Origin of the sequence: Providencia sp. PROV174, from assembly GCF_028480685.1 — a bacterium.
Lineage (GTDB): Bacteria > Pseudomonadota > Gammaproteobacteria > Enterobacterales > Enterobacteriaceae > Providencia > Providencia rettgeri.
In genome coordinates this window covers 1-111,845 of sequence record NZ_JAMPOT010000019.1, presented here as the reverse complement: position 1 = coordinate 111,845, position 111,845 = coordinate 1, and the positions used below count along the sequence as shown (strand labels likewise).

The window sequence follows — 111,845 nt, the reverse complement described above, 5'->3', positions numbered from 1 at the left end:
TTTCGTCCTGTCGCGTTGTTGTTTTCATTCCGCCACACGGGTCACATACTTAATGTATGCTCCCCGCGCTGTCTTCATTTCAACGCCTAGCGGCAACACGAACTATATAGAACATCTAATCTTAGTCAGAAATCTATTCATTAATTTTTTCAATTAATTGATAAGTCGCGGTAATGCGGTCAGGGATTGGATACCATTTGTTGGACAAAATCACCACCGCGATTCGGTCTTCAGGAATAAACGCCGCATAGGTTGCAAAACCATTGGTTGAACCTGTTTTGTTATAAAAAGCACGGTTTTCTGGTGGCATTACGGGTTGAATAGCGTCAACCTTTTGCGGCTCAAGCGCCATTTCGTCTCGGTTACCCTGTTGTAGATGAGAGAGGGATACGGGCAATGAATAACTTTCCCACATCATATCTTGTACAAAAGAGTCAGTTAGATAGAACCCAGTGTGCGTATCTTCTACTGCTTCTTGCCACGGTTTTGCAACTTTTGTCATTTGCATATTAATATCTAAGAAACGAATTAAATCCTTAGCATTCGATTTTAAACCATAAGATTCAGCATCTAAAATTTGCGGTGTCACACGAACGGGCTGATCTTTCTTATTATAACCTTGAGCATAATTTTTCTGTTGGTTTTTAGGCACATGAATATAGGTGTGTTTTAGCCCAAGAGCGGGCAACATTAATTTTTCCATTGCTTGTTCAAATGGCATTTTGAGTTGTTTAGCCGTAATGACGCCTAATAACCCAATGCCGAGATTTGAATAAGAACGATATTGCCCAATGGCTTTTTCTGGTTTCCATTGTTGGTAATAACGGGTTAATTCTGCTGAATTGGTAATGGTATCGGGTACAAATAACGATAAACCTGAAGTATGAGTAGCGAGGTTCATTATTGTCACTTGGTCGAAAGCAGAACCTTTTAATTCAGGAAGATAGTGGCTTACCTTTTGCGAAAAATCGAGTTTTCCTTGGTTTTGTGCATAGGCTGCGAGTGTGGCAGTAAACGTTTTAGATAAAGAGCCAATCTCAAATAAAGTCTCGTCACTGACAGGTACTGAGTCTTGCTTAGATTGTACACCATAATGATAAATATAGTGTTTTCCATCAACTGAGATTGCTACAGACATGCCTGGGATCTGCTTCTCTTCCATTAGCGGTTTAATAATATTATCCACGTCCTTTTGTGTGAATGCATTAGCGGATAGGGTGGTTAAAGCCAAACTGAGTGCGATAAAAATTCGCCCCTGACGAAAAAGATTTTTCATAGAGTTATTCCAATAAATACAAGTTTAAGTTATTGCTAACAGGAACTGGAAAGCACTTCATTGTAAATTAAAAGTGCTTTAATATACGATTTTCAGCGGGTAATCCGTGGTTGAAAAATAGTATGCATGCTTTCAAGCATCATTTAAAACGATATAAAATTCGATGAGGTAAAAGAAAATCTTATGGCAGAAAATTATCGTCATCGGCTACCCCTCAATGCACTTAGGGCATTTGAAGCTTCCGCACGGCATTTAAGCTTTACACGAGCCGGAATAGAATTGAATGTCACTCAGGCCGCTGTCAGTCAACAAGTTAGGCTGTTAGAGGAGCAATTGGGGCTAGAACTGTTCATTCGCTTACCTCGAGGACTAGCATTGACCGAAGAAGGCTTCGCGTTGCTACCTGTATTGAGCCGCTCTTTTGACCAAATAGAGTCACTATTACTGCAATTTGAGGATGGCCATTATCGAGAAGCTTTAAGTATTTCAGTGGTCGGTACATTTGCGGTGGGTTGGTTATTGCCAAGACTAACGCAATTCTCTGAACTGTATCCTTATATTGATTTACGCATTATGACCCATAACAACGTGGTGAATTTAGCCGCGGAAGGCGTTGATTTTGCTATTCGTTTTGGTGAGGGCCTATGGCCTCTGGTAGAAAATACACCATTGTTTCCAACTGCGCATACTGTGCTTTGTTCAGAGAAAGTTGCGAATCAGCTACAACATCCATTAGATTTAAAATCTCATCAGTTAATGCGTTCATATCGTAAAGATGAATGGGAGAAATGGTTTTTAGCCGCAGAAGTGGAACCATGGCGCGTCAAAGGGCCTGTATTTGATTCATCGCGTTTGATGGTTGAAGCCGCGCTATTAACCGACGGTGTAGCCTTGGTGCCAAGTTGTATGTTCAACCATGAATTAAGTGCTGGAACATTAATTCAACCTTTTAATATCTCTGTGACTTTAGGTGGATATTGGTTAAGTCGTTTAAAATCGAGAGCCATGACACCGGCGATGGCGATATTTCATAATTGGTTGGTGGATGAGTCTAAAAAAGAACAATAAGTCGGTGCTATACTATTAATAGAAATAGCACCGATATTTAATTTACTAGCATAATATAATGCTCATATTTAGAAGTTAAAATACCAGAGCTTCAGCCGAGAAATAATTCTTTTTGCTAATAGGGAGCTCTGTACTATTAATTTCTATGACGGCTGTAGTAAAGAAATAGGTTGGAGAAACATTAAATATTTGTGCCAACTGGTAAATGGTATCGACATGAATATTGACCTCACCATTTTCATAGCGTGATTGGTGCTGTTGGCTAATACCTAATAACATGCTTAATTCTTTACCACTCATTCCGTGACTTTCTCTTAATGACCTAATTTTTAAACCGACAGATTTAGATATTTTTCGTTTCATAATGTTCTCGCAAATTTATTTTTAATATTGTAATGTAGATATAGTTAATTTTTTTAATGTAATTGGTTTTTCTAGTGTTATGTATTATTACTTAAACTATTAAATGCCATGAGGCTGAAAAAATGACTTAATATCAACCTCAAAATATGTTGCATATTGGAACAATCTATCTAACGTTATTCTATTTATTCCTCTTTCATATCGTGATTGCTGTTGTGGGCTGATACCAATAACTTTTGAAATTTCATTGATTGATATTCCATTCATTTTTCGATAATAAAGTATTTGTTTACCAATAAGATAAGAGCTTGAATAAGACATATGAACTCCTATAATTAGACTTTTCATTTCTAACTAAACAAAATTCCAAGATAGCCTCTCTATCTTAACCATTTTAATAAAATAGTAAATTTGCTATTTATCAATTATTCTTTCATATTCTTTCATATTCTTTAATATTAGCAATAAAAATCAAATTATAAATAAATTAACCTCTTTTTATGATTAATGTTGAATGCTATTTATTCATATCTTATGTTAACCGACGCGGTCGAGTTTGCAGTTCCTGCGGTTATATTATTAGCAGTTTTAATATATCGAGCTTTCCAATTAAAAATATAGTCGCCACCTGCAACGTTATTTTGCAAAGTAAACTTTGAATTAAGCTTTATTGGGGTGCTGTTTCTATCTAATAATTGAATGGCGACTCCGGTCGCTTGCCCTTGTCCAGACAATTTAATTTTCCCTGTATTAGTATCAACATACCCAGCACTACTTGTCACTGTCACTTTTAGATTAGTGCCTGCAGCGCAGCTTAATGTAATGGGTATATTGACACTATTGCTAGTAGAGCCAATAGCTTTAAACTGAGTATCATACCAAGTCCCTAAGTTAACATTGTAACTTGTCGCTTTTGTTGAGCACTTTAATACATTAATCTTGATAGCACCCGCTGGAATATTCAATGATGTTAAATTCCAAGTACTGTTATGTGGCGCTGGATTGTGCTGTGTTAATTTTCCCACAAGGCCAGCCTTTAAATTTCCCCCCTGTGTGACCTGCCCTGTTTTTTTGATAGTAATAGTCCAATATGGGTTAGGAATACCCCAAGCAGCAGGGTTAGCTAATGTTGGTGGCCCATAACGTGTGTTCAAGAAACCAATTTCCGTAGCTTTTACTTGAATGCTGATGCCTGGTATATTACTGGCTGCAATTTTATTACCGTTTGGTACCCACCCATTCACATAGTCAGCATGTAAATAGGCATCACCGCATTGGCCATTACTTTTTGGGCCTGAAAATGTATTGACTTGTGAGCCTTTAAAATTGACTCGAATAGTATCGAGGTCTCGTGCTCCTGTATCGTCATATTGCAATGAATAGGTTTTCGTAGGTACATTAACCACAACATTTCGTAAGTTCGGGTTTTGAATACAGGCCGCTTGTACATATCCAGAAAATGTAACGATAGTACTAAATATTAAAAGTAGATTTTTATTTTTCATTTTCATCCTTGATTAAATAATTAGTGTTTGATGTTTTAATTTCGTTTAATTCTTTATTATTAAAGACAAAAAAATCAATAAGGTAAATGTCAAATATTTTTGCATATTGATAGAGTCTATCAACATTAATTCGATTAATGCCTCGCTCATATCGTGATTGCTGTTGTTCACTCACTCCTACTACTTTAGATAAATTCTCTAATGTCATTCCTTTCATTTTTCGATAATAAGTGATTTTATTGCCAATTATTTTTGAGATAGGGTAGTGGCTAGGCATATCATTATCTCCTATTAAGGTGTGTGTGATTATAATAAGAAATTATATTTAATTATTGATAAGTAAATGTAAATTCTAAATGGCTTTTAAATGAGCCTGCAACCATACCATTTCCATATCCTGAAACTCTTGCAGACAGAGGAATTTCAACATTTCGTGTTTGTGTATTAACATTCGCAGTAATCGTATCACCATTTTTAATGGTTGTTTTATTCACTGTGTTGGCTAAATTCAGCGCCACATTTTTTGCTGTACCATTATTAATAAAATGTTCCGTTACTGTTGAGTCTGGCGTACCTGATATTTTCATTACAGCGATGGTGGTGCCGACAGGGCAATTTTTTAGTTTCACGGAAAAATCAACCCACGGAGATTTCTGCGTATCTTTGATATTCCAAATATTAATTTTTTTCAAATCAATTAAATAATTATTTTTTTCGACTTCACAAGGGGCAGCAATAACGACGCCATGTACTTTAATATTTGCAGTTAACCCAAATGCAGTTAAAGAGCAGCTCATGATTGATAGTAATAGGATAAAATGTCTCATATTATTCTCTCTTTTATAAATAGGTAATTGTTGCCGTAATGTTGGCGGAAATAGTTCCCGGAGTGGCATTACCTAATGAGCTAAAAGCACGGGTGCGTAATGGAATATTAATATTCGCTTGCCCATTTGTCGGAACTTGTAATATTTTTTGGTTACCTAAAGCAGTTGTTCCATTACCATTTTGTAGTTGTACGGCTAGGTTTTTAGCTGTGCCTTGATTTTTGTATAAACTTGCTACATCCGCGGTATCCGCCGTCCCTGTAAATGTCAGCTTTACTTGATTAATAAAAGATGAACAATTATTGAGACTAATATTAAATGTATTCCAGTTAGAGCCAGAGCTCGCATTGCGAAATACATCAGCTGAAATACTTTTCAGGTCAATATCAATATTATTACCACCAGTAATATTACAAGTTGCCGCTCTAATATTACCGGTGAAATTCAACGTGACAGTGCTAGCAGCGAATAAGTTCCCACTGAATATTAAGCTACTAAGTAAAAGTAAATTTTTAGGTGTTATTTTCATTTTTTATTCCTACTCATAGCGGATATTTACAGTAGCGGAGGCATTCGCTGTACCTGGCGTGATATTATCTGCCGTTTTTATATAGCGAGCTTTCCAATTAAACATATAATCACCGGCTGGAACATTATTTTGCAGGTTATTTGTGGTATTCAATTTGATTGGATTATTATTTTTGTCCAATAATTGTATTGCGACACCAGTAGCACTATTAGTTCCTGTTAGCCCTAATTTTCCCGTCGCAGTATCTTCATATTTAGAACTTGTGACAGTCGCTTTAATATTGGTGCCAGCTGCACAAGTTAATGTAATTGGGATATTAACCGGTGTACTGGTTGAGCCTATATTGGGAAACTGTGTATCATACCAATCTTGCATATCAATATTGTAGGTTGACTGATTATTCTTTAATGAACAGCTAAGTACATTGATACGAATAGCATTGGTCGGCATATTTAAGGTTGTTAAAGTCCAAGTCACATTTGTTGGCGCACGGTAAGTTGCGGTTAGCCTTGCAACATTTCCGGCTCTTAATGTGCCACCTTGTGTTACCGAACCGAGTTTTTTTACTGTGATGCTCCAATGCGTTGTTAATATATTATAATTTGCGTTGTTTTTATCCCAGGTTGCATTAAATGCTCCAATGCCTGCAGTTGTAACAGAAATACCAATACCAGAAATATTAGATAGGGCAACTTTATTGGCATTTGGTGACCAGCTATTTATAAAGCTACCCGTTAAGTATGAAGTAGCACAAGAGCTCGAATCACTAGCTACCCACTGAGATGTAGATGAAAAATTAGCACTGAGAGAACCTAAGTCTCTAGGTGTATTATCATCATATTGAACGTTATAAACTGCGGCCGGTATATTAGCTAGTTTATTATTTAAATTTGGGTTTAAGGTACAAGCAGCATTAGCATATCCTGAGTATAAATATATACAACTAACAGGCAATATTGATTTATAAATAAAGTTTTTCATTATTTACTCCTTATTATCGGCAAACCGCTGCTGTTTTATATAAACCCATATAATTCGATATGCCCGCTAAGTTATAATTTACTCGGCATTGTTGTTTATCGTTATATTGAATAATAAAGCTGCCGTTTTCAGCTAAACCAGATAAATAAATTTCACCATCATTGCCCACCATATTATTTAACTGTGGGTTGTCATTAAATATGGCCTGAGCACCAAAAGGTAAGGGTTTACCATCAGTAAAAGTTAATATCATGATGGCACGATACCCGACATTCGCTGCAAAGTTGGCTTTCACCAGAGCACCGCGACTTGGAGCAACACTTTGGCTGGTTAACTCCATTTCTGTATTTTCAGGTAGTCCTGAGGTATCGATATCAATCACATTTTTGCGATAAGCAGTGACATAAGGTACGAGCGCATAACCTTGGTTGTTTGTTACCACCCCAGCTTGGTTTAGAACGGGAACATCACCCGCGTCAGGGATTTCCACAATAGCAGCGGTTTCGCCTAATTGCTGGCCAAGAACTAGGCCACCAGAGTGAGCTACTAAGCTGCCATTAACACCGTAATAAAGGTTATAGCTGTCTTTGCTATAGCCAGTTCCGCCTGAAACTTCACCATATTGCCCTTTATAAGAGGCATTCATATTACCGCTAGTGCCTTGGTCTCGAGTGGTAAAGCCTTGTTGCATACTCCAATTTAGGCGGTTATTGAGCTGAGAGGCGGAAAGCCCGATACTGCCTGTGCTTGGGCCATCACTGCTGCTGTTACTGTTAAAGTTGTAATAGAAAGTATTATCAAACACGCTAAACGGTACACTGACAGAGAAAGCAAGTTGATGATCATCTTCACTTTTCGTACGACTACCGGAGCTATAGGAGTAACTATTGGTATTTTTGTTATAGATATAATTCAAGCTATAACTGATGCCTTGCCAACTATTGTTGTAACCCACGGTGGCTGATTGTGTTTTACGGTCACTATTCCAGTAGTCCTCATTGATATAACCAACTGAAATTGAACCAAAGTTATCTCCTAAATTTTGACTGAGAGTGATCTCACCGCGATTACGGCGGCGTTCAATTTCAGGGGCATAATTTGTATTTCTATAGCCGTCAAAGACTTCCGCTAAACTGTAGAAACCTTTAGTGGAATAACGGTAACCTGCCAATGCGATATTAGTACCAATGTCGTTGATATTTTTGTTATAGCGAAAACGGTATGACTGACCTTTTTCCGTAACATCATTACTTAGCGTTGAATTTGCATGAGTAACATCAATAGATAATGCACCAAACCGTCCAAGGTTTTGACCCGTACCGATAGAGTAAGATTGGTAGTGCTCACTGACTTGGCTACCACCATAAGCGGTAATACCATAAGGTAAGCCATAGATTAAGGTAAATTGGCCAAATTTTGTTTTATCAATGCTACTGTCATAAGCGCGGTATTCCCCGCCTGTTACGCTATAAGAAAAATACCCCTCACGCTGTAATACAGGTAATGAGGCGAAAGGAACAATTTGGTATTGCTCGCTCCCGTTGGATTCCTTGATGGTGACATGCAAATCACCACTTCCCCCTGTTGGGTATAAGTCTGTGATTTCAAAAGGACCAGCAGCCACTTCAGTTTGGTAGATAATGTAGCCATTTTGGCGGATCGTTACTTGTGCATTGCTACGCGCTATCCCGCGTACAACGGGTGCATACCCGCGTAAGCTTTCAGGGGACATATCATCATCTGTCGCAAGCTGGGCACCACGAAACGGTACGCTATCAAAAACCATCGAAGGCGAGACACTATCCCCCAAGGTTAACTGACTTTTGATGCTATTAATGCCACGTGATGCATAGGTATAAATGGTGTCCCATTTACCAGATTGGTCAGTATTGCTTGACCATGTGGTGTAATTCCGTAACCGCCAAGCTCCAATATTTAAACCGGGCCTTAAATTTACATAATGGGATGTATTATCTGAGCCATTTTTTTTACGGTCATAATTTTTCGACCCGTTATAGCTGTAATTTAATAACAGCGCATTAATCCCATTATCGATATTAGCTAAGTCAACGTAACCCCTTGGGTTTCTGTCTAATGCGATTTGAGGAATACTTAAATATAAACGTTGAGAATCAAACTCAAAGTTACTGGTGGCATCAGGGATCGCGGCAAGGTTGACACAGTGACTTCCTGCCGTTTGTAATTCAGGGTATTCCGCTGTTTTGATACCAAATTCTTTAATGTCAGCAAGTGATAAACACGGAATTAATTGGTTCTGGCTATTTTTTTCGAATTTAAGATTTTTAGAACCAATTAAATTAGTATTGACATAAATATCAACATAGTAGTTACCTGCTAATTGTTCGTTATTTTCAAACTGCGATAAATCAACTGAGTCTTTATTCGGCAACTCTAAGAAATCTGGGTCAAAATAGACATTTTTTTCTATTTTTTCTTCAGCATATAATGATGCGGTATAGCCTAAATATAATAGTAGGCCTAGAGATATTTTATTTATTTTCATGATAAAGCCCAACTTATTTTATAGTTTTATATTTTCTTTTCGAGTGCTTCTGGCGCTGCGCCATAATCATTAATAACTTCCCATTTAATTGTTCCATTGGTATTTGAGTTATTAATCTCGAAAGTTGCGTTTGAGAAAGGTGCAGCATAAGAAACATCATTAGCTTTTGTTCCGTTAAAGCTGATGCTCTGAAAATTCATAAAATAAGGTGTTGGGTTATTAACCGTAATTTTATTCCCAGATTTAGACCATACTAATTTTTTTTGCTCTTCAATAAAATTGACATCCTTTAAAGCTTTGGGACGATAAATGAGTTTCATCTGTGTTTTAAAGGCAATTTGTAGTGAATTTTCTGTTCTTTCTGTTGCTGGAATCGTTTTTATATTTAGCCAAAATAATGATTCTCTATCATTCGGTAGTTTATTTTCGGTTAAAAATATTCTAAGTGCATTGGTTTTTTCAGCATTAAGCCTAAATAATGGTGGTGTTATAGTGAAATCTGACTGTTTTTTTTCATCTATATTATCTATCCAGGATTGAATTAAATAAGGGATCTTATCTGGGTTTTCTACACTGATACTGACATCTTTGTTTCCCTCATTATAAATAACACGAGTTCCACCAATAATAACGCCTGCGTTTGCAGTATTTATTAGTAGAAATAACGAAATAAAAATATAGATAATAGATCTCATAATACCACCATTGAATGTTATTAGATAAGGTTCAATTCCGTTTAAACCTTATTTGTTACTTAGTTATAATTGATTGTGAAAGTCGCCGTACCGTTGGCTGGACCCGGTGTTACAGAGTCAGTTTTGGCAATATAACGCGCTCTAAAATCTAAATTATTCTCTACATTTTCTTTTAATGGGTATGCTTTAGATGCGGTAAATAGTGGAACGACTTTATTAGTATCGTCAGTAATTTGAATACCTACACCTGTTGCAACTCCGGTCTCTTCTTTTAATTTAATGACTTCATCGTCACCAATATAAGAGTCAGCATCGAATTTAACTGAAGCTGTTGTCACTGTCGCTGGGCAGTTAATTAATTTAATAGTAAATTTAGTTGCAGCAGCAGTGCTTCCCGCTGTTGGTAATGCCTTTTTAGATACTTGGCCTAAGTTTACTTTTAATGCATCAGAGCCTGCAGCTAATTCACATGCTTGGTCAATGATTTCACCGGTAAAGTCGATAGTACCATCTGCGGCTAATGCATTATTAACAGCAAAGATTGAGGTTGCAGCAATTAATGATGCAAGTAAGTTTTTTTTCATTTGTTTTTCTCCAAAAGATAATTATTTATTTTTCATTGAGTAGGTGGAATCACCAATTACTCAATTGGAGAGTATTTTGAAACTATTTTTTAAAATAAACAAGTTTTGTCAAATTTGGTAAAATATAATTAAATTTTAATGTATTTAATTTTTTTAATTAAGTTAACACTGTATGGGAGAGTAATTGAAGCTCTATTTTATCTTAAGGTAAATATATTTTTAGGTGGGATTTTTACTAAAGTGAAATAACGATATAAAACTAAGAATAATTATAAAGTGGGAGATAAGTTTAATTTGTCTCTCATATGGTGATTATTTGGGGTTATAAGACTTTGACACGTCAGACCACATTTGGAGAATATTTAATTTGTACTATCGTAAAACGAAATAATAGTGTAACTATCGAATTTCGCAGGTCTAAAAGTGCTATTTATTTCCTTTTTTGAATAAAGAAAGGGTATTGTCATTCAGAAAATGAATGAAAACAGTTAAGTCATTAATCTCGGCCTTCAGAAAATATTAAATTGCCATTTGAATATTTTCGTTTAAATTCAATTGAGTAGCCTTAATCTTCATTAATTATGCTAAGGCTACATAAGAAACTTCTTATTTATAGATACGTTTAAGCTACAGTGTTCATTGTTATAAAATTCCTATAAACGACATTATTCTTGTATTAATGCTACTTGTATAAATTGAAATTCTGTTCAGGTGATAATAAGCTTTCTGCCTGCAATATCTTTTTTTTATTTTGTTTATTATTCATTGTGTTAATCGGTATTGGGATAGTAAAATCAACAACTAACTCTTGAATATCAAGTTCTAATATTTGTGAAATAGAATAAAGTGTATCAACATGAATTCGTATTTCCCCGAGTTCATGGCGGGATTGATGCTGTTGGCTGATCCCGAGCAATGTACTGAGCTGCTGAATACTCATGTTTTGGTCTTTTCTGAGTGCGCGGATCCGTGCTCCGACAATTTTAGAGGTGTTTTTTTTCATATTGATAACCAATAATGATTAAGTAAAAGTGCTACAAAGAGAATGATTGTTTAATTTCATTACCATTTTTAATTTTTATTTTTTCATATTCATTAAATGAAAAAAAATAACTAATATTGATATCAAAATAATTGGAGTACTGCTTCAGTCTATCTATCGATATTCGGTTACTGCCTCGTTCATAGCGTAATTGCTGTTGTTCACTAATGCCAATATTTTTAGCAAGGGCAATAAGAGATAGTCCTTTATCTTTACGCAATGATTTTATTTTATGACCAATAACCGCAGAGACAGGGTAATAATTGCTCATTATTCAACCTCTTTAATTTTTATTCTTAACAAGTGTAAAGTGATATTTTTACACTCACGATATATCTATCAGGTATCCTTTCTCTTATCTTGATTTAAATCATAAGCATTCAAACTAGGTTGTTTTATATTGAAAATAATGCATATTAAATATTTTTCGTCACCTTAAAATTTAAATTAATCCAATTACGATGATGTGTTTTAGAATATCAATACCTAACTTTATTAGTGATAAACAAATGTAAAATCAAGGTGGCTATTAAATGAACCACTTGTCATACCTGAGCCATAGCCTGCCATTCTCGCTGATAGCGGAATATCAACTTTGTGGGTTTGTTCATTAATGGGCACCATAATTTTTTCACCATTTTTTATTGTGGTTTTATTTGCATGGTGAGCTAAGTTTAATGCGACATTTTTAGCACTACCGGTGTTGATAAAATAATCCGTTGTGGTTGAATCTGGTGTGCCTTTAATTTCCATAATGGCTTCCTTGGTACCCATAGGGCAATTTTTCAATTTAATTGAGAAATCAACCCACGGTGAAGTTTGTGTATCCCGAATATTCCAAACATTCACTTTTTTCAGGTCAATAACATGATTGATGGTTTCTAATTCGCAGGGCATAACTGCGACATAACCATGTACATTGATATTAATTTGCTGGTCTGCTGCCAATGCGGGGCTGGAAGCAAGACAGAATAACAGCACTATTTTCTTCATGTTATATGCTCCGGTTTATAAATAGGTGATGGTGGCGGTAATATTGGCTGAAATAGAGCCAGCCACGACATTACCTGCCATGCTAACAGCCCGCGTACGCAGTGGAATAGCGACATCAGATTGCCCATTTAAGGGCACTTGTAATATTTTTTGATTACCTAACGGTGTGGCACCATCACCGCTTTGTAATTGCACAGCTATATTTTGAGCAGTACCTAGGTTTTTATATAAGCTAGTCGTATCAGCTGTGTCCGCAGTGCCTGCAAATGTCAGTTTGATTTGATTGATAAATGACGAACAATTATTTAAATGAATATCAAAATTTCTCCAGTCGGATCCTGTCTGCGCGCCATTAAATATATCAATCGGTAAACGTTTTAAATCGATATCAATATTGTTGCCGCCAGAAATATTACAGGTAGCGGCTTTGATATTTCCGGTGAAATTTAATATGACGTTATCTTCAGCATATGTATAAAAGCTGGCGATCAAACTATTTATTATCAATAAGGAGTGTATAAAGTTTTTCATTATTTAATCCTATTCATAACGAATATTAACAGTGGCTGAGGCATTCGCAGAGCCCGGGGTGATCTTATCTGTTGTTTTAATATAACGTGCTTTCCAGTTGAATATATAATCGCCTTCTGAAACATTTGTTGCTTGGGTGAATTTTTTATCCAATGTTATTGGGTTGTTATTGTTATCTAATAGTTGTATAGCGATGCCTTTTGCGCTATTTCCGTCGGAGGCTAAGTTGAGCCAGCCAGCTGTCGGAGAGGATGAACCATTGGTACTTTTCACAGTTACATTAATATTTGTCTCAGGGTTACATTTTAGTGAAATTGGAATATCTATCATCTCACTAGTATCCCCAGTATTTTTAAACTGAGTATCGTACCAATCGCCTAAATTAATATTGTAAACACTCTGATTTAGCGAGCAATTAAGCACGTTAATGTAGATAGAATTAGGTTGAATAGACAATGTGGTATTTAAATGATAAGCAGATCCTGCTGCAGCATTACGGTTACCTTTTGTGGCAATTAATCCACTATCAATATACCCAGATTTTGTTACCTTACCAGTTTGAGTTAAAGTTAAAGTAAAATATGCAGGTATCCAAGGTGTGGAGTCATATTTATTATTACCATTAATATAAGCCACATGAGGGAAAGTAAGGCTTGAAGAGCATGATGGACAGTGATTTGCAACAAACCTAACATACTGCGACACACCTAATATATTTGTTTTTAAAGGTGTTTGAGATGTTTGACCATTTGCATATAGATATTGAAAATAGACATTTCCAGTATTGCTATTTGTAGTAGCAAGATTTTTACATTGGCTATTATAGTCTTTACCGCTATTATTTACATACATATCAAGAGGTACGCTTGAAGTCGCTTTTATTGTCTTTAAATTACCGGTAAAATTACGGTCGAATGGAACATTAATTTTATGTGTTCCACTAATATAGGCGGCACGAACAGGTTGACCTTTAAAGCAATCGTAAGCAGCGTTCGATTTATTATTAATAATGAGAAGTACCACTGACAATAAAAATAATCTTATTGTAATTTTCTTTTTCACTGACAAACTCCTTGGGTTTTATATAACCCCATATAATCCGAAACACCGGCTAAGTTATAATTTACTTGGCATTGCTGTTTATTGTTATATTGGATAATAAAGTGACCACTTTCCGCTAAACCGGATAAATAAATCTCTCCATCATTACCCACTAGATTATTTAGCTGCGGGTTATCTTTAAATATCGCTTGTGCGCCAAATGGCACGGGTTTTCCATCTGCAAAGTTCAATACCATGATGGCGCGATAACCGACATTGGCAGTAAAACCAGCTTTAACTAATGCCCCACGGCTTGGGGAGACTGACTGGCTGGTGAGTTCCATTTCCGTGTTGTCAGGTAACGCCGAGGTATCAATATCGATGGTATTTTTGCGGTAAGCGGTGACGTACGGCACTAACGCGTAACCTTGTTTATTGGTTACTACACCCGCTTGGTTTAATATGGGAACATTCCCTGCATCAGGCACTTCTACCAGCGCGGAAGTCTCACCCAGTTGTTGCCCTAACACTAACCCGCCCGCGTGGGCGACAAGGCTGCCGTTAGTTCCGTAGTACAGGTTATAGTTATCCTTGCTATAACTTGCGCCCCCGGAAATTTCGCCATATTTACCTTTATAGGTAGAGTTCGCATTACCAGAGCTGCCTTGCCCCTGATCGGCTAAACTTTGTTGCATACTCCAATTTAACTGGTTGTTTAGATGGGAGGCAGAAACACCGATGTTACTTGAGCTAGAGTCACGGCTACTGTGGCTACTGGCAAAGTTAATGTAGGCGGTATCTTCAAATAAACTGAACGGGATATTGACCGAAAAGGTAAATAAGTGGTCTTCATCACTGTATTTTTTCGTTCCAGTACTCTGTGAATAGCTGCTGGTATTCTTGTTATAGGCGTAGTTCAGCCCGTAACTGATCCCTTGCCAGCTATTGTTATAGCCAAGGGTTGCTGACTGTGTTTTGCGGTCACTATTCCAATAATCTTCATTAACATAACCCATTGAAATGGAACCGTAAGTATCCCCTAGGTTTTGGCTGAGAGTGATTTCACCACGATTACGGCGCCGCTCGATTTCAGGGCTGTAGCTGGTATCACGGAAGGTATCAAACACCTCGGATAAGCTATAATACCCTTGGGTTGAATAGCGGTAACCTGCCAAAGCAATATTGGTGCCGATATCATTGAGGTTTTTGTTATAGCGGAAACGGTAAGATTGCCCACGCTCTTTGCTGTCATCACGCATTTTGGCGTGAGATTGGGTAATATCAATAGACAGCGCCCCGAAGCGTCCCAAGTTTTGCCCGGCACCTATCGAATAAGATTGGTATTTTTCACTGAACTGACTCCCTCCGAACATGGTGATGCCATAGGGTAAACCGTATACCAAAGTGAACTGGCCAAATTTGGTTTTATCTACATGGCTATCATAAGAACGATATTCTCCAACGGTGGTGCTATAAGATAAGTAACCTTCACGTTGTAGCACAGGGAGAGAGGCAAAGGGCACAATTTGTACCTGTTCGCTGCCGTTCGACTCTTTTATCGTCACATGCAAGTCACCGCTGCTGCCCGTTGGGTAGAGGTCATTGATTTCAAAGGGGCCTGCTGCCACATCTGTTTGGTAGATGGTGTAACCGTTTTGGCGGATGGTAACTTGCGCATTGCTGCGAGCAATACCACGCACGACGGGCGCATAGCCACGCAGACTTTCAGGGTACATATCATCATCGGTGGCGAGTTGCGCCCCACGAAACGGCACACTGTCAAACACCTCTGACGGCGAAACGCTGTCTCCCAAGGTTAGCTGGCTTTTTATACGGTTGATCCCACGGGAGGCGTAAGTATAAATAGTATCCCATTTATTGGGCTGCCCTGTGCTGTTGGACCACGCGGTATAGTTGCGCAGACGCCATGCCCCAATATTTAAGCCGGGGCGTAAATTGACGTAGTTTGAGGAGGTGTCTTCTCCACCGCTACGATCGGTATTTTTAGAACCGCTATAGCTGTAATTCAGTAATAGGGCGGTAATACCGTTATCGATATCGGCAAGGTCAACATAACCCCTCGGGTTTTTCGCCAGCGCGATTTGCGGAATACTTAGGTATAACCGCTGTGAATCAAATTCAAACTGGCTTGTTGCATCAGGAATGATTGCTAAATTGACGCAGCTTGTTTGGCTATTTTGTAGCTCAGGATAATCTGCAATTTTAATATCGAAGCTTTTTAAATCATCCAAAGTTAAGCAAGGAACCAGTTTATTCTCAGTATTTTTATCAAACTTTAAACTTTTTGCCCCGATTAAGTTGGTATTGACATAAATATCAACGTAATAGTTACCCGCCAATTGTTGGTTATTTTCAAATTGGCTTAAATCGACAGCATCTTTATTAGGCAACTCTAGGAAATCAGGGTCAAAATAGATATTTCCTTGTGCTGTATTATTATCGATGGCATTTTCAGCGTATAAAGGTACCGTATAGCCTAAATAAATAAGTAGGCTAAAGCATATTTTATTTATTCTCATTTTAACAACCTAAATCAATATTGGGCTATATTTTCGCTTCAGCCAGTTCAGATGCGGAGCCGTAATCATTAATGACTTCCCATTTCACCGTGCCATGAGTGGCAGCATCGTTAATTTCAAAAGAAGTGCTGGAAAACGGTGCCGCATAAGAGACATCATTGGCCTTTTTACCGTTAAAGGTAATACTTTGGAAATTCATAAAATACGGTGTCGGGTTTTTTACCGTAATCCTATTGCCTGTTTTTGACCAAATTAATTTCTTTTGCTCTTCAATAAAATCAACATTTTTAATTGCAGAAGGGCGATAAATTAATTTCATTTGTGTTTTAAAGGCAATTTGTAATGAATTTTCCGTGCGCTCTGTTGCTGGGATCGTTTTTATATTCAGCCAAAATAATGATTCTTTATCTGTCGGTAAGGTATTCTCGGTTAAAAATATTCTTAACGCATTGGTTTTATCTGCGTTTAATCTAAATAATGGTGGTGTAATGATAAATGCGGATTGCTTATTTTCATCAATACCATCAATCCATGATTGAATTAAATAGGGGATTTTATCAGGGTTTTCGACACTAATACTGACATCCTTATTTCCCTCATGATAAATAACACGGGTGCCGCCAATAATAACGCCTGCATGGGCTAAATTAATCAATAAAAATGAAGAAATAAAAAAATAAACTAAGCGTTTCATATTAGTACCATTGAATAGAGGAATAAGGTTTAAATCCATTTAAACCCTAAAAGCCAATTAGTTATAATTGATAGTGAAGGTTGCGGTTGAGTTTGCTTGACCAACGCCAACGCTATCAGACATTGCAATATAACGAGCAGTAAAATCTAAATTATTTACTGTCTTTTCTTTTAATGCATACGCACTAGATTCAGTAAATAACGGAACGGTTGTTCCGGTGACGTCCTGAATTTGAATACCAACGTTTTGTGCTGTTGTCGCAGCAGTAGGGTCGGTTAACTGGAGTACACTGCTGTCACCTGCGTAACTGGTGGCATCAAATTTAACCGTTGCGCTAGTCACGGTTTGCGGGCAGTTTTCTAATTTGATGGTAAATTTAGTCGCTGCTGCCGTGCTACCCGTGCTAGGTAATGCCGTTTTAGAGATTTTCCCTAAGTTTACGGTAAATGCATCAGAACCGGTTGCAAGCTCACACGCTTGGTCGGTAATTTCACCCGTAAAGTCGATAGTTCCATCAGCAGCTAATGCATTATTAATCGCAAAAACAGACGATGCCGCAATTAAATAGGCAAAGACATTCTTTTTCATTTATTACTCTCCAAGAGGATGTTTATGTGATGAAATTGAGTTATTAAAAATATTCAATAACTCAACTGGGGGTATTTTGACTTTTATTTTAAAAATAAACAATATGAGAGTAATTTAGGTTTAATGCCCTTATTTTAAGCTATTTTCATATCTTGTATTTGGTATTCACATTATAAGTTGGGAGTTTTTCATGGATGTTTTAAGAAATGTTGTTTTTTTAATTATGGGGTTTTTATTGCTGATCAAAATAAAGATTAAATAGCTAAATTAGTTTTAAGGTGGAGGTTTTTGGTATTATTTCACGCATAATGTGTTTTGATGGAGTTTAATATTGCAGCTGTATTTTAAATATTTCATTTTAAAACAAAAAGCAGTCTAAAATGTATTATGGTAAAAGTATCATCCGAAACTAATCATCATTAATGGTGATTTATTTAACGTTTAAATATCTTTTTTTAATGTGAGTTGGTATGGCGTTTTTGAATGTTAAGATAAGTATAAAATAATAAATTAAGTCATACCTATCTTAATAGGATAATCAACTTCTGTGGTTATTCAATTCCTAGCTCTTTTAATTTACGGGTTAGGGTATTTCTTCCCCAGCCTAATAAACGGGCAGCTTCTTGCTTATGGCCATTGGTGTATTTCAACGCGCAATTTAACATTGTACGCTCGAGTAAGGGAATGGTCTGTGCAAAGAGGTCTTCTTTACCCTCTATTAATGCGTTATCGGTCCACTCTTCCAGTAATTCAAACCACTGAGTAGCAGAATTAGCAGTGTGTGATGATAAAGATTGTGTTTGTATAGCATCGGTTTGCGATGATTTAACCACTGCATTTTGTTGAGGGTGCTCTTCAAGCAAATCATCGGGCAAATCTTGCGGTAAAATTTCTTGGCTTGCCGCCATCACAGTTAGCCAACGGCAGACATTCTCCAATTGGCGAACATTACCTGACCAATAATAGCGCTGAAGAATTTTTTCGCTGTCGGGGTGAAGAACCTTAGCCTCGACACCGAGTTCTTTTGCCGTATTTTGTAAAAAATAATCGGCGAGACGCGGGATATCCTCAATGCGTTCACGTAATGGCGGTAATTGTACTCGAATGACATTTAATCGATGAAATAAGTCTTCGCGAAATAAACCTTCTTTAACCCGTTTTTCGAGGTCTTGGTGAGTTGCGGCAATAATCCGCACATCCACATTGACTGGGGTATAACCGCCAATACGATAGAATTGGCCTTCCGCCAGAACACGTAACAAGCGAGTTTGGACATCAAGGGGCATATCGCCGATTTCATCTAAAAATAAGGAGCCATGGTTAGCTTGTTCGAATCGGCCTTGGCGTACTTGGCTCGCGCCGGTGAAAGCGCCTTTTTCGTGACCAAATAGCTCAGATTCAATTAAATCTTTGGGAATGGCAGCCATATTTAACGCAATAAAAGGGGCATCGGCGCGAGGGCTGTGCTGATGTAACGCGTGGGCAACCAGCTCTTTCCCGGTGCCTGACTCACCATTAATCAGCACACTAATAGATGAGCGTGATAAACGTCCAATAATGCGATAAACCTCTTGCATCGCTGGTGCTTCACCGATCATTGTCGAAGAAACAACAGGGGAGGCTGGTTTCGCTTCACGGCCTGCATGGTTTTGTTCCCGGCTATGATTCAAAGCGCGTTCGACCAAGGCAACGGTTTCATCGATATCGAAAGGTTTTGGCAAGTAATCAAAAGCCCCTGATTGGTAGGCATTCACGGCAGCATCAAGGTCAGAGTGCGCTGTCATGATAATAATCGGTAAAAGGGGGTGCGATTGTTTAATGGTATTTAGTAGCTCAATACCATTTTTGCCTGGCATACGGATATCTGATAACAATACATCAGGGAGTGAATTTTCTAATGCGGCGAGTACAGCATCCGCACTGTCGAAGCAGGTACAAGCAAAGTTAGCATTATTTAATGCGCGCTCAAGTACCCAACGGATGGAACTATCATCATCAACCACCCAAATTTTTCCCTGCGTCATGGTTATCTCCTATTTCTTAATTGGTAGATAAATGGAAAACTCAGTGTGACCCGGCCAACTGGTAAATTCGATTTTTCCTGCGTGTTGGTCAACTAAACTGCGAGCAATCGATAGGCCAAGCCCTGTGCCATCAGGCCGCCCACTGACCATGGGATAAAACAATGTATCCTGAATTGCTAACGGAATACCGGGGCCGTTATCTTCAATATCAATACGTGCAGCTAAACGATAGCGCTCACCTTGCAGTGTGACTTGAAAAGCGGTCCGGGTACGCAAAGTGATATAACCCCCCGTTTCGGCGAGGGCTTGTAAGGCATTTCGGGTGATATTCAGGAGTACTTGCTCTATTTGGTCTGGGTAATACTCTAATTCAGGCAAACTTGGGTCGTAATCACGAATTAGTGTCACATTATTGGGTTTTTCTAATGACACTAACCGCGTTACGTTTTCCATAATATGATGAATACTTTGCTGCGTTTTCGGCCCCGGATATTGTGGCCCAAGTAGCCTATCAACCAGTGCTCGCAGGCGGTCGGCCTGTTCGATAATCACTTGAGTATATTCATTTAATTGTGGGTCAGGTAGCGCTTTAGAGAGCAATTGCGCAGCGCCTCGCAAACCCCCGAGTGGGTTTTTAATTTCGTGAGCAAGCCCACGGATCAGTTCACGGGCAGCGAGCTGCTGGGCATTTTGTGCGAGTTCTTGGCTCAAACGTCGCTGGCTATCTAATTGTGAAAGCTCAACTAAAATAAATTGTTCTGAAAAAGGCTGAGCGCTGCACGACATCACATGAGAATGGTTGTTAAACACGAAAGTGACTTCATTTTCGGTAAAGCTATGGCCTTCTTTTAGGCTATTGAGCATCAGTTCATCATTGAGTGAACAGTAGCTAAATAACAGTGGCAGAGGTGTCCCGTATAGCTTGCGCTGGCTTTGGGTTAAGATCTGGAGTGCAGCATGGTTGGCGTAATGGATAACCAAGTCGTAATCCAAAATTAGCACGCTATTAATGAGAGAGTCGAGAATATGTTCCGGTGCTGGCAAGTGTTCGGTTTTCATGTAATGTTGCTCCTGCACTATTTTGGTGCATTATACCTGATAGACCAAACAACCGATATTTGATTTTGTTGCGTAAGTACCTTAGAGATAAAAGGCCCCATCGAAAGATGGGGCAAGTGCTTCACGGCAACAAAGACTAACAGTGGAACGGCGTGTTACACACTGTAGTACATTTCAAATTCGAGAGGGTGTGGCGCCATACGAACACGTTGGATGTCGGCACGGGTTAATTCAATGTACGCATCGATAGCATCATTAGTGAATACACCACCACGGGTTAAGAATTCACGGTCTTTATCTAATTCGGCCAACGCTTCATCTAAAGAACCTGAAACGGTTGGAATTTCTTTGGCTTCTTCCGGTGGTAGGTCGTATAAGTTTTTGTCCATCGCATCGCCAGGGTGGATTTTATTGATGATGCCATCAAGACCCGCCATTAACTGGGCTGCGAATGCCAAATATGGGTTAGCTGCAGGGTCTGGGAAGCGAACTTCAATACGGCGTGCTTTCGTACTCGCAACCACTGGAATACGAATCGAAGCAGAGCGGTTACGTGCAGAGTATGCCAACATGACTGGCGCTTCAAAGCCCGGAACTAAACGTTTGTATGAGTTAGTGGTTGGGTTAGTGAATGCGTTCAGCGCACGAGCATGCTTAATAATACCGCCGATGTAGTACAGCGCCATTTCTGATAAACCGCCGTATTTGTCACCAGCGAACAGGTTAACACCGCCTTTAGATAAAGACATATGGCAGTGCATACCAGAACCATTATCACCCACTAAAGGTTTTGGCATAAAGGTCGCTGTTTTGCCGTATGCATGGGCAACATTGTGAACGACATATTTATAAATCTGGGTTTCATCCGCTTTTTTGGTCATGGTATTAAAGCGGGTAGCCACTTCGTTTTGGCCTGCGGTCGCTACTTCATGGTGGTGAGCTTCAACAACTAAGCCCATCTCTTCCATTGTGGTACACATGGCTGAACGCAAGTCTTGCGATGAATCAACCGGTGGAACTGGAAAATAACCGCCTTTTACACCGGGGCGATGGCCTTTATTACCACCTTCGTATTTGGTTCCTGTATTCCATGCTGCTTCGATATCATCAATGTGGTAGTAGCTACCATGCATGTTGTTGCCAAAACGAATGTCATCAAAAACGAAAAATTCAGGTTCTGGTCCAAACAGGACGATATCGGCAATCCCGCTAGAGCGCAGGAAATCTTCTGCACGTTTTGAAATTGAACGTGGGTCTCTGTCATAACCTTGCATTGTGCCCGGTTCTAAAATATCGCAGCGTATAATCAACGTGATATCGGCAAAGAACGGGTCTAACATCGCGGTAGAAGCGTCAGGCATTAATACCATGTCTGACTCATTGATGCCTTTCCAGCCACCAATAGATGAACCATCAAACATCTGGCCTTCTTCAAAGAAGTCTTCGTCAACTTGATGAGCAGGGATAGTGATGTGTTGCTCTTTACCTTTAGTGTCGGTAAAACGCAGATCAATAAATCTAACATTGTGCTCTTTAATTAACGATAAAACATGTTCAGCGGACATCTCGGCTCTCCTGGTCGGGTCTAATCAACAAATCACAAGCTATTTTTGAGGGTGTGTCTGTTGTTTGTCTGGCGTGCTAGTCATATAAAAGTGGTTAGTACGCGCTCTATAAATAGATAAGCGAAAAGCGTGCCAACTTTTTAATTATAGCAAATACTGATTGTTACGTGAGGACGAGGGATTTTCATCATGCTGTATTTGTCGAAATGCACTATATTGGTGCATTAAATGACTGTTTTGCACTGATCTAGTGCATTTGCGAGTGTAGCTCAAATAAAAAAGCCAACATTGCGCCCTGTTAAAGCATAAGGTTGGCCGGATAAAAAAGAAATGAGGTGGTTTAATGCCAGACAGCTACATTAATCTTCATTGCTATTGGTTAATAACGTATTCACTTCTTCGATTTGTTTTACTGCATCATTGATGATGGAGGCAATTTGGCGCGTCTGCTCTTCGTTTAGTTGTTTTAAAACCATTTTGTGACGTAATAAAGCTTTAAAACGACTGACTGCCATTTCAATGTCTTCGGCTAAATTACTGCCTTGTTGCATATCACGCGCTTTTGCCAGTTTGCGAGCAATAACTGCTTCAATTTCTTTATTTTGAGCTAGATGGGCAGAGCCTTCAGACGTAATCGTAAAACTTTTGCGATTGCGCTCAACAATCTGAGACTCTAAGAAGCCTTGTTCTTCTAACAGTGTTAGAGTGGGATAAATAACACCTGGGCTAGGCACATACAAGCCATTTGAGGCTTCTTGAATATCTTTGATAATTTCGTAGCCATAGCTTGGTTTTTTAGCGACTAACGAAAGTACCATAATATGAAGATCGCCATGATCAAATAAACGACGTAGGCCTTTGCCTCTTCCACGGCCTCTTTGGCGGTCATCACCATGTCCACGGCCATGACGGCCTTCGCCGTGGCAGCGTTCACCGTGCCAACGACCATGACGGCCTTCACCGTGGCAGTGTTCACTGTACCCATGGCGGTCATCACCATAGTAGTCATCTCCGTGGCTGCAATGTTCGTGACTATGACGGCCTTCATTGTGGCAACATCCACCGCGATGGCCATGTTGATTTTCATCATGGCGTGCATAATATACATGACGACAAGATTTAATTAGCATATAGTTACTCCTTAGTTTGTAACTTTAGATATATCGAATTTTTTTCTGGTTTTACTATATTTAGATATATCTAATTAGTCAATTTAGATATATCTAAATAACGTAAAAAGATATTTAAACTGGCAGTTAAGAAAGAAAGTCTATTTTTTGTTCTTTTTTTGGGCTGCTAATATTAAGTTTTTAGCGTATTATTCTGTCACTTCGTGGTTTCGCAGAGATGATGCTCATTATTTTGTGAGGGAATCTGGCACTGTTACGCAACTGAATGTTTTTTCGCTAAAAACTTTTTATACAGTGATGGGTTTCACATTTATTCCACTTGTGCGGAAAAACGTGTAAAATAACAGCAAATTAACGTAGAAAGTATGCTTTGGGTGTGAATAACAGCTCAGTAAGCATATTCCTTTCCTGTCAATTAAACGGTAAAAATCCTTGTCAATTCAAAATTTAAGAAACATCGCCATCATCGCTCACGTTGACCATGGCAAGACCACACTGGTTGGTAAATTATTGCAGCAATCAGGCACGTTCGGTGAACGTGAAACTGTTGATGAGCGTGTTATGGACTCCAATGACTTGGAGAAAGAGCGTGGTATTACTATCCTTGCTAAAAATACCGCTATCCAATGGAATGGTTATCATATCAATATCGTAGACACCCCAGGTCACGCCGATTTCGGTGGTGAGGTTGAGCGCGTTATGTCTATGGTTGACTGTGTACTGCTGGTTGTTGATGCGATGGATGGCCCAATGCCACAAACTCGCTTCGTAACGCAAAAAGCGTTCGACCACGGTTTACGCCCTATTGTTGTTATCAATAAAGTTGACCGCCCAGGCGCACGTCCTGATTGGGTTGTTGACCAAGTATTCGACTTATTCGTGAACTTAGGTGCAACGGATGAGCAACTCGATTTCCCTATCGTTTATGCATCTGCATTAAACGGTATTGCTGGTCTTGACCACGAAAATATGGCTGAAGACATGACTCCACTGTACGAAGCTATCGTGGAACACGTTGCGCCTCCAGCCGTTGACGTTGACGGTCCATTCCAAATGCAAGTTTCGCAATTGGATTACAACAGCTATTTAGGTGTTATCGGTATCGGTCGTATCAAGCGCGGTGTTGTTAAGCCTAACCAACAAGTAACGGTTATCGATAGCGAAGGTAAAACTCGTAACGGTAAAATTGGTAAGGTTCTGACTCACTTAGGTTTAGAGCGTATTGACTCACAACAAGCGGAAGCGGGTGACATTGTTGCTCTGACCGGTTTGGGTGAACTGAATATCTCTGACACCATTTGCCAAGTCGGTAGCGTTGAAGCACTGCCTGCGTTAGCCGTTGATGAGCCAACTGTTAGCATGTTCTACTGTGTTAACACCTCACCATTCTGCGGTAAAGAAGGTAAATTCGTCACTTCACGTCAAATCCTTGACCGCTTGAATAAAGAACTGGTCCACAACGTTGCACTGCGTGTTGAAGAAACTCAAGATCCAGACGCATTCCGCGTTTCTGGTCGTGGTGAGCTTCACTTATCTGTTCTGATTGAAAATATGCGTCGTGAAGGTTTCGAATTAGCGGTATCTCGTCCAAAAGTTATCATTCGTGAAATCGATGGTCGTAAACAAGAGCCATTCGAGCAAGTGACGTTAGACGTTGAAGAACAGCACCAAGGCGACATCATGAAAGCGTTAGGTGAGCGTAAAGGTGATCTGCGTGACATGATGCCAGACGGTAAAGGCCGTGTACGTCTTGATTACGTCATTCCAAGCCGTGGTCTGATTGGCTTCCGTACTGAGTTCATGACAATGACATCAGGTACGGGTTTACTGTACTCAACGTTCAGCCATTACGATGATGTTCGCCCAGGCGAAATCGGTGGCCGTCAAAACGGTGTTCTGATCTCTAACGGACAAGGTAAAGCGGTTGCTTACGCACTGTACAGCCTGCAAGACCGTGGTAAGCTGTTCTTGGGTCACGGTGCTGAAGTGTATGAAGGCCAAATCATTGGTATTCACTCACGTTCTAACGACTTAACTGTTAACTGCTTAACCGGTAAAAAACTGACCAACATGCGTGCGTCAGGTACTGATGAAGCAACGACTCTGTCACCACCAATCAAAATGACTCTGGAACAAGCACTTGAGTTCATTGATGATGACGAATTAGTTGAAGTGACTCCGCAGTCTATTCGTCTGCGTAAACGTCACCTGACTGAGAACGACCGCCGTCGCGCAAGCCGTTCTAAAGAAGACTAATTTTTAGATAAATTAGACAGTGAAAAGGCGCCTATAAGGCGCCTTTTTTTATGGGTTAAGTTGTGGGTAAACCCCTGGACCAATCGGCAGCCCAGCAAAGTACCAACCAACAAGCAATAGCATCCAAACAATAAAAAATACAATGGGATATGGTAATATTAGGGTGTAATAAGTTCCTAGTTGAGCATTTTTGTAATAGCGCTGTAAAAAGCCTAAGAATAGAGGTAGGAAAGGAGACATAGGCGCTAAGGGTAATACGGCCGAGTCTGCGATACGAAAGACGATTTGTGCAAAGGCAGGGTGAAAACCCAGTAACACAAACATCGGTACAAATATGGGGGCAAGAATCGACCAAATTGCCGAGCCACTGGCGATAAACATACACAAAAATGCCGATAAGAACATTAAACCGATAAAGGCAGGAACTCCTGTCATTCCAAGGTTTTCAAGCAAATCGGTTAAGCCAATTGCCATAAATTTTCCCATGTTACTCCAGTTAAAGAACGCCACAAACTGAGACAATGGGAAAACCATCACAATGAAGCCTGCCATGCTCTTCATTGGGTCAACTAATAAGTCTGGGATATCATTTGGCTTTTTGATTTGTTTGGTTGATACACCATAGGTAATGGAAACGACGAAAAAGAAAATAATAATGACAGGAACGATACCCTTGATAAACGGCGAAGGGATTACGGTATCCGTCACCGGATCACGCAGTGGTGCACCTTCTGGGGCAACCATGAGCGCAACTAAACCGATAAAGATTAATGCAGACAAGCCACTCATCAATAACCCACGGTTTTGAATTGGTGTCAATTCTTCGAGTCGGTCATGTGACGTGCCTTCCCATACGGGTAAGCGGGGTTCTATAAATTTGTCTGTCAGTAGCGCACCTGCAATGGTCAACACGATCACGGATGTTGCCATAAAGTACCAGTTATCGATAACGCTGACATGTAGATTTGGGTCAATCATTGCGGCGGCTTCTGTACTGATCCCCGATAACAGCACATCAGTAGTAACAATCAATAAATTGGCGGTGAAACCAGATGCGACCCCTGCGATTGCCGCGAGTAGGCCAGCAACAGGATGGCGGCCTACAGCAATAAAAATCAGAGCACCTAATGGTGGCATAACAACCAGTGCAGCATCTGAAGAAATATGGCTGAAAAATGCGATAAACAGCACCATATAGCTGGCGTAACGCTTATTTATTCCTGAGGCCATTTTGTACATTAAGGCTTGGAGTAAACCGACTTTTTCGGCTAAACCTGCACCGATAACTAACGCAAGAATGGCACCAAGTGGGGCAAAGCTACTAAAATTTCTAACGATATTAGGTAAAATCCATTGCAATCCTTCCACGCTTAATAAGTTTTTGACGCTGACCATCTCATCATTGGCGGGGTTTTTAACGGATAAATCAAACCAAGATAATACTGCCGTCGCAATCATCAGAACGGCGATTAAATAAACAAATAAAATAAATGGATTTGGGATTTTGTTTCCCACGCGTTCTATCCAGCGAAAAATTGCCCCGGGGCTTTTGTGCACAGTTGTTGAGTCGCTCATAGGATATCCTTGTGTCTATCTTCATTGTTATTGTTATGACTTATGGGCGGGTAACCCCCGCCAGTATTAAGTAACTACTTATTTTAATTTTGAAGGCTTAATATCTTTGGGAATAGGACACTGATAAGGGGTAATTTGTCTTTGCTGCGTAAACTCAGCTTTTGCTTGTGCTAATAAATCGGGCTTCAAGAACAACTCAAGGGCACTAGAGGCCATGATTTTGCCTGCAAGTAACATCCCTTTGTGCGCAATTGAAGTACGCCCCTGTGCGACTAATTGCCAAGTATGCAGTGCGGTTCCAAAGGCAAAGCATGGGCTAAAACATTGAACAGTAGGGGCAACCCAGCTGACATCACCTACGTCTGTAGATCCATACATCAATTCTTTCGACTCAACGTAGGGTAGAACTTCATCGGTGAGGGATTTATTGCCTTGTCTCTCGCTCCAGCGTTCTCCTTCTTCACCGCCGCTACGTGCTGCATTCAGTTTTGCATTGCGGATATCGTCTTTGGTTAGTGTGTTATGGATTTGCTGAGCAAATTGGCGCTCTTCCTTGGAATATTCAGGAATACCAAATGTCGTAATATGGTTGAACATGGCATGTTCTAATGTGCGATTTGGAACATAATTTGAGCAGGCTTTATCGAGACGGACTTCTAGTTGCGTTCCTGTCATGAGCGCTGCGCCTTCCGCTATCTTAATGACGCGTTGGTAAATGTCTTGCGCTTGGTCGAGTTGTGGTGCTCGTACAAGGTAAAGTGCTTCAGCATCTGCTTGGACGACATTGGGCGAAGCGCCACCAGTGTTGGTTACCGCGTAGTGAACTCGAGCCTCTTGAATAATATGCTCTCGTAAAAACTGTACACCGACATTCATTAATGTAACCGCATCTAAAGCACTACGCCCTAAGTGAGGTGAATTAGCTGCGTGCGATGCAATCCCTTTAAAGCGAAATGCGGTTTGAATATTAGCGAGGGATTGTACATTGAATACACCACTGAAAGATTCAGGGTGCCATGTAATCGCTGCATCAATATCATCGAATAAACCTTCCCTAACCATAAATGTCTTACCAGAACCCCCTTCTTCCCCAGGGCAGCCATAGAAACGTACAGTTCCTGATAATTTATTGTTTTCTAACCATGCTTTAACCGTAAAGGCTGCCGATAACGCTGCCGTACCTAATAAGTTATGTCCACATCCGTGGCCATTTCCATTTTCAATAAGTGGGTTAGGCTCACAACAAGCCGAATGCTGGCTTAACCCGGCAAGGGCATCAAATTCACCAAGTAACGCAATCACTGGAGAGCCGGAACCGTAGCTGGCAATAAAAGCAGTTTCAATATTGCCAACACCTCTTTCGACGTGAAAACCTTCTTGCTCTAAGGAATCAGCGAGTAGGTTGGCGGAATAGGTTTCTTCAAATCGCGTTTCTGGGTGATCCCAAATATCATCACTGAGTTTGGTGAATTGTTGACGGTGCTTTTCAATATAATCACTAATAAAGGCGGTAAACTGATTATCCATTTTGCTCTCCGAATTCAGGTAAATGAAAGGCAATTGTGGACAGTGTTTTGACCGCAGTTGTCATGACATCTTCATTAAAATCAAAGCGTTCATTATGGTGTCCGGCACTGAGTTCAGTACCAAAAATCATGTAAGTTGCTTGGCCGCCAAGCGTTTTAACTCGCTCCATAAAGTAGGTCGCATCCTCAGAACCAGCGGCTTGTGCACGGTCTTTGACGACTGAGGTGAATTCAGGCAGGTACTCTTTTGCTAAGTGACAAATAAAATCAACCCATTGCGGGCTGGGATGGCTACTTTGTGCAGCTCCCATTAATTGGATATCTACAGACACGTCTTGCATTTGAGCTGCACCTTTAACGATATCTAACGCTTTCTTGTAGACAAACTCATTGATCTCATTCGTTTCGCCTCGGGTCTCAACCTTTAATAGCGCATGATCAGGGATAACATTACGACCAATACCGGCTTTTAAAACCCCGACATTGACTCTAGAACTACCTTCGCTATGGCGAGGTATTCCATACAAACCTAAAGTAGCATGTGTCGCGGCAAGTAAGGCATTCTTCCCATCTTCTGGTTTTGCCCCCGAATGTGCAGCAACTCCTTGGTAAACCACATCAAATTTAGTGGTGGCTAAAAAGTTTTTACTACCACAAACAACTTCACCTTTAGGGACCCCCGTTCCAATATGAATAGCCACAAAGAAATCAACATCATCAACAACCCCTGCCTCCATCATAGATTTGGCTCCACGGGTGCCTTCTTCGGCAGGTTGGAAAATCACTTTGATACGACCAGAAAGACGTGATTCATATTGTTTGAGAACATGTGCGAGACCTAACCCAATAGCGGTATGACCATCATGGCCACAGGCGTGCATCATGTGTTGGTTACAAGATGCAAAACCTTCATTATGCGGGCGGTGTTGGCACGTATGTTCTTCATTTAAATCAAGGGCGTCCATATCGACACGGAATGCCAGCGTTGGGCCCGGGCGACCGGTATCTAGCGTAGCGACGATACCTGTAAACCCGCCAGAGAAATGAGGAAGCCACTGAGTAAGAGCTCCTTGTTTAATTGCTCTCTCTTCCTGTTCTGCTAATTTTGATTGTGCAGGAAGACCCATTCGAGCGTCAGCCTTGATCACTTCTTGCCCGAGTTGTAATTGATAACCGAGCTGGCTGAGTTCTTCTGCTACCAAGGTTGCGGTACGGAATTCAAACCAGCCAGATTCCGCATATTGGTGAAAATCACGTCGCCATGCCTGCAACTGTTTGGCCATCTCATTGATAGTGTTATCTAAATCAGTATCCATTTTTTATCTCTTTTAGTTATCGCAAGAAAAATAAATTCTGTTATTTTGAATGATGAGAAAGTTATGTTTATTGAAATAAAATTTTGTTTAATATTTCAAAACAACCTTATTTGAACGTTAATTTTATTTTTATATTTAAAAATTCTTTTAATGTTCCAAATGTTAATTATTTGTTTCTTTGTTATCTGACTCTACACAATCAAATTAGGATAAAAAAGATACGATTATCTTTAGCTATATAACTAAAAGTTATCGGGGTATGGGCATGGCTCCACCAATAAAATTGAATCAGCTCAGAGCATTTGTTGAGGTTAGCCGGCATGGTAGTATTCGTGCTGCAAGCCGCTTTTTACAGTTATCACAACCTGCATTAACTAAATCGATTCGCGAATTAGAAAGTATTTTGGGGGCAAAATTATTTATTCGAAGCAATCAGGGGATTTATTTAACAGAGTGTGGCGAAGGCTTTTTACGTCGAGCCAGTTTAATTCTTGAAGAACTCCGTGCAGGGCAAGAAGAAATTTTACAACGCATTGGTTTGATTGGCGGAACAGTAAGTATTGGGGTGGCGGGGAGCATAGCTCGTTCATTGATGCCAAAAGTCGTAACGCAGTTTCATCGTGACTACCCAAATATCAAATTACGCATTATGGAAGGTCAATTATTAACCATGTTGACACAGTTGCGGCAGGGGGAACTCGACTTCACGATCAACACTTATTACCCAGGCAGCTTAGATGCAGAGTTCAGTTTTGAACAATTAATGCAAAAAGAGTACAAGGTCATTATGCGCAAAGGCCATCCTTTGTGCCATGCCAAGTCATTGAGTGAACTCGCTGATTGCGATTGGACAATGCCAACGCCGAGAGGAACCTACTATAAGCAACTTGCTGATGTTTTTTCGATGATGGAACGGCCCATGGTGTTTAGCGTAACTTGTGAGACGCTAATTGGTTGTTTAAGTTTAGTTGCCCAAAGTGATTTTCTTACCATAGTTTCTGTGGATACGATTGATGAGCCCTTATTCGATCAACGATATATCGCATTGGATTTAAAAGAAAAGCTGCCTTATGCCACGTTTGCATTAGTACAACGCAGAGATGCGACATTAACACCTGCAGGAGAACATTTGGCTCGGTTATTTCGTATTTATTGTCGTAATAATGAGAATGCTATTTAGCATGATAAATCATAATATGATTACCTTTTATCATGGAATTGTTGATTATGGCTGTTTCCTTTGTCATTTGCTCAATCGATTAATTGACAAAATAACGTGAATTATCACTAATTAGGGCTGTTCAGTTGCCCGAATAATGATTAAAGTAAATTTAGTGAATAACAATGAGGAAAATTTATGCTGTATATCTTCGATATGGGTAATGTGATTATTGATATCGACTTTAATCGTGTATTTGATAAATGGTCTGAACTCAGTGGTACACCAAGTGAAGAAATCAAATCACGTTTTACTTTTGGTAATATCTTTCAATTACATGAGTGTGGAAAAATTTCAGACATCGAGTTTGCTGAGCTGCTTTGTGAAGAAATGGACATTACACTGAGCTTTGAAGACTTTGCTGAAGGCTGGCACGCTATTTTTATTTCGTTACGACCGGAAGTCATTGATATTATGGAACGCCTACGTGAACAAGGGCACCGAGTGGTCGTTTTATCGAATACTAATCGTCTACATCTCGACTATTGGCCAGCACACTACCCAGAAATTGCAGCTTCCTCCGACTTCTTATATCTATCCCAAGACTTAGGCATGCGTAAGCCTGATCCTGAAATTTACAAATATGTACTGCAATCCGAAGAGTTTGATGCCGCAGATGCTATTTTCTTTGATGATGTCGAAGAAAATGTAAAAGCCGCAGAAGCCCTTGGTATTCGTAGTATTCATGTTGTGAATAAAGATACCATCCCTGAATATTTCCGCACTTACGATTTTAGTGCAGAAGTTGAATAATATCCTGATTTTATAGTGGGGCAACGGTTAACGTTGCTCCATCTTTTTGTAAAGAGTCATCATGATTGCATTAATCCAGAGAGTCACTCATGCGAGTGTGGTTGTTGATCAGAAAATAGTAGGGCAAATAAATACTGGGCTGCTGGTTTTGCTTGGTGTTGAAAAAGATGATGATGAGCAGAAAGCTAAACGTTTGTGTGAAAAAGTATTAGGCTACCGTATTTTTAGTGATGAACAAGGGAAAATGAACCTCAATGTTCAACAAGCGGGTGGTAGCTTGCTGGTGGTCTCTCAATTTACTTTAGCAGCTGATACCAAAAAAGGTATGCGGCCTAGTTTTTCAGGGGGAGCAGAGCCTGAAAGAGCAGATACCTTGTATCAATACTTTGTTGAACAAAGTCGCCAACAAGGGGTTGAAACACAAACGGGTGAATTTGCCGCTGACATGCAAGTGAATTTAACCAATGATGGCCCTGTCACCTTCTGGCTACAAGTGTGAGCCCATTTTTAAAGGGGGAAGCGATGTACCATTTACGTACACCGAAAGACGATATTGAATTTGCAACTTATTACCATTTTCGCTGGGAAATGTTGCGAAAACCGTTTAATCAACCCCTAGGTTCAGAAAAAGATGGTTATGATTTAACTGCACACCATCAAATGGTTGTGGATGATAAAAACCGTATTCTTGCCATTGGTCGTTTGTATATTAATGCTGACAACGAAGGCGCTATTCGTTTCTTAGCCGTTAACCCGGCAATGCAGGGGAAAGGGCTCGGTAAATTGATTATCATGGCGCTGGAGTCTGTTGCGCGGCAAGAAGGGGTAAAACGCATTGTATCAAGCGTTCGTGAAGAAGCAGTTCCATTTTTCAATAAAATGGGGTTTGAAACTCGCGGGCAAGTAGCAGGGCAGCTAAAAACGCCAGTGCGCCATTACTTGATGATCAAACCCATTGAGACATTGGACCAAATTCTGCATCGTCCAGACTGGTGTGGTGAGTTACAACAAGCCTGGTATAAGTATATTCCATTGAGTGAGAAAATGGGTGTTCGAATCGACCAATACACAGGAACTCGTTTTATTACCACCATGCCAGAAGCGGGCAACCAAAACCCTCATGAAACGATATTTGCGGGCAGCCAATTTTCATTAGCTACCCTAACAGGATGGGGGCTGATTTGGTTATTAATGCAAGAACACCAGCTTGGTGGTGATATTGTGTTAGTCGATGCCAGTATTCGTTATGGTAAGCCAGTAAGCGGTAGGCCGACAGCAACCGCGGACTTAGCCAATATGAGCGGTGACCTTGATCGCTTAGCGCGAGGTAGCAAGGCGCGAGTAAAACTGAACGTTGAGGTTAGTAACCCTGATGGTAAAGTAGGTGCTGTATTCAGCGGTGTTTATATGGTGTTACCTGTAGAAACAGCCAAGTAAAGTTACCCATTGAATATTAAAAAAGAAAGGCAGGTTCGATTGACCTGCCTTTTGTGTTTCTATGAATTGACCGTTTTTATTAATTGCTAAGTGCGGGGAGCGGTTCTGCCAAAGAAGGCTCAGTAGGCTGTAAATCGGTTTCGGACTCGACTGAAGAGGTGACAACCCCGTTCACAACAGTACGGAATAGGCGCTTACCTTGCAATGGTATGGCCATCAATTCCCCATTCAAACTTTTTTCCACTGATGGGGCGAGTAAATCACCTTGTAACGTTGCATCAAAGTCACCGATGACTTGAGCGGGGAAGCCTGCCCAACCCCATTGATTTAAATTGACGAGGTCAATATTAGAACCTGATGCTCTCAGTAAGAAGGGGACTTTTTTCGGCTCTTGTTTTACCAGCAAGCCAATTTTACTGATGCCTTTATCAGTACTGACCGTTAAGCTCGCCGCCGCTGAGGATTTACCACTTTGGCGCACTTCAATAAATGGCCGTCGTACGAGAATTTGGTTGATTGTGCCGCTATCTGCAGTGAATGTCGCTTTGCCACTCCAAACCCCCCACTGTTTTTGTTTAATCAAATCGACATTTTCAATATTGCCGCTTAGTGCGGTCAACTCGAATGGAAACTGTGGCTGGATATTCATCAAAAGTGATTGAGAAAGAGAGAATTTTTTGATGTTTAAACCAGATAACCACGCTGGGGCTGGTTTTGCGAAGAAGGATAACCAATTTTCAGGCAAGGTGTATAAGATACCGGCTAGTTTACCTTCGTCAATGGTCAGTATTTGATCATTACGTTGCCAAGACCCACTGAGGTTAAAGACACCTTTATTATAGTAACCTGATAACTTATTGATATTAAGGTTGTCGCCGTTAATATTCAGCTCACCAATCAAGGTGCTCAGTTGCTGGTCTTTCACGACGAATTGGTCGACATTAAAGCTAATATTGCTTTTGGGACTAGTCCAGCTTCCTCTCACGAAGCTGAGTTGGTCAATTTCGGTACTTAGGCCAGAAAGTGCCCAATCCTTTCCTTGAATATCAACGTTAGTTAATTCTACCTGTTTGATCTGCAGTGATTTTTCACTCGTTATTGCATCAAACAGTGAATCGAAATCAACATTATTTTCCCAGCCGACTTTATTCATGGTGAGGGAGTCAACCATGATAGAGCCATCGCTAAGTACCTTCCCAGCACCCGCAATATAGCCATTATTTAAGTAGGCACTTGCTTGGCTTACTTCTGTTCCTTGCTGCTGCAATTTACCGGTAATGGCAACATTCTTGAAGGAAAGGCCATTGAATTTTAATTGGTTAGAGGTAAATCGAAAATCACCGTAACCAAAAGGGGATTTTTCGGCGGGTTTCCAAGGGGTAATTCCTCCCGTGAAGCCAGTGACTTGCACAGTATCGTTGTCTTTTTTAAGCGTAATTTGGCTATTTTCAAATTGCAAAATATTTGCAGAAATAGGGAACAGCACCGTATTTGGTAAGACGGTTGTCGATAATGTTCCTTGAGTGATAACTAAACGTTTGATAGCCGTACCGCTAAATAGGTTTTGCCAATTAACATCAATTACGATTTGTTGTGAATCTAAAGAGAGATCGCTGTTTTTAGACGTTAATTTAACATCTTGGAAAATGAATTCACCGGGATTAGAAAACTCATGCCCCATAATTCCTACATCAATATCGTAGTCGATAAATTTACTTAAAAATTGACTGGAGTAGGATGCACCCCAACGGGTTTGTAGCCCGATATAAGTAAAAATAAACAATAGCAGCAGTAACAAAAGTGCATAGGTAGTAAATTTGATTAACCATTTCACAGTTTACTGCTCCTTTGGTTTGTGGACGAATAGACACAGAAAGAAACCGTCTAATATAGCGACAATTTAAGGATAGCATACAGAAAAACCGCCAGAATGTTCAACACTGGCGGCTAGAATGAAAGATTATTTTTCGAGAGGGAAGACTAAATTCAGAACAATTGCAGTTAAACCACCCGCAGCAATCCCCGAAGAAAATAATGTTTTTAGCCAGTCAGGTGCGAATTGTAAAATCAAAGGTTGTTGTGAAACGCCCATACCCACTGCGAGAGAAAGGGCGATAATCATAATTGCACGGCGATTGAGTGGCTCGCGAGATACTATCCTTACACCTGAAGCGGCGATGGTACCAAACATCACAATGGTTGCTCCGCCCAGCACAGGTTCGGGAATTTGTTGAACGAAGCCCGCAACGGCAGGGAACAACCCTAATAACACCAACATTAAAGCGACAATGTAGCCGACATAGCGGCTTGCCACCCCAGTTAATTGGATAACACCGTTGTTCTGCCCAAAGCAAGAGTTAGGGAAAGTATTAAATACCGCAGAAACCATTGAATTCAAACCATTGGCGAGTACGCCACCTTTAATTCGTTTCATGTATAAAGGGCCACGAACAGGTTGTTCTGATACGTCAGAAGTGGCGGTAATATCACCTATCGTTTCTAAAGAAGTCACCATAAAAATAAGAATTAATGGGATCAACAGGTTCCAGTCGAATGATAAGCCATAATAAAAAGGCTCAGGGACAGTAATAATTGGCTGATTGGCTTCCACGGGTTGCGCATTTGGCAACATATCCATCCACCAAGCGGCAAGGTAGCCAACCGCCATCGCGATGACGAGAGAAGCAACGCGCAAGTAAGGGTTTTTCTGGCGATTCAAGAGGATAATAACGGCTAATACAATCCCCGCTAAAATCAAGTAATCAGGGGAACCAAAAGTATTGTCACTAATAGCACCATAGCCACCACCAATGGACGTTAATCCCACTTGAATTAAGGACAATCCAATAATCATCACGACCACACCAGAAACCAGTGGTGTAATGACACGACGGGCTAGATGTAAAAAACGTGAAAGAATCACTTCGGTTAATGCGGCGACGAGTAAAGTACCAAACAAAGCTGCCATCATGGATGGGATATCAGCGCCACCTTGCTTGAGTGCAACGCCTCCCATAATTAAAGGTGCAACAAAGTTAAAACTGGTTCCTTGAATCGAAAGCAGGCCTGAGCCAATAGGGCCCCACGCGCGAATTTGAATTAAAGAAGCAATACCGGAGGCAAATAAAGACATACTGATGATGCGCTGAGTGTCGTGGGCTGGTAGCCCTAAAGCTTGGCAAATCAGCATTGCAGGGGTAATAACTGCGACAAACATCGCAAGAAGGTGTTGCCCGGCAGCAAATAAGGCTTGCGGCAGCGGTGGGCGGTCTTCTAATTTGTAGATGAGTTCGCTTTGCGTTTGTGTGGTCGCTTCAGTAGTTTGTTTTTCAGACGTCGCAGTATTCATTGCCTTCATTTCTCGCCAACAAAAAACGCATTGTAATGCGAGGATTTTAAAAAGCAATCGTTTGCGCGCAAAAAATATTGATCAATGTTAAATAAGGCTGTCACATTTTTATATCTTTTAACTTGTATTTATAACAGTTTTTTTTTCTAATCCTATAACCTGCTTTTGGCGTTTTAAGGAAGAAATTAACGTCTTACTAGTTTTTGATAATTTTAACAACAGACGAGGTACGTGAATGTATCATCTCGATGTCTACGGTACACTGGTAGCAGCTACCTTAGTATTATTGCTTGGGCGTAAACTGGTCAAATCAGTCCCTTTTCTTGAAAAATATACCATCCCTGAACCCGTTGCGGGTGGGTTGTTAGTTGCTTTTAGTCTTTTATTGCTTAAACAACTATTTGACTGGAGCCTTTCTTTTGACTTATCACTGCAAGAACCTATGATGCTGGCATTTTTTGCCACAATTGGTCTTAATGCCAACCTTGCCAGCTTAAAGGCTGGTGGTAAGGCATTGTTTATCTTCATTTTTGTGGTTGTCGGTTTATTACTTGTCCAAAATACAGTAGGGATTGCTCTTGCTGAATTATTGGGATTAGACCCGCTTATGGGGCTGTTAGCTGGCTCAATTACCTTATCCGGTGGTCATGGGACTGGCGCGGCATGGGGGAAAATTTTCACTGAAAATTATGGTTTCCAAAGTGCAACAGAAGTTGCAATGGCTTGTGCTACATTTGGGCTAGTTCTTGGTGGTTTAATCGGTGGACCTGTTGCACGTTTCTTAACGCGAAATATTCCAACGCCTGGAACGGCTGAAGATGATAAAGACGTTCCAACTGCATTTGAAAAGCCGCAATCTGGGCGCATGATCACTTCAATGGTTTTAATTGAAACTATTGCACTGATCGCTATTTGCCTATTAGTGGGCAGCTTTATTGCAGGTCTGCTCGCTGACACGGTGTTCGCGTTACCTAAATTTGTGTGTGTATTATTTGTTGGGGTGATTTTAAGTAACAGTCTTTCGATTCTTGGCTTCTATCGCGTGTTTGACCGTGCCGTTTCTGTGATGGGGAACGTCAGCCTATCGTTATTCTTAGCGATGGCTTTGATGAGCTTGAAGTTATGGGAATTGGCGTCATTAGCAATCCCAATGATTGTTATTCTTGCAGTACAAGCCTGTGTGATGGCGGGATACGCTATTTTTGTCACTTTCCGTGTGATGGGCAAAAACTATGATGCTGCTATTTTAGCCGCAGGTCATTGTGGCTTTGGTCTTGGAGCTACACCAACAGCGATTGCGAATATGCAAGCAGTAACGGATAGGTTGGGTCCATCTCACCTTGCGTTCCTCGTGGTACCAATGGTTGGGGCATTCTTCATTGATATTGTTAATGCGATAGTCATTAAATTGTATTTAATGTTGCCAGTATTCCCAACGATTGCTGGGTAGTTTTTATTCAATAATAAATCAAGTAAAGCAGGTATTGCCGTGAAAATATTCACGGCAATTTTCGTTTTAAGGAATAAATAAAAAGAAGATATAAGATTTAAGCGTGGCTGTATTGTTCTCGCTCAGGTAACCAGCGCTCAATAAGTTGTTGTGCATTCTCAGGATAATTTTGTTGAATATGACGTGCAAGGCGTTGCACTTCTGGCAACATATATTGGTCACGTAATAAATCAGCAACTTTAAATTCTGCATTTCCTGTTTGCCTCGTACCCAATAATTCCCCAGGTCCACGAATTTCGAGATCTTTTTGGGCGATAACAAAGCCGTCATTGCTGTCTCGCAACACTTGTAGTCTTTGTTTTGCAGTATGGGTTAGCGGGGTTTTGTACAGCAATACACAGTGAGATGCGATAGCTCCACGGCCGACTCGCCCTCTTAGTTGGTGCAACTGAGCTAAACCAAGGCGCTCAGGGTTATCTATAATCATTAAACTTGCATTAGGCACATCAACGCCGACTTCAATGACTGTCGTTGCAACCAGTAGCTGAATTTCATTATTCTTGAATGCAGCCATAATACTTTGCTTTTCAGCAGGTTTCATTCGCCCATGGACTAGGCCAACTTTTAATTCAGGTAATGCCAGTGCGAGTTCTTCGCTGGTCACTTGAGCTGCTTGTGCTTCTAATAATTCAGAGTCTTCAATGAGTGTACAGACCCAATAGGCTTGGCGGCCTTCTTCAATACAGGCTTGGCGAACGCGTTCAATAATATCGTTACGGCGAGTGTCCGGAATGGCGACAGTGGTGACAGGTGTTCGACCTGGAGGAAGTTCATCGATGACTGAGGTATCTAAGTCTGCATAAGCTGTCATCGCCAATGTACGTGGGATTGGTGTAGCGGTCATAATCAATTGATGAGGGTGATACCCTTGTTTTTCACCTTTTTCACGCAGAGCGAGCCGCTGATGAACGCCAAAGCGATGTTGCTCATCAATGATAACGAGCCCCAGAGCTTTAAAGCTCACTTGCTCTTGGAAAATAGCGTGTGTTCCCACTATCATCGCAACGTCTCCATTTGCGATAGCATCTTGCTGTGCCTGACGTGCCTTACCCTTTTGTTTACCTGCGAGCCAACCGACTTTAATACCTAAAGGTTCTAACCATTGTTTGAACGTATTGGCATGTTGCTCTGCAAGAATTTCGGTAGGGGCCATCAAAGCCACTTGTTTGCCATTCTCGATAGCACAAACGGCTGCTAAGGCTGCAACGAGAGTTTTTCCTGACCCCACATCCCCTTGAATCAAGCGCATCATAGGGGCATCTTTAGCGAGGTCTGCTTCAATTTCGCCAACAACACGGTTTTGTGCATTTGTTGGTGAAAACGGTAATTGTGCGAGTAACTGAGATTTTAACTGACCACTTGTCACTAAAGGTTCAGCATATAGGCGTTCGTTGCCTGCACGGATGGCTAACATGCTGAGATGGTGAGCGAGTAGCTCTTCGAGGATTAGCCGTTTTTGAGCTGGGTGGTGTCCTTTTTCAAGTTCACTCAAAGCAACATTCGGGGGAGGGTTGTGTAATAAGCGAATGGCATCTGGTAAGCTTATTATGCCCCGGCTAAGTTCTTCCGGTAATAACTCCTTTATGTTCCCGCTCTCGAGTAATCCTAGCGCTTGCTCCATGACTTTGCGTAAAGTCACTTGGCGAACACCTTCAGTGGTTGGATAAACGGGTGTTAAGTTCTCTTGTAAGCTGATATTGCTAGTATCTTGCGAAACTTTATATTCAGGGTGAATGATTTCTGGCCCTGTATTTCCTCTGCGAACCTCCCCATAGGCAGTGACCTGTTTTCCTTCCGCTAAGTTATTTTTCATTGCCGCTGAAAAATTAAAAAAACGTAAAGTGAGGTTGCCTGTGCCATCGGAAATTAAGCAGGTCATCATTCTTTTGCGGCCAAATACGACTTTAGTTTGCAGTATTTCACCTGTAATCGTTGCAGTCGTGCCGGGTAGGAGATCTTTTATTTGATATAGACGGGTGTGGTCTTCATAGCGCAAAGGAAAATGGAGAAGAAGGTCTTGAACGGTGTTCAAACCGATTTTACGCATTTTTTCTGACTGGCTTGCTCCAATTCCGTGCAATGAAGTCAGTGAAATGGTATCAAGTAACCCATTATTCATAGTATTTCCTTTTATTTAACCAAACTGCTGTCTTTTCATTTTTTCGGTTAATTGCATTTGCGCCCACCACGTGTCATCAGCTTCAATTTGCCCTTGGGTATTGATAAATGGGCGAGGAAGTCCCTTACGTTTAGCAACTTCAGCCAGTACAGGATAACCGCCTTCAAATAACCAAGTTTGCTGTTCATCTGGAGAGAGTAGGCAATGTTCGCGCTCGTACATACCCGCTTGCTGCCGTTGCCGTTGTGCTTCATATAAAATCAATGCAGAAGCGACGGAAACATTCAAAGATTGCACCATGCCAGCCATTGGAATGATAATGTGTTTATCAGCCAATGCGAGGGCTTGTTGTGAAATCCCGGTTTTCTCTTGTCCCATCATAATACAAGTTGGCAAAGTATAATCAATTTCACGAAAATCAACGGCATGTTCCGACAAGTTAGTTGCTAAAACCTGCATGTTTTGTGATTTTATTTGGGAAATTGCTTCTTCGGTGGATGTGTGTGAAATAATTTTAACCCAGCTATTACTCCCCGCAGCAGAAGAAACGGACAGTTTGACCTGTTGGTCAGGCCAAATAGCATGAATTTGATGGATCCCTACGGCATCGGCACTGCGTACAATGGCAGAAACATTATGCGGTTTATGGATTTCTTCGAGACAGAGAGTTAGGTCGGGCTGCCGCATCGCCATCATTTGGCAAATGCGGCGATAGCGGCGTTCATTCATAGTTATTAATTAGGTATGGTCATTAATTACGGTTTCGGCTGACACGTAGAACGTCAGGCATAATACGGATTTTCCGCATTACATTTGCCAATTGAATCCGGTTTTTAGTCGTAAGGCGGATAAAGGCACAATATACACGGCCATCTTTCTCTTCTGTATTCATACTTTGAATACTTGAATTAGCGTCATTAATAGCGGCAGTTAAATTCGCTAAAGCGCCTTGATGGTTAATCATATCGACTTTAATTTCAGCGATAAAGTCGGCATCGGTGTCGTTATCCCATTCAACAGCCATAAATTTGTCGGGTTCTTTTTGATAACCACGGATGTTGCGGCAAGACTCATGATGGATAACCAGACCTTTTCCAGGACTAATATGCGCAACAATTGGGTCACCAGGAATCGGACGGCAACATTTTGCGAAAGTAATAAGAACGCCATCAGCTCCTTTAATGGATAGCTTATTGCGGCTTTCGACAACGGCCTGTTCTTCCGGTGTATTTTGTGGGTTATTTTGTAAATTACGTGCGACAACCACACTCATGGCATTACCCAACCCAATTTCAGCAAGCAAATCATCGATAGAATGCAGCTTCATACGGGCTAATTCTGCATCAATATTAGCTTGTGGGATATCAGTGAGTTTATTTCCTGCCCCTAACGCATGGTTGAGTAAACGACGACCTAAATTAATAGAATCTTCACGTTTTAAGTTTTTCAATAACTGACGAATTTTGGCTCGCGCTTTTGAGCTGACAACAAAATTGAGCCAAGCCGCATTTGGACGTGCACCTGGTGCGGTAATAATTTCGACAGTTTGACCACTCGTAAGGGATTGCGAAAGTGGGTAAGGTTGGCGATCAACGCGTGCGCCGACGCAAGCATGACCAATATCTGTGTGTACCGCGTAGGCAAAGTCAACAGGTGTGGCACCAGTAGGTAACTCCACAATGCGGCCTTCAGGGGTGAAAACGTAGATTTCATCTGGAAATAGATCCGATTTAACGCTTTCAATAAATTCAAATGAGCTACCTGCACTTTGTTGTAATTCAAGTAAGCTTTGCATCCAACGTTGAGCCCTAACTTGTGCAGTAGTACCTTGTTCACCTTGCTCTTTATAGGCCCAATGTGCAGCAACCCCCATCTCAGCCATTTGGTCCATGTCTTCTGTACGAATTTGCACTTCGACAGGAACACCATGCGGCCCTATCAGGGAGGTATGTAATGATTGATAGCCGTTGGCTTTAGGGATGGCAATATAGTCTTTGATACGCCCCGGGCGCGGTTTATACAAACTATGCATCTGACCTAAAACGCGGTAGCAAGTATCTACATCTTTCACAATTACCCTAAAAGCATAGATATCCATAATAGAATGGAAACGTTGCTCTTTTTGGTGCATTTTGCGATAGATGGAATAAAGATGTTTTTCTCTGCCACTCACGCGACAAGGAACACCAGCCTCAGTTAGCCTACCGTCAATTTCTGAGAGAATTTTTTGGATCATCTCTTTTCGGTTACCGCGAGCAGCCTTGACGACTTCCTTAATAACACGATAACGGTTGGGATATAACGCTTCAAAACCAAGCTCTTCAAGCTCTGTTTTAATGTGGTGTATACCTAGCCTGTGGGCTAACGGGCTATATATTTCAAGGGTTTCACGTGCGATGCGTCGACGCTTATCGGGCCTAAGTGACCCTAAGGTGCGCATGTTGTGAGTGCGGTCTGCCAGTTTTATCAAAATGACACGGATATCTTTTACCATTGCCATGATCATTTTGCGGAAATTTTCTGCTTGAGCTTCTTTTTTGTCGCGAAAGTTGAGCTTGTCTAGTTTGGATACGCCTTCAACGAGACCGGCGACGGTGGTACCAAACAATTCTTCTATGTCTTGAAATGTCGCTGGAGTATCTTCAATCACATCATGAAGTAGCGCTGCCATTAGTGTTTCATGGTCCAAGCGCATCTCAGCAAGAATACAAGCAACAGCAACTGGGTGAGTAATATAGGGCTCACCACTCGAACGGGTCTGTCCTTCATGGGCATCCCGTGCAACAACATAGGCTTTTCTTAGTAATTCAACTTGTTCTTTAGGAAGATACTTTTGAATGACTAAATTAAGGCTTTCAAACAGATACAAGGCAGACCCACCTTAGTGATTAGCGACGACCTTCAGCGATTGCAGAAACTGCTTGCATTTCAGCCGCTTCTTGCTCTTGCTGTTCTTGGCGTTCACGCACATCTAAAATGTGACCGTTGATTAAACCTTCTTCTACTTCACGTAATGCGATAACAGTATATTTATCATTTTCTTCAGGAACTAAAGGGTCTTTTCCACCCGTTTGTAACTGACGAGCTCTACGTGCCGCAACCAATACGAGGTCAAAACGGTTACCAATTTTCTCTACTGCGTCTTGAACAGTTACGCGTGCCATAAGTGTGCTACTCCAAAGAAATAAAAAAATGACCTGATATGATACTGAAACTATGCTCAGTCTGCTAGTAATTTGCTGATTAAAGCATCATGTCGCTGAACTTGACGCTCTAACTTTAAACGCTCAGTACGGATGATAGATTGTAAATCGCTCAGCGCGGTATTGAAATCATCATTAACAATAAGGTAATCATACTCGTTGAAATGTTCAATTTCACCTACTGCTTGTGACATCCGTTTTTCAATAACGTCATCGCTGTCTTGTCCGCGCCCTCTTAGGCGACGATAAAGTTCATCTTTTGATGGTGGGAGAATAAAAATGCTGCGTGCTTCAGGCATTGTAGCCCTAATTTGCTGCGCTCCCTGCCAATCGATATCAAGAAACACATCCACACCGCTGTTTAATACATCTTTAATGATGGGTTTGGACGTCCCATAATAATTCCCAAAAACGCATGCATGTTCTAGGAATTCACCTTTGTCGACCATTTGTAAAAAATCAGTTTCAGATACAAAAAAATAGTGCTCGCCGTGAACTTCCCCTGGACGCGCAGCTCGAGTTGTATGAGAAACGGAAACTTGAGTGTCATACAGTGGTTGTGTTTTTAATAAAGCCTGAATCAGACTTGATTTCCCTGCACCACTAGGGGCAGAAACAATATATAACGTGCCTTGTATCATGATGATTTCTTGAATAGTCGAGGATTAAACATAAAAGATGGAGATAAACCCGACATAGTATACACGGACTTGCATCAACATGCAGCGATATCAATAAATCATGAATTTTAATTAAATGAATTTGATGAGTAACTAAATTGTGAACAGGCTCGAGAAATTAACTTATTACTGATGAAAGCAACATTCGTTTTGCGAAGCTTTTTACAAATAATTCTTTTTACAGAGGCAGAGTGAGGGAAGTTGTTCCATGCTTAGTGAATGAGGGCAAAATACTTTAAAGGAATGGCATCCCAATGGATTAGTAATAACTGGGAATAGTTATAACAAGGAATAGTTATGATTTATATTTTGTATGGTTATTGGTTAGCATCAGCTTATAGGTTAGGTGGGTTAATTATTGGGGTAATGGCGTGTATTAATATTGCCCAAGCATCGCAGCAAGGTGCTATTAATGAACAGTGTGAAGGACAAAATAGTAAAATAATAAGGCAGGAGAGTTATCGTCTAGGTAAACAATTACAGCAGTGGAACCAAACTTACCGTTTGGCTGGTAGCAGTTCGATTAGTGACGAAGCTTATGATCAGCTCTTTAATTTGTGGCGTTCTTTACAGCGATGTCAGCAACTCCCTGAAGTATTACCAGATGTACAACTACCTGAAAAGTCCAAATTGACTATGCATCCTATTCCTCATACAGGGTTGAAGAAGCTCAATGAGTCAGAGGTTTATAGTTGGGTAGCAACACGTAAAAATATTTGGTTGCAACCTAAAGTTGATGGTGTAGCGGTAACATTGGTTTATAAAAATGGCAAGCTTATCTCTATGATTAGTAGAGGAAATAGTATTGAAGGAATAGAGTGGCGAGCAAAAGCAGACTTTATTCCTGCTATACCTAAACAAATTAAATATTCAGGTATGTTAGTCCTTCAAGGTGAACTATTTTGGCGTATGAATGGGCATATTCAAGCTAAAAGTGGGGGAGTAAACGCTCGTAATAAGATAGCGGGGTGGTTAATGCGCAAAAATACCCCAACCGCTCCCGAAGAAAATATTGGTATTTTTATTTGGGCATGGCCAGCGGGAGATGCTAATCCAAAAACACAGTTAACATTACTTTCTGAAATAGGTTTTCCGCTAGCTGAGCAATATAGCCATAAAATTGAGAATGAAACCCAAGCTAAACAACTGAGGGAATACTATTATCAAGGCCAATTGCCATTTGCTACTGATGGCGTAGTGCTTAAAAATTTTCCAGCGCCAGCGGCATCAGCTTGGCAATCAAAACAAAATAGTTGGGCAATTGCCTGGAAGTATCCATTACGTAGTGTGTTATCAGAGGTTACTAAACTCAAATTCAATATAGGCAGAACAGGAAAAGTTAGTGTCGTTACCGAGATAATCCCCATCAATATTGATTCGAAAACTATTTCAAAGGTAAATGCTGGCTCATTATCATCATGGGAAAAACGAGATTTACTGGTTGGAGATATAATACTTGTCTCTCTTTCAGGGCTAGGAAGCCCAAAGATTGAAGAAGTTGTTTGGCGGCGAGAGAAGCGCGAATATCCAAATGTATCAACATTAAAGCAATTTCATGCACTCAGTTGCCTGACTTATACGATAGATTGCTCACAGCAATTTGTCGCAAGGTTAACATGGCTAGGTAAACAACTCAGTATTCGAGGCATAAATCAAGCAACTTGGCGCCAGTGGGCAGAGAGCCATAATCTTACTCAACTAACAACTTGGTTGTCAGAACAATGGCAAAGTGATTTACCTAAAGGCAAAAAGCACCAAATGTTAGTAAAACAACTGAAAATGGCAAAGGCTCAACCTATTTCGCTGTGGTTAAAAGGCCTAGCGATTCCACTACCTAAATTACAAATAGAAAGAGTCAGTGATATAGGTATGCTGTATGATTCTTCATGGGTTAACAGTATAAATTTGACTGAGTTGCAAAAGAAAAAATTAGCTAATTGGTTAGCGGAACCGGAAATTCAATCTATTTTACGTATCTTGTCAGATGCGCAAGCTACTCAGCCATCAATAGCAAACGATTAATGGCTGAAGCAGTGAGGCTAATCTTGATTTTCGTAATTAAAGATAGGCAAACCAAGACGATAACGAATGGCGATTAGCCTTGCACTTAAGCCAACAACGAGTGTGATAATTACCACAATATCTTTAGGTAGAGGAGTTTGTAATAGTCCGATATAGATCCAAGCGGCGGCGAAAGAGACACCAGCATAGACCTCTTTTTGGAAAACTAAAGGGATTGTGTTGCACAGCATGTCTCTTAACACGCCACCAAAAACACCCGTAATTACTGCTGCGATGGCAGCGATGATCGGGCTATAGTTCATATCGAGGGCAATTTGGGCGCCGAGTATAGAAAATACAATGAGCCCGATAGCATCTAATATGAGGAATAACCGGCGTAAATGTTTCATCATAGGCGCTATCCAAATTGTCACAATAGCGGCGCCTGCAACAGTCAGGATATACTCAGGGTGTTCCACCCAGCCTAAAGGGTAATGGCCAAGTAAAATATCACGGACGGAACCACCACCAATTGCCGTTGCAGACGCAATAATGATGACGCCAAAGACATCCATTTTTCGCCTGCCTGCTGCAAGTGCTCCAGTCATGGCTTCTGCGGTGATACCAATAATATAAAGTACACTTAATAACATGGTAGTTTTGTTCAAGACTAAGGTTATTGCTAAAGGGTAATATTACTTGTGAAACTTCTCGACTGAGATTTTCTAGTATTGACGAAACTAGATTAGTTAAAATAATCCGATAGCGATATTAAATGATGTCAAAGGATAACAGATTGAATAATAAATTGCCCTATAAAGAAACACGTTTAACATACGATGAGCGAAGCCATCAACTAACGAACATTAATATTTGGACTCCAGATAGCCAGTGGTTAGCTTATGATATACGACCAAGCGGTAGCTCTTTTACCGGTTTATCTATAGAAAAAATTCATGTAAAAACATTACAGACCGTTGAAATTTATCACGCAAGCCATGGAGCTCACGTTGGAGTGGTAACGGTAAGTCCTCAACTACCAATTCAATATGCTTTTATCCATGGTCCTGAGCACCCAGATGAACAGTGGCAATATGACTTTCACCATCGAAGAGGGGTGTATGTTAAAGAAGAGCAATTAAATATAGCTCACCCAATTGATGCAATGTGTATTACCCCTCCTTATTTAGTGGGTGCATTACGTGGAGGCACTCATGTCCATGTTTATAGTCCAGACGGAAAGTGGCTGAGTTTTACCTATAACGACCACGTAATGCATGAATTAGATGTGCAATTAGACCAACGAAATGTCGCAATTGCAGTACCTATTGGGCCCGTTAATGTGAGCCCTAAAAAACATTTTCGAGAATATAATGGCGATTACTTTTGTTGTGTTGTGACGCGAACAACGCAACAACCTAAACCAAGCAGCGATGAAATTAGCCGTGCATATGAAGAGGGTTGGGTAGGTCAAAAAGGCTATCAAAAAGAGAATGGAAAGTGGCAGGAAAGAGCGCTGGTGTTTATTGGCGATACTCATTCTACAGATGGAGAAATTATTCCTGAGATCTACATTGTCGATCTGCCTTCACAGCCGGAGGATTTCATGGTTGCGGGGGAATTTCCTATCCAAGGAACAGAGTCGAGTATGCCTTCCCCACCAAAAGGTATAAAGCAAAGGCGCTTAACCTATACGCACAATAGAAAATTTCCGGGTTTATCAAAAACCCCTAGGCATTGGCTTAGAACTTCGCCAGATGGTAAATCGATCGCTTGTTTGATGAATGATGATGGCGGTAATGCTCAGTTATGGTTAGTTGATACGCTAACTGGAATACAAAGGCAAATAACGCATGGTTCTTCACCGGTTCAGTCTGCTTTTAGCTGGGATAGTAAAGGTCAGCACATCTGCTTTATTCGTGACAATAGTGTCATGTATTGCCATGTCGTGACCGGAGCCATACAAAAATTAACACAACGGACTGAACTTGCTCCTGTTGCTGATGCAGTTGTATTTTCACCTAATGATGAGTTGATCGCATTTATGCGTGATATTGATGGATTTAGGCAAATTTATACAGTAGAAACTGGTTTAAATCAGCAAATGAAATAGTTAGATTACTACAATTACGAATAAACAAGTCCTGATTAACTTTTTTATTTGTAATTGTTTTTATTTTACTCTAATTGGTGTTTAGAACACTTAATTGCTAATTATTCATATGTTGAGTACAAAGACACTTATAAATAAAACATTTAGCTAAAAATAGTTCTTATCAAAATAAGATAATAATTAAAGAAGTATTATATAAATGATTACTTAGATCTTAGATTGGAAATAATGTATTGGTAAATACATTTATTACACAGTAAAATTTTAATTACAAACGTTTGATTTAACCTAAATTAATTTTTGGCTTTATCTTTCTTTTCAAGTTCTTCTATACGTTTCTTTGGTGAATCAGCTTTATCATCATTATCCGATTTCGCGTAATCTAAAGGAATTAAAAGAGTATCCATAACAACAGAAAAGGGTAAATCAATAGCAAGCAAAGGCTTAACAACCCAGCCGGTTTCATCATCTTTAATCATTTTAATACTATTTTTCGAACCAGGGTAATAACCTTCTGATGGGCCTGCATGAGTCATAATACTTGAGCAACCACTCAAAATAAGCGGTGCGATAAGGAAACATAATCGTATTGAAATTAAACTCGGCATAGACGTTGTTAACCTGTATTTAGCTTGTTATTCCTAATATTGACTTATAATAACGAAAAACAAAAAATTCACAATAATGGCGTCATATTATTATTTTATTTAATCGTATGTATTTTTTTAGTTAATAGTTTACTTGTAGCTATTAACTAAAAATATTTGTCTTCTGTTTCTATTCGATGAATGATAAATAACGTTAAGAAATAAAGACATACTATTTTATATTTGTTATCAGTTTGAAAATTCTAAAAAAATAGATCATTTATTCATTCTGAACTGTGCTCTATGGCACATATTACCCTTATGCTATTTGGCATAATCGATTCAGTAGTATGTTTTATCACCTATTTGGGTGTGTTTAATGGGTAACTTGTCGTCAAAAGGATGCGGTCTATGAGTGAATTAGCTCTTACTGTAAGTTTGTTGGCGTTAGCTGCTGCTTTAGGGCTATGGATTGGTAATTGGAAGATCCGTAGTGTTGGGCTGGGGATTGGTGGTGTCCTATTTGGGGGGATCATCGTTGGGCATTTTGCCCAAAGTTACGGCTTACAACTGAATAAAGACATGCTGCATTTTATTCAAGAGTTTGGCTTGATACTATTTGTATACACGATTGGTATTCAGGTTGGGCCTGGTTTTTTCTCTTCTCTTCGTGTTTCTGGTCTCAAACTAAATGGCTTTGCGTTGATGGTTGTTGTCTTAGGTGCGGTGGTAACAGCAATCATATATAAAGTCGCGAATATTCCATTACCAATTATCCTAGGTATTTTTTCAGGGGCGGTAACGAATACGCCATCTTTAGGTGCCGGTCAGCAAATTTTAACTGACCTAGGTTCTGACCCTAATCTAATAGGCCAAATGGGAATGGGCTACGCCATGGCTTACCCTATGGGGATTTGTGGCATCTTACTGGTGATGTGGTTAGTACGCATCATCTTTAGAATTTCAGTAGAGAAAGAAGCTTCTGCATTTAATAGTTCCTCTTTTCAACAGCGCGACTCCCTGCAGACGATGAATATTGCCATTCGTAACGCCAATCTTGATGGTTTAATGATGCAAGATATCCCACTGCTTGGTAGCGAAGCAATTGTTTGTTCAAGATTAAAACGCGGAGATATGCTCGTTGTTCCTCAACCCACAACAGAAATTCATTTAGGTGACTTATTGCACGTTGTTGGCTTAAAAGATGATTTAAATAAAGTTCGCTTAATATTAGGCGAAGAAGTTGATGCATCTCTGTCTACATCAAGCTCTATTTTACATTCCGTTCGTGTGGTCGTGACGAATGATGCCGTACTAAGTAAAAGGCTTAAGGACTTAAATTTAAAACAAAAATATGACGTTGTTGTGACACGATTAAACCGTACGGGTATTGATCTAGTCGCTAATAACAATTCAGTTTTACAATTTGGTGATATTTTAAATATTGTTGGTCGCCCCGAATCAATTGAAGCAGTCACCGCTTTACTAGGTAATGCAAAACAAAAATTACAGCAAGTTCAAATGTTACCTGTGTTCCTTGGAATCGGGCTAGGGGTTGTGCTGGGCTCAATACCAGTTTTTGTTCCTGGTTTCCCAGCAGCGTTAAAACTTGGACTAGCAGGAGGCCCGCTAGTTGTTGCATTAATTCTAGGTCGTATAGGGACTATTGGGCGCTTATATTGGTTTATGCCGCCGAGCGCTAACCTTGCGTTAAGGGAGCTAGGAATTGTTATGTTCCTCGCAGTGGTAGGGCTCAATTCGGGTGGTGGCTTCATTGATACTTTAATTAAAGGCGATGGGTTGATGTGGATTGGCTATGGGTTATTGATTACGTTTGTACCGTTGTTTATTACAGGTGTGGTAGCTCGAATTTTTGGCAAAATGAACTATTTGAGCCTTTGTGGAGTGCTTGCGGGTTCCATGACAGACCCTCCTGCATTAGCATTCGCAAATAATATACATGCGACCAGCGGTGCTCCTGCATTATCTTATGCAACAGTTTATCCATTAGCGATGTTTTTAAGAATTATTTCACCTCAATTGCTGGCTATTTTATTTTGGGCTGTTTAGTTAAAGATGACAGCTCATTTGATGAATAACTAAAATTTTGTCATAGCATTAAAAAATATAAATATTTCAATGTGATAGGTGATTTTTGATAATTGAGGTATAAGCGAGCAATGAAAGGTATCACGATATATAGGGGCAAAAAGTGCTTTTGTTCAAGCTATGACCAAATAGAAAAGATGTTCTAATAGTTTTGAATGATATTCGTATTGAAAAGTTAATTTGATTTCAATTACGGAGTTCTCGCTAATTTTTAGCCCTTTCTACATGAAAGGGCTTTTTTTTACCTAAATGTTGCAATAGCAGGGCTAAAAAGCCCTTTGTTGTTTCACAACCTAACAGGTTACTTCTTGATAAGCTTTTTCAAGCTCCTCAGCTAATATTTTGATCCCTTGTTCGATTTTTTCTGGTTCTGGGACATAGTTCATACGCATACATTGATGCGCATGTGGCCAATCCTGTTCAATACCAGGGAAGAAGTAATGGCCGGGAACCATCAATACACCACGTTTTTTTAAGCGTTGGTATAATTCTAAGCAATTAATTGGTAGGTCTTTAAACCATAACCAGAGGAAAATGGCACCTTCTGGCTTATGAATTAAACACTTATCTTCTGGGATATAGCAGCGAATAATTTCGATGGCTTCTTCTACACGCTGCTTATAAAAAGGACCAATTACATTTTTAGATAACGAGATAAGGTCATCTTTTTTAAGCATTTCTAAGGCAAGCGCAGGGCCTATGCCACCAGGAGCAAGGCTGATGATGCCATTCATATTACTAACAGCTTCAATGATTTCTTCATTAGCGATGATAATGCCGCATCGAGTTCCAGGTAAACCAAGTTTAGATAAACTCATACAAAGAATGACATTTTCGTTCCAAAATGGCGTAGCTTCACTGAAGATAATGCCAGGGAAAGGAACACCATAAGCATTATCTATTAGTAGTGGGATATTATGTTGTTTAGCGAGTTGGTCTAAATGCTCAACTTCTTCATCAGTAATGACATTACCAGTCGGATTTGTTGGGCGAGACACACAAATCACACCAATATCATCAGTAACCTCTAATGTGTTGAAGTCGACTCGGTATTTAAATTGACCATTAGGTAAAAATTCAATTTGTGGCTTATTAGCAACGAATAAGCCATCATCAAGACCTGAGTCTGCATAACCGACATATTCAGGGGCAAGAGGAAATAGCACTTTACGGGTGATACCATCTTCAAAGCGACCGGCTAGCAAGTTAAATAGATAGAAAAAAGCACTCTGGCTGCCGTTAGATAGGGCAATATTTTTCGCGCTAATATTCCAACCTAGTTTTGCTTTTAGCGTTGCTGCAAGCGCTTTCAACATGGCATCTTTACCTTGAGGACCATCATAATTGCATAAAGTGTCCGTCAATTGGCCATTAGTACACATTTCAGCTAATAGATCTTGGAAATACTTATCCATTTCAGGGATATGAGCAGGATTTCCTCCCCCTAACATAATGGAGCCAGGGGTTCTTATGCCTTCATTCAAATCTTTCATTAATAATGAAATACCTGAATTTTGAGCAAATTTATTACCAAATTTAGAAAATATCATCGCATTTATTCACATATGTCTATTAGATTGTTAATGGAATTTAAAACATACTCCGCTGCATCTCAGAGTTCAACCACTCATTCTTATCTTTTTTTAAGGTAAAATATCAAATTAAATCTATTTAATAGAATAAAGTATCGCAATGTTAATGCTTTGGTGGTTTATTTTTCTTTTTACTCGATGAGTTACACCGATAAAAACTAATTTATTTAAATTGGCAACAATTCACTAAATGGTCATTTATCATGCCAGTTGCCTGCATAAATGCATAACAAGTGATCGAACCGACAAATTTAAACCCACGTTTTTTGAGCGCCTTAGAAAGAAGCTTAGAAATTTCAGTTTCCGCGGGGACTTGCGATGGTTTTTCCCAACCATTGACAATGGGTTGACCATTTACAAATTGCCAAATAAAAGTGGAAAAATCCTCACCATTCTCTTTCATGGCTAAATAGGCTTTTGCATTCGCAATAATCGCATTAATTTTTAACCGGTTACGGATGATGCGAGTATCTTGCATAAGCCGCTCAATATCGTTTTCATCCATTAATGCGATTTTTTCAGGGGCGAAATTATGAAATAAATCGCGATATCCTTGGCGTTTTTTTAAAATAGTGTACCAAGAGAGCCCGGCTTGTTGGCCTTCAAGGCAGATCATTTCAAATAATGTTAAGTTGTCATAAGTGGGTTTTCCCCATTCATGATCGTGATAAGCGACATATTCAGGGTCTTGATTGACCCAATGGCAGCGTGTCAGAGGAGTATCCATTTTTCATCCTTTTTACAGTCTCGATAACCTTGTTTCAAAAAACAAACCATTTATACTGTATAAATAACCAGTTTAAAAGGGATGAAAGTATTTTTTTTTATTTTTAGAATAAATACAGACATATTCAATGCTGTATATCTTGCGGTCAAAGGGTATACTGGCGTACTTTCATTAAATTTTACGTATCGCGTGCGGATCTAACATGCAAAAGTTTGATACCAAAACCTTCCAAGGTCTTATCCTGACATTACAGGACTACTGGGCGCGTCAAGGCTGTACCATTGTTCAACCATTGGACATGGAAGTCGGCGCAGGAACCTCTCACCCAATGACGTGTTTGCGTGCATTAGGCCCTGAGCCTATTGCTGCGGCTTATGTTCAACCATCTCGTCGGCCAACTGATGGTCGCTATGGTGAGAACCCAAACCGTCTACAGCATTATTATCAGTTTCAGGTGATCATCAAACCATCACCAGACAACATCCAAGAATTATACCTGGGTTCTTTAAAAGAATTAGGTGTTGACCCAACCGTTCACGACATTCGTTTTGTTGAAGATAACTGGGAAAACCCAACATTGGGCGCTTGGGGATTAGGCTGGGAAGTGTGGCTTAACGGGATGGAAGTGACTCAGTTTACTTACTTCCAGCAGGTTGGTGGTCTTGAATGTAAACCTGTAACAGGTGAAATTACATACGGCCTAGAACGCTTAGCGATGTATATTCAAGGCGTGGACAGCGTGTATGACCTTGTCTGGTGTGATGGCCCACTGGGTAAAACCACTTATGGTGATATTTATCATCAAAACGAAGTAGAGCAGTCAACCTATAACTTCGAATACGCAAATGTTGATTTTCTTTTCAAATGTTTTGAAGAGTATGAAAAAGAAGCTCAACACTTGCTGGCTTTGGAAACACCACTTCCACTACCTGCATACGAACGTATCTTGAAAGCGGCTCACACTTTCAACCTACTAGATGCACGTAAAGCCATTTCTGTTACTGAACGCCAACGCTATATTTTACGTATTCGTACCCTAACTAAAGGGGTTGCAGAAGCGTATTATGCTTCTCGTGAAGCGCTTGGATTCCCTATGTGTCATAAGAACTAAGAGGCTGTCATGACTCAACAGACTTTCCTTGTGGAAATCGGCACCGAAGAGTTACCGCCGAAGGCTCTTCGTTCATTAGCTGAATCATTTGCTGCAAATTTTACGGCTGAACTTGATGGCGCTGATATTACCCATGGTGCAGTAACGTGGTTTGCTGCCCCTCGTCGTTTAGCACTTAAAGTAGCTGATTTAGCAGCTTCACAGCCAGACCGTGAAGTTGAAAAACGCGGTCCTGCTATCTCTCAAGCATTTGGTCCGGATGGTAAACCAACTAAAGCGGCTGAAGGCTGGGCTCGTGGTTGTGGTATTACCGTTGACCAAGCTGAGCGTTTGACCACAGATAAAGGCGAATGGTTACTATACCGCGCCCAAATGAAAGGGCAGGCTGTCAGCGAATTATTGGTTGATATGACTAGCCGTGCGCTAGCAAAACTACCAATCCCTAAATTAATGCGTTGGGCAGATAAAGACACTCAATTCGTTCGCCCTGTTCATACGGTCACATTACTGTTAGGTAGTGATGTTATCGAGGGTGAAATTTTAGGTATTAAGAGCGGGCGCACAATTCGTGGCCACCGCTTTATGGGTGAAGCTGAATTTACTATTGATAACGCTGAACAATATCCAGCCATTTTACGTGAACGCGGTAAAGTCATGGCGGATTACGCAGAACGTAAAGCGGTTATTAAAGCGGATGCGGAAAAAGCGGCTCAGGCTCTTGGTGGCCAAGCTGACTTAACGGATAGCTTACTTGAAGAAGTGACTTCATTGGTTGAATGGCCAGTCGTTTTAACGGCTAAATTTGAAGAGAAATTCTTAGATGTCCCTTCAGAAGCGCTCGTTTATACTATGAAAGGGGACCAAAAATATTTCCCAGTTTATGATAAGGCTGGCAAGTTAATGCCTAACTTTATCTTTGTGGCAAATATTGAGTCTTCTGATCCTCAGCAAATCATTTCAGGTAACGAAAAAGTTGTACGTCCGCGTTTAGCTGATGCCGAATTTTTCTTTAAAACTGACCGTAAACAACGTTTGGAAGATAACTTACCACGTTTAGAAACTGTATTGTTCCAAAAACAATTAGGTACGCTGCGTGATAAAACGGATCGTTTAGAAGCGCTAGCGGGCTGGATTGCGAGCAAAATTGGTGCAGATGTCAACCATGCAACAAGAGCTGGCTTATTAGCCAAATGTGACTTAATGACTAACATGGTGTTTGAGTTTACAGACACTCAAGGTGTTATGGGAATGCACTATGCACGCCATGACGGTGAGTCAGAAGACGTTGCATTAGCTTTAAAAGAGCAGTATCAGCCACGTTTTTCAGGAGATGCACTTCCATCAACAGACGTGTCAGCTGCATTAGCATTATCTGAAAAAATGGATACACTTGCTGGTATTTTTGGTATCGGCCAACATCCTAAAGGTGATAAAGATCCATTCGCTCTGCGTCGTGCTGCATTAGGTGTCCTACGCATCATCGTTGAAAAAGGCTACCAGCTTGATCTCGTTGAAATGACAGAAGAAGCGGCTCGTTTATATGGCGATAAATTAACCAATGAAAATGTAGTTAATGACGTTGTTGAGTTTATGCTTGGTCGTTTCCGTTCTTGGTATCAAGAATTAGGCTATAGCATTGATACTATTCAAGCGGTATTAGCTCGTCGTCCAACACAACCTGCTGACTTTGATGCACGAGTGAAAGCAGTTACTCACTTCCGTTCATTAGAAGAAGCACAGGCACTTGCAGCGGCAAATAAACGTGTTTCCAATATTCTGAGTAAATCAGAAGAAAAACTGGCTGACAACGTTTTAGCATCTGTTTTAAAAACACCTGAAGAAGTCAAATTAGCGACTCATGTTGTGGTACTACAAGATAAGCTTGCGCCAATGTTTGCAGAAAGGAATTATCAAGAGGCTTTAGTTGAATTAGCTTCTTTACGCGATATCGTGGATGAATTCTTTGCAAATGTTATGGTAATGGATGAAGACCAAGCGGTGCGTATTAACCGTTTGACGCTATTAAGCCAGTTACGTGAGTTGTTTTTGAAAGTAGCGGATATTTCTTTGCTGCAATAGGCTTGAAATTAGGTTTTTAGCTTATTGTTGACGCTATTTTTACAAATGCTAACCTGTTTGATAAATAAGCACTAAAATACTCTAGTGCTTATTTTTTACTTTAAATAAGGTGATTAGCTTATAAACCTTACCATTTTGGTGGTTTTATCAGCAAACGAACAGAATTGGCGAAAAATGGGTTGACGATCTCCGTTCTTGGCAGTATTATTCACACCGTTTTCGGCGAGTAGCGCAGCTTGGTAGCGCAACTGGTTTGGGACCAGTGGGTCGGAGGTTCGAATCCTCTCTCGCCGACCAAATTCTAAGACCCACCTCATTGAGGTGGGTTTTTTCGTTTTTATCTCTCTTCTTCTATCTATAATTTCAGACTAACTTGCCTTGCTCTTCATCGCCTATTTCTGTTGATATATAGCCAGTTCCTAGTTGGGCTGATGGGTTATTTATGTTCCCAGATAGCCCATTATTTATGAATATCGTTATTCATTCTTATGTTGTTTCCAGTAAAAACGCTTTTTCATTACAAGGACTCGTTAATGAAAGCCAACTACCTTTTATCAATATACCTTTATTTCTTTTTTTGGGGTTTCATGGCTAATAAAGCTTATAGCCATGCTATAACGCCTGTTACTGCCATTACTCAAACATTGCCTACATGTATCATAATTAACCAAGTTTATTTAATCGATGCTCAGCAGCTAACTGAAATTTCATCAAGGCATATTGATGGATGGCGAAAAAAGCTAGAAGGTAAGTGCATTAGCGAGCAAGGTTTGCTCGACTATGCTGACTATATTAGGGCTGAACTTATTAAAGCCGGCTACCTGACCTCTTATTTATATTACCCAGAGCAAACTTTTTTGCTTGGTATCCTACAAGCAAAAATAATAGTAGGAACCGTTTCTTCGGTGGTTTATCAAAACGAGCTGGCGGAAGACAACTTACTGCCACATATATTTCCTTTTAAGCAAGGGGAGGCGCTTAACCTTTGGCATCTTGAGCAAGGCCTATACAATTTACAGAATACGTCTTTGCTTCCCTTTCAAATTAAATTAATTCCAGATAAAACCAATGAAAACGGCACACAAATATTGGTGATTGGCCAACACCGACGTGAATTTCAAGGTATTCTCTCTTTTGAGTCACACTCAATTGCCGGGCAAGTAAGTAATTCAGTTAGCCATACTTTTATGGTTGCTAATCCTTTGCTACGCAGTGACTTTTTATATTCAGAAGTCAGTCGTCAGCTTAGCGGTTCGGAAGACACTGAAATAACATCCGCAGCATTGTTCTACTCCCTGCCATATCATTATTGGCTTTTTTCTGTGTCTGGTGGATATCAGGAAAATAAATCCGTTCTTACTAGCTATGATGTGGCTTTACCACTACAACAGTACCACTGGTTTCTCTTACTAAATGCAGAATACTTATTAAAGCGAACTGAACATTCGGTTACTTCAATAAGTCTAGGATCTCAAATCCAAAAAAGTGACACTTTTTTATCTGATTTATACTTACAAACACAACAGCGTTTTGCTAATTACATTATTGGTGAATTTTCTCATCAAGCTAGTTTTTCACAAGGTAATACCTCACTAAAATTAAAGTATAAACAAGGAACTGACTGGTTTGGTGCCAATGCACAGCAAATAACGGGATTACGTAAGCCACAAATTTTGAAAATATCACTTTCAGCGTATAGAGAAGTACTTCCTTTTCAATATCAAGGCCAATTTGAGGTACTGCTGAGCCGTGACAAGTTAGATGTAGTACTAGACCAAGAATCATTAGCTGGAGCTGGGGGGATTAGCGGTTTTATTGGTGGATCGCAATATACTGATATGGGGGATAATAGCTTAAGGTTGGAAAATGAACTGTTATGGAATACTCCTTGGCAACAAGTGGCTCTATATACTTCATTGGGGATAGGGGCAACGGCGAATGATAAAGCAACATTTTGGAAGGAAAACGTATTACTAGGTGGAAGGATTGGTGCGAAAGGCCAATTAGGGCGTTTGTCATATCACTTATTTACAGAAACTCCGCTTTGGCAAGGAAACCGACCTTTTGCGCAGAATGTCAGCTCAGGCTTTCATGTCTCATTTTATTATTAATAAAATCAGTAGACTGTGTTGCTTGCTGCGTCATCTAAGTGGTGTTTTTTATACAAATTAGCTAATTGTAGTTTTTATCGCCTGTATTAGAGCATTTTCTGTACACCCATGAAATGAGTGAAAGAATGCGACGAGTACTATTTTATTCTTTAAGTTATCAAATGGTTAAAATTATGTTTAGCATCGGCAGTTGAATGTTTTTTATTTGCATAAAAAACAAACTAAATAATTACATACTAAAATAATTTCCACATCGATTCTCTTTAGTGTTTTATTTCGTATCACACCAATAAAAGCACTATATTCGTTCAGTAATTCAGCACTTAATCACAAATATAAAAATAAATAACCTCGATATAAAACCCTATTCATTACTAATTATATGGTTATAACGCCTGCATCTAGTCCTTTATTATGAAATTTTAAGCTAAATTGCAGTGTTAATTGTTTCTAATATGTTACATGAATTGAATGTGGGTCGTAAATGTGGCTATTGACGAAGCGAGTGACAGTTGATTAATTGCACAATGAATAACAAAAAATACAGATACTACATCTGTCGCTTTTATGACGGATTTAGACATCAAGCAAAACAACATGAACACCATAGGAGCATACAGATGCGCTCTATTAAAAAGACAGGCCTACTGACAGTAGGGCTTACATTGGCAGCATTAGCGGTATCCGCATCAGTACAGGCAAAAACATTAGTTTATTGTTCAGAGGGCTCCCCTGAGGGCTTTAACCCACAGTTGTTCACATCAGGAACGACTTATGATGCAAGTTCTATCCCACTGTATAACCGTTTAGTTGAGTTCAAATTAGGAACAACTGAAATTGAACCTGGTTTGGCTGAAAGCTGGGAAGTGAGCGATGATGGTAAAGAGTACACTTTCCATCTGCGTAAAGGTGTCAAATGGCACTCGAATAAAGAATTTAAACCAAGCCGTGATTTGAACGCAGACGATGTAATCTATACATTTATGCGTCAAAAAGATGCTAACCACCCATATCATAAAGTTTCAGGCGGCAGCTATGAATACTTTATGGGAATGGATATGGATAAAATCATCGATAAAGTAGAGAAAGTTGATGATAATACAGTTAAAATTACCTTAACTCGCCCTGAATCTCCATTCTTAGCCGATATGGCAATGGACTTCGCATCAATTCTTTCTGCTGAATATGCAGACCAGATGCTGAAAGCGGGCACGCCAGAAAAAGTAGATTTAAACCCAATTGGAACGGGTCCATTTGTCCTGCAACAGTATCAAAAAGACTCTCGTATTCTTTATAAAGCCAACGACCAATACTGGGGCACAAAACCTAAACTTGACCGCTTAGTTTTCTCTATCACACCAGATGCTTCCGTTCGTTATGCAAAATTGCAAAAAAATGAATGCCAAGTCATGCCATATCCAAACCCAGCTGACTTAGAGCGCATGAAGCAAGATAAAGATATTACACTAATGGAGCAACCAGGGCTGAACGTTGGTTATCTCTCTTATAATGTTGAGAAAAAACCGCTGGATAATCAAAAAGTTCGCCAAGCACTGTCTATGGCGGTGAACAAAGATGCAATTATCGAAGCGGTTTATCAAGGAGCAGGTCAAAAAGCGAAAAACCTTATCCCACCAACAATGTGGGGCTATAACGATGCGGTGAACGATTACGAATATAATCCTGAAAAAGCAAAAGCATTATTAGCAGAAGCGGGCTTCCCGAATGGCTTTGAAATTGACTTATGGGCGATGCCTGTTCAACGACCATATAACCCAAATGCCCGCCGCATGGCGGAAATGATCCAAGCTGACTGGGCAAAAGTTGGCGTTAAATCAAAGGTTGTCAGCTATGAGTGGGGTGAATACCTCAAACGAGCGAAAGATGGCGAGCCACAAACGGTAATGATGGGTTGGACGGGTGACAATGGGGACCCTGATAACTTCTTTGCAACCTTATTTAGCTGTGCAGCAAAAGAACAAGGTTCTAACTACTCAAAATGGTGTAATCAAAGTTTCGAAAACTTGATCCAACCAGCACGTCAAACAGCAGATCACGACAAGCGAGTCGATCTGTACAAACAAGCGCAAGTTGTGATGAATGAGCAGGCTCCAGCCCTCATTATCGCGCACTCCACAGTGTTTGAACCAGTACGTAAAGAAGTCAAAGGCTATGTGGTTGACCCACTAGGCAAGCACCACTTCGAAAACGTCGATATTGAGAAGTAATCGTATCTAATCTGTCTATGCCCTTCGTTGCTGGTTTAGAGCGGAGGGCGTTTTCTTCTCTAGAAGAAGCAGAGAAGTTGAGTTGTTTGTGAGCACCCGGAAAAGCGATTTTCTGAGTAGCCAAACGGACTAAGAGCCGTCAACGGCATTATTAAAGAGATTCAGGATATGTTGCAATTTATCCTCCGACGATTGGGGCTTGTGATCCCCACGTTTATCGGTATTACATTATTGACTTTTGCTTTTGTCCACATGATCCCGGGTGACCCGGTGATGATCATGGCTGGTGAAAGGGGATTATCCCCTGAAAGGCATGCGTATTTAATGGCTGAACTAGGGCTTGATCAGCCACTTTGGAAACAATATCTCCATTATATCAATGGAATATTTCATGGTGATTTAGGGATTTCCCTAAAAAGTCGTATCGGGGTATGGGAAGAGTTTTTACCTCGTTTTTTAGCGACCGTTGAATTGGCAACTTGCGCCATGATTTTTGCGATTTCTGTTGGGATCCCAGTTGGGGTGTTAGCCGCAGTAAAACGTGGGTCTATTTTTGACCACACTGCAATTGGCCTTTCTTTAACGGGTTACTCAATGCCTATCTTCTGGTGGGGGATCATGCTCATCATGTTAGTGTCGGTACAGTTAGATCTCACCCCGGTTGCAGGGCGAGTCAGTGATACCGTTTTTCTTGATGATTCTCAGCCTCTGACCGGTTTTATGTTAATTGATACCCTAATTTGGGGTGAAGATGGCGATTTTATTGATGCCGTAGAGCACTTAATATTGCCTTCCATTGTTTTGGGAACGATCCCATTAGCCGTCATTGTACGTATGACTCGCTCATCAATGCTAGAAGTGCTGGGAGAGGATTATATTCGTACTGCTCGTGCCAAAGGTCTTGGCCGCGCGCGCGTAATTTTAATTCATGCATTACGTAATGCATTATTGCCTGTGGTCACAGTAATTGGTTTGCAGGTTGGGGTGATGTTAGCAGGGGCTATTTTGACAGAAACTATTTTCTCATGGCCCGGATTAGGACGTTGGTTAATCGAAGGGCTACAGCGTCGAGACTACCCTGTTGTACAGGGGGGTGTTCTGCTGGTTGCGACATTGATTATCTTTGTAAACTTAGTGGTCGACGTGCTGTATGGCATTGTAAACCCTCGTATTCGTCATAAAAAATAAGGAGCGCTAAATGTCTCAATCTACTGAGCCAACCGTTGTCAGCGCCCCGCAGCCGATGACACCATTACAAGAATTTTGGCACTATTTTAAACGTAACAAAGGGGCAGTTGTCGGGATGTTCTATATCATCCTGATGGTACTGATTGCGATTTTTGCGGGGGTATTAGCCCCACATGCTCCAGATGAACAATTCCGTGATTTCTTACTTGCTCCACCCGTTTGGGAAGATGGGGGAAGTTGGCAGTTTATTTTAGGGACTGATGATGTTGGGCGCGATTTACTCTCTCGTTTAATGTATGGCGCCCGCTTGTCACTGCTAGTTGGCTGTTTAGTGGTTGTTCTATCGTTAATAATGGGTGTCACTATTGGTGTGATCGCTGGCTATTTTGGTGGTGTCGTTGACGCATTAATTATGCGAGTTGTCGATATCATGCTGGCATTACCAAGTTTATTATTAGCCTTGGTGCTGGTCGCCATTTTTGGTCCTTCTATTGTTAATGCCTCGATTGCTTTAACGTTTGTTGCATTACCTCACTATATTCGATTAACACGAGCAGCGGTTTTAGTAGAAGTAAACCGTGACTATGTGACGGCCTCCCGTGTAGCGGGTGCCGGGGCAGTACGCCAAATGTTTGTGAACATCTTGCCTAACTGCTTGGCTCCATTGATTGTGCAGGCCTCTTTAGGTTTTTCGAATGCCATTTTAGATATGGCTGCTTTGGGTTTCCTTGGAATGGGCGCACAGCCACCGACTCCTGAGTGGGGAACGATGCTGTCTGATGTGTTGCAATTTGCACAAAGCGCATGGTGGGTTGTGACTTTCCCTGGACTGGCAATTTTATTGACGGTGCTTGCGTTTAACCTGATGGGTGATGGGTTACGTGATGCATTTGATCCAAAACTCAAGCAGTGATGAGGTAACCAAATGGCATTGTTAAATGTAGAACAACTTTCGGTACATTTCGGAGACGAAAAAGCACCGTTTCGCGCCGTTGACCGCATCAGTTATAGCGTTGATAAAGGCCAAGTCGTTGGTATCGTGGGTGAATCGGGTTCGGGTAAATCCGTTAGCTCACTCGCGATTATGGGGTTAATTGATTACCCCGGGAAAGTGATGGCTGATTCTTTAAAATTTGATGGGCGTGATTTACTGTCGATCCCTGAAAAAGAACGCAGGCAGATTGTTGGTGCCGATGTGGCGATGATTTTCCAAGATCCTATGACCAGTTTAAACCCTTGTTTTACAGTAGGGTATCAGATCATGGAAGCATTGAAAGTGCATCAAGGAGGGAGCAAAAGTACACGTAAACAGCGAGCTATTGACCTCTTGGATATGGTGGGGATCCCCGACCCACAATCACGTTTAGATGTGTATCCTCATCAGTTATCTGGTGGAATGAGTCAGCGTGTGATGATAGCAATGGCGATAGCGTGCCGGCCTAAGTTATTGATTGCTGATGAACCGACAACAGCGTTAGATGTCACCATTCAAGCGCAAATTATTGAGTTATTGTTGGAATTACAGCAACAAGAAAATATGGCATTGGTGCTTATCACTCATGACCTCGCTTTAGTGGCAGAAGCTGCACATCATATTATTGTGATGTATGCGGGACAGGTGGTTGAGTCAGCCAAAGCGAACGATATTTTTAAACATCCTCGTCATCCTTATACACAAGCGCTACTACGTGCTTTGCCTGAATTTGCGACGAATAAATCACGCTTAGCCTCACTTCCGGGTGTAGTACCCGGGAAATATGATAGGCCTGTGGGTTGTTTATTGAATCCACGTTGTCCGTATGCAACGGAGAAATGCCGTCAAGAAGAGCCAATGTTACAAACCGTTGGTGATCGCCAAGTCAAATGCCATATGCCGCTGGATGATATGGGGAGGCCAACATTATGAGTGACAAACAACATGCTCCATTGCTCAAAGCGGTGGATTTGAAAAAATATTATTCTGTCAAAAGAGGGGTTTTTGCTGCGGAAAAAACCTTGAAAGCATTAGATGGCGTTTCTTTTGAGCTAGAAAGAGGCAAAACATTGGCAGTGGTTGGAGAATCGGGTTGTGGTAAATCGACATTAGGTCGTTTATTAACCATGATTGAGCAACCCTCTGAGGGCGAGTTGTATTACCAAGACCAAAACTTGTTAGTAAAAGATAAGTCTGCGGAGAAACTGCGTCGTCAAAAAATCCAAATTGTGTTTCAAAACCCTTATGGCTCTTTAAACCCTCGTAAAAAGGTGGGGCAAATTTTGGAAGAGCCGCTATTGATTAATACTTCACTCTCGAAAGAGCAGCGCAAAGAAAAAGTATTATCTATGATGGCAAAAGTGGGTTTAAAAACAGAACACTATAGCCGGTATCCTCACATGTTTTCTGGTGGGCAGCGTCAGCGTATCGCGATAGCGCGGGGTTTAATGCTTGACCCTGACATCGTGGTTGCAGATGAACCGGTTTCCGCGCTGGATGTTTCTGTTCGTGCTCAAGTATTAAACCTGATGATGGATTTACAGCAAGATCTAGGCTTGTCTTATGTCTTTATTTCACATGATTTATCGGTGGTAGAGCATATTGCTGATGAAGTCATGGTGATGTATTTAGGCCGCTGTGTGGAGAAAGGGACAAAAGAGCAGATTTTTAATAACCCTCTTCACCCTTATACCCAAGCGTTATTATCAGCGACACCAAGGTTGAACCCAGACGCTCGGCGCGAACGTATTAAGTTAACAGGAGAGTTACCAAGCCCTTTAAACCCACCACCGGGATGTGCATTTGCAGCGCGGTGCCGTAGAGCATTTGGCCAATGTACTCAATTCCAGCCAACATTGAAGGAATATGACCAACAGTTGGTTGCGTGTTTTGCGGTTGATGAAGATGAAAAACAGACGATAACGGTAAGTTAATGTGTGAAACGGTAGAAAGGTTAACTTTCTGCCGTTTTTTATTTCATCATGCCTTTAAATGGCGTTAACATGCTGTTTGTCCTAAATACCCAATCTTTCTTTTTAAACTACTCTTTTGCAGATAAAATCAAGTATACTGGCTGATGTTTCCATTTTCTTTAAAAAGCTGCTTGATTAGAAAGGTTGTGGCCAAATGAATACCCGAGTCCAACGCTCACTAACATTAAAAAGTATGGTCGTATTCTTTATGATTACGTTGCTATCACTTGCGCTTTTTTTAGCTATTCAATTCAGTTACTTAGTTGAGCAACGTAAGCAAGATTATTTAGACCAACTCAGTAACGCTGTAGTACAAATTCAAAAACCATTAACAGATTCATTGCTAAGCTCTGACCTCAACGAAGTTAAACGGCTACTAATAAGTTTAAAGACATCAGGCATTATGGGAAATGCGATTATTACTGTTGATGGTACAACGGTAATGAATCTAAGCTTTGCAACGCCTAAGCCGATACCTAATTGGGTGACTCATTTTGTGGGGATCCCTGTCGAAATGACCGTACCACTGTATGCATACGGGAATGTTGTGTTGCAAGCGAAGCCTCAAGGGTATTTGACATTACAAGTTGACCCGAACCGTGTTTATCGGTTTGCGCTCAATACCCTTGCTTTGATGACGACAACTTATTTATTGTTGGTGCTCATTATTGCTATTGGAATGACGTGGTGTGTCAGCCGGATGATAATAAGGCCACTGCGTAAAATCGCAATTGAGTTACAGACAAATTCTGAAGTTAATCAAATTGCTGTGTCTGAATATCATCGTGACGATGAGCTAGGTTTGCTGGCAAAAGGGTATAATCGTCAAAGAAAACAGCAAAAATCAGACTAAGCCATGAACATGAACTCAGCTTTATGGTCTAATATCGTTATAGTGGTGACAATGAAAAATGGAATAAAGCCAAACTATATCGTTTAACCCGATAAGTTCGCGTTTTTCGTTAATTTATCTGTCGTTATTCGCGGTTAAATATAAAGATATAAAACACATAGGGGTTTACATGCAGGGCTTGAAAGTTCGGTATATCATTGGTGTTGTATTATTCTCAGTCGCGCATTTAGCTGGCGCTGAGCCTTTACAACCTGATCCAGCATGGCAGCAAGGGAAGCTAGAAAATGGCTTTAGCTGGCAATTATTACAAACACCACAACGTCCAAATGACCGTATCCAGCTCAGGTTAGCAATTAAAACAGGCTCATTAACAGAAAAAGCGAGCGAGAAAGGATACAGTTACCTTATACCTAAAATGGCGTTGTTTCATCAAACTGAAGCATTTCCAACCGCAACATTGCAAGAATTCTGGCGCCAGGCCGCAGACCCTGATATGCCAATTCCACCCGCGGTTGTTTCCTATGACTACACTATTTATAGCTTAAGCTTACCAAATAATCGCCCAGACTTAATTAAGCAAGCCCTAAGCTGGCTAGCGACTTCTGTTGCAGGTGCTGAGTACACAGAAACGACATTGCATAACGGTTTGACGGCACAAAATGTCCCAGTTGCAACACTACCTTTAAATGCTAACGACCCTGTTTGGCGAGCGCGTTTAAAGGGTTCAACAATGATGGGATATGACCCTGGCCAAAAACCGAATGGTATTGTCGCTCTTGATAGTGTGAACTCGTTTTATCAAAAATGGTACACACCAGATGTGATGACATTGTATGTTGCGGGCCATGTAGATTCTCGAATGTTATCTGATTCAATCTCACAAACGTTCTCTTCATTAGAAGGTAAGCGCTCTGAACCTGTTTCTGTTGCGGTATTATCAGCAGTAAAACCGCAATCTATTGATATTTTGCAGGAACAACCTGCGCAGGATACGCTTTCATTAATTTGGGACATTGATTGGCTACCCATTAAAGACTCAAATGTTTTACTGCGTTATTGGTCGAGTGATTTAGCGCGTGAGGCTGTCTATCGTTCTCTGCAAAAAGCGTTCAATCAGAAATTTAATCAGGGGGAAGTTGTTCCGGGGCTAGATTGCCGCGTGCAATATCAAAAAGCCAGTTGCACATTAACGGTGACGGCAGCGCCTGAAAAAATGGAAGCGGTGACAGATATCGTCGCGAATGAACTTGCATCGATTAACCAAAATGGTATTGCTGCTGAGTTATTTGACGACATGCTCAAAGAAAAACAGGTGCAGTTATCGCAATTATTTGCCGCCTACGCGCGTACGAGTACCGATGTTTTGATTAGCCAACGTCTGATTTCCCAACAAAATGGGGTGGTTGATATTGCTCCTGAACAGTACCAACGCTTAAGGCAAGCTTTCTTGGCATCACAAAGCCTTGAGCAGGTGAATATGGAAGCCCGTCGGTTATTATCTCAAGAGGCCGCTTTTGTATTAGCGCAGCCAAAAGATAAACAAATGATGGATGCAGAACAAATTCGCCAGAAATTTACCAAGGTGCTATGGCCGCAAATTGCCGCTCCAGCATCAACAGAAGTGGCTCCGGCTGCACCTGTTGCAGAAAAGCCAGCCGCACAATAAGTGAGTAAGAATAGAAATATGAAAGATAGCTATTGAATGATTCAGTGGCTATCTTTTAATTTAATGTTATTGGCTTAATAGCGATTCAATCACACAAATTAGCGTTTCTCGTGACTCTTTGTCATCAACAAACCCTGCCGCACAGGTTTTTGCTTCAGGTGCGTAATAGGCGACAGACCCCCAAAAACCCAAATGGGAATACAAGGTGATGCCATTGACAACATTCACCATAATGCCCAATCGATAGTTTTCTGCACCTTCGTGAGACCCCACACTTAGCATCGTCTTTAGTGTATTCGGTGATGAAAAAATATTCCCCTCAAACAGTGCTTCTAAAAATATCGCCATTTGTTTCGATGACATAACTAAGCCACCGCCACCATAGGCATCCATGGAGGCGTGAATATGAGTTCCATCCCATTTACCTAAATATTGACGTGCTCTTGGGGCTGAGTCTTGGGATGGTTGTTCTAATGATTCCCAATAGGCGCTTTCAAGACCAATAGTGTCGAAATGCAAAAGTTCCCTAACTGCTAGGCCAAGGGATTTGCCCGTAATTCGTTCAATAATATCACCGAGCAAAATATATCCAGTATCTGAATAGATAAAGGATTCAGAAGGCGAAAATGTTGGAAACTGTTTATGCATGTACATTTCGACTTGTTCGGTTCGGCTCCAAACATAATTAGGTTGTTTAAGAACGGCTTTGAGGTAGTCACCATCTGCATGGTCTAGTAGGCCACTGCTGTGTTCTAGTAAATGGCGGATAGTGATAGCGTGAGTGTTATATTGGCGACTGAGTAGCGCATTATACTGTGGGTCAATATATTTAGATATTGCATCATCAATACTGAGTTTTCCCATTTCAGTAAGGCGTAAAATTGCAGCGGCGGTAAATGTCTTTGTATTACTGGCAATTCGCAGCGGTGTATCAACAGTGAGAGGCATACCTTCAATATCCGCCCCTCTAGCACAGAAGGTATTCACGCTATTTTTGGTTTGATTATGGTAGTAAAGGACGACACCACAAGTTAAATTTTCGAGCTGTTGAATAGGGAGGGTCATAATAATCTCATTGTTAAATGATTAAGATGCATGCCATCTTAATCATATTTATACAATTCAATGTACGCTTTAAATGCGCTTAAAGGAATAATATGGCGACCACATGATGGCAAGTGTTTTTTCTTTTTATATAAATTTGGTGCTATGTTTATCTTCAATATAAGAACATAAAATGTACCCGGACATTGAAGTAAAGGAAAGAACATGAACAACTCGAATACATTTCTACAACGGTTAGGTTTGCGTTATCCCATCATACAAGCCCCGATGGCGGGTGTTTCTACTCCAACACTAGCTGCTGCGGTCTCAGAGGCGGGTGGGCTTGGCTCGCTTGGCTTAGGCGCAAATTCAGTGGAACAGGCTCGCCAATTGATTACTCAAACGCAAGCACTGACAAGTAAAGCATTCAATGTCAATTTATTCTGCCATTTACCGGCTAAACGTTACCCTGCTAATGAACAGGGATGGATCCAGTATTTAGCACCTTATTTTGCTCAATTTAATGAGACTCCCCCTGCTTATCTCAATGAAATTTATCAAACTTTTTTAGATAACTCAGAAATGTTATCGATGTTACTCGAAACAAAACCTGCAGTAGTGAGTTTTCATTTTAATATTCCATCCACCGAGGTGATACAGCAATTCAAGCAACACGGTATCTATACCATGGCGACAGCTACGAATTTGTACGAAGCCCAACAAGTTGAATTGGCTGGAATTGACGCGGTAGTTGCACAAGGTATTGAGGCGGGAGGGCATCGAGGCATATTTGATTTGCAATCTTTAGATGAGGAACTCACCACTTATGAATTAGTGACATTAATCTCTCAACATATTGATTTACCAGTAATTGCAGCGGGTGGCATGATGGATGGGCAAGCTATCAATATGGCTTTAGAGTGCGGTGCTGCTGCCGCGCAATTAGGAACGGCATTTTTGCTTTGTCCTGAATCTGCTGCGAATGCAGGCTATCGGGCTAAGATCAAACAGCAAACTGGGGATCTCACTCAACTCACTTCTGCGATTTCAGGACGCCCAGCGAGAGGGATTATTAATCAATTTATTCAAGTAGGTAATGGCTACGAGACAAATAAATTACCTGATTACCCATTAGTTTATGATATTGGTAAGCAACTTAATGCGGCGGCAATGAAGTCAGGTAGCGATGAGTTTGCGACATATTGGGCGGGGCAGAGTGTGGCGAAAGCTCGCGAGATGCCAGCGTCTTTATTGGTTAGAACGTTAGCGGAAGAAATGAAACGCTAGTTTTAAGCGAGGTAGGGCGGGTTAACATCACCGCCCTCAATAAGTTGCTATTTAATCATTCCGTTATCCAATGAACCTTTTGGCTCATCAGTCGCTATCCAAGCTGCACAAAATAAAGTTAAACGCGCAAAGAAGTAGAAGAAGGCCATTAGCCCAAGGACTGAACCAAATGCGGCTCCAGAAGGCGATGAAGCAAGGTTAGGTAAAATCCAAGTCATAATGGATTTAATAATTTCAAACCCAATAGCCGCCAGCAAAGTGCCTTTAAATAGCGATCTACGACGGTGTTGCATACGCGGTAGGATCCAAAAAATCCATAAAAATAATAGGAAGTTGGCTGTAATTGATATAGTTAAGCCAATTAGTGTCCAAGCAGGTTTAAGCCATTCTATACCGTCTAGCCCAAGAGTACTGACAATCGTCGCCTGTGCAGAACCAGCAACAGAAGTCAGGGTAATTGTCACAATTAAGGCAATAAGTAGACCAATTAAAGCAAAGAAGTCGCGAATGTAGCGGAAAATAATATTTTCCTGTTCATCTTCATTACGTTCCCATACAGAACGTGATTGTGCCAAAATAGCCAAGCGTAAGTTATTAACCCAATTAACGCCTGAGTATACAGCTAAGGCTAGCCCGGTTAATCCAACTGTTGTACGTTGACGTATTGCAGTATCGATTGTTCTTTCTAATGTATTTGCGAGTGTAGGGTCAGTAATATTTGCAGAAATTCCACGAACTAATTTTTCAAGTAGTTCAGGATTGCTGGCTAATACAAAACCGGCAGCAGCGAATGAAAACATTAAAACAGGAATTAAAGAGAGAAAGGAGAAATAGGTAATTGCAGCCCCAAACTGGTTTCCCATTCGGTCGTTAAAACGTTGCGCGGTACGAATGATATGAGCAATAAAAGGAATCGCACAAATAAAGTTCACAACTCGCATTGAGAAGGTCAATGCTTTTTTACTGCCATCAATACTTTTATTCAGTGTCGCTTTCAGTTTATTGGTATCTTTTTGTTCTTCTTCCTGCGTATTCGACATTTAATCCCCTTTTCCCGCAACTAAAATTGTCTGACTTTTCGACCTATTTAATGCCTATAAATGAATGATATGCACAATACTATAGCTTAAACTGGCCAATAAATTCATCCCAATGACTGTGTTATGAGATAAATAGTCATTGGAATGTTTGTTTAAGGTTAAAGTAACTAATTAATTAATCAGAGGAAAAGGGGCGATAGGCTAAAGAGCATCTTTATAAACTTTCAGCTCAGCTTGGGCCTCTTTTAATTCAGCTTGTGCTTCTGCTAATTTTCTCTCACGCTTTTCAATTTTGCTACGGTCATTACCCTCTAGTTTTTCTTCTTGCAATTCAGCTTCGCGTTCTTGCACTTTTTCTGTTTTCTCTGCTACCTCTTTTTGGCTATCACGGTATAAAGATTCAGGCGTGCAATAACGATTCACATTATCTAATGCTTCTTCTAAGCCTCTTACTCGATGCTGATTTCCATGTTGCTTAGCGTAATTGATTTGTTCTTCGATGCGTTGTTTTTTTATTTCGCAGCCGTTTTGTGTTTTTGCTGCTATTGCTGATGAGCTAGCAAAAAATAAAACACAAGCGCTGGTGGTGATAAGTAACTTATTCATAATTTACCTCTGTTTATTTTTAAATTTGTGTTTAGGATAGCGTTTTCTTTCATTCTGGTCATGTGAATTTTAGCGTGACTATGGTTATGACATTTGTTGCTAAATTTAGCTATAATGAGGCGGAAGAATAAATCCGGTCTATTTTTTATTCAAAAAGGCTATCTTTAAAGAACCTATTTAATAATAGTCATCTTAGTGGCTAATATTGAATTTCCTCAGGAAATAAACGTTACATGTTAAGTTATCGTCACAGCTTTCACGCAGGCAACCATGCCGATGTGCTAAAACACACGGTACAGAGCTTGATCATTGAATCTCTGAAAGAGAAAGAAAAACCGTTTCTGTATATAGATACGCACTCAGGTGCTGGCCGTTATCAATTAACGGGGGAACATGCGGAAAAAACAGGTGAATATCTTGAAGGGATTGCGCGTATTTGGGAGCAACCGGATTTACCTGAGGAATTATTGCCGTACATGAATATTGTGCGCCAACTGAATGATAATGGGCGTTTACGCTATTACCCAGGCTCACCATTATTGGCAAAATATTTATTACGTGAACACGATAAGCTGGTATTAACGGAATTACATTCGAGCGATTATCCGTTATTACGTACGGAGTTTTCACGAGATAACCGCGCGCAGGTTTTCAGGGAAGATGGTTATCAACAACTGAAATCGAAATTACCCCCACAGAGTCGACGTGGCTTTGCGCTAATGGATCCACCTTATGAGATGAAGACGGATTATGAAGCGGTCGTGAAAGGGGTGGTGGAAGGCTATAAACGCTTTGCAACAGGAACATATGCAATTTGGTATCCTGTTGTATTGCGTCAACAAATTAAGCGTATGGTCAATCAATTAGAAGCAACAGGTATTCGAAAAATACTACAAATTGAATTGGCGGTACGTCCTGATAGCGATCAACGTGGAATGACGGCATCCGGTATGATTGTTATCAACCCACCTTGGAAACTTGAGCAGCAAATGAAGAATGTGCTGCCGTGGTTACACAAAACACTCGTTCCTGAAGGTACTGGACATACGTTAGTTGAGTGGATTGTTCCAGAGTAAACTGTATTTTTGATAGGTAATAACGATTAAATTAACAGGTGTTATCTATCGTAAAGCGCTATTTATGCCATGACAATCAATAGCATGATGCGAGAAAATGCATTCATAAATCATTCAATCAATGGGAATAACCAAATTATGAGCAAACATTACGACTATATCGCAATTGGTGGCGGAAGCGGTGGTATTGCGTCGATGAACCGTGCAGCAATGTATGGACAAAAATGTGCCTTAATTGAGGCGAAAGCATTAGGTGGGACTTGTGTTAACGTGGGCTGCGTACCGAAAAAGGTGATGTGGCATGCAGCACAAATCTCGGAAGCTATTCGCAATTATGGTCCTGATTATGGTTTTGATGCGACAATTAATCGTTTTGATTGGAAAACACTTATTGATAGTCGTACTGCTTATATTGACCGCATTCACCAGTCTTATGACCGTGTTTTAGGCAATAATAAAGTTGATGTCATCAATGGTTTTGCACGTTTTATTGACGCCCATACTGTTGAGGTAAATGGTGAAACCTACACCGCAGACCATATTTTGATTGCAACTGGCGGGCGCCCTGTGATCCCTGCTATCCCAGGGGCAGAATATGGAATGACTTCTGACGGTTTCTTTGAACTTGAAGCATTACCAAAACGTGTTGCAGTCGTGGGCGCTGGCTATATTGCTGTTGAGCTCGCGGGTGTATTAAATGGTTTAGGTGCAGAGGCGCATTTATTTGTACGTAAACATGCACCACTGCGCTCATTTGACCCACTGATTGTCGAAACATTAGTGGAAGTCATGAATACGGAAGGCCCTAAACTGCATACGGAATCAATTCCAAAAGAAGTCGTGAAAAATGCAGATGGCTCACTGACGTTAAAACTGGAAAATGGTCAAGAACAAACCGTCGATGCATTAATTTGGGCTATTGGTCGTGAACCAATGACAGATAACCTGAATATTGAAGCCACAGGCGTCGCACTGAATGAAAAAGGTTATATCAAGGTTGATAAATACCAAAATACCAATGTACCGGGTGTCTATGCAGTTGGTGATAACACTGGTGCCGTTGAGTTAACCCCTGTTGCGGTTGCTGCGGGTCGTCGTTTATCTGAACGTTTATTTAATAATAAACCGGATGAACACTTAGATTACAGTAATATCCCAACGGTGGTGTTCTCACACCCACCAATTGGTACTGTCGGTTTAACTGAGCCAGAAGCGATTGAAAAATATGGTGCTGATAAAGTGAAATGCTATAAGTCATCTTTCACAGCCATGTATACCGCCGTCACTTCGCATCGTCAGCCTTGCCGTATGAAATTAGTTTGTGTTGGTGAAGATGAAAAAATCGTGGGTATCCATGGTATTGGTTTCGGAATGGATGAAATCTTACAAGGCTTTGCGGTTGCATTAAAAATGGGCGCAACCAAAAAAGACTTCGATAATACTGTCGCTATTCACCCGACAGCGGCAGAAGAATTCGTGACCATGCGTTAAGTATTGGTTATTTAAATTAAAAGCTAAGTTCATTTGAGCTTAGCTTTTTTTTGGCATTATTTTGTCAACAGTTCTGCAATCGCAGGAATAGTCGCTAAGCTATCAAGGTATTTTTGCATCGCAGGGGTGGTTTCCATGATTTGGTATTTGACTAAAAACATCACAAATGCACCGACATACACATCGACAGCAGTAAATTGCTCACCACAAATAAACGGTTTAGCATTGTTTAAACCGATTTCTAAGCAGGCCATTGTGCGTTCGACAGAGCCAAAGCCAGATGATTTTTGCTGCTCTTCATCTAATTGAATCCCTAAGTTATTGATAGTGAATGCGGATTCAATGGGCCCAGCAGTAAATAGGAACCAGCGATAATAATCTGCACGTTTAGGGTCATTCAATGCAGGCGCTAAGCCTTTTTCAATAAATTTATCGGCTAGATAGAGACAAATTGCCGCCGTTTCCGTCACAATCGCATCACCATCAACAAGTGCGGGAACTTTCGCCATCGGATTAATTGCAAGATATTCAGCCGTATGCATATCTGCACCATAACCTAATTCAATACGCTTGTAAGGAACGTCTAAAATTTTTAATAGTAGGTCGACTGTGTTACCACGTGACATTGAATTAGTAAAAAGAACCAGTTCGCTCATGGTGATTTCCTTATATGAAGTTGAACGCTTACTATAAGGGAGCTGAGTGTCAGAAATTGTCAGGAGAGACGCACAATACTTCTTTTTGCCAGCGTTCTAGCAGGTAGTTTTTTGGATAAGGGAGTTTGTCAGTAAGAGCACAATAAGATTGAATGCGGTCTAAACGAAAGTGGCGGTAACTTTTCCGTAATTCACACCAAGCAGCCAGTACTTGTGAATCTTTCATATAACCAATCGCAATTGGCCAAATAATTCGTTCACTAGGCTGGTTTTGTCCGTCAAGATAAGTCATTTTGGCTTTGCATTCTTCTCGTAAACTTAAACGTAAGTCTTTAACGATGATGTCGTTAATTTCATAGAAATGTGTGGTAGGTGCAAATAAGGTATTTTGATTTAGGATTTTCTGTGAATGACCTGCTACTACGGCATTAATTTTACTTATTGCCCGTATTGCGGAGTTTTTTAGTTCGGTGTCTGCATTACTTTTTACCCAACGTAAACCTAATGTTAAGGCTTCAAGTTCATTTTCATCGAAAGCTAAAGGCGGTAATAACAGACCCGTTTTTAATTGGTAGCCAATACCGGCTTCCCCGATAATTTCAGCACCCTGGTCACGTAGAGATTCAATATCTCGATAGATAGAACGCACGCTGACTTGCAGTTGTGATGAAAGTGCTTCAGCGGTAATAGGGTAGCGATTCTCTTTGAGTATCTGCAATAAGGTCAGTAAACGTTGAGTACGAGTCATGAGCGTCTTTAGGTTATTTTTAATGAATTTAAACCGCGCTTATTTGCGCCAAAAAATAAACGCAGTATTAGGGAGTTATTGACTTTTTTGCCACCAAGACACAATGTAATCAGCGATTTGCTCCGGGTTATTGATATCTAATTGCGGCACGTGAGTATCAATGATTTCATTACTTGCAACAGCAACCACATAGTTATCTATCAAGCCATTAAGGGGTTTACCCACCTCAGAGCGAAACAACGCGATTTTATCGATCGTTTCATGTTTAAATCCTTCAACGAGGATCAGATCTAATGATGAGGGATCGAAACGGCTGGCTAAATAGCGTAGATCCATTTCATTAGCGTCGGGGGTCTCAGTCATTAATGCCCAGCGTTTTTCACTAGCAACGAGTGTTTGGTCTGCACCTGCCTTACGTAATTCAAAGCTGTCTTTGCCCGGTTTATCCACTTCCATGTCATGGTGAGTGTGCTTAATTAAACCAACGCGAACATTACGTTTGCGAAGTAACGGGATCACTTTTTTTAATAATGTTGTTTTGCCAGTGCCGCTATAAGCGGTAATGCCAAGTAGAGGTAGCGTATTGTGATTCATGGCTATTTTCGTTGCCGCTCCCATAGACGGCTATCTTCCAGAGTATTTAAATTAATAAACGTGTCAGATTCTGACGTAAAAATGATACCTTTTGCGTCGATTTCACGCATAAATAGCATCAGTTTGCGATCGCCTCTTGCAAGGTAATCATCAAGGCGAGTTTTAAGCGAGTTGTGCAGTAAAGCGAATGTTGGATGTTCTCGTTCATTATCTTGTGCGTAACAGGCAAGGTGAGTGCCTTTCTCACTAAACATTTTTTTAGCTAAATTAAGTGGAAAATCAGGAACGTCACAAGGTACAAATAGCAACCACTCTGTCTTAGCATAGTGTAGTGCAGCTTGCATTCCAGCGAGTGGACCGGAAAAATCGTGATTTAAATCAGAAATAACGGTCAACTGGCTCTCTCGATAACGCGCTTGATTGCGGTTTGCATTGATGATGACTTGGCCCACTTGGGGGCTTAAACGCGCTAAAATATACTGGTAGAGTGGTTTACTGAGTAAAGGGACTAAGCCTTTATCTTGCCCACCCATTCTGCTTCCTCGGCCGCCTGCAAGTATGACACCGGTTATTGACTGACGAAATGACATGTTCAATATCCTTGAATATCTTCAAGAAAATGTTTCAACATTCCGAGAAAACACTTTCGAGTATAGTAATTACTAAAATTTATTCTATTTTGCTATAAAATCAATGAATATTCCTGCGTATTGCAGTTAAACTTTACGTAGATTGACAACAGTTAGCTTTTTCTCTTGTATGATTATTGGTAACTTGTATCGAATATTCGTGATAAAGGAATAAACATGAAATGCCATCGCTTAAATGAAGTTATTGAGCTTCTGCACCCTGTCTGGAAAGATAATTCAGATTTAAACTTGGTTGAATTATTGCAAAAACTGGCTGACGAAGCAGGTTTTAAAGGCAGTTTATCTGAGTTAACAGATGATGTGCTGATTTATCATTTAAAAATGCGTGGCTCGGACAGCAATGAAGCGATCCCAGGTTTAAAAAAAGATTATGAAGATGACTTTAAAACCGCTATTTTGCGTGCCCGTGGCATTATTAAAGATTAAAACGCGATGGATCAAATAGAACATTCGAATTTCCATTTTAGTGGAATTTCCCCTGACTTAATTTTAGACGCCTTAATGGAAGTCGGGGTTTACCCCGAATCTGGGCTGCTTGAATTAAATAGCTACGAAAATCGAGTTTATCAGTTTCAAGACGAAAATCGGCAACGCTATGTGGTTAAATTTTATCGTCCCGAGCGTTGGAATCGTTCACAAATTCAAGAAGAACATGATTTCACTTTAGAGCTTCAAGATGAAGGGTTATCTGTAGCTGCACCTCTTGAATTTGCAGGGCAAACGGTATTGGAATTTGGTGGGTTTATATTTGCAATTTTTCCGAGTGTCGGCGGCAGACAATATGAAACAGATAACTTGTTTCAATTAGAAAGTGTCGGCCACTTATTAGGGCGTATACACCAAATTGGTCAGCGTAAAAATTTTGCATTTCGTCCGACAATAGGTCTCGATGAATATTTGGCACAACCTCGCCAAGTGATAGCATCGAGTCCTTTAATTGCAGAACGTTATAAGTCCCAATTTATAGAGTCATTAGATGCATTGATTGCACAAGTAAAATTGCAGTGGCCTAGCTCAATTTCATCTATTCGTTTACAAGGTGATTGCCACCCAGGCAATATTCTATGGCGTGATGAAGCTTGGCTGGTGGATTTTGATGACGCCCGAAACGGGCCTGCAATTCAAGACCTTTGGATGCTACTTAATGGCTCTCGCCAAGAACAAGTCATTCAATTGGATACGTTGTTAGAAACGTATAATGAGTTTTGTGATTTTGATGTAAAACAGCTGAAGCTTATTGAACCTCTTAGGGCAATGCGTATGGTACATTATCTCGGGTGGATTATCCGTCGTTGGCAAGACCCAGCATTTCCTCGAGCATTTTCTTGGCTACAAGCTGATGATTTTTGGCAAAAACAATCGCTCGAATTTAATCAACAGATTGAACGGTTGCAAGACGCCCCTTTGCAGTTAACCCCTCAGTTTTAACTTTTAAGTTTTTGTTTTTGGAGAATGTAGTCTATGAAAAAAATTATGTTGGCTTTGCTTGGTATTGCCATGTCTTTTAGTGCTGCAGCGGCAAACTACACGGAAGGTAAAGAGTATACTGATGTTAAAGCTGTACCGAATTTGCCACAAGTTCTGGAGTTCTTCTCATTTTATTGCCCACACTGCTATCAATTTGAGAGCGTGTATAAAGTGCCTCAAACCGTAGAGAAAAACTTGCCAGAAGGCGTGAAAATGGAACGTTATCACGTTGATTTTCTCGGTCCTTTAGGTGCTGATTTAACCCAAGCTTGGGCTGTTGCGATTGTCCTGAAAGCAGAAGACAAAGTGACGCCTATTTTGTTTGAAGGTATCCAAAAAACGCAAACTATCAACAGCAAAGCAGATATTCGTAATGCCTTTATCAAAGCCGGTATTTCTGGTGAAGAGTATGATGCAGCTTTAAATAGCTTCGTTGTAAAATCTATCGTTGCGAAACAGCAAAATGCAGCGCAAGACTTAAAACTGCGCGGTGTTCCTGCATTATTTGTTGATGGTAAATACCAAGTTCGTAATAACGGTATCTCAGTTGATAATGCCGCTGATTATGGCAAAGAGTTCTCTAACGTTGTGAACTTCTTAGTCAGTAAAAAATAATCGCAAATAGACGGTGGTAAATTTGCCATCGTCTTTTTTCTCCTATCAATATCCACAATTCTAAGACATTCTCTAAGCTGTATTAAATTCACTCAATCTTGTGCTAACCCTTTGATTTTACTTTCCTGTTTTTACTCTCGGTTATCGTATTACTTATTGAATTTACGGAATAACATAATTTTACACACAAGGTTATCCACAGGATATTAGTCACGCATTTAGTACATTGGTGTGATTAAGTTAATTGTAAATAATAATTTTAACTAATCTTAATAAATAATGTATTTAAAATCGTGAATGATTTGGTGTGCTTTTAACAACGCGATTAAGCGGAATATAAAACTTGGGATGTATCTGAGGCGACATTATGGCATCCTATTAGCATTCGTTCCTGACTAAAAGATGATGACAGATTATGGCTCAGATTGCAGAAAACCCCCTTATTTTGGTTGATGGTTCCTCTTACCTATACCGTGCTTATCATGCATTCCCTCCACTGACCAATAGTGCTGGTGAGCCTACAGGGGCAATGTATGGCGTGCTCAATATGCTACGTAGTTTAATTATGCAGTATAAACCTAGCCATGTAGCGGTTGTCTTTGATGCGAAGGGAAAAACATTTCGTGATGAATTGTTCGAAAGCTATAAGTCTCATCGCCCACCGATGCCTGATGACTTGCGCGCTCAAATCGCCCCATTGCATGAAATGGTGGAAGCGATGGGGTTGCCTTTGCTTGTTGTTTCTGGGGTAGAAGCCGATGACGTCATCGGAACATTAGCCTGTGAAGCAAGCCGAAAAGGTATGCCAGTGTTAATCAGTACGGGCGATAAAGATATGGCACAATTAGTTGAGCCTAATATTACGCTCATTAATACCATGAATAACACTATTCTAGGGCCTGATGAAGTCAAAGAAAAATATGGTGTCCCGCCTGAGCTTATTATCGATTTCTTAGCACTAATGGGCGACTCATCAGACAACATTCCCGGCGTGCCTGGTGTGGGCGAAAAAACAGCGCTAGCCTTACTGCAAGGTATTGGTAGCTTAGAAGCAATTTATAATGACCTTGAAGCTATCGCTCCATTAGGTTTTAGAGGCTCTAAAACTTTAGCCCCTAAAATGGCTGAAAACCGTGATGTTGCTTTTTTATCATATCAATTAGCGACGATTAAAACGGATGTTGAGCTGGAAAAAACCTGTGAAGAGTTACAAGTTGCTCAGCCAGATGTGGATAAGTTACATCAATTATTCAGCCGTTATGAATTTAAACGTTGGTTAACGGATGTTGAAAATGGGACATGGATGGAGGGGAAAGGCACAAGTACAAAAGTGAGCCCAACGCCAGCAATGTCAGCTGCCAAGCCATCAACCCCAACAACGCCAACATTGAGTGCTGAAAATTACCAAACGATTTTAGAAAAAGCAGATTTAGAGCGCTGGGTTGAGAAACTGAGCAAGGCATCATTATTTGCTTTTGATACTGAAACCGATAGCTTAGATACCCAAGAAGCCCGTTTAGTGGGCATGTCATTTGCAATTGAGCCAGGACATGCTGCTTATTTGCCATTAGGCCACGATTACCTTGATGCGCCAGTACAACTCCCTCTAGAAGAAGTTTTGGACGTTATGAAACCTTTACTTGAGAGTGAAAAAATTCTCAAAGTTGGCCAGAACTTGAAATATGATGCAGAAGTTCTTGAAAACTACGGTATTGAATTAAAAGGTATCGGTTATGACACCATGCTGGAATCGTATGTGTTAAATAGTGTTGCGGGGATGGGGCGCCATGATATGGACAGTTTGGCCGATCGCCATTTAAACCACAAAACTGTGAGCTTTGAAGAAATCGCGGGTAAGGGCAAAAAACAGCTGACATTTAATCAAATTGCCTTAGAAGAAGCGGCTAATTATGCAGCAGAAGATGCAGATGTCACGTTATTACTGCACCAAGCGTTATACCCACAATTAGAAGCGGAGCCAAAGCTTAATCATATTTTCCAAAATATTGAAATGCCACTTGTGCCAGTGTTAGTTCGCATGGAGCGCAAAGGTGTTTTAATTGACGCAAATGTGCTTGCTGCGCAGTCAAAAGTGATTACTGCCCGTTTAGCTGAGCTGGAAAAAGAGGCTTTCGAACTTGCGGGGGAAGAATTTAACCTCGCTTCACCAAAACAATTGCAAACGATTTTATTCGAAAAATTACAATTGCCAGTGATAAAGAAAACGCCAAGTGGGGCAGCGTCGACGAATGAAGAAGTGCTTGAAGAATTGGCGCTGAATCATGCATTGCCAAAATTGTTGCTTGAGCACCGTAGTTTAGCCAAATTAAAATCCACGTATACGGATAAACTGCCTCTGATGATTAACCCGCGTACTCAGCGTGTTCATACTTCTTACCACCAAGCTGTCACAGCAACAGGGCGTTTGTCTTCTCGGGATCCTAACTTACAAAATATCCCAGTTAGAACTGAAGAGGGGCGCCGGATCCGCCAAGCCTTTATTGCTCGTGAAGGCTACAAAGTGATGGCGGCGGACTACTCGCAAATTGAATTACGTATTATGGCGCATTTATCTCAAGATAAAGGCCTATTAACTGCGTTTGCGGAAGGGAAAGATATCCATAAAGCAACGGCCGCTGAAGTCTTTGGTGTACCACTGGAACAAGTCACCAGTGACCAACGCCGTAGTGCTAAGGCAATTAACTTCGGGCTTATCTATGGCATGAGTGCGTTTGGCTTAGCACGTCAATTAGGGATCCCTCGTGGTGAAGCTCAGCGCTATATGGATCTCTACTTTGAACGCTACCCTGGTGTATTGCGTTATATGGAAAACACACGCTTACAAGCGTCTGAACAAGGTTATGTAGAGACCCTCGAAGGTCGCCGTTTATATCTGGCAGATATTAAATCCAGTAATGGGATGCGCCGTAAAGCCGCAGAACGTGAAGCGATCAACGCACCAATGCAAGGAACTGCAGCGGATATCATTAAAAAAGCCATGATTGCTGTTGATAATTGGCTGCAAACCGAAAAACCACATGCAGATATGCTAATGCAAGTTCACGATGAATTGGTTTTTGAGGTCAAAGAGTCTGAGTTAGAGCGTGTCCAAGCTCAGGTTCAGTTGTTAATGGAACAAAGCATGAAGCTGGATGTACCATTAAAAGTGGATGTGGGGATAGGCGATAACTGGGATGAAGCCCATTAATTTTTAATAATATTGAATCTACAAAACCTCCAATACGTTATTGGGGGTTTTTTTATGTTCAAGCGAAGGCATAACAGATAATTATGCATTTGAAATTATTTACTAGAAATTTAGTATAACTCTGCAGTAAATCAATTATTTTTTGGTGAAACCCTAGGAAATGGATAACATTTTTATGCGACATGCATCTCATAAATATGTAATTAAAATCCGTTTTTTATCTTATTTTATTCATGTTATCGTGCTGAATCGTAGACAGCTTTGAAAAAAAATTACAAAAAGGCTTTTTTTCGAGCGAAAAATAAAGTACATTAATAGGCGTAGGGTACAGAGGTAAGATGTTCTATCTTTCAGACCTTTTACTTCACGTAATCGGATTTAGCTGAATATTAGCTGCTCCAGTCAAGTATTTGACTGGAGCATTTTTTTATCTAAAATTCAGCGAATTAGAAGATATGAGGGCGTAATGAGCCATTTCTGGCTCACTGCAAAAGGAATCAAGCCGGTGTGTTATACCAACTATCTAGCTTAATGCGGAGTTTATCGACACCAATCTTTTTCAGTGCTGAAAAGTATTCGACTTCAATATCCCCTTCAAGTGGAGCAAGTGTTTGACGCACTTCCATTAACTGTTTCTTTCTTGCTCCAGAAGCCAATTTGTCTGCTTTAGTGAGTAAAACCAGAACTGGCACATTCATTGCGACAGACCACTCAATCATTTGCATATCGAGGTCTTTTAATGGATGACGGATATCCATTAATACAACAAGCCCCTTAATGCATTCTCTTTTTTGGAGATATTCCCCGAGAGCTTGTTGCCACTTACGTTTCATTTCTTCAGGAACTTCGGCATAACCATAACCTGGAAGGTCAACAAGGCGAACGCCTTCCTCAACTTCAAATAGGTTGATTAGCTGAGTTCTTCCCGGTGTCTTGCTGGTACGTGCTAAGCTTTTTTGCTGTGTTAATGCGTTTAACGCACTGGATTTCCCCGCATTAGAGCGGCCAGCAAAAGCCACCTCAATTCCAGTATCTTTAGGTAGATGACGGATATCGGGCGCACTGATGACAAACTTTGCCATCTGGTAGTTATGATTTTTAATTGCCATTTGTCGTTCTCCCTGAGTTAGCCTCAAAAGGCTCGAGGATTATAGCTTTGCTTAGCGCTTCCCGACAACTCGAAATATCCTCTTAACCGCTTTTCCTTGGTGTCAGGTATTATTTTGTGTGTGTTGTAGCCTGCGAAATTGTAATAATAGAAAAATAACCATTATTAATGACGTTTTTACTGAAATTAGTCTAGAATTTAGCGCATTCGGTGTGTTTTTATTTTTTGGCGTAAATATAGGTAAATCTTCAGCATTCTTGTTGGCTTCACTCTAGAATTGCTTGATTGCAGTTGTAATGAGCTATAACGAAAGGGACCTTACATGTTAAAACGAATTTTTGTGCCACTTTTGGCCATCTGCGCAATGAGCGCATCTTCTCTTGCATTATCTGCGGGTGAAACTTATGTTAAATTAGTCACGTCGGCGGGTGATATCGAATTAGAACTGAATAGCAAAAAAGCCCCTGTTACGACAGAAAACTTCGTTCAGTATGTTAATGAAGGTTATTACAACGGAACCACTTTCCACCGTGTAATCCCAGGTTTTATGATTCAAGGTGGTGGCTTTAATAAAGATTTACAGCAAAAACAAACCCGCGCTCCAATCAAAAATGAAGCGGATAACGGTTTACGTAATTTACGCGGTACTATTTCTATGGCGCGTACTGCAAATAAAGACAGCGCAACGAGCCAATTCTTTATTAATGTAGCTGATAATGCTTTCTTAGACCACGGCCAACGTGACTTTGGTTATGCTGTGTTTGGTAAGGTGGTGAAGGGGATGGATGTTGCAGACAAAATCTCTAAAGTAAAAACGGAAAACGTAGGGCCATACCAAAATGTCCCAGTTGAACCTATTACAATTATTTCTGCTGAAGTGATTAAAAAACCGTAGTAATTAAAAACGACAGTCATTAAAAGCTATCGTGTCGAATACTGTGGGTAGGTTGCTTTAACGTGCCCACTTTTCTTAAAAAAATGTTTTTCCTTCCTCTTTGAGTTTCTCTTTATTAACTATGTTAGCTAAAATGTGTCAGCGCCTGCTGCTTTTTAACAGTCTCTTATTTCATTGTATTTAAAGTAATTCTTAGTCAAAATGCGAGTTTGTTATAGGGATGTAAACATAATCCCATGATTTTTATATGGAAATTTTCTCTGAGAAAAAACAATCATTGACTTAAATAGGCTATTTTCCTGCTTTGGCTGTGCTATGATAGCCGCCCTTATTATTTTTATGGTGTTTTAATCATCGTTCTGATTGCCAACACGATAAAAATATGCATAAGAAAATAATATATAATGATAAAAATCAGTCGGATAGGCTAATATGCTTCTACTTATTGATAATTACGATTCATTTACTTACAACTTATACCAATACTTTTGTGAATTAGGGGCTGAAGTTGTAGTAAAACGTAATGATGAAATTACCATCGAAGAAATTGAACAGCTTTCGCCTACACACCTTGTGATTTCACCTGGGCCATGTACACCGGATGAGGCTGGCATCTCCCTTGAGGCGATAAAATACTTTGCAGGTAAACTTCCCATTTTAGGCATTTGCTTAGGGCATCAAGCGATTGGGCAAGCATTTGGTGCATCGGTCGTTAAAGCGCGAGAAGTCATGCACGGTAAAACTTCTGCCATTCACCATAACCATCAAGGTGTATTCAAGGGCTTAAACCGCCCTTTGACGGTGACACGCTACCATTCTCTGGTGATTGCTGCAGAGACTCTTCCTGTTTCTTTTGATGTATCCGCATGGTCACTGAATAATGGCGATGTTGATGAAATCATGGGAATACGGCACAAAACCTTGCCTATAGAAGGTGTTCAGTTCCATCCTGAAAGTATTCTGAGTGAACAAGGCCATGAATTACTAAATAATTTTCTAAAATATTAATTTAGCAATCGTATTCAGAAAAAATTAATTATGCATATTATGCCCTTTGCTATTGCTCTTTTTTGATTTTTTATTCATATTTAATGCTTATATTTTCATAATTGCATTAAATAAGAGCAGGTGAGGGGTATGTCTGAGCAACCAGTAGTAAATCGGCAAACTTTTGATCAAGTTATGTTGCCTATTTTTTCGCCAGCGGAATTTATTCCAGTTAAAGGCGAAGGTAGCCGCGTTTGGGATCAGCAAGGTAAAGAATATATTGATTTTGCTGGTGGGATCGCTGTTCTTGCTTTGGGGCATTGCCACCCTAGTTTGGTGGCTGCTGTGCGTGACCAAAGCGAAAAGCTATGGCATGTCAGTAATATTTTCACCAACGAACAGGCGTTAAAGTTAGCACAAAAGCTCACAAATGCGACATTTGCTGACCGCGCGTTTTTTGTGAATTCTGGCTCAGAAGCTAACGAAGCTGCGTTTAAATTAGCACGCCGCTACGCTATTACTAAATACAGCCCCTATAAAACTAAGATTATCGCTTTCAAACAAGCTTTCCACGGACGCACATTATTTACTGTTTCGGTCGGTGGGCAAGCAAAATATGCGGATGGTTTTGGGCCAAAACCGGCGGATATTATTCACGTACCATTTAATGACCTTGATGCTGTCAAAGCAGTGATTGATGAAAATACCTGCGCAGTAGTTCTTGAACCAGTACAAGGTGAGGGTGGTGTAACCGCAGCGACAGCGGAATTTCTGCAAGGAGTTCGTAAACTGTGTGATGAAAATAATGCCTTGCTGATTTTTGATGAAGTACAAAGTGGCATGGGGCGTACAGGTAAGTTATTTTCTTATATGCATTACAATGTTGTGCCTGATATTTTAACCACGGCAAAAGCATTGGGTGGCGGTTTCCCTATTAGTGCAATGATCACCATTGAAGAAGTGGCAAAAACCATGGAAGTGGGTTCGCACGGCACCACCTATGGTGGCAACCCCCTAGCGTGTGCAGTAGGTAATGCGGCGTTTGATATTATTAATACTGAGGAAGTATTAAATGGTGTCGAAAAGCGTCGTGAATTATTTGTCGCTCATTTAAATAAACTGAATGATAAATATCACATTTTTTCTGAGATCAGAGGAATGGGGTTATTAATTGGCGCTGAATTAGACGGCAAACTATTGAACCGTTCGAAAGATATCCTGCAAGCTAGTGTAGTAGAAGGTCTGATGATGCTCAATGCTGGCACGAATGTTTTACGTTTTACGCCTTCACTGATTATTTCCGAGGAAGAAATTAATAGCGGCATGGCGAAATTAGAAACGGCGATTGGTAAGTTATTGGGTTAAATTGTAGAGTAAAGTTGCAGAGGCATTTTGCCTCTGCAATAAACATCTTATTGATTAAATTTTTTACTTTTTTACGATACTTTGTTTAGCTTCTAATACTAATTGTTCAATTTTTTTTTCATGTGTTGAAGTCATAACAGCCATTTCTTGGTATTCTTTTTTCAAAACTTCCAGTTTAGCTATTTCTTTATCAAGTTGTTTTATTTTTTTCATTCCACTTGAGTTATCTATTTTATTTCGACGAGAGGGATGAGTATAACCTGTTGAACTATTTCCTTTGGCTAATTGCTCCATTTTTTCTGCCTGTGTTTGTTTTAGTTTTTTAGTTGTCCTATTTTTTTCTTTTTCAGGTAGTCTGGTTTTGTTCGCTTTATTATCTGTAATTTCATTTTTATTTAGATTACTGAAATTTTCACTTATTAATCTAATGTTTTTATTTTTCTCTTGATGTAGAAAGTCATCTGAAAAGCACACTGAATTACCTAAAGAGGGATTGCTATCTGACTGATAACCAGAGGAATTAGAGTTTAAGCTCTCATTGCTCGAATGAAAGTTAGTAAGATGGAGAGTTTTTTTAAAACTATCGTGGCTTAAGCCAAAATTTAAATTTTCATAACTTGGATACGCTGATTCATCTAATGTACCCAAAAAGTAGCTTGGTTCTTCGGTGTAGCTATCCCATTCTAAGTCAATGCACTCTGTTTCTTTATTGTTTTTTTGCATGATGATACTGTTAGCGTCTTTATTATTATAAAATCTAACATGATAGATATCTTCATTTCTTGGTATTGTTTTATTTTTGATAATTAAACTTTGAATTTTGCTAGTAGATTTTATTTTTTCAATAGACTCATGGAAAAAATGTTTTAACTTATTGATACCGAAATCTTTAACTAAAAAATTTTTTTTGGTAGTATTAATTAACTCTGCATTAGAGTTGCTAGTTTTCATAGGAGTATTTTCCAGTTTAATATTTTTTGTTGAATTATTTTCTGTTGTAATATTATTTTTAAAGACATTTGATGGGGAAACCAAATATTCCTCTTGATAAATATAAGGAATTTTGATTTTTCCAACAGGTTGTGAATAAGGGAGTTGGCTTAGCTCGGGTTGTTCTCTCTTGTAAAACTCACAAGTTTTAATAGCGAAATTTACTTTCTTATAACCTCCTGTATTTAATGGATTAATAATATTTAACCCTTCAATAAATGAAAGGTTTTTGGATGTAATTTTTTTATTATCCATATAATTAGGTGAACTTTTTATATTGTTTACTTTAGTATTTAACTCCACGACTAATAATCTCCTAGTAATAGTTTTGTTACCATTATCTTAGTGTGATCATTAGCTAGAAAAATATAAAGAAACGACACTCATTAATGAAAGTATATAAATAGGCTATGGATAAGAAAAAATAACGTTATACCAGAGGTATAACGTTATTTTAAATTGCATGCCTCGCCAAGAGAGCGAGGCTGAAAGGTTAATTAGCGAGTACCATAAACAACGATGGTTTTACCGTGTGCGGAGATCAGGTTTTGGTCTTCTAACATTTTTAGAATACGGCCGACTGTTTCACGGGAACAACCCACGATTTGGCCTATTTCCTGACGAGTAATTTTGATTTGCATACCGTCTGGGTGTGTCATTGCATCAGGTTGTTTAGCTAAGTTTAATAGCGTTTGAGCAATACGGCCTGTAACGTCTAAGAATGCGAGGTTACCGACTTTCTCAGATGTTGTTTGTAAGCGACTAGCCATTTGCGCAGAAAGGCGCATTAAAATATCAGGATTTACCTGAATCAATTGACGGAATTTTTTGTAAGAAATTTCAGCAACTTCGCAGGCTATTTTGGCTCTAACCCACGCAGTACGTTCTTGCCCTTCTTCAAATAACCCAAGCTCACCAATGAAATCCCCCTGATTCAGGTAAGAGAGGATCATTTCTTTGCCTTCTTCATCTTTAATTAAAACAGCCACCGAACCTTTAACGATATAGTAAAGGGTTTCTGCTTTCTCACCCTGATGGATAAGAGTGCTCTTGGATGGATATTTATGAATATGGCAGTGTGACAAAAACCATTCAAGAGTAGGGTCTGTTTGTGGCTTGCCGAGAACCATTAGCGTTATCCTCTGTATGTTATTGCAGCCATTCAGAAAAACATACTAGAAAGGCTGGCTTTAAAGTCACTAGCTTAGCATATTAATTTGCCTTATATACCTTTAAATAATCTAACAGCTGATTGCTTCAGCGTTTTTGATTGCTTTGGGTAACGCAAATTGATATCAACACTATAATATGATCAATTAAACCGTTGAGTTTTGATCTTAATCCTATCAACTAAGTATTGTTTGTAGCATATCCAATAAAGAAAGTCTTCCCTGTATCGCTTCAGCCAAATAAAGTTGATATAACATTCATTGTATCTATGGAACAATGTAGCCTTTAAACCGATTTCATTTCAAGGGGAAATATAATGGAAGCAAGAGTTAAGTGGGTTGAAGGACTTTCTTTTCTAGGGGAGTCAGCGTCTGGGCACCAAGTGATGATGGACGGTAATGCAGGTGATAAAGCCCCAAGCCCAATGGAAATGGTGCTAATGGCTGCGGGTGGTTGCAGCGCGATTGATGTCGTTTCGATTCTACAAAAGGGCCGCTATGATATTACGGATTGTGAGGTGAAATTAACCTCACAGCGTCGCGAAGAAGCCCCTCGTTATTTTGTGAAAATCCATTTACATTTTATTGTAACAGGGAATGAATTAACGGAAAAAGCGGTCGAACGAGCCGTTCAACTTTCTGCTGAAAAATATTGTTCAGTCGCATTGATGTTAGAGAAAACCGTTGAAGTCACACACAGCTTTGAAATAAAAAACTAATAATAAATTTAATTTTTATTGGTATATTTGAATTAAAAGATGCTTACCTTAATTAATGATAAGCATCTTATTTATTAATCAAAAAATAATTTAATTGTTGTTCTTTTGATTAATTAGTTTTTCGACTATTGGCGCCATAATTAATTCCATGGCTAAACCTAGTTTTCCTCCGGGGACGACAATTGTATTCATTGCAGAAATGAAAGAGCCAGATATCATTGATAGCAAATAGGGGAAATCAATTTGTTCTAGCCCACGAAAACGGATCACAATAAAGCTTTCATCTTGTGATGGAATAGCTTTAGCCGAAAATGGGTTAGAAGTGTCTACCGTTGGAACGCGTTGAAAATTGATGTGAGTGCGAGAAAATTGTGGCGTGATGTAATTAATATAGTCGCCCATAGAACGTACGACAGAGTCCATAACAGCTTCACGGGAGTGCCCTCGCTCTGTCGTATCACGGATTAATTTTTGGATCCATTCTAGGTTGACTATAGGGACAACACCAACAAGTAAATCAACATGTTGTGCGACATTATGTTCCGGTGTGACAACACCACCATGCAGCCCCTCATAAAACAAAATATCCGTTTTGTCTGGCAGTGGTTCCCAAGGGGTAAATGTCCCAGGTTGCAAGCCATAAGGTACCGCTTCATCGTAAGTATGTAGATATTTACGGGATTGTCCGCAACCCGTTTTTGCATAGTCAACTAAGGTTTGTTCAAGCAAAGCAAAATCATTCGCTTCGGGGCCAAAGTAACTGATGTGCCGGCCTTGTTCTCTGGCTTTACGGATAGCCATATCCATTTCAGGGCGTGTATAGCGGTGAAAACTATCCCCTTCTAATGTTGCAGGCTGGATATTTAATTGGTGAAAAACTTTACGAAATGCTTGGCTAGTTGACGTTGTGCCAGCCCCACTCGAACCGGTGATAGCAATGATTGGGTGCTTTTTAGACATCGTGGACTCCCTGTGCTGCGCTTATAAGCACTATTTTAATCAATAGTGCATGAAGCGGATTAACGGGTGTTAGGGTTGTGAGCCTTATTTGATGGTTTTACGACATGATTATGCTGGAAAACACGCAACTTAATTTATGACAGAAGATGACGTAAAAATGAACCATGGAATAAAAACATCATACAGAAAAACTTCCCTTAGGCATGAAATTAACCGATTCATGCAATTCAGACCAGACTAGCACAATTTCGCCAGAAACTAACTGTCGTTTCACATCGTTAACCTTATCTTGTAGGCTTTTTTCTTGGGAGCCGTAGTCGGTTCCCTCACGCAATACGTAGCTCTCAATCAGGTTTTCCAATGTTTCAGGCTCAAGTTCTTGCCAAGGAATAATCACACTATTTCCTTATCTAAATAAGGGGTTAGCCATTGAGGAATACGGGTTTCTAACCACATTTGTGGTTTTCTTAATGTACCGCTCACAAAGCCGACGTGCCCGCCATGTTCTGTCATTTGGTATTCCACATTGTGGGGTAAAAATGATAAATCAGGAACAACTTCAGGCGCCATAAATGGGTCATCTTTGGCGTGAATAATTAGCGTTGGTTTAGTGATATAAGCTAATTTGGGTAATGCACTGCATTTTTGATAATAATCTGTCGCATCATCAAATCCATGAATACGAGCAGTAATCACATCATCGAACTCACGGATCCGCTTAAGCTGCTTCAATTGTAAGAGGTTTAAGGGTAATGAGCCTGGATAACGGACTAATTTCCGGGTGGCATTGCGTTTCAATCCATTTAGTAAATAACGTTGATAAAACTGAGAAATGCCCTTTTCCATGCGTAAAGAGCAGGCTTCTAACATCAACGGGGCAGAAACTACAACACCCGCATCGACATCGGCATTTTGGCCACTTTCAGCTAAATAGCAGGCTAACATATTGCCACCAAGAGAATAACCGACTGCAGCGGTTGGCGCATCACCGAAGGTTTGTTTTAGCCAACGGAGGAAATAGCGGGCGTCATTTGTTTCACCTGAATGATAAATTCGTTGCTGGCGATTGGGTTCTCCGCTACAACCGCGAAAATGCATAATCACACCCAACCAACCGTGTTTTTGGGCAGCTTCTAGCATTCCGTGGGCATAAGGGCTTTTAAAATTACCTTCTAGACCATGGAAAATTACTAATCGTGGCTTATGCGCTGCTAGCTCGGGTTTTTCACTCCAAGCGAGATCGATAAAATCGCCATCAGGCAATTCAAGCCGCTGCCATATAGGTTTGATTTTCGGTGTTCTACGGAAAATCCTTGGCAGTAATGTTTGGAGATGTGGATTTTTAGCCCAACTTATTGGACGAAAGTTTTCTGACATAGCCTTATTTTTATTTAATGGAGACTCTTGTGAGTCACATAACATACTGTTATTTTTTTGTGATGCAAGTAAACAAATTTGAGTTTGAGGCTAAATTATAAATGACACTGGGGCTGATTTTTTCTCTTTTTACGTTTTTATTCATTGCAGCAGTCACACCCGGCCCTAACAACATGTTGCTAACGTCAAGTGCAGCAAACTACGGTTTTCGCCATACGATTACATTATGCCTTGGTATTATGTTGGGCATGCAATCCATACTTTATCTTTCTGCATTCGGTATTGCTGCACTTTTATTGCTCTATCCTGCGATTCATATCGCCTTAAAAGTCGCCGGAAGTATCTACCTGTTATGGCTAGCATGGAAAACAGCGACGGCAAATTATGCACCACTGAAGACGAATAGCGAAGTTGCGAAAAGCGTTACTTGGTATCAAGGTGGCTTATTACAGTTTTTAAACCCGAAAGCATGGATGATGGGTTTAGGGGCGGTGGGGGGATTTAGCTTACCCGGTGAGTTATTTACCCAATCTATTTTAATGATGAGTATCGCATTTGTGGTGGTTAACTTAGTGGCGGGTTTAATCTGGATGGGGTTTGGTTCATTAATCAGCCTATTTTTGCGTAGCCGCCGTGCTTGGTTTATTTTTAACTGGGTGATGGGGATTTTAACGGCTTTGTGCGTTCCCCTGATTTGGTTGGAATGATTTTCTGATAAAAGTGCAGTTTATATAACCCATAAAAAAGCAGCCAATGGGCTGCTTTTTTGTTTAATCGAATTATTAGTCTAAATCGACGTTCTTAGTTCCGAAAAAATAAGTAAAAATAAAACCGAATAAGTAGGATGTGAATAACCCGCCCACATAAACTAACATTCCAGGGAACACTCCATCAGCTGACGTCATCATTGGGATAGCGACTAAGCCAGAAGGGCCAAAGACGGTATTTAAACCAACCGGTAAACCCATCCAAGCCACTAATCCAACAAAGAAACCGCCTGCAGCACCACCTAAACATGCGGTGACAAATGGCTTCATCCGCGGAAGGGTGACACCGTAAATAAGTGGTTCACCGACACCTAAGAAACCTGGAATGATAGCCCCGCGAATCTGATTACGTAACACTGAATCTTTTGCGGCTTTAACATACAACGCCATTGCTGCACCCACTTGGCCGCCACCTGCCATCGCTAGGATAGGGAAGAGTGAGTTAAAACCTTGAGTTTCAACGAGTGCCATATATACCGGAACAAAGCCTTGGTGTACGCCAAACATGACTGCAATTAAGAATAGCCCAGCAAGTATGGCAGTTCCGAATGGGTTGCTGCTTAAATGAACAAACAGCCATGACATGCCAGAGAATAACCAGCTACCTATTGGCATGATAAAGATAAACACAGCAGCACCAACAATTAATAAGGTAATTGTTGAGGTTAAAATCATATCAAGGTTCGCTGGGATAATTTTGCGTACCTGTTTTTCAACCCATGCGCCAAAAATACACGCAATCAATACCCCAATAATGTTACCTCTTGGGTCGATAGCCAACCCGAAGAAGCTATTCATGTCAGAATAGAACCCTTTGGCTATTTCAGGGTTATATCCAAGAACAAATAGTGAAGCAATGATGGCACCATTTACTGCGCTACCGCCAAAGGCTTTTTGAGTGTTATAACCAATGAGAATACTTAGAAAGCTAAACAGTCCTTTGCTAAATACTGACATATATAAAATAGTATGTACGAGTAGGGTCTGCTCTTCAGGCTTTGTCGGAAGCCCTGCTGGGAAATAGGTTTGTTTAGCTAGAGTTGCAAAGCCTAATAGTAGGCCGGCAGCAATAAAGCCCGGAATTAACGGTGTAAATATCGTGGCAAATTTGGATAAAAATCGGTGAACGGCACTGGTTTGTTTCTTTTTCAGTTGCTGCTTATTTGCGGAGGCAATGTCGTTTAAATCCTGAGGCTGGGTTGTTGCCTCAAGGCTATCCTCTTCATCGTTATCCAACAATTGGTTCATCAAGTCTGCGGCAGTTTGTGCCTTACCCGGGCCAAGGATCACTTGCAGCTGTTCATCACTCTCAATGACACCAAGCACCCCTGCGATTTGTTTGAGCGCGGCTTTATCCACTAGCTGGTCATTGTTGAGTGTGAGCCGCAAACGGGTCATACAGTTACCCGCTAATTTAATATTACGGCGTCCTCCAACGTGTTGTAGGATCTGCTGTATCATTTCTATTGTTATTTTAGCCATACTATTTATCCCATTAAAATCCGCAAGTTAGGCGGATGAGGCCATATTGAGTGCCGTACGAATAAAACCGTTGTTGTCTAAGAGCAGTTGCCGTGCATCATCGGCATTCAAGCCCGATAGCACCATTAAAATGGCAGTTTTGCAGTGTCGATTACATTGTTGAAGGGCGGTTTCTGCAGTAGTTCGGTCACAGTCGGTCGCTTCCATCACAATTTTTGTTTGTCTTTCAATGAGTTTTGCGTTTGTCGCTTCAACATCAACCATTAAATTACCAAATACCTTTCCGATGCGGATCATTGCCCCAGTGGTGATCATATTGAGCACCAATTTTTGTGCAGTTCCTGCTTTCATGCGTGAAGAACCTGTGACAACTTCTGCACCGACAACGGGGGTGATAGCAATATCTGCGGCATTGGCAATTGGGCTATTTGGGTTACAGCTAATGGCAGCTGTGGTTGCACCAACAGCATTCGCGTATGCTAAAGCCCCTAATACATAAGGTGTTCGACCACTCGCTGCGATACCCACTAACACATCATTATCATTAAATTGGATATCTTTGAGGTCTTGTTCGCCCAGTTCAGGCTTATCTTCTGCATTTTCTACGGCACGGAAGATAGCCTGATGACCACCGGCGATTAAACCAACAACTTGCTCATGGGGCGTTCCATAAGTCGGCGGGCACTCACTCGCATCAAGAATCCCTAAACGGCCAGAGGTTCCTGCTCCTGAGTAAATCAGACGACCGCCTTTTAAAAAGGCTTCTGCGACTTTATCAACCAGTTGGGTAATTTCAGGGAGCACTTTTTCAACCGCTAACGGAACGAGCTTGTCCTCATCATTAATGACCTTTAGCATTTCAGCCGTTGATAGTTGGTCGATATTAGTACTGGCTGCATTACGGCTTTCAGTTACCATTTTGCTTAAGTCGATAGTCATAAAAATTGCTCCTAGATCAGTTATTGGGCTAATATTAAGGAATTATTTATTCCTTATATGTGACTAATATCACGGTGCTATCTATTCTATCTTGTGAATATACAAGAATATTTTGTGATCGATTTTACGGACTAAAGTTACGACCCTTTGAATTATAAGTATTATTTATCAGGTATCAGTGACTTGGTTGAGGAATAATTTATTATTATTTTTTTTATTTATAGGTCTGGCTATTACAACTATTATTAGAGGTCACCATGACATTATTGGACATCATTACCTACTCACTACCGCGATTAGCGGAAAACCAACGCAAAATTGCGCAATTTATCCTTGAAAATCCCGAAAATGTACTGAATTTATCGTCTCAGCAATTAGCAGAAATTTTAGATGTCAGCCAATCTGCCATCGTTAAGTTTAGTCAAAAAGTCGGGGTAAAGGGGTACCCTGCCTTGAAGCTTGCACTTAGTGAGATTATTGGTCGCCAGCAACTGAAAGAGGGAGCCCCTCATTCCGCTTTACATAACCGTATTGCACCTGATGATAACTTGATGGTTGTTGCTCAGAAATTGGCAATGGAGAAAAATCATTCAATCACAGAAACAACAAAGTTAATTGATTTCAGGCAGTTTGAACGCATTGTTGAGCGAATAGACCAATCACAGAGAGTACAGATTGTCGGTATTGGTGGGTCAGGCTTAACTGCAAAAGATTTAAGTTATAAATTACAAAAAATTGGTATCACAACGCTCGTGGAGTCAGACCATCATGTGCAAATTGCTGCGGCACTCACTCTCAATGCCCATGATGTACAAATCGTTATTTCTTTTACAGGGAAGCGTAAAGACATGCTAACAGCAGCGAATATTGCACGTAAGCAAGGGGCATGTGTCATCGCGATTACGCGTGACTGTGATTCACCACTGGGGCAAATTGCTGATTATGTTCTTGAAAGTATCGCGGAGGAAGATGAATGGCGTAGTTCGTCGATTTCATCAAGAACTGCACAAAATACGCTTACTGACCTGATTTTTATGGCGTTATTGCAACGGCGAGAAGCGAAAGCAAAGTCGTTAGTGATGAATGCAAGAGTAGTTATTAATAAATTAGATGAATGATTGATGGCTTGAATCCTCATCGATAACTTTGCAATCAAACCTTATTTGCGTTAAGACTAATATCATAAGTATTTTGATTTTAAAAAGTTAAAAGGGAGTTATTAATGAGAGCACTCATAGTTTATACGGAATTAACCGATGACGACTCCGTGATTAGCCATGCTGTAGCAAGACTCGCTAGTGAACTTAAAGATGAGCACGTAGAAACCGTGATCATTCGTAATTTTGAAGATGGGATGGCATACATTCGATCAAATACCAGTATTGATTGCTTGTTATATGGCCGAGATATGTCAGACAAGCAAGAACAAACTCAGGCACATCAATTAATTACCCAACTTCACCGCAGACAAGAAGATGTTCCTGTTTTTTTATTAAGTGATCGTGAAGAAGCTTTGACGGCATTTGACCGTAAAATGATGGAGCAAGTTGATGAATTTGCTTGGATTTTAGAGGACTCCGCTGATTTTATCGCAGGTCGTGTCCTCGCCGCGATTATCCGCTACCGCGCTAATTTATTGCCCCCTTTGATGAAAAGCTTGATTAAATACAGTGATGTACATGAATATTCATGGGCAGCACCGGGTCATCAGGGCGGTGTTGGGTTCACCAAAACCCCCGCGGGTCGCATATATCATGATTTCTTTGGAGAAAACTTGTTTCGTACCGATATTGGTATCGAGCGAGTTGCCGTGGGGTCACTGTTAGACCATACCGGCGCATTTGGTGAATGTGAAAGAAATGCCGCCCGTATTTTTGGTGCTGACCAATCTTATTCAGTGGTCGTGGGAACATCAGGTTCGAACCGAACTATTATGCAAGCTTGTATGACAGATGATGACGTTGTTGTCATTGACCGTAACTGCCACAAATCTATTGAGCAAGGTTTGATTTTAACCGGAGCAAAACCGGTTTATATGACGCCAAGCCGAAATCGTTATGGCATTATTGGCCCGATTTACCCTCAAGAAATGACACCAGAAGCGATTACTGAAAAAATCGCTAAAAACCCATTAACTTCGGATAAAATAGGCAAACGCCCTGTATATAGTGTGGTAACCAACTGTACTTACGATGGCGTGTGCTATCACGCACGTAAAGTTCAAGATTTGCTAGATGAATCATTGGATAGGATTCATTTTGATGAGGCATGGTACGGCTACGCGCGCTTTAACCCTATCTATCGTGACCACTTTGCGATGCGTGATGACCCTAGAAAAGACGATGAGCCGACCGTTTTCGCGACTCACTCTACGCATAAATTATTGAATGCACTTTCACAAGCTTCATTTATCCACGTTCGAAATGGCCGTAATGCGATTGATTTTAATCGTTTTAACCAAGCTTATCATATGCATGCGACCACTTCGCCGCTATATGCAATTTGTGCCTCGAATGATATTGCCGCAGACATGATGGACGGCAACAGCGGGCGTTCACTCACTGATGAAGTTATCCGTGAAGCCATCGACTTCCGCCAATCACTGGGTTACCTATACAAAGAATTTATCAATGATGATGAGTGGTTTTTCAAACCATGGAATCAAGAAATGGTGAAAGACCCAGCAACAGGTAAACGCTATGCATTTGAAGATGCCCCTGTTGAACTGTTGATGAAAGAGCAAAGCTGCTGGGTGATGAATCCTGAAGATAAATGGCATGGTTTTAAAGATATCCCTGAAAATTGGGCGATGCTTGACCCAATTAAGGTAAGTATCTTGTCGCCGGGGATGGGAGATGACGGTAAATTACTGGATAGCGGAGTTCCTGCTGCTTTAGTCACAGCTTGGTTAAATCATTATGGTATTGTGCCAACCCGTACGACCGATTTCCAAATTATGTTCTTGTTTTCGATGGGAATTACGAAAGGAAAATGGGGGACATTGGTCAATGCGCTGCTGTCGTTTAAGCGCCACTATGACAATAATACGGCACTGAAAAAGGTATTGCCTGAAGTTGTTGAAGCGGCTCCTGAGATCTATAGTGAGATGGGGCTACGTGATTTAGGGAATAAAATGTTTGTGTATCTACAAAAAAATAACCCTGGAGGTCAACTAAATCAGGCTTATGAGCAACTCCCTACCGTGATGATGAGCCCACGCGATGCCTATCAAGAAATTGTTGCTAACCGTGTTGAGTCGGTTCCTTTAGATAAACTCGCCGGGCGTATTGCTGCTAACTCGATTATTCCCTATCCACCGGGTATCCCAATGTTGTTATCGGGGGAAAGCTTTGGCGATAAAAATAGCCCACATATCGGCTATTTACATAGTCTTCAAGCATGGGATAGCGAATTCCCTGGTTTTGAACACGAAACCGAAGGTACTGAAATTATTGATGGCCAGTATTATGTGATGTGTGTGAAAAACTAAAATGCACAAAGATTGAGTTCCCCCGAGTCAGTCGGGGGATCACTTAACAGATTAGGCGGTCACTTTTTGTTTTTTATTCATAAAATCTTTGTAATACATCACGTTATTAATTTCATCTTGCAAACGAGGGTCATTATTAACTTCCCAAATATCAACGGACTGTTGAAGATTCAACCAATAATCTTTACTGGTGTTAAACGCTTTTGCCAGTTTGAATGCCAAATCGATTGATAATTTACGGTTATTATTAACAAGGGCACTAATCGTGTTTCTATGGACGCCTAATAACTCGGATAACTCATTGATCTTTAGCCCTGTTGGCTCTAGATATTCATAAAGCAACACATCGCCGACACTGGCTGGCTTTCTCGTCGCTTGCATGGTTTTCTCCTTTCTATTTTTAATATCTTAAACTTAGAAAACTACTGTTAACTTTCTAAGGTTTAGATATCTTTATGTGGATCTAGGTATAAATTTTTAATCCCATTTTCCCAGATAAAAATTAAACGGTATTGGCTATTTACTCTTATGGAATAACAATGGGCCAACGGTGGATTCAGTTTCTTTAACCTGTTCCCCGGCGGGCTTCTTATGTCATTTAACATCACAGCCGCATTTAACATATCTAGTTTTCGGGCAAGTGTTGAGCTGATATCTTAAGGAATGGCTTTGTAAGCCGTGCCATATTTATAAAATAGCGCTAAATAGCTGTCTCTAAATTGCAATCTACAGTCATCATCATTTTGATTCATTTTCCCTCCCTGAAAATGTGAATAGTATAAATGACGGTGTACGCACGATAGCATAGCAAACAGATGTGCATAATAGCACTGTGCTCGAGTGCATGTTGCTAATAATAGATAAAGAGATATCGGTAGGGATTATGAATGCAATATTCTAAAGGATAAAAAAATAGCGCCTGTCTTATGATGAAGTTTCAAGCGCTATATTATAGGGTTATTTATTTTATGAATGTCTAGATTGCGTCAAACTCACTGGTCATGGTTTCTAACTGCTCTTGCAATTCCATCCACTCCATTTCCACATCTTCAAGCGCTGCTTTGTGTTCAGTTTGTTTTTTCAAACATTCCGTCAATTCGGCTTTTTTATCTTGTTCATAGATGGCTGCATCAGAAAGTTTTGCTTCAAGCTCATTCAGGGCATGAGAGTGCTTATCCATCTGCTTTTCTAGTTCCGTAATTTTTTTACGGATAGGCTGAGTTAACTGACGAAATTCAGCTTCACGACGCTTTTGATCTTTTCTATCTTGTGCCGTCACCGTTGCAGCAGCGGCTGGCTTATCTTTCTCTTGTTGATCACGCGCTTGCTGTAATTCGAGCTTATTTTGCTCAGCTAGCCATTGTTGGTAATCTTCTAAATCACCATCAAACTGCTCTACAGAACCGCCGTGGACTAAATACAGTTCATCGGTCGTGGTACGCAATAAATGCCTATCATGGGAAACGACAACTAAAGCGCCTTCGAAGGCCATTAAGGCTTCAGTAAGCGCTTGGCGCATATCTAAGTCCAAGTGGTTGGTTGGCTCATCGAGCAGCAGTAAATTAGGGCGTTGCCAGACGATTAAAGCGAGAACTAAGCGCGCTTTTTCCCCACCAGAAAAACGGCCGCTTGGGTCAGTAACTTGGTCACCTTTAAAACCGAAACCACCTAAATAGTCACGTAATTGTTGCTCAGTTTGCTCAGGGGCAAGGCGAGCAAGATGCTGCAAAGGGGATTCTTCAGGGTGCAAATATTCTAATTGGTGCTGGGCGAAATAACCAAGTTTAATCCCTTTTGCGAGGGAAATTTCTCCCTGTAATGGTGGTAAGTCGCCAGCTAACATTTTGATTAAAGTGGATTTACCTGCACCGTTACGCCCGAGTAGCCCAATGCGTGACCCCGGGACTAAGTTCAGCTTGATGGATTGTAATATGACCTTTTCACCGTAGCCTGCGCTGACTTTTTCCATTTTTAATAATGGATTCGGTAAGCTTTCTGGTTTGCGGAATGAAAAATGGAATGGGTTATCCACATGAGCCGGTGCGACCATTTCCATTTTTTCAAGCATCTTAATGCGGCTTTGTGCTTGTTTGGCTTTGGTGGCTTGTACTCTAAAGCGGTCAATATAGCTTTGTAAATGTGCTGCTTTGGCTTGTTGGCTCTCATACAACGCTTGCTGCTGGGCGAGTTTTGTCGCACGTTGGCGCTCAAAAGAAGAATAGTTACCCGTATATTCGAACATGGTTTCTTGTTCGATATGCAGCACTTTATCAATAATCGGGTCGAGGAAATCCCTATCATGGGAAATCAAAATCAGGGTGCCTTGGTAGCTTTTTAACCACTTTTCTAACCAAATGACCGCGTCTAAATCAAGGTGGTTGGTTGGCTCATCGAGTAACAACAGGTCAGAACGGCAAAGTAGTGCCTGCGCGAGGTTCAAACGCATCCGCCATCCACCCGAAAATGATTTTACTGGGGAATCTAGCTGTGCTTGGCTGAAACCTAAGCCATGTAGCAAACTGGAGGCGCGAGAACGAATGGTCCATGCATCAATGGCATCAAGTTGCCCATGTACTACTGCGATGGCATGGCCATCATTTTTTTCATTAGCTTGCTGAAGTTTTTGTTCTAAGGCTCGGAACTCGCGATCACCGTCAATCACATATTCAAGAGCGGGGACATCAAGGGCAGGGGTTTCTTGGTTCACCCATGCCATAGACCAATTGCTTGGAAAGGTTGCAGAACCTGCTTCAGCTTGTAATTCGCCTTTTAATAATGCAAGAAGTGTCGATTTACCGCAGCCGTTTTTACCCACTAAACCAACTTTTTGGCCGGGGTTAATAGTCGCAGTGGCATTGTCCAGTAGGACACGAACACCTCGGCGAATTTGGAGTGAAGAGAAAACAATCATAGCAACCGTCTATTAAAAATATGTTAAATTACCAACGTATATACTCTAAATATTTCACGGTGCTGTTAGGCGACAAGCAAATGAGTCGCTAGGAGCCTACTTAAGTAGGTGACTAGTGCGAATGCGCGTAGTCAACAACACAGCAACGTGAAGTATGACGAGTATAGCAGGCTGCATGGTAACGGAAAATGTTCCGTCTGACACGCCTTTGAGGAGGGAAAGATGTCAAATACACCGAAAGTGCTGGTGGTCTACGCTCACCCGGACCCCGATGAATCGATGGCTAATAAGGCGTTATTGGGGGCAGTGCGTGATTTTGACCATGTGACTGTGCACGATTTATACGCAATTTATCCAGATTATTTTATTGATGTTACTGCGGAACAAAAATTATTGTGCCAGCACGATATCATTGTTTTTCAGCACCCTCTCTATACTTATAGTTGCCCTGCTTTATTGAAAGAGTGGTTTGACCGCGTGTTAACTCGCCGTTTTGCAACCGAAGCAGGGTACCAAAAATTAAAAGGCAAATATTGGCGCTCAGTGATCACGACGGGGGAGCCTATCCACGCTTATCAACATGATGGGTATAATCATTACCCACTTACAGAAATACTTCGCCCATTTGAATTGACCGCATTAATGTGTGATATGCAATGGTTAGAACCAACCATCATTTATGCAGCACGTCGGCAGTCGAAAGAACGCTTTGAACAGCTTATTGATGACTACCGCCAATGGATGCAGCAACCGCTAGGTGCGGGAGGGTTATCCTGATGTCAGAATTGGGGCTATTTGAATCCGTTATCATCTTCCTCTGCGCCGGGGTTGTCATGGTACCTATTGCACAAAAAATCCGCTTAGGTGCTGTGCTCGGGTATTTGCTTGCTGGGATCATGATTGGGCCATTTGTTTTCGGTTTTATTCGTAATGTTGATGATATTTTACACTTCTCCGAAATGGGGGTGGTGTTCCTAATGTTTCTCATTGGGTTAGAGCTGAAACCTTCTAAATTATGGGAACTTAGGCGCTCGATTTTCGGTGTGGGTACGCTTCAAGTGGTTGTGACTGCGGCTATCATGGCATCTCTGTTATTTTTAGCCCAATTCTCTTGGCAAGCCGCCATTGTCGGTGGGTTAGGAATGGCAATGTCATCAACGGCAATGGCACTTCAGTTGATGAATGAAAAAGGGATGTCCAACAAAGAAAGCGGGCAACTCGGTTTCTCTGTTTTGTTATTTCAAGATATGGCCGTTATCCCGATTATGGCGCTGATCCCACTGTTAGCCGGGGATTCCGCAACCAGTGATTGGCAAAAGATTGGCTTGAAGATAGTCGCGTTCGCAGGCTTATGGGTCGTTGGCCGCTATTTATTGCGCCCGATGTTCAGGCTTGCTGCTAAATCTGGTGTTCATGAAATTTTTACGGCTGCAGCCTTATTGGTGGTATTAGGTTCTGCACTCATTATGGAAAGCCTTGGGTTTTCTATGGCTTTGGGAACCTTTATGGCAGGGGTCATGTTAGCAGAAACAGAATTCCGTCATGAATTGGAAATTAATATCGAACCATTTAAAGGTCTGCTGCTAGGGCTATTTTTTATCTCAGTCGGTATGTCGTTAAATTTAGATATATTGTGGGCTTACTTACCACAGGTATTGATTGCTGTTGCCGCATTAGTCGCTGTCAAAGCGTTAGTGCTTTACGGCCTGAGTTTAGCAGCTAGGCTTAGAAATGGTGCGAGAGCGCAATTTTCTGGTGTACTTAGCCAAGGTGGCGAATTTGCATTTGTAATCTATGCGACTGCCTTTGGTGCAAGTGTAATTAATGAACGGCAAATGGATTTATTGCTGGTGGTTGTCACGCTTTCGATGATGACCACTCCACTTGTGATGCAGCTGATAGATGCCTATTTGAACTACCGTTATAATCAACAGCCGGCCTCGAGTGAAAAACCGTTTGTAGAGGATAATGACCCGCATGTTATTTTGGTCGGTTTTGGCCGCATGGGGCAGGTGGTTGGCCGCTTATTAATGGCTAATAAAGTTAAAATTACAGTATTAGAACAAGATGTTACGGCGATTAGTACCATGCGCCGCTATGGTTATACAGTATATTACGGCGATGCACGTGAACTGCAATTATTGCGCTCAGCAGGCGCTGATAAAGCCAAATCTATCGTCATTACCAGTGATGTCCCTGAAGAAGTGATGGAAATTGTGCAAATTTGCCAAGAAAACTTCCCTAACTTGCATATTATTGCACGTGCTAAAGGTCGTCTTGAGGCTCATGAACTATTGCAATGTGGCGTGACTGACTTTAGCCGTGAAACATTCTCGAGTGCGCTTGAACTTGGTAGCAAGGCTTTAGTCAGTACGGGGATGCACCCTCATAAAGCTTATCGTGCCAAGCAGCATTTCCGCCGTTTAGACATGAAAATGCTCAGGGATATCTACCCTGAAAATGAAAATAGTGATAGCGGGCAAATTTCACGCATTAAAGAGGCACGCCGTGAACTTAATGAACTCTTTGAGAAAGAAATGCAAAGAGAGCATCGCCAGCCTCATAGTTGGAATAATGAACAGTAAGGGTTAGAAATGGCTTCAATACGTAAACGCTTTATTGCCGGGGCGACTTGCCCTAAGTGTAAGTCACAGGACACATTAATGATGTGGCGTGAAGATAAAATTGATGTCGTCGAGTGTGTCAATTGCGGCGATCAACAACGCCAAGCAGGGGATGAAGCAACTGGCCATGTCAGGCAAAAAGAGCAGGTTATTGGAATTTTTACACCTGAATAATAGAAATTTGTCAATTCTCAATACATCATCATAGTTTTTCGGTACAATTGGCAAAAATTTTCCCCTTACGGGTAGTAGGAGATGTCATGAAAGTAGCAAAAGACTTGGTGGTCAGCTTGGCTTATCAAGTAAGAACAGAAGACGGTGTTTTAGTTGATGAATCACCAGCAAGCGCACCAATGGACTATTTGCATGGTCGTGGGTCTTTAATTTCAGGTTTAGAAAAAGCATTAGAAGGTCGTTCTGTGGGCGAAAACTTCGATGTTGAAGTCGCTTCAGACGATGCATATGGCCAATACGATGACAACTTAGTTCAACGTGTTCCTAAAGATGTATTTATGGGCGTTGATGAGCTAGAAGTGGGTATGCGTTTCTTAGCTGACACTGACATGGGCCCAGTTCCTGTCGAAATCACTGGTATTGAAGGTGATGAAGTTATCGTTGACGGTAACCACATGTTAGCAGGCCAAAACCTGAAATTTAATGTTGAAGTCATGGCTATCCGTGAAGCAACAGAAGAAGAAATTGCACATGGACACGTCCATGGTGCAGGCGGTCACGACCATGACCACGACCACGAAGGTGGTTGCTGTGGCGGTGGCGGTCATAGCCACGGTTCAGAAGGCGGTTGCTGTGGTGGCGGCGAAGGTCACGGACACGGCCACGGCCACAAACAAGGCGGCTGCGGCTGCCACTAATACCTTGTATTAGTGTTTGTAAAAAAGGAAGCGAAAGCTTCCTTTTTTGTATTTGAAATCAAGAGTTTTATATTTGAAATCAATAGTGTGGCGGCGGTGTTTCTTCTTCAGGCCTTGCTAAGTGAGAATCTTGGGATGATTTCAGTCTTTCAGCCACAATGCGTAAATGCTCTTGAAGGCGGCTCATTTGCATTTGCTGGTCAGTAATAACCTGGTTAAGTTGTTCAATCGCCAGTTCTTGAAAGGCAACTTTACTTTCTAAAAGTTCTAAGCGTCGTTCAAATGAGTCCATATTCGACTCTCCTTAAGCGTTTATATCGTAATTAAACCATCATAATAACTGAACATTACAAATCAATAGATAAGTTTTAGTTAAAGATATAGGCGACGAAACGACTTTTTGTTAATGTGGTCTCAGTAGTTATTATATTTTTTTAATACTCAATGGGGCAACGGGATCTAAACTTAAAGAGCCCTACCCATAAAACGAATAGTTCGCTATTCGAATATAATCGAATAAAAGTTATCGGAGACTAGGATGAAATCACTGTTTAAGGCAAGCCTTTTAGCAACTACGCTAGCATTTACTTTTGCTGCTCCGCAAGTGATGGCAGCGGAAGCCAAAGCACAAAGCAGCGCATTCAAAAACGCAGAAGAGCGTAATGCATATGCACTGGGTGCGTCTTTAGGCCGCTACATGCAGAATTCTTTAGAAGAGCAAAAAACAATTGGTATTAACTTGGACAAAGCGCAATTGCTTGCTGGTGTCCAAGATGCATTTAACGGCAAAAGCAAAATGACCGATGCAGAAGTTGAGGAAACATTGCGTCAGTTTGAAGGTCAAGTCAAAGAAGCTGCAGACAAAAAAATGAAAGATGAATCAGCAGCGAATGAGAAAAAAGGTGCTGAGTACCGTGAAAAATACGCGAAAGAAAAAGGCGTTGTAAAAACTAAATCAGGCCTGCTGTATAAAATTGAAAAAGACGGTACAGGTGCTAAACCTAAAGCAGACGAAACTGTAGTCGTTCACTACAAAGGTTCTCTGATTGATGGCACTGAATTCGATAGCTCATATTCACGTAACGAGCCACTGACTATCCCATTAAACTCAGTAATTAAAGGCTGGACTGAAGGTTTAGTGAACCTGAAAAAAGGCGGTAAAATGCAGTTAGTGATCCCTGCTGACTTAGCTTACGGCGAAAATGGTGTGCCGGGTATCCCTGCAAATTCAACATTAGTCTTTGATGTTGAATTATTAGATATCAAACCTGCTGCTAAATAAGTATTCATTAAGCATCAGCTAAGTGTATTTTGAAGCCCAACGCATTCATGCCTTGGGCTTTTTTGTATTTCTCATCAAAAAAATTCTCAAATTGTTTAAAACTTGTGATAAAACAGACTGTCTTGCATTCATTCGCTTGACGGCAACGCCGTGGAGTTTTAACTTCAGAAGACTCTATTTTATTTTTTATCATCACAATTGTTGGCTACGAACAAAGTAATGAAGGCCAAATAGTCGAATAATGAACGCCTTTTTAGTCAACAGGATGAGTTTTTTACATTAGAAGGATGATGTTGAAATGTCTGATTCTATACAATCACACGACCTCAGCGATATTAACATATTGGATAACCAACCCTTTTCTGAGACAGACCATGAGATTTTAAAATCGTATGAAGCTGCGGTGGATGGTCTGGCAATGCTAATCGGTGGGCACTGTGAAATTGTTCTTCACTCTTTAGAAGACCTAAACTGCTCTGCAGTCAGAATCGCAAATGGTCAGCACACTGGGCGTAAAATAGGCTCACCGATTACAGACCTAGCGTTGAGAATGCTGCACGATATGGCAGACGAAGAATCGAATGTCTCGAAAGCTTATTTTACGAAAGCGAAAAGCGGTGATTTAATGAAATCCGTGACTATTGCGATTCGTAACCGTAAGCAACGTGTGATTGGCTTACTATGTATCAATATGAACTTAGATGTGCCGTTCTCTGAAATTATTCAATCGTTTGTTCCAGAAACTAAACAAGAAGTCACTTCAGATGTGAACTTTGCCTCTTCAGTTGATGACCTTGTCGCGCAAACATTGGAATATACGATTGAAGAAGTCGGTGGTGACCGTAATGTCTCGAATAACGCAAAAAATAAGCAAGTAGTTCTTAACCTATACGAAAAAGGTATTTTTGATATTAAAGACGCCATCAACCAAGTTGCTGACCGCCTGAACATCTCTAAACACACGGTTTACTTATACATTCGTCAATTCAAGAGCGGTGAATGAGTAATACAAATTCGCTAACCTACTGCTTAGTTGTGACAGGTCCTGCTTACGGTACACAACAAGCAGCGAGTGCGTATCAATTTGCAAAAGCCCTTCTTGAAGAAGGGCATATATTGAAAACACTATTTTTTTATCGTGAAGGTGTTTTCAATGCGAATCAGCTTACTTCACCGGCAACAGATGAATTCAATTTAGTTTCAGCTTGGCAGGAATTGGCAAAACAATCTGGATGTGAAATGCATATCTGTGTTTCCGCAGCTTTGCGCCGAGGGGTTGTTGACCAAGAACAAGCGCAAAGTTTATCACTTCCAACAGCCAACCTTGCTGAGGGCTTTATAATGAGTGGGTTAGGAAGCCTTGCGGAAGCGATGATAATCACAGACCGGACAATTCAATTCTAGGAACAGCTCAATACAAGGTATCGTGTGAAAAAAATAGCGTTTGTCTTTACAACCATGCCCCATGGAAATGCCAGTGGTCGAGAAGGGCTAGATGCATTATTAGCAACTTCAGCACTGACAGAAGACATTCAGGTGTTTTTTCTCTCTGATGGCGTCTATCAGCTTCTAGCAAACCAACACCCTGCCGAAGTGCTTGCTCGGGATTACATCGCAACATTTAAAATATTGCCATTATATGACATTGAAAAAATTTATCTCTGCGGCTCTTCATTACAAGAACGAGGGTTAGGGGAAAATACCAAATGGGTCGTGACGCCAACAATTCTCAACAAGAAAGAGATCAGAGCGAGAATAGCTGAATGTGATGTGGTGCTTAATTTTTGATCGATTGTGCGAATTTTGAGCTTGGGTTAAGTTTTGATCTATAGTAGGATCTTTTCTATGCTGTATACATTAGCAACATCTCCATTTAAATGTGATTTTTCTGCGATGCTAGGCTTTATTACGGCGGAAGACGTAGTTTTACTGATGCAAGATGGCGTGGTTGCGGCAGTCGCACAGTCACCTTTTCTTATTGCATTACAAAAAACAGGTGCGCAGTTGTACGCTTTGGATGCCGACATCAATGCTCGCGGGTTGCAAAATACCCTCTCAACCGCAGTTTCTGTAATCACATATCAAGGTTTTGTGAAGCTAACAGAAGTCCAAAAACAACATTTTGCCATATAAAGGCACTAAAAGTTGTATATTTCTTGACACCTGAGCCAGTCAGCAATAAAATTTCGCGTCCTCGTGTATCGTCATGTTGGCGAACGAGGTCAAAATCCGTGTTTACGAAGCAATAAAACCAGGAGCTTTTTTAATAATGGCAACTATTAATCAGCTGGTACGCAAATCTCGTAGCTCGAAAGTTGTTAAAAGCAACGTTCCAGCACTGGAAGCTTGCCCGCAAAAACGTGGCGTATGTACTCGTGTATATACTACCACTCCTAAGAAACCAAACTCAGCATTACGTAAAGTATGCCGTGTTCGTTTAACTAATGGTTTCGAAGTTTCTTCCTACATCGGTGGTGAAGGCCACAACTTGCAGGAGCACTCCGTTATCCTTATCCGTGGTGGTCGTGTTAAAGACTTACCAGGTGTGCGTTATCACACCGTTCGCGGCGCACTGGACTGTTCTGGTGTTAAAGACCGTAAGCAAGCTCGTTCTAAATACGGCGCGAAAAAACCTAAGGCTTAATGGATTTCCGTTAAGTAAGGCCAAACATTTTAATCTTAATGTCAAAATACTCTCGTAGAGTTTTGGACAAACCTGAATTAACAACGGAGTCATATCCATGCCACGTCGTCGCGTAATAGGTCAACGTAAAATTCTTCCAGATCCTAAGTTCGGATCAGAATTACTGGCCAAGTTTGTAAATATCCTGATGGTAGACGGGAAAAAATCTACTGCTGAAGCAATCGTATATAACGCACTTGAAACCCTTGCTCAGCGTTCTGGTAAAACTGAACTTGATGCATTCGAATTAGCACTAGATAACGTGCGTCCGACTGTGGAAGTTAAATCACGCCGTGTTGGTGGTTCAACTTACCAAGTTCCAGTTGAAGTTCGCCCGGTTCGTCGTAATGCCCTGGCAATGCGTTGGATCGTTGATGCTGCTCGTAAACGCGGTGATAAATCTATGGCGCTTCGCCTGGCAAATGAATTATCAGACGCTGCTGAGAACAAAGGTTCCGCTGTTAAGAAACGTGAAGACGTTCACCGTATGGCAGAAGCTAACAAGGCGTTCGCACACTACCGTTGGTAATTTCTTACCCGCATTAGTGATGTATCTCAGGGTAGCCATTTGCTACCCTTTATATGAAGCATTGAACGCCCACGAGAGAGGAAAAAATGGCCCGTCAAACGCCCATAGCACGTTATCGTAATATCGGTATCAGTGCACACATCGACGCCGGTAAAACCACAACTTCTGAACGTATTCTGTTCTATACTGGTGTAAACCATAAAATTGGTGAAACTCACGAAGGTTCTGCAACAATGGACTGGATGGAGCAGGAGCAAGAGCGTGGTATTACTATCACATCTGCAGCGACTACTGCATTCTGGTCTGGTATGGCAAAACAGTATGAGCCACACCGTATCAACATCATCGACACCCCGGGACACGTTGACTTCACCATCGAAGTAGAACGTTCTATGCGTGTTCTTGATGGCGCAGTAATGGTTTACTGTGCGGTTGGTGGTGTTCAGCCACAGTCTGAAACTGTATGGCGTCAGGCTAACAAATATAAAGTTCCACGTATCGCGTTCGTTAATAAAATGGACCGTATGGGTGCGAACTTCTTACGTGTTGTTGAGCAATTAAAATCACGTTTAGCTGCTAACGCAGTTCCACTGCAATTACCAGTCGGCGCAGAAGAGTCATTCACTGGTGTTGTTGACTTGCTGAAAATGAAAGCAATCAAGTGGAGCGACGAAGACCAGGGCGTTACCTTCGAATACGAAGATATCCCTGCGAACATGCAAGAAGCTGCTGAAGAGTGGCACAACAACCTGATCGAAACCGCAGCAGAAGCATCAGAAGAACTGATGGAAAAATATCTGGGCGGTGAAGAACTGACTGAAGCAGAAATTAAAGCTGCATTACGTCAACGTGTTCTTGCAAGCGAAATTATCCTGGTTACCTGTGGTTCTGCGTTTAAGAACAAAGGTGTTCAGGCGATGCTGGATGCAGTTGTTGATTACTTACCTGCGCCAACAGATGTACCTGCAATCAATGGTATTCTGGACGACGGTAAAGACACTCCTGCTGAGCGTCACGCAAGTGATGATGAACCATTCTCATCATTAGCATTTAAAATTGCAACCGACCCATTCGTTGGTAACTTAACGTTCTTCCGTGTTTACTCTGGTGTTGTTAATTCAGGTGACACAGTTCTGAACGCAGTGAAATCGAAGAAAGAACGTTTTGGCCGTATCGTACAGATGCACGCTAACAAACGTGAAGAGATTAAAGAAGTTCGCGCTGGTGACATCGCGGCTGCAATCGGTCTGAAAGATGTAACTACAGGTGATACTTTATGTGCGGTTGATGCACCAATCATCCTGGAGCGTATGGAATTCCCAGAGCCAGTAATCTCTGTTGCAATCGAACCAAAAACTAAAGCTGACCAAGAAAAAATGGGTATCGCATTAGGCCGTTTGGCTCAAGAAGACCCATCATTCCGCGTATCAAGTGATGAAGAGACTAATCAGACTATCATCGCTGGTATGGGTGAATTGCACTTGGACGTTCTGGTTGACCGTATGCGTCGTGAGTTTAAAGTTGAAGCGAACGTTGGTAAACCTCAAGTTGCTTACCGTGAAGCAATCACTATGAAAGTGACTGATATCGAAGGTAAACACGCGAAACAGTCTGGTGGTCGTGGTCAGTATGGTCATGTCGTTATCGATATGTTCCCACTGAACAAAAACGATAAAGACGGCGTTCAAATGGATTACGAATTTGCCAACGATATCAAAGGTGGTGTAATTCCTACTGAATACATCCCTGCGGTTGACAAAGGTATCCAAGAACAGCTGAAATCTGGTCCATTAGCTGGTTACCCGGTTGTTAACATGGGTGTTCGTTTACATTTCGGTTCTTACCATGATGTTGACTCCTCTGAATTGGCGTTTAAACTTGCGGCTTCAATCGCGTTTAAAGATGGCTTCAAAAAAGCTAAACCAGTTCTGCTTGAGCCAATCATGAAAGTTGAAGTGGAAACACCAGAAGACTACATGGGTGATGTTATTGGTGACCTGAACCGTCGTCGTGGTATGATTGAAGGTATGGATGACCTGCCTACTGGTAAAGTCGTTCGTGCACAAGTACCATTGTCAGAAATGTTCGGTTATGCTACTGACCTGCGTTCTCAGACACAAGGTCGTGCTTCATACTCTATGGAGTTCCTGAAGTACAATGAAGCACCAAACAACGTTGCACAAGCTGTAATCGAAGCTCGTAACGCTAAATAATCGATTTTTATCGGTTAACAACTTTAATTTAAGTTCCTTCTTTATCGTGAAGAGGGAACTCCATAAGGAATAGAGTCGTGTCTAAAGAAAAATTTGAACGTTCAAAACCGCACGTTAACGTTGGTACTATCGGCCACGTTGACCACGGTAAAACTACTCTGACAGCAGCTATCACTACTGTTCTGGCA

The 111,845-nt window shown here is 40.8% G+C and carries 103 protein-coding genes, 1 tRNA gene and 1 pseudogene; 49 read left to right on the top strand and 56 right to left on the bottom strand.

Going from position 1 to position 111,845, the window contains the following annotated elements; all coding sequences use genetic code 11:
* Positions 1 to 133: 133 nt before the first annotated feature.
* Positions 134 to 1,276: a class C beta-lactamase gene (ampC, locus tag PSE60_RS16400; RefSeq protein WP_272666084.1), complete on the bottom strand. Its 1,143-nt coding sequence runs from the start codon at positions 1,274 to 1,276 to the stop codon at positions 134 to 136.
* 183 nt (positions 1,277 to 1,459) lie between these two features.
* Between ampC and PSE60_RS16395 the strand changes: the two genes are divergently transcribed.
* A complete protein-coding gene (locus PSE60_RS16395; protein ID WP_272666083.1) occupies positions 1,460 to 2,344 on the top strand; it encodes a LysR family transcriptional regulator in 885 nt (294 codons plus the stop codon).
* Between the two features lie 75 nt (positions 2,345 to 2,419).
* Here PSE60_RS16395 and PSE60_RS16390 read toward each other — a convergent pair whose 3' ends face one another.
* The 22 genes from PSE60_RS16390 to PSE60_RS16285 form a co-directional block, all read right to left on the bottom strand.
* Positions 2,420 to 2,707, bottom strand: a complete 288-nt coding sequence (locus PSE60_RS16390) for a helix-turn-helix domain-containing protein (protein WP_272666080.1) — start codon at positions 2,705 to 2,707, stop codon at positions 2,420 to 2,422.
* Between the two features lie 99 nt (positions 2,708 to 2,806).
* Positions 2,807 to 3,028 carry a helix-turn-helix domain-containing protein gene (locus PSE60_RS16385; protein WP_272666078.1) on the bottom strand — a complete coding sequence of 74 codons (222 nt, stop codon included), beginning with the start codon at positions 3,026 to 3,028 and terminating at the stop codon, positions 2,807 to 2,809.
* Positions 3,029 to 3,228: 200 nt separating this feature from the next.
* Positions 3,229 to 4,212 carry a fimbrial protein gene (locus PSE60_RS16380; RefSeq protein ID WP_272666075.1) on the bottom strand — a complete coding sequence of 328 codons (984 nt, stop codon included), beginning with the start codon at positions 4,210 to 4,212 and terminating at the stop codon, positions 3,229 to 3,231.
* A complete protein-coding gene (locus tag PSE60_RS16375) occupies positions 4,202 to 4,489 on the bottom strand; it encodes a helix-turn-helix domain-containing protein (protein WP_272666074.1) in 288 nt (95 codons plus the stop codon). Before PSE60_RS16375 ends, PSE60_RS16380 begins: the two co-directional genes overlap by 11 nt.
* 52 nt (positions 4,490 to 4,541) lie before the next feature.
* Positions 4,542 to 5,039: a fimbrial protein gene (locus PSE60_RS16370; protein WP_272666072.1), complete on the bottom strand. Its 498-nt coding sequence runs from the start codon at positions 5,037 to 5,039 to the stop codon at positions 4,542 to 4,544.
* A gap of 13 nt (positions 5,040 to 5,052) precedes the next feature.
* Positions 5,053 to 5,568 (bottom strand): fimbrial protein, encoded by a 516-nt coding sequence (locus PSE60_RS16365; RefSeq protein ID WP_109912398.1) that lies wholly within the window; start codon positions 5,566 to 5,568, stop codon positions 5,053 to 5,055.
* 9 nt (positions 5,569 to 5,577) lie between these two features.
* A complete protein-coding gene (locus PSE60_RS16360) occupies positions 5,578 to 6,549 on the bottom strand; it encodes a fimbrial protein (RefSeq protein ID WP_109912399.1) in 972 nt (323 codons plus the stop codon).
* 13 nt (positions 6,550 to 6,562) lie between these two features.
* Complete coding sequence (locus PSE60_RS16355; protein WP_272666070.1) at positions 6,563 to 9,073, bottom strand: fimbria/pilus outer membrane usher protein; 2,511 nt, start codon at positions 9,071 to 9,073, stop codon at positions 6,563 to 6,565.
* A gap of 26 nt (positions 9,074 to 9,099) precedes the next feature.
* Positions 9,100 to 9,768 (bottom strand): fimbrial biogenesis chaperone, encoded by a 669-nt coding sequence (locus PSE60_RS16350; protein ID WP_272666068.1) that lies wholly within the window; start codon positions 9,766 to 9,768, stop codon positions 9,100 to 9,102.
* 59 nt (positions 9,769 to 9,827) lie between these two features.
* Positions 9,828 to 10,352: a fimbrial protein gene (locus PSE60_RS16345; protein WP_109912401.1), complete on the bottom strand. Its 525-nt coding sequence runs from the start codon at positions 10,350 to 10,352 to the stop codon at positions 9,828 to 9,830.
* A gap of 682 nt (positions 10,353 to 11,034) precedes the next feature.
* Positions 11,035 to 11,355, bottom strand: a complete 321-nt coding sequence (locus PSE60_RS16340; protein WP_272666065.1) for a helix-turn-helix domain-containing protein — start codon at positions 11,353 to 11,355, stop codon at positions 11,035 to 11,037.
* A gap of 31 nt (positions 11,356 to 11,386) precedes the next feature.
* Positions 11,387 to 11,665, bottom strand: coding sequence for a helix-turn-helix domain-containing protein (locus PSE60_RS16335; protein ID WP_272666063.1), 279 nt, complete (start codon positions 11,663 to 11,665; stop codon positions 11,387 to 11,389).
* Positions 11,666 to 11,889: 224 nt separating this feature from the next.
* Positions 11,890 to 12,387: a fimbrial protein gene (locus tag PSE60_RS16330; RefSeq protein ID WP_272666061.1), complete on the bottom strand. Its 498-nt coding sequence runs from the start codon at positions 12,385 to 12,387 to the stop codon at positions 11,890 to 11,892.
* Positions 12,388 to 12,402: 15 nt separating this feature from the next.
* Entirely contained in the window at positions 12,403 to 12,918 is a 516-nt protein-coding gene (locus PSE60_RS16325; RefSeq protein ID WP_272666059.1) for a fimbrial protein, read from the bottom strand.
* Between the two features lie 9 nt (positions 12,919 to 12,927).
* Positions 12,928 to 13,980 (bottom strand): fimbrial protein, encoded by a 1,053-nt coding sequence (locus tag PSE60_RS16320; protein WP_272666057.1) that lies wholly within the window; start codon positions 13,978 to 13,980, stop codon positions 12,928 to 12,930.
* Positions 13,977 to 16,499 carry a fimbria/pilus outer membrane usher protein gene (locus PSE60_RS16315; RefSeq protein ID WP_272666056.1) on the bottom strand — a complete coding sequence of 841 codons (2,523 nt, stop codon included), beginning with the start codon at positions 16,497 to 16,499 and terminating at the stop codon, positions 13,977 to 13,979. The genes PSE60_RS16320 and PSE60_RS16315 overlap by 4 nt, the downstream gene beginning before the upstream one ends.
* A 25-nt stretch (positions 16,500 to 16,524) precedes the next feature.
* The gene (locus PSE60_RS16310; protein WP_272666055.1) at positions 16,525 to 17,193 is read right to left on the bottom strand and encodes a fimbrial biogenesis chaperone; all 669 of its coding nucleotides are present in this window, start codon (positions 17,191 to 17,193) and stop codon (positions 16,525 to 16,527) included.
* A gap of 57 nt (positions 17,194 to 17,250) precedes the next feature.
* Positions 17,251 to 17,781 carry a fimbrial protein gene (locus PSE60_RS16305; protein ID WP_272666053.1) on the bottom strand — a complete coding sequence of 177 codons (531 nt, stop codon included), beginning with the start codon at positions 17,779 to 17,781 and terminating at the stop codon, positions 17,251 to 17,253.
* Between the two features lie 551 nt (positions 17,782 to 18,332).
* Positions 18,333 to 19,805 (bottom strand): nitrogen regulation protein NR(I), encoded by a 1,473-nt coding sequence (glnG, locus tag PSE60_RS16300; protein ID WP_272666051.1) that lies wholly within the window; start codon positions 19,803 to 19,805, stop codon positions 18,333 to 18,335.
* Between the two features lie 9 nt (positions 19,806 to 19,814).
* A complete protein-coding gene (glnL, locus tag PSE60_RS16295; protein ID WP_272666049.1) occupies positions 19,815 to 20,864 on the bottom strand; it encodes a nitrogen regulation protein NR(II) in 1,050 nt (349 codons plus the stop codon).
* A gap of 155 nt (positions 20,865 to 21,019) precedes the next feature.
* Positions 21,020 to 22,429, bottom strand: coding sequence for a glutamate--ammonia ligase (glnA, locus tag PSE60_RS16290; RefSeq protein ID WP_210839998.1), 1,410 nt, complete (start codon positions 22,427 to 22,429; stop codon positions 21,020 to 21,022).
* 359 nt (positions 22,430 to 22,788) lie between these two features.
* A complete protein-coding gene (locus PSE60_RS16285) occupies positions 22,789 to 23,559 on the bottom strand; it encodes a PadR family transcriptional regulator (RefSeq protein WP_272666047.1) in 771 nt (256 codons plus the stop codon).
* A 432-nt stretch (positions 23,560 to 23,991) separates the two neighbouring features.
* Here PSE60_RS16285 and typA point away from each other — a divergent pair, with 432 nt between their 5' ends.
* Positions 23,992 to 25,815 (top strand): ribosome-dependent GTPase TypA, encoded by a 1,824-nt coding sequence (typA, locus tag PSE60_RS16280; RefSeq protein ID WP_210837931.1) that lies wholly within the window; start codon positions 23,992 to 23,994, stop codon positions 25,813 to 25,815.
* Between the two features lie 48 nt (positions 25,816 to 25,863).
* Here typA and abgT read toward each other — a convergent pair whose 3' ends face one another.
* From abgT to PSE60_RS16265, 3 genes are all read right to left on the bottom strand, one after another.
* Positions 25,864 to 27,390, bottom strand: coding sequence for a p-aminobenzoyl-glutamate transporter (gene abgT, locus PSE60_RS16275; RefSeq protein WP_272666045.1), 1,527 nt, complete (start codon positions 27,388 to 27,390; stop codon positions 25,864 to 25,866).
* Between the two features lie 78 nt (positions 27,391 to 27,468).
* Positions 27,469 to 28,917, bottom strand: coding sequence for a M20 family metallopeptidase (locus PSE60_RS16270; protein WP_272666044.1), 1,449 nt, complete (start codon positions 28,915 to 28,917; stop codon positions 27,469 to 27,471).
* Complete coding sequence (locus PSE60_RS16265) at positions 28,910 to 30,232, bottom strand: M20 family metallo-hydrolase (RefSeq protein ID WP_210837937.1); 1,323 nt, start codon at positions 30,230 to 30,232, stop codon at positions 28,910 to 28,912. Before PSE60_RS16265 ends, PSE60_RS16270 begins: the two co-directional genes overlap by 8 nt.
* Positions 30,233 to 30,497: 265 nt before the next feature.
* Between PSE60_RS16265 and PSE60_RS16260 the strand changes: the two genes are divergently transcribed.
* The 4 genes from PSE60_RS16260 to fabY all read left to right on the top strand — a co-directional run bounded on the left by PSE60_RS16260 (position 30,498) and on the right by fabY (position 33,641).
* Entirely contained in the window at positions 30,498 to 31,412 is a 915-nt protein-coding gene (locus PSE60_RS16260) for a LysR family transcriptional regulator (RefSeq protein ID WP_272666043.1), read from the top strand.
* A 177-nt stretch (positions 31,413 to 31,589) separates the two neighbouring features.
* Entirely contained in the window at positions 31,590 to 32,204 is a 615-nt protein-coding gene (gene yihX / locus PSE60_RS16255; RefSeq protein WP_210837940.1) for a glucose-1-phosphatase, read from the top strand.
* A 61-nt stretch (positions 32,205 to 32,265) separates the two neighbouring features.
* Positions 32,266 to 32,703, top strand: coding sequence for a D-aminoacyl-tRNA deacylase (gene dtd, locus PSE60_RS16250; RefSeq protein ID WP_210845111.1), 438 nt, complete (start codon positions 32,266 to 32,268; stop codon positions 32,701 to 32,703).
* Positions 32,704 to 32,726: 23 nt separating this feature from the next.
* On the top strand, positions 32,727 to 33,641 hold the full coding sequence (gene fabY / locus PSE60_RS16245) for a fatty acid biosynthesis protein FabY (RefSeq protein ID WP_210837942.1): 915 nt from the start codon (positions 32,727 to 32,729) through the stop codon (positions 33,639 to 33,641).
* A 79-nt stretch (positions 33,642 to 33,720) separates the two neighbouring features.
* Here the strand turns inward: fabY and PSE60_RS16240 are convergent, their stop codons facing one another.
* Both PSE60_RS16240 and PSE60_RS16235 read right to left on the bottom strand, forming a co-directional pair.
* On the bottom strand, positions 33,721 to 35,475 hold the full coding sequence (locus tag PSE60_RS16240) for an AsmA family protein (RefSeq protein WP_272666042.1): 1,755 nt from the start codon (positions 35,473 to 35,475) through the stop codon (positions 33,721 to 33,723).
* A gap of 126 nt (positions 35,476 to 35,601) precedes the next feature.
* Positions 35,602 to 36,990 (bottom strand): uracil-xanthine permease family protein, encoded by a 1,389-nt coding sequence (locus PSE60_RS16235; protein ID WP_004266089.1) that lies wholly within the window; start codon positions 36,988 to 36,990, stop codon positions 35,602 to 35,604.
* 235 nt (positions 36,991 to 37,225) lie between these two features.
* Here PSE60_RS16235 and gltS point away from each other — a divergent pair, with 235 nt between their 5' ends.
* Positions 37,226 to 38,440, top strand: a complete 1,215-nt coding sequence (gene gltS / locus PSE60_RS16230; protein ID WP_210837946.1) for a sodium/glutamate symporter — start codon at positions 37,226 to 37,228, stop codon at positions 38,438 to 38,440.
* A 97-nt stretch (positions 38,441 to 38,537) separates the two neighbouring features.
* On the opposite strand, the gene recG is transcribed toward gltS, so the two are convergent.
* Genes recG through gmk form a run of 5 tightly spaced genes read right to left on the bottom strand, consistent with a single transcriptional unit; the run spans position 38,538 to position 44,463 of the window.
* Positions 38,538 to 40,619 (bottom strand): ATP-dependent DNA helicase RecG, encoded by a 2,082-nt coding sequence (recG, locus tag PSE60_RS16225; protein ID WP_272666041.1) that lies wholly within the window; start codon positions 40,617 to 40,619, stop codon positions 38,538 to 38,540.
* Positions 40,620 to 40,634: 15 nt separating this feature from the next.
* On the bottom strand, positions 40,635 to 41,348 hold the full coding sequence (gene trmH / locus PSE60_RS16220) for a tRNA (guanosine(18)-2'-O)-methyltransferase TrmH (protein ID WP_272666040.1): 714 nt from the start codon (positions 41,346 to 41,348) through the stop codon (positions 40,635 to 40,637).
* Between the two features lie 22 nt (positions 41,349 to 41,370).
* Positions 41,371 to 43,488 (bottom strand): bifunctional GTP diphosphokinase/guanosine-3',5'-bis pyrophosphate 3'-pyrophosphohydrolase, encoded by a 2,118-nt coding sequence (gene spoT, locus PSE60_RS16215; protein WP_210837953.1) that lies wholly within the window; start codon positions 43,486 to 43,488, stop codon positions 41,371 to 41,373.
* Between the two features lie 19 nt (positions 43,489 to 43,507).
* Positions 43,508 to 43,783, bottom strand: coding sequence for a DNA-directed RNA polymerase subunit omega (rpoZ, locus tag PSE60_RS16210; protein WP_004262665.1), 276 nt, complete (start codon positions 43,781 to 43,783; stop codon positions 43,508 to 43,510).
* Between the two features lie 56 nt (positions 43,784 to 43,839).
* Positions 43,840 to 44,463: a guanylate kinase gene (gmk, locus tag PSE60_RS16205; RefSeq protein ID WP_210837955.1), complete on the bottom strand. Its 624-nt coding sequence runs from the start codon at positions 44,461 to 44,463 to the stop codon at positions 43,840 to 43,842.
* 336 nt (positions 44,464 to 44,799) lie between these two features.
* Here gmk and ligB point away from each other — a divergent pair, with 336 nt between their 5' ends.
* Complete coding sequence (ligB, locus tag PSE60_RS16200) at positions 44,800 to 46,524, top strand: NAD-dependent DNA ligase LigB (protein WP_272666039.1); 1,725 nt, start codon at positions 44,800 to 44,802, stop codon at positions 46,522 to 46,524.
* Positions 46,525 to 46,541: 17 nt separating this feature from the next.
* On the opposite strand, the gene PSE60_RS16195 is transcribed toward ligB, so the two are convergent.
* Positions 46,542 to 47,156: a trimeric intracellular cation channel family protein gene (locus PSE60_RS16195; protein ID WP_004266070.1), complete on the bottom strand. Its 615-nt coding sequence runs from the start codon at positions 47,154 to 47,156 to the stop codon at positions 46,542 to 46,544.
* A gap of 122 nt (positions 47,157 to 47,278) precedes the next feature.
* Here PSE60_RS16195 and PSE60_RS16190 point away from each other — a divergent pair, with 122 nt between their 5' ends.
* Positions 47,279 to 48,616 carry a DUF3748 domain-containing protein gene (locus PSE60_RS16190; protein ID WP_272666038.1) on the top strand — a complete coding sequence of 446 codons (1,338 nt, stop codon included), beginning with the start codon at positions 47,279 to 47,281 and terminating at the stop codon, positions 48,614 to 48,616.
* 293 nt (positions 48,617 to 48,909) lie between these two features.
* Here PSE60_RS16190 and PSE60_RS16185 read toward each other — a convergent pair whose 3' ends face one another.
* Positions 48,910 to 49,224, bottom strand: a complete 315-nt coding sequence (locus PSE60_RS16185) for a YceK/YidQ family lipoprotein (protein WP_272666037.1) — start codon at positions 49,222 to 49,224, stop codon at positions 48,910 to 48,912.
* A gap of 390 nt (positions 49,225 to 49,614) precedes the next feature.
* Between PSE60_RS16185 and PSE60_RS16180 the strand changes: the two genes are divergently transcribed.
* Complete coding sequence (locus PSE60_RS16180) at positions 49,615 to 51,273, top strand: putative transporter (RefSeq protein ID WP_272666036.1); 1,659 nt, start codon at positions 49,615 to 49,617, stop codon at positions 51,271 to 51,273.
* A 332-nt stretch (positions 51,274 to 51,605) separates the two neighbouring features.
* On the opposite strand, the gene PSE60_RS16175 is transcribed toward PSE60_RS16180, so the two are convergent.
* Both PSE60_RS16175 and PSE60_RS16170 read right to left on the bottom strand, forming a co-directional pair.
* The gene (locus tag PSE60_RS16175; RefSeq protein WP_272666035.1) at positions 51,606 to 52,862 is read right to left on the bottom strand and encodes a valine--pyruvate transaminase; all 1,257 of its coding nucleotides are present in this window, start codon (positions 52,860 to 52,862) and stop codon (positions 51,606 to 51,608) included.
* Positions 52,863 to 53,067: 205 nt separating this feature from the next.
* Positions 53,068 to 53,631 carry a DNA-3-methyladenine glycosylase I gene (locus tag PSE60_RS16170; RefSeq protein ID WP_272666034.1) on the bottom strand — a complete coding sequence of 188 codons (564 nt, stop codon included), beginning with the start codon at positions 53,629 to 53,631 and terminating at the stop codon, positions 53,068 to 53,070.
* Positions 53,632 to 53,833: 202 nt separating this feature from the next.
* Between PSE60_RS16170 and glyQ the strand changes: the two genes are divergently transcribed.
* From glyQ to PSE60_RS16115, 11 genes are all read left to right on the top strand, one after another.
* Complete coding sequence (glyQ, locus tag PSE60_RS16165; protein WP_004262647.1) at positions 53,834 to 54,742, top strand: glycine--tRNA ligase subunit alpha; 909 nt, start codon at positions 53,834 to 53,836, stop codon at positions 54,740 to 54,742.
* A gap of 9 nt (positions 54,743 to 54,751) precedes the next feature.
* Positions 54,752 to 56,821 carry a glycine--tRNA ligase subunit beta gene (glyS, locus tag PSE60_RS16160; protein ID WP_272666033.1) on the top strand — a complete coding sequence of 690 codons (2,070 nt, stop codon included), beginning with the start codon at positions 54,752 to 54,754 and terminating at the stop codon, positions 56,819 to 56,821.
* Between the two features lie 220 nt (positions 56,822 to 57,041).
* Positions 57,042 to 57,118, top strand: a tRNA-Pro gene (locus PSE60_RS16155).
* Positions 57,119 to 57,408: 290 nt separating this feature from the next.
* The gene (locus PSE60_RS16150; protein ID WP_272666032.1) at positions 57,409 to 58,932 is read left to right on the top strand and encodes a ShlB/FhaC/HecB family hemolysin secretion/activation protein; all 1,524 of its coding nucleotides are present in this window, start codon (positions 57,409 to 57,411) and stop codon (positions 58,930 to 58,932) included.
* Positions 58,933 to 59,552: 620 nt separating this feature from the next.
* Positions 59,553 to 61,160: a dipeptide ABC transporter periplasmic-binding protein DppA gene (dppA, locus tag PSE60_RS16145; RefSeq protein ID WP_210837217.1), complete on the top strand. Its 1,608-nt coding sequence runs from the start codon at positions 59,553 to 59,555 to the stop codon at positions 61,158 to 61,160.
* Positions 61,161 to 61,328: 168 nt separating this feature from the next.
* A complete protein-coding gene (dppB, locus tag PSE60_RS16140) occupies positions 61,329 to 62,348 on the top strand; it encodes a dipeptide ABC transporter permease DppB (protein ID WP_004262635.1) in 1,020 nt (339 codons plus the stop codon).
* Positions 62,349 to 62,358: 10 nt separating this feature from the next.
* A complete protein-coding gene (gene dppC / locus PSE60_RS16135; protein WP_109912889.1) occupies positions 62,359 to 63,261 on the top strand; it encodes a dipeptide ABC transporter permease DppC in 903 nt (300 codons plus the stop codon).
* A gap of 12 nt (positions 63,262 to 63,273) precedes the next feature.
* Positions 63,274 to 64,254 carry a dipeptide ABC transporter ATP-binding protein gene (gene dppD, locus PSE60_RS16130; protein WP_004266046.1) on the top strand — a complete coding sequence of 327 codons (981 nt, stop codon included), beginning with the start codon at positions 63,274 to 63,276 and terminating at the stop codon, positions 64,252 to 64,254.
* Positions 64,251 to 65,255, top strand: a complete 1,005-nt coding sequence (gene dppF / locus PSE60_RS16125; RefSeq protein ID WP_210837218.1) for a dipeptide ABC transporter ATP-binding subunit DppF — start codon at positions 64,251 to 64,253, stop codon at positions 65,253 to 65,255. Before dppD ends, dppF begins: the two co-directional genes overlap by 4 nt.
* A gap of 193 nt (positions 65,256 to 65,448) precedes the next feature.
* Entirely contained in the window at positions 65,449 to 66,147 is a 699-nt protein-coding gene (locus PSE60_RS16120; protein WP_004266042.1) for a HAMP domain-containing protein, read from the top strand.
* Positions 66,148 to 66,316: 169 nt separating this feature from the next.
* Complete coding sequence (locus tag PSE60_RS16115) at positions 66,317 to 67,813, top strand: M16 family metallopeptidase (RefSeq protein WP_272666031.1); 1,497 nt, start codon at positions 66,317 to 66,319, stop codon at positions 67,811 to 67,813.
* A gap of 66 nt (positions 67,814 to 67,879) precedes the next feature.
* Here the strand turns inward: PSE60_RS16115 and PSE60_RS16110 are convergent, their stop codons facing one another.
* The gene (locus PSE60_RS16110; RefSeq protein WP_272666030.1) at positions 67,880 to 68,878 is read right to left on the bottom strand and encodes a serine hydrolase domain-containing protein; all 999 of its coding nucleotides are present in this window, start codon (positions 68,876 to 68,878) and stop codon (positions 67,880 to 67,882) included.
* 204 nt (positions 68,879 to 69,082) lie between these two features.
* Between PSE60_RS16110 and PSE60_RS16105 the strand changes: the two genes are divergently transcribed.
* The gene (locus tag PSE60_RS16105; RefSeq protein WP_272666029.1) at positions 69,083 to 70,144 is read left to right on the top strand and encodes an NAD(P)H-dependent flavin oxidoreductase; all 1,062 of its coding nucleotides are present in this window, start codon (positions 69,083 to 69,085) and stop codon (positions 70,142 to 70,144) included.
* 47 nt (positions 70,145 to 70,191) lie between these two features.
* Here PSE60_RS16105 and yhjD read toward each other — a convergent pair whose 3' ends face one another.
* Together yhjD and PSE60_RS16095 are read right to left on the bottom strand one after the other, a co-directional pair.
* Entirely contained in the window at positions 70,192 to 71,184 is a 993-nt protein-coding gene (gene yhjD / locus PSE60_RS16100) for an inner membrane protein YhjD (protein ID WP_272666028.1), read from the bottom strand.
* 201 nt (positions 71,185 to 71,385) lie between these two features.
* Entirely contained in the window at positions 71,386 to 71,790 is a 405-nt protein-coding gene (locus PSE60_RS16095; RefSeq protein WP_210837226.1) for a DUF1090 domain-containing protein, read from the bottom strand.
* A gap of 233 nt (positions 71,791 to 72,023) precedes the next feature.
* On the opposite strand from PSE60_RS16095, the gene PSE60_RS16090 reads away from it, so the two are divergent.
* Together PSE60_RS16090 and gorA are read left to right on the top strand one after the other, a co-directional pair.
* Positions 72,024 to 72,866: a 23S rRNA (adenine(2030)-N(6))-methyltransferase RlmJ gene (locus tag PSE60_RS16090; protein WP_004266023.1), complete on the top strand. Its 843-nt coding sequence runs from the start codon at positions 72,024 to 72,026 to the stop codon at positions 72,864 to 72,866.
* A 138-nt stretch (positions 72,867 to 73,004) separates the two neighbouring features.
* On the top strand, positions 73,005 to 74,357 hold the full coding sequence (gene gorA / locus PSE60_RS16085; protein ID WP_004266020.1) for a glutathione-disulfide reductase: 1,353 nt from the start codon (positions 73,005 to 73,007) through the stop codon (positions 74,355 to 74,357).
* A gap of 56 nt (positions 74,358 to 74,413) precedes the next feature.
* Here the strand turns inward: gorA and PSE60_RS16080 are convergent, their stop codons facing one another.
* The 4 genes from PSE60_RS16080 to mobA all read right to left on the bottom strand — a co-directional run bounded on the left by PSE60_RS16080 (position 74,414) and on the right by mobA (position 76,945).
* Positions 74,414 to 75,013 carry a glutathione S-transferase family protein gene (locus tag PSE60_RS16080; RefSeq protein WP_272666027.1) on the bottom strand — a complete coding sequence of 200 codons (600 nt, stop codon included), beginning with the start codon at positions 75,011 to 75,013 and terminating at the stop codon, positions 74,414 to 74,416.
* Between the two features lie 49 nt (positions 75,014 to 75,062).
* On the bottom strand, positions 75,063 to 75,761 hold the full coding sequence (locus tag PSE60_RS16075) for a helix-turn-helix transcriptional regulator (protein ID WP_210837231.1): 699 nt from the start codon (positions 75,759 to 75,761) through the stop codon (positions 75,063 to 75,065).
* Between the two features lie 75 nt (positions 75,762 to 75,836).
* Positions 75,837 to 76,355 (bottom strand): molybdopterin-guanine dinucleotide biosynthesis protein MobB, encoded by a 519-nt coding sequence (mobB, locus tag PSE60_RS16070; RefSeq protein WP_210837232.1) that lies wholly within the window; start codon positions 76,353 to 76,355, stop codon positions 75,837 to 75,839.
* 2 nt (positions 76,356 to 76,357) lie between these two features.
* Positions 76,358 to 76,945, bottom strand: coding sequence for a molybdenum cofactor guanylyltransferase MobA (mobA, locus tag PSE60_RS16065; RefSeq protein WP_272666026.1), 588 nt, complete (start codon positions 76,943 to 76,945; stop codon positions 76,358 to 76,360).
* Between the two features lie 216 nt (positions 76,946 to 77,161).
* Between mobA and PSE60_RS16060 the strand changes: the two genes are divergently transcribed.
* The 5 genes from PSE60_RS16060 (at position 77,162) to PSE60_RS20655 (ending at position 82,681) form a co-directional block, all read left to right on the top strand.
* Positions 77,162 to 77,431 carry a YihD family protein gene (locus tag PSE60_RS16060; RefSeq protein WP_004262581.1) on the top strand — a complete coding sequence of 90 codons (270 nt, stop codon included), beginning with the start codon at positions 77,162 to 77,164 and terminating at the stop codon, positions 77,429 to 77,431.
* Between the two features lie 6 nt (positions 77,432 to 77,437).
* Positions 77,438 to 78,433 (top strand): serine/threonine protein kinase, encoded by a 996-nt coding sequence (locus PSE60_RS16055; RefSeq protein ID WP_247605334.1) that lies wholly within the window; start codon positions 77,438 to 77,440, stop codon positions 78,431 to 78,433.
* Between the two features lie 33 nt (positions 78,434 to 78,466).
* The gene (gene dsbA, locus PSE60_RS16050; protein WP_210837234.1) at positions 78,467 to 79,087 is read left to right on the top strand and encodes a thiol:disulfide interchange protein DsbA; all 621 of its coding nucleotides are present in this window, start codon (positions 78,467 to 78,469) and stop codon (positions 79,085 to 79,087) included.
* A gap of 415 nt (positions 79,088 to 79,502) precedes the next feature.
* A complete protein-coding gene (gene polA / locus PSE60_RS16045; protein WP_272666024.1) occupies positions 79,503 to 82,295 on the top strand; it encodes a DNA polymerase I in 2,793 nt (930 codons plus the stop codon).
* A 338-nt stretch (positions 82,296 to 82,633) separates the two neighbouring features.
* The gene (locus PSE60_RS20655; RefSeq protein ID WP_438361642.1) at positions 82,634 to 82,681 is read left to right on the top strand and encodes a hypothetical protein; all 48 of its coding nucleotides are present in this window, start codon (positions 82,634 to 82,636) and stop codon (positions 82,679 to 82,681) included.
* 111 nt (positions 82,682 to 82,792) lie between these two features.
* On the opposite strand, the gene yihA is transcribed toward PSE60_RS20655, so the two are convergent.
* Positions 82,793 to 83,404 carry a ribosome biogenesis GTP-binding protein YihA/YsxC gene (gene yihA, locus PSE60_RS16040; protein WP_272666023.1) on the bottom strand — a complete coding sequence of 204 codons (612 nt, stop codon included), beginning with the start codon at positions 83,402 to 83,404 and terminating at the stop codon, positions 82,793 to 82,795.
* Positions 83,405 to 83,725: 321 nt separating this feature from the next.
* Here yihA and ppiA point away from each other — a divergent pair, with 321 nt between their 5' ends.
* The 3 genes from ppiA (at position 83,726) to PSE60_RS16025 (ending at position 86,650) form a co-directional block, all read left to right on the top strand.
* Positions 83,726 to 84,298, top strand: a complete 573-nt coding sequence (ppiA, locus tag PSE60_RS16035) for a peptidylprolyl isomerase A (protein WP_272666022.1) — start codon at positions 83,726 to 83,728, stop codon at positions 84,296 to 84,298.
* Between the two features lie 432 nt (positions 84,299 to 84,730).
* Complete coding sequence (locus tag PSE60_RS16030) at positions 84,731 to 85,306, top strand: aminodeoxychorismate synthase component II (RefSeq protein ID WP_004265957.1); 576 nt, start codon at positions 84,731 to 84,733, stop codon at positions 85,304 to 85,306.
* A 129-nt stretch (positions 85,307 to 85,435) separates the two neighbouring features.
* Positions 85,436 to 86,650: an aspartate aminotransferase family protein gene (locus PSE60_RS16025; RefSeq protein ID WP_272666021.1), complete on the top strand. Its 1,215-nt coding sequence runs from the start codon at positions 85,436 to 85,438 to the stop codon at positions 86,648 to 86,650.
* 63 nt (positions 86,651 to 86,713) lie between these two features.
* Here PSE60_RS16025 and PSE60_RS16020 read toward each other — a convergent pair whose 3' ends face one another.
* Positions 86,714 to 87,943: a hypothetical protein gene (locus PSE60_RS16020; protein WP_272666020.1), complete on the bottom strand. Its 1,230-nt coding sequence runs from the start codon at positions 87,941 to 87,943 to the stop codon at positions 86,714 to 86,716.
* A gap of 194 nt (positions 87,944 to 88,137) precedes the next feature.
* Positions 88,138 to 88,770 carry a cAMP-activated global transcriptional regulator CRP gene (crp, locus tag PSE60_RS16015; RefSeq protein ID WP_004262556.1) on the bottom strand — a complete coding sequence of 211 codons (633 nt, stop codon included), beginning with the start codon at positions 88,768 to 88,770 and terminating at the stop codon, positions 88,138 to 88,140.
* Between the two features lie 356 nt (positions 88,771 to 89,126).
* On the opposite strand from crp, the gene PSE60_RS16010 reads away from it, so the two are divergent.
* The gene (locus PSE60_RS16010) at positions 89,127 to 89,528 is read left to right on the top strand and encodes an OsmC family protein (RefSeq protein WP_004262554.1); all 402 of its coding nucleotides are present in this window, start codon (positions 89,127 to 89,129) and stop codon (positions 89,526 to 89,528) included.
* Between the two features lie 90 nt (positions 89,529 to 89,618).
* On the opposite strand, the gene PSE60_RS16005 is transcribed toward PSE60_RS16010, so the two are convergent.
* From PSE60_RS16005 to PSE60_RS15995, 3 genes are all read right to left on the bottom strand, one after another.
* Positions 89,619 to 90,488, bottom strand: a complete 870-nt coding sequence (locus tag PSE60_RS16005; RefSeq protein ID WP_004265947.1) for a phosphoribulokinase — start codon at positions 90,486 to 90,488, stop codon at positions 89,619 to 89,621.
* 178 nt (positions 90,489 to 90,666) lie between these two features.
* Complete coding sequence (locus tag PSE60_RS16000) at positions 90,667 to 90,885, bottom strand: YheU family protein (protein ID WP_272666019.1); 219 nt, start codon at positions 90,883 to 90,885, stop codon at positions 90,667 to 90,669.
* Positions 90,882 to 91,865, bottom strand: coding sequence for a hydrolase (locus tag PSE60_RS15995; protein ID WP_272666018.1), 984 nt, complete (start codon positions 91,863 to 91,865; stop codon positions 90,882 to 90,884). Before PSE60_RS15995 ends, PSE60_RS16000 begins: the two co-directional genes overlap by 4 nt.
* A 101-nt stretch (positions 91,866 to 91,966) precedes the next feature.
* Here PSE60_RS15995 and PSE60_RS15990 point away from each other — a divergent pair, with 101 nt between their 5' ends.
* A complete protein-coding gene (locus tag PSE60_RS15990; RefSeq protein ID WP_004265943.1) occupies positions 91,967 to 92,572 on the top strand; it encodes a LysE family translocator in 606 nt (201 codons plus the stop codon).
* Between the two features lie 75 nt (positions 92,573 to 92,647).
* On the opposite strand, the gene murP is transcribed toward PSE60_RS15990, so the two are convergent.
* Positions 92,648 to 94,114, bottom strand: a complete 1,467-nt coding sequence (murP, locus tag PSE60_RS15985) for a PTS N-acetylmuramic acid transporter subunit IIBC (RefSeq protein WP_272666016.1) — start codon at positions 94,112 to 94,114, stop codon at positions 92,648 to 92,650.
* 27 nt (positions 94,115 to 94,141) lie between these two features.
* Positions 94,142 to 95,053 carry an N-acetylmuramic acid 6-phosphate etherase gene (gene murQ, locus PSE60_RS15980; protein WP_210839332.1) on the bottom strand — a complete coding sequence of 304 codons (912 nt, stop codon included), beginning with the start codon at positions 95,051 to 95,053 and terminating at the stop codon, positions 94,142 to 94,144.
* A 257-nt stretch (positions 95,054 to 95,310) separates the two neighbouring features.
* On the opposite strand from murQ, the gene PSE60_RS15975 reads away from it, so the two are divergent.
* Entirely contained in the window at positions 95,311 to 96,171 is an 861-nt protein-coding gene (locus PSE60_RS15975; RefSeq protein ID WP_004265935.1) for a MurR/RpiR family transcriptional regulator, read from the top strand.
* 104 nt (positions 96,172 to 96,275) lie between these two features.
* Positions 96,276 to 98,543 (top strand): arginine decarboxylase, encoded by a 2,268-nt coding sequence (gene adiA / locus PSE60_RS15970; protein WP_272666015.1) that lies wholly within the window; start codon positions 96,276 to 96,278, stop codon positions 98,541 to 98,543.
* 51 nt (positions 98,544 to 98,594) lie between these two features.
* Here adiA and PSE60_RS15965 read toward each other — a convergent pair whose 3' ends face one another.
* From PSE60_RS15965 to PSE60_RS15955, 3 genes and pseudogenes are all read right to left on the bottom strand, one after another.
* Positions 98,595 to 98,924 (bottom strand): HigA family addiction module antitoxin, encoded by a 330-nt coding sequence (locus tag PSE60_RS15965; RefSeq protein WP_272666014.1) that lies wholly within the window; start codon positions 98,922 to 98,924, stop codon positions 98,595 to 98,597.
* 62 nt (positions 98,925 to 98,986) lie between these two features.
* Positions 98,987 to 99,295 (bottom strand): annotated as a pseudogene (locus PSE60_RS15960) (type II toxin-antitoxin system RelE/ParE family toxin).
* 224 nt (positions 99,296 to 99,519) lie between these two features.
* Positions 99,520 to 101,454, bottom strand: coding sequence for an ABC transporter ATP-binding protein (locus PSE60_RS15955; RefSeq protein ID WP_272666013.1), 1,935 nt, complete (start codon positions 101,452 to 101,454; stop codon positions 99,520 to 99,522).
* Positions 101,455 to 101,676: 222 nt separating this feature from the next.
* On the opposite strand from PSE60_RS15955, the gene kefG reads away from it, so the two are divergent.
* From kefG to slyD, 4 genes are all read left to right on the top strand, one after another.
* Positions 101,677 to 102,231, top strand: coding sequence for a glutathione-regulated potassium-efflux system ancillary protein KefG (gene kefG, locus PSE60_RS15950; RefSeq protein ID WP_210839337.1), 555 nt, complete (start codon positions 101,677 to 101,679; stop codon positions 102,229 to 102,231).
* Complete coding sequence (gene kefB / locus PSE60_RS15945) at positions 102,231 to 104,039, top strand: glutathione-regulated potassium-efflux system protein KefB (protein ID WP_210839340.1); 1,809 nt, start codon at positions 102,231 to 102,233, stop codon at positions 104,037 to 104,039. Before kefG ends, kefB begins: the two co-directional genes overlap by 1 nt.
* Before the next feature lie 9 nt (positions 104,040 to 104,048).
* Entirely contained in the window at positions 104,049 to 104,252 is a 204-nt protein-coding gene (locus PSE60_RS15940; protein WP_115166425.1) for a YheV family putative zinc ribbon protein, read from the top strand.
* Between the two features lie 86 nt (positions 104,253 to 104,338).
* Complete coding sequence (gene slyD, locus PSE60_RS15935; RefSeq protein ID WP_272666012.1) at positions 104,339 to 104,950, top strand: peptidylprolyl isomerase; 612 nt, start codon at positions 104,339 to 104,341, stop codon at positions 104,948 to 104,950.
* Positions 104,951 to 105,029: 79 nt separating this feature from the next.
* Here slyD and PSE60_RS15930 read toward each other — a convergent pair whose 3' ends face one another.
* Entirely contained in the window at positions 105,030 to 105,242 is a 213-nt protein-coding gene (locus PSE60_RS15930) for a SlyX family protein (RefSeq protein ID WP_272666011.1), read from the bottom strand.
* A 246-nt stretch (positions 105,243 to 105,488) separates the two neighbouring features.
* Here PSE60_RS15930 and fkpA point away from each other — a divergent pair, with 246 nt between their 5' ends.
* From fkpA to PSE60_RS15885, 9 genes are all read left to right on the top strand, one after another.
* Positions 105,489 to 106,232, top strand: a complete 744-nt coding sequence (fkpA, locus tag PSE60_RS15925; protein WP_272666010.1) for an FKBP-type peptidyl-prolyl cis-trans isomerase — start codon at positions 105,489 to 105,491, stop codon at positions 106,230 to 106,232.
* Positions 106,233 to 106,530: 298 nt separating this feature from the next.
* Positions 106,531 to 107,235 (top strand): helix-turn-helix transcriptional regulator, encoded by a 705-nt coding sequence (locus tag PSE60_RS15920; RefSeq protein ID WP_004262503.1) that lies wholly within the window; start codon positions 106,531 to 106,533, stop codon positions 107,233 to 107,235.
* Positions 107,232 to 107,636 (top strand): sulfurtransferase complex subunit TusD, encoded by a 405-nt coding sequence (gene tusD / locus PSE60_RS15915; RefSeq protein WP_272666009.1) that lies wholly within the window; start codon positions 107,232 to 107,234, stop codon positions 107,634 to 107,636. The genes PSE60_RS15920 and tusD overlap by 4 nt, the downstream gene beginning before the upstream one ends.
* Before the next feature lie 24 nt (positions 107,637 to 107,660).
* Positions 107,661 to 108,020 (top strand): sulfurtransferase complex subunit TusC, encoded by a 360-nt coding sequence (gene tusC, locus PSE60_RS15910; protein ID WP_115166427.1) that lies wholly within the window; start codon positions 107,661 to 107,663, stop codon positions 108,018 to 108,020.
* A 57-nt stretch (positions 108,021 to 108,077) separates the two neighbouring features.
* Entirely contained in the window at positions 108,078 to 108,365 is a 288-nt protein-coding gene (tusB, locus tag PSE60_RS15905; RefSeq protein ID WP_004265906.1) for a sulfurtransferase complex subunit TusB, read from the top strand.
* 136 nt (positions 108,366 to 108,501) lie between these two features.
* A complete protein-coding gene (rpsL, locus tag PSE60_RS15900) occupies positions 108,502 to 108,876 on the top strand; it encodes a 30S ribosomal protein S12 (protein ID WP_004265905.1) in 375 nt (124 codons plus the stop codon).
* A gap of 97 nt (positions 108,877 to 108,973) precedes the next feature.
* Positions 108,974 to 109,444, top strand: a complete 471-nt coding sequence (gene rpsG, locus PSE60_RS15895; protein ID WP_004262486.1) for a 30S ribosomal protein S7 — start codon at positions 108,974 to 108,976, stop codon at positions 109,442 to 109,444.
* An 86-nt stretch (positions 109,445 to 109,530) separates the two neighbouring features.
* Complete coding sequence (gene fusA / locus PSE60_RS15890) at positions 109,531 to 111,657, top strand: elongation factor G (RefSeq protein WP_210840273.1); 2,127 nt, start codon at positions 109,531 to 109,533, stop codon at positions 111,655 to 111,657.
* A gap of 77 nt (positions 111,658 to 111,734) precedes the next feature.
* Positions 111,735 to 111,845: GTP-binding protein (locus PSE60_RS15885; RefSeq protein WP_231310522.1), on the top strand; the 111-nt coding region annotated here is incomplete at its 3' end.

Coding starts and splice junctions, on each gene's coding strand:
- yihA (WP_272666023.1), bottom strand. CDS start 83,404: ATGGCAATTAAAAATCATAACTACCAGATGGCAAAGTTTGTCATCAGT.
- PSE60_RS16060 (WP_004262581.1), top strand. CDS start 77,162: ATGAAATGCCATCGCTTAAATGAAGTTATTGAGCTTCTGCACCCTGTC.
- PSE60_RS16025 (WP_272666021.1), top strand. CDS start 85,436: ATGTCTGAGCAACCAGTAGTAAATCGGCAAACTTTTGATCAAGTTATG.
- PSE60_RS16360 (WP_109912399.1), bottom strand. CDS start 6,549: ATGAAAAACTTTATTTATAAATCAATATTGCCTGTTAGTTGTATATAT.
- PSE60_RS16190 (WP_272666038.1), top strand. CDS start 47,279: ATGATGTCAAAGGATAACAGATTGAATAATAAATTGCCCTATAAAGAA.
- fabY (WP_210837942.1), top strand. CDS start 32,727: ATGTACCATTTACGTACACCGAAAGACGATATTGAATTTGCAACTTAT.
- kefB (WP_210839340.1), top strand. CDS start 102,231: ATGTCAGAATTGGGGCTATTTGAATCCGTTATCATCTTCCTCTGCGCC.
- dppD (WP_004266046.1), top strand. CDS start 63,274: ATGGCATTGTTAAATGTAGAACAACTTTCGGTACATTTCGGAGACGAA.
- PSE60_RS16105 (WP_272666029.1), top strand. CDS start 69,083: ATGAACAACTCGAATACATTTCTACAACGGTTAGGTTTGCGTTATCCC.
- PSE60_RS16330 (WP_272666061.1), bottom strand. CDS start 12,387: ATGAAGAAAATAGTGCTGTTATTCTGTCTTGCTTCCAGCCCCGCATTG.
- PSE60_RS16265 (WP_210837937.1), bottom strand. CDS start 30,232: ATGGATACTGATTTAGATAACACTATCAATGAGATGGCCAAACAGTTG.
- PSE60_RS16325 (WP_272666059.1), bottom strand. CDS start 12,918: ATGAAAAACTTTATACACTCCTTATTGATAATAAATAGTTTGATCGCC.
- crp (WP_004262556.1), bottom strand. CDS start 88,770: ATGGTTCTCGGCAAGCCACAAACAGACCCTACTCTTGAATGGTTTTTG.
- mobB (WP_210837232.1), bottom strand. CDS start 76,355: ATGAATCACAATACGCTACCTCTACTTGGCATTACCGCTTATAGCGGC.
- gorA (WP_004266020.1), top strand. CDS start 73,005: ATGAGCAAACATTACGACTATATCGCAATTGGTGGCGGAAGCGGTGGT.
- PSE60_RS16310 (WP_272666055.1), bottom strand. CDS start 17,193: ATGAAACGCTTAGTTTATTTTTTTATTTCTTCATTTTTATTGATTAAT.
- murQ (WP_210839332.1), bottom strand. CDS start 95,053: ATGACTATCGACTTAAGCAAAATGGTAACTGAAAGCCGTAATGCAGCC.
- PSE60_RS16340 (WP_272666065.1), bottom strand. CDS start 11,355: ATGAAAAAAAACACCTCTAAAATTGTCGGAGCACGGATCCGCGCACTC.
- PSE60_RS16270 (WP_272666044.1), bottom strand. CDS start 28,917: ATGGATAATCAGTTTACCGCCTTTATTAGTGATTATATTGAAAAGCAC.
- PSE60_RS15930 (WP_272666011.1), bottom strand. CDS start 105,242: ATGGACTCATTTGAACGACGCTTAGAACTTTTAGAAAGTAAAGTTGCC.
- gmk (WP_210837955.1), bottom strand. CDS start 44,463: ATGATACAAGGCACGTTATATATTGTTTCTGCCCCTAGTGGTGCAGGG.
- PSE60_RS16075 (WP_210837231.1), bottom strand. CDS start 75,761: ATGACTCGTACTCAACGTTTACTGACCTTATTGCAGATACTCAAAGAG.
- PSE60_RS16380 (WP_272666075.1), bottom strand. CDS start 4,212: ATGAAAAATAAAAATCTACTTTTAATATTTAGTACTATCGTTACATTT.
- glnG (WP_272666051.1), bottom strand. CDS start 19,805: ATGACGCAGGGAAAAATTTGGGTGGTTGATGATGATAGTTCCATCCGT.
- PSE60_RS16150 (WP_272666032.1), top strand. CDS start 57,409: ATGGCTAATAAAGCTTATAGCCATGCTATAACGCCTGTTACTGCCATT.
- dppC (WP_109912889.1), top strand. CDS start 62,359: ATGTCTCAATCTACTGAGCCAACCGTTGTCAGCGCCCCGCAGCCGATG.
- PSE60_RS16390 (WP_272666080.1), bottom strand. CDS start 2,707: ATGAAACGAAAAATATCTAAATCTGTCGGTTTAAAAATTAGGTCATTA.
- glnA (WP_210839998.1), bottom strand. CDS start 22,429: ATGTCCGCTGAACATGTTTTATCGTTAATTAAAGAGCACAATGTTAGA.
- PSE60_RS15965 (WP_272666014.1), bottom strand. CDS start 98,924: ATGCAAGCGACGAGAAAGCCAGCCAGTGTCGGCGATGTGTTGCTTTAT.
- dtd (WP_210845111.1), top strand. CDS start 32,266: ATGATTGCATTAATCCAGAGAGTCACTCATGCGAGTGTGGTTGTTGAT.
- PSE60_RS15995 (WP_272666018.1), bottom strand. CDS start 91,865: ATGTCAGAAAACTTTCGTCCAATAAGTTGGGCTAAAAATCCACATCTC.
- recG (WP_272666041.1), bottom strand. CDS start 40,619: ATGAATAATGGGTTACTTGATACCATTTCACTGACTTCATTGCACGGA.
- PSE60_RS15940 (WP_115166425.1), top strand. CDS start 104,049: ATGGCTTCAATACGTAAACGCTTTATTGCCGGGGCGACTTGCCCTAAG.
- PSE60_RS16260 (WP_272666043.1), top strand. CDS start 30,498: ATGGCTCCACCAATAAAATTGAATCAGCTCAGAGCATTTGTTGAGGTT.
- PSE60_RS16350 (WP_272666068.1), bottom strand. CDS start 9,768: ATGAGATCTATTATCTATATTTTTATTTCGTTATTTCTACTAATAAAT.
- fusA (WP_210840273.1), top strand. CDS start 109,531: ATGGCCCGTCAAACGCCCATAGCACGTTATCGTAATATCGGTATCAGT.
- PSE60_RS16235 (WP_004266089.1), bottom strand. CDS start 36,990: ATGAATACTGCGACGTCTGAAAAACAAACTACTGAAGCGACCACACAA.
- PSE60_RS16055 (WP_247605334.1), top strand. CDS start 77,438: ATGGATCAAATAGAACATTCGAATTTCCATTTTAGTGGAATTTCCCCT.
- PSE60_RS16180 (WP_272666036.1), top strand. CDS start 49,615: ATGAGTGAATTAGCTCTTACTGTAAGTTTGTTGGCGTTAGCTGCTGCT.
- rpsG (WP_004262486.1), top strand. CDS start 108,974: ATGCCACGTCGTCGCGTAATAGGTCAACGTAAAATTCTTCCAGATCCT.
- PSE60_RS16285 (WP_272666047.1), bottom strand. CDS start 23,559: ATGCTAATTAAATCTTGTCGTCATGTATATTATGCACGCCATGATGAA.
- ampC (WP_272666084.1), bottom strand. CDS start 1,276: ATGAAAAATCTTTTTCGTCAGGGGCGAATTTTTATCGCACTCAGTTTG.
- PSE60_RS16345 (WP_109912401.1), bottom strand. CDS start 10,352: ATGAAAAAAAACTTACTTGCATCATTAATTGCTGCAACCTCAATCTTT.
- yihX (WP_210837940.1), top strand. CDS start 31,590: ATGCTGTATATCTTCGATATGGGTAATGTGATTATTGATATCGACTTT.
- fkpA (WP_272666010.1), top strand. CDS start 105,489: ATGAAATCACTGTTTAAGGCAAGCCTTTTAGCAACTACGCTAGCATTT.
- PSE60_RS16370 (WP_272666072.1), bottom strand. CDS start 5,039: ATGAGACATTTTATCCTATTACTATCAATCATGAGCTGCTCTTTAACT.
- rpsL (WP_004265905.1), top strand. CDS start 108,502: ATGGCAACTATTAATCAGCTGGTACGCAAATCTCGTAGCTCGAAAGTT.
- PSE60_RS16080 (WP_272666027.1), bottom strand. CDS start 75,013: ATGAGCGAACTGGTTCTTTTTACTAATTCAATGTCACGTGGTAACACA.
- PSE60_RS16385 (WP_272666078.1), bottom strand. CDS start 3,028: ATGTCTTATTCAAGCTCTTATCTTATTGGTAAACAAATACTTTATTAT.
- PSE60_RS16120 (WP_004266042.1), top strand. CDS start 65,449: ATGAATACCCGAGTCCAACGCTCACTAACATTAAAAAGTATGGTCGTA.
- dsbA (WP_210837234.1), top strand. CDS start 78,467: ATGAAAAAAATTATGTTGGCTTTGCTTGGTATTGCCATGTCTTTTAGT.
- slyD (WP_272666012.1), top strand. CDS start 104,339: ATGAAAGTAGCAAAAGACTTGGTGGTCAGCTTGGCTTATCAAGTAAGA.
- PSE60_RS16305 (WP_272666053.1), bottom strand. CDS start 17,781: ATGAAAAAGAATGTCTTTGCCTATTTAATTGCGGCATCGTCTGTTTTT.
- dppB (WP_004262635.1), top strand. CDS start 61,329: ATGTTGCAATTTATCCTCCGACGATTGGGGCTTGTGATCCCCACGTTT.
- trmH (WP_272666040.1), bottom strand. CDS start 41,348: ATGAATGAACGCCGCTATCGCCGCATTTGCCAAATGATGGCGATGCGG.
- dppA (WP_210837217.1), top strand. CDS start 59,553: ATGCGCTCTATTAAAAAGACAGGCCTACTGACAGTAGGGCTTACATTG.
- PSE60_RS16090 (WP_004266023.1), top strand. CDS start 72,024: ATGTTAAGTTATCGTCACAGCTTTCACGCAGGCAACCATGCCGATGTG.
- ppiA (WP_272666022.1), top strand. CDS start 83,726: ATGTTAAAACGAATTTTTGTGCCACTTTTGGCCATCTGCGCAATGAGC.
- PSE60_RS15955 (WP_272666013.1), bottom strand. CDS start 101,454: ATGATTGTTTTCTCTTCACTCCAAATTCGCCGAGGTGTTCGTGTCCTA.
- yhjD (WP_272666028.1), bottom strand. CDS start 71,184: ATGTCGAATACGCAGGAAGAAGAACAAAAAGATACCAATAAACTGAAA.
- PSE60_RS16170 (WP_272666034.1), bottom strand. CDS start 53,631: ATGGATACTCCTCTGACACGCTGCCATTGGGTCAATCAAGACCCTGAA.
- murP (WP_272666016.1), bottom strand. CDS start 94,114: ATGGCTAAAATAACAATAGAAATGATACAGCAGATCCTACAACACGTT.
- abgT (WP_272666045.1), bottom strand. CDS start 27,390: ATGAGCGACTCAACAACTGTGCACAAAAGCCCCGGGGCAATTTTTCGC.
- PSE60_RS16355 (WP_272666070.1), bottom strand. CDS start 9,073: ATGAAAATAAATAAAATATCTCTAGGCCTACTATTATATTTAGGCTAT.
- mobA (WP_272666026.1), bottom strand. CDS start 76,945: ATGTCATTTCGTCAGTCAATAACCGGTGTCATACTTGCAGGCGGCCGA.
- glnL (WP_272666049.1), bottom strand. CDS start 20,864: ATGAAAACCGAACACTTGCCAGCACCGGAACATATTCTCGACTCTCTC.
- tusD (WP_272666009.1), top strand. CDS start 107,232: ATGAGTAATACAAATTCGCTAACCTACTGCTTAGTTGTGACAGGTCCT.
- PSE60_RS16175 (WP_272666035.1), bottom strand. CDS start 52,862: ATGATATTTTCTAAATTTGGTAATAAATTTGCTCAAAATTCAGGTATT.
- glyS (WP_272666033.1), top strand. CDS start 54,752: ATGACTCAACAGACTTTCCTTGTGGAAATCGGCACCGAAGAGTTACCG.
- PSE60_RS16095 (WP_210837226.1), bottom strand. CDS start 71,790: ATGAATAAGTTACTTATCACCACCAGCGCTTGTGTTTTATTTTTTGCT.
- polA (WP_272666024.1), top strand. CDS start 79,503: ATGGCTCAGATTGCAGAAAACCCCCTTATTTTGGTTGATGGTTCCTCT.
- kefG (WP_210839337.1), top strand. CDS start 101,677: ATGTCAAATACACCGAAAGTGCTGGTGGTCTACGCTCACCCGGACCCC.
- PSE60_RS16005 (WP_004265947.1), bottom strand. CDS start 90,488: ATGTCTAAAAAGCACCCAATCATTGCTATCACCGGTTCGAGTGGGGCT.
- PSE60_RS15975 (WP_004265935.1), top strand. CDS start 95,311: ATGACATTATTGGACATCATTACCTACTCACTACCGCGATTAGCGGAA.
- adiA (WP_272666015.1), top strand. CDS start 96,276: ATGAGAGCACTCATAGTTTATACGGAATTAACCGATGACGACTCCGTG.
- PSE60_RS16115 (WP_272666031.1), top strand. CDS start 66,317: ATGCAGGGCTTGAAAGTTCGGTATATCATTGGTGTTGTATTATTCTCA.
- tusB (WP_004265906.1), top strand. CDS start 108,078: ATGCTGTATACATTAGCAACATCTCCATTTAAATGTGATTTTTCTGCG.
- PSE60_RS16195 (WP_004266070.1), bottom strand. CDS start 47,156: ATGTTATTAAGTGTACTTTATATTATTGGTATCACCGCAGAAGCCATG.
- PSE60_RS16315 (WP_272666056.1), bottom strand. CDS start 16,499: ATGAGAATAAATAAAATATGCTTTAGCCTACTTATTTATTTAGGCTAT.
- ligB (WP_272666039.1), top strand. CDS start 44,800: ATGATTTATATTTTGTATGGTTATTGGTTAGCATCAGCTTATAGGTTA.
- PSE60_RS16335 (WP_272666063.1), bottom strand. CDS start 11,665: ATGAGCAATTATTACCCTGTCTCTGCGGTTATTGGTCATAAAATAAAA.
- PSE60_RS16010 (WP_004262554.1), top strand. CDS start 89,127: ATGGAAGCAAGAGTTAAGTGGGTTGAAGGACTTTCTTTTCTAGGGGAG.
- PSE60_RS16365 (WP_109912398.1), bottom strand. CDS start 5,568: ATGAAAATAACACCTAAAAATTTACTTTTACTTAGTAGCTTAATATTC.
- PSE60_RS16110 (WP_272666030.1), bottom strand. CDS start 68,878: ATGACCCTCCCTATTCAACAGCTCGAAAATTTAACTTGTGGTGTCGTC.
- PSE60_RS16185 (WP_272666037.1), bottom strand. CDS start 49,224: ATGCCGAGTTTAATTTCAATACGATTATGTTTCCTTATCGCACCGCTT.
- PSE60_RS16395 (WP_272666083.1), top strand. CDS start 1,460: ATGGCAGAAAATTATCGTCATCGGCTACCCCTCAATGCACTTAGGGCA.
- PSE60_RS15990 (WP_004265943.1), top strand. CDS start 91,967: ATGACACTGGGGCTGATTTTTTCTCTTTTTACGTTTTTATTCATTGCA.
- glyQ (WP_004262647.1), top strand. CDS start 53,834: ATGCAAAAGTTTGATACCAAAACCTTCCAAGGTCTTATCCTGACATTA.
- gltS (WP_210837946.1), top strand. CDS start 37,226: ATGTATCATCTCGATGTCTACGGTACACTGGTAGCAGCTACCTTAGTA.
- PSE60_RS16030 (WP_004265957.1), top strand. CDS start 84,731: ATGCTTCTACTTATTGATAATTACGATTCATTTACTTACAACTTATAC.
- PSE60_RS15920 (WP_004262503.1), top strand. CDS start 106,531: ATGTCTGATTCTATACAATCACACGACCTCAGCGATATTAACATATTG.
- rpoZ (WP_004262665.1), bottom strand. CDS start 43,783: ATGGCACGCGTAACTGTTCAAGACGCAGTAGAGAAAATTGGTAACCGT.
- dppF (WP_210837218.1), top strand. CDS start 64,251: ATGAGTGACAAACAACATGCTCCATTGCTCAAAGCGGTGGATTTGAAA.
- PSE60_RS16375 (WP_272666074.1), bottom strand. CDS start 4,489: ATGCCTAGCCACTACCCTATCTCAAAAATAATTGGCAATAAAATCACT.